The organism is Nostocoides sp. HKS02 (genome assembly GCF_009707485.1).
In the GTDB taxonomy this organism is placed as follows: domain Bacteria; phylum Actinomycetota; class Actinomycetes; order Actinomycetales; family Dermatophilaceae; genus Pedococcus.
Genome location: NZ_CP046121.1, coordinates 1,766,709 through 1,879,698, shown reverse-complemented (window position 1 = coordinate 1,879,698; position 112,990 = coordinate 1,766,709). Strand labels below are relative to the sequence as shown.

General features: G+C 69.4%; 109 protein-coding genes, 1 tRNA gene and 4 pseudogenes (2 of these 114 only partly in view). 65 read left to right on the top strand and 49 right to left on the bottom strand.

From position 1 onward, the window contains the following. The 3 genes in view from GKE56_RS08925 to GKE56_RS17420 are tightly spaced (each overlapping or abutting the next) and all read left to right on the top strand, a layout consistent with a single transcriptional unit that may run on beyond the window. Positions 1-1,136 carry the 3' portion of a pitrilysin family protein gene (locus GKE56_RS08925; protein ID WP_154684248.1) on the top strand. Its footprint begins 148 nt before the window's first position, so the window shows 1,136 of its 1,284 coding nt (coding positions 149-1,284); its start codon lies off the left edge, out of view; its stop codon occupies positions 1,134-1,136. Further along, positions 1,133-2,209, top strand: coding sequence for a pitrilysin family protein (locus GKE56_RS08920; RefSeq protein WP_230208849.1), 1,077 nt, complete (start codon positions 1,133-1,135; stop codon positions 2,207-2,209). The genes GKE56_RS08925 and GKE56_RS08920 overlap by 4 nt, the downstream gene beginning before the upstream one ends. Next, the gene (locus GKE56_RS17420) at positions 2,160-2,501 is read left to right on the top strand and encodes a hypothetical protein (RefSeq protein ID WP_230208848.1); all 342 of its coding nucleotides are present in this window, start codon (positions 2,160-2,162) and stop codon (positions 2,499-2,501) included. Before GKE56_RS08920 ends, GKE56_RS17420 begins: the two co-directional genes overlap by 50 nt. Positions 2,502-2,528: 27 nt before the next feature. On the opposite strand, the gene hisN is transcribed toward GKE56_RS17420, so the two are convergent. Further along, entirely contained in the window at positions 2,529-3,329 is an 801-nt protein-coding gene (gene hisN / locus GKE56_RS08915) for a histidinol-phosphatase (RefSeq protein ID WP_154684247.1), read from the bottom strand. Positions 3,330-3,449: 120 nt separating this feature from the next. Between hisN and GKE56_RS08910 the strand changes: the two genes are divergently transcribed. The 6 genes from GKE56_RS08910 (at position 3,450) to GKE56_RS08885 (ending at position 9,996) form a co-directional block, all read left to right on the top strand. After that, the gene (locus tag GKE56_RS08910; RefSeq protein WP_154684246.1) at positions 3,450-3,938 is read left to right on the top strand and encodes a DUF2231 domain-containing protein; all 489 of its coding nucleotides are present in this window, start codon (positions 3,450-3,452) and stop codon (positions 3,936-3,938) included. Between the two features lie 214 nt (positions 3,939-4,152). Continuing rightward, on the top strand, positions 4,153-5,799 hold the full coding sequence (locus GKE56_RS08905; protein WP_154684245.1) for an ABC transporter substrate-binding protein: 1,647 nt from the start codon (positions 4,153-4,155) through the stop codon (positions 5,797-5,799). A gap of 260 nt (positions 5,800-6,059) precedes the next feature. Then, positions 6,060-6,986, top strand: coding sequence for an ABC transporter permease (locus GKE56_RS08900; protein WP_154684244.1), 927 nt, complete (start codon positions 6,060-6,062; stop codon positions 6,984-6,986). Beyond that, positions 6,979-7,908, top strand: a complete 930-nt coding sequence (locus tag GKE56_RS08895) for an ABC transporter permease (protein ID WP_154684243.1) — start codon at positions 6,979-6,981, stop codon at positions 7,906-7,908. Before GKE56_RS08900 ends, GKE56_RS08895 begins: the two co-directional genes overlap by 8 nt. 17 nt (positions 7,909-7,925) lie before the next feature. After that, on the top strand, positions 7,926-8,966 hold the full coding sequence (locus GKE56_RS08890; protein ID WP_154684242.1) for an ABC transporter ATP-binding protein: 1,041 nt from the start codon (positions 7,926-7,928) through the stop codon (positions 8,964-8,966). Then, positions 8,959-9,996 carry an ABC transporter ATP-binding protein gene (locus tag GKE56_RS08885; RefSeq protein ID WP_154684241.1) on the top strand — a complete coding sequence of 346 codons (1,038 nt, stop codon included), beginning with the start codon at positions 8,959-8,961 and terminating at the stop codon, positions 9,994-9,996. Before GKE56_RS08890 ends, GKE56_RS08885 begins: the two co-directional genes overlap by 8 nt. Before the next feature lie 81 nt (positions 9,997-10,077). Here GKE56_RS08885 and rsgA read toward each other — a convergent pair whose 3' ends face one another. Genes rsgA through GKE56_RS08870 form a run of 3 tightly spaced genes read right to left on the bottom strand, consistent with a single transcriptional unit; the run spans position 10,078 to position 12,978 of the window. After that, complete coding sequence (gene rsgA, locus GKE56_RS08880; RefSeq protein WP_154684240.1) at positions 10,078-11,115, bottom strand: ribosome small subunit-dependent GTPase A; 1,038 nt, start codon at positions 11,113-11,115, stop codon at positions 10,078-10,080. After that, positions 11,112-12,452 (bottom strand): 3-phosphoshikimate 1-carboxyvinyltransferase, encoded by a 1,341-nt coding sequence (gene aroA / locus GKE56_RS08875; protein WP_154684239.1) that lies wholly within the window; start codon positions 12,450-12,452, stop codon positions 11,112-11,114. Before aroA ends, rsgA begins: the two co-directional genes overlap by 4 nt. Beyond that, entirely contained in the window at positions 12,439-12,978 is a 540-nt protein-coding gene (locus GKE56_RS08870; protein ID WP_195908063.1) for a DoxX family protein, read from the bottom strand. Before GKE56_RS08870 ends, aroA begins: the two co-directional genes overlap by 14 nt. 118 nt (positions 12,979-13,096) lie before the next feature. Between GKE56_RS08870 and GKE56_RS08865 the strand changes: the two genes are divergently transcribed. Next, entirely contained in the window at positions 13,097-13,957 is an 861-nt protein-coding gene (locus tag GKE56_RS08865; protein WP_154684238.1) for an SOS response-associated peptidase, read from the top strand. After that, the gene (locus GKE56_RS08860; RefSeq protein WP_154684237.1) at positions 13,954-14,607 is read left to right on the top strand and encodes an alpha/beta family hydrolase; all 654 of its coding nucleotides are present in this window, start codon (positions 13,954-13,956) and stop codon (positions 14,605-14,607) included. Before GKE56_RS08865 ends, GKE56_RS08860 begins: the two co-directional genes overlap by 4 nt. Positions 14,608-14,623: 16 nt before the next feature. Here the strand turns inward: GKE56_RS08860 and GKE56_RS08855 are convergent, their stop codons facing one another. The 5 genes from GKE56_RS08855 to GKE56_RS16885 are packed head-to-tail and all read right to left on the bottom strand — an operon-like array spanning position 14,624 to position 20,627. Beyond that, positions 14,624-16,567 (bottom strand): biotin/lipoyl-binding protein, encoded by a 1,944-nt coding sequence (locus tag GKE56_RS08855; protein ID WP_154684236.1) that lies wholly within the window; start codon positions 16,565-16,567, stop codon positions 14,624-14,626. Next, on the bottom strand, positions 16,560-17,420 hold the full coding sequence (locus GKE56_RS08850) for a hypothetical protein (protein ID WP_154684235.1): 861 nt from the start codon (positions 17,418-17,420) through the stop codon (positions 16,560-16,562). The genes GKE56_RS08855 and GKE56_RS08850 overlap by 8 nt, the downstream gene beginning before the upstream one ends. Before the next feature lie 32 nt (positions 17,421-17,452). After that, on the bottom strand, positions 17,453-18,682 hold the full coding sequence (locus GKE56_RS08845) for an ABC transporter permease (RefSeq protein WP_154684234.1): 1,230 nt from the start codon (positions 18,680-18,682) through the stop codon (positions 17,453-17,455). Then, positions 18,679-19,383 (bottom strand): ABC transporter ATP-binding protein, encoded by a 705-nt coding sequence (locus GKE56_RS08840; RefSeq protein WP_154684233.1) that lies wholly within the window; start codon positions 19,381-19,383, stop codon positions 18,679-18,681. The genes GKE56_RS08845 and GKE56_RS08840 overlap by 4 nt, the downstream gene beginning before the upstream one ends. A gap of 2 nt (positions 19,384-19,385) precedes the next feature. Further along, positions 19,386-20,627, bottom strand: coding sequence for an efflux RND transporter periplasmic adaptor subunit (locus tag GKE56_RS16885; RefSeq protein WP_195908062.1), 1,242 nt, complete (start codon positions 20,625-20,627; stop codon positions 19,386-19,388). A gap of 250 nt (positions 20,628-20,877) precedes the next feature. Here GKE56_RS16885 and GKE56_RS08820 point away from each other — a divergent pair, with 250 nt between their 5' ends. Both GKE56_RS08820 and rsrA read left to right on the top strand, forming a co-directional pair. Then, the gene (locus tag GKE56_RS08820; RefSeq protein ID WP_195908061.1) at positions 20,878-21,510 is read left to right on the top strand and encodes a sigma-70 family RNA polymerase sigma factor; all 633 of its coding nucleotides are present in this window, start codon (positions 20,878-20,880) and stop codon (positions 21,508-21,510) included. Further along, positions 21,507-21,782 (top strand): mycothiol system anti-sigma-R factor, encoded by a 276-nt coding sequence (rsrA, locus tag GKE56_RS08815; protein WP_154684231.1) that lies wholly within the window; start codon positions 21,507-21,509, stop codon positions 21,780-21,782. The genes GKE56_RS08820 and rsrA overlap by 4 nt, the downstream gene beginning before the upstream one ends. Positions 21,783-21,886: 104 nt before the next feature. On the opposite strand, the gene GKE56_RS18230 is transcribed toward rsrA, so the two are convergent. After that, positions 21,887-21,961 (bottom strand): 50S ribosomal protein bL37, encoded by a 75-nt coding sequence (locus GKE56_RS18230; RefSeq protein ID WP_369791897.1) that lies wholly within the window; start codon positions 21,959-21,961, stop codon positions 21,887-21,889. 426 nt (positions 21,962-22,387) lie between these two features. On the opposite strand from GKE56_RS18230, the gene GKE56_RS08805 reads away from it, so the two are divergent. Both GKE56_RS08805 and GKE56_RS08800 read left to right on the top strand, forming a co-directional pair. Continuing rightward, the gene (locus tag GKE56_RS08805; protein WP_154684229.1) at positions 22,388-23,833 is read left to right on the top strand and encodes an HD-GYP domain-containing protein; all 1,446 of its coding nucleotides are present in this window, start codon (positions 22,388-22,390) and stop codon (positions 23,831-23,833) included. Further along, positions 23,830-25,137, top strand: a complete 1,308-nt coding sequence (locus GKE56_RS08800; protein ID WP_154684228.1) for an HD-GYP domain-containing protein — start codon at positions 23,830-23,832, stop codon at positions 25,135-25,137. The genes GKE56_RS08805 and GKE56_RS08800 overlap by 4 nt, the downstream gene beginning before the upstream one ends. A 90-nt stretch (positions 25,138-25,227) precedes the next feature. Here GKE56_RS08800 and GKE56_RS18225 read toward each other — a convergent pair whose 3' ends face one another. The 10 genes and pseudogenes from GKE56_RS18225 to GKE56_RS08765 all read right to left on the bottom strand — a co-directional run bounded on the left by GKE56_RS18225 (position 25,228) and on the right by GKE56_RS08765 (position 32,034). Then, on the bottom strand, positions 25,228-26,073 hold the full coding sequence (locus GKE56_RS18225; protein ID WP_370518363.1) for a hypothetical protein: 846 nt from the start codon (positions 26,071-26,073) through the stop codon (positions 25,228-25,230). A 169-nt stretch (positions 26,074-26,242) separates the two neighbouring features. Continuing rightward, positions 26,243-26,773: pseudogene (locus tag GKE56_RS18220) on the bottom strand (sodium:solute symporter); the annotation flags it as partial. A gap of 128 nt (positions 26,774-26,901) precedes the next feature. Next, complete coding sequence (locus GKE56_RS08790; protein WP_230208847.1) at positions 26,902-27,192, bottom strand: DUF3311 domain-containing protein; 291 nt, start codon at positions 27,190-27,192, stop codon at positions 26,902-26,904. Between the two features lie 184 nt (positions 27,193-27,376). After that, the gene (locus GKE56_RS08785; RefSeq protein ID WP_154684227.1) at positions 27,377-28,027 is read right to left on the bottom strand and encodes a hypothetical protein; all 651 of its coding nucleotides are present in this window, start codon (positions 28,025-28,027) and stop codon (positions 27,377-27,379) included. Between the two features lie 244 nt (positions 28,028-28,271). Beyond that, positions 28,272-28,346 (bottom strand): annotated as a pseudogene (locus GKE56_RS18215) (hypothetical protein); the annotation flags it as partial. Between the two features lie 188 nt (positions 28,347-28,534). Beyond that, entirely contained in the window at positions 28,535-28,933 is a 399-nt protein-coding gene (gene sodN / locus GKE56_RS17415) for a superoxide dismutase, Ni (protein ID WP_230209308.1), read from the bottom strand. A gap of 43 nt (positions 28,934-28,976) precedes the next feature. Further along, the gene (locus tag GKE56_RS17410; RefSeq protein ID WP_230208846.1) at positions 28,977-29,129 is read right to left on the bottom strand and encodes a hypothetical protein; all 153 of its coding nucleotides are present in this window, start codon (positions 29,127-29,129) and stop codon (positions 28,977-28,979) included. A 211-nt stretch (positions 29,130-29,340) separates the two neighbouring features. Continuing rightward, positions 29,341-30,132, bottom strand: coding sequence for an amino acid ABC transporter ATP-binding protein (locus GKE56_RS08775; protein WP_154684225.1), 792 nt, complete (start codon positions 30,130-30,132; stop codon positions 29,341-29,343). After that, a complete protein-coding gene (locus GKE56_RS08770; RefSeq protein ID WP_154684224.1) occupies positions 30,132-31,100 on the bottom strand; it encodes an amino acid ABC transporter permease in 969 nt (322 codons plus the stop codon). The genes GKE56_RS08775 and GKE56_RS08770 overlap by 1 nt, the downstream gene beginning before the upstream one ends. Before the next feature lie 13 nt (positions 31,101-31,113). Continuing rightward, on the bottom strand, positions 31,114-32,034 hold the full coding sequence (locus GKE56_RS08765; RefSeq protein WP_154684223.1) for an ABC transporter substrate-binding protein: 921 nt from the start codon (positions 32,032-32,034) through the stop codon (positions 31,114-31,116). A 391-nt stretch (positions 32,035-32,425) separates the two neighbouring features. On the opposite strand from GKE56_RS08765, the gene GKE56_RS08760 reads away from it, so the two are divergent. From GKE56_RS08760 to GKE56_RS08740, 5 genes are all read left to right on the top strand, one after another. Further along, positions 32,426-33,583: an NADP-dependent malic enzyme gene (locus tag GKE56_RS08760; RefSeq protein WP_154684222.1), complete on the top strand. Its 1,158-nt coding sequence runs from the start codon at positions 32,426-32,428 to the stop codon at positions 33,581-33,583. 162 nt (positions 33,584-33,745) lie between these two features. Next, the gene (locus GKE56_RS08755) at positions 33,746-34,672 is read left to right on the top strand and encodes an NAD-dependent epimerase/dehydratase family protein (protein ID WP_154684221.1); all 927 of its coding nucleotides are present in this window, start codon (positions 33,746-33,748) and stop codon (positions 34,670-34,672) included. Positions 34,673-34,716: 44 nt separating this feature from the next. Further along, the gene (locus GKE56_RS08750) at positions 34,717-35,943 is read left to right on the top strand and encodes a nucleotide sugar dehydrogenase (RefSeq protein ID WP_230208845.1); all 1,227 of its coding nucleotides are present in this window, start codon (positions 34,717-34,719) and stop codon (positions 35,941-35,943) included. 15 nt (positions 35,944-35,958) lie between these two features. Continuing rightward, on the top strand, positions 35,959-36,918 hold the full coding sequence (locus tag GKE56_RS08745; RefSeq protein ID WP_154684219.1) for a glycosyltransferase: 960 nt from the start codon (positions 35,959-35,961) through the stop codon (positions 36,916-36,918). A gap of 188 nt (positions 36,919-37,106) precedes the next feature. Then, positions 37,107-37,319: a hypothetical protein gene (locus GKE56_RS08740; RefSeq protein WP_154684218.1), complete on the top strand. Its 213-nt coding sequence runs from the start codon at positions 37,107-37,109 to the stop codon at positions 37,317-37,319. Between the two features lie 52 nt (positions 37,320-37,371). Here GKE56_RS08740 and GKE56_RS08735 read toward each other — a convergent pair whose 3' ends face one another. From GKE56_RS08735 to GKE56_RS08725, 3 genes are all read right to left on the bottom strand, one after another. Continuing rightward, positions 37,372-38,202: a class I SAM-dependent methyltransferase gene (locus tag GKE56_RS08735; RefSeq protein ID WP_195908060.1), complete on the bottom strand. Its 831-nt coding sequence runs from the start codon at positions 38,200-38,202 to the stop codon at positions 37,372-37,374. Between the two features lie 161 nt (positions 38,203-38,363). Further along, positions 38,364-39,737 carry a hypothetical protein gene (locus GKE56_RS08730; protein ID WP_154684216.1) on the bottom strand — a complete coding sequence of 458 codons (1,374 nt, stop codon included), beginning with the start codon at positions 39,735-39,737 and terminating at the stop codon, positions 38,364-38,366. Beyond that, positions 39,734-40,906 carry a lipopolysaccharide biosynthesis protein gene (locus tag GKE56_RS08725; RefSeq protein WP_154684215.1) on the bottom strand — a complete coding sequence of 391 codons (1,173 nt, stop codon included), beginning with the start codon at positions 40,904-40,906 and terminating at the stop codon, positions 39,734-39,736. Before GKE56_RS08725 ends, GKE56_RS08730 begins: the two co-directional genes overlap by 4 nt. Before the next feature lie 300 nt (positions 40,907-41,206). Here GKE56_RS08725 and GKE56_RS08720 point away from each other — a divergent pair, with 300 nt between their 5' ends. After that, positions 41,207-42,079 (top strand): glycosyltransferase, encoded by an 873-nt coding sequence (locus GKE56_RS08720; protein WP_195908059.1) that lies wholly within the window; start codon positions 41,207-41,209, stop codon positions 42,077-42,079. 37 nt (positions 42,080-42,116) lie between these two features. Here GKE56_RS08720 and GKE56_RS08715 read toward each other — a convergent pair whose 3' ends face one another. The 11 genes from GKE56_RS08715 to GKE56_RS08665 all read right to left on the bottom strand — a co-directional run bounded on the left by GKE56_RS08715 (position 42,117) and on the right by GKE56_RS08665 (position 53,843). Then, positions 42,117-42,797, bottom strand: coding sequence for a bifunctional 2-polyprenyl-6-hydroxyphenol methylase/3-demethylubiquinol 3-O-methyltransferase UbiG (locus GKE56_RS08715; protein WP_154684213.1), 681 nt, complete (start codon positions 42,795-42,797; stop codon positions 42,117-42,119). Between the two features lie 63 nt (positions 42,798-42,860). Beyond that, the gene (locus GKE56_RS08710; RefSeq protein ID WP_154684212.1) at positions 42,861-43,844 is read right to left on the bottom strand and encodes a class I SAM-dependent methyltransferase; all 984 of its coding nucleotides are present in this window, start codon (positions 43,842-43,844) and stop codon (positions 42,861-42,863) included. 7 nt (positions 43,845-43,851) lie between these two features. Further along, positions 43,852-44,817, bottom strand: a complete 966-nt coding sequence (locus GKE56_RS08705) for an NAD-dependent epimerase/dehydratase family protein (protein ID WP_154684211.1) — start codon at positions 44,815-44,817, stop codon at positions 43,852-43,854. Further along, positions 44,814-45,947, bottom strand: coding sequence for a glycosyltransferase family 4 protein (locus GKE56_RS08700; RefSeq protein WP_195908058.1), 1,134 nt, complete (start codon positions 45,945-45,947; stop codon positions 44,814-44,816). Before GKE56_RS08700 ends, GKE56_RS08705 begins: the two co-directional genes overlap by 4 nt. A gap of 47 nt (positions 45,948-45,994) precedes the next feature. Next, complete coding sequence (locus GKE56_RS08695) at positions 45,995-46,975, bottom strand: glycosyltransferase (protein ID WP_195908057.1); 981 nt, start codon at positions 46,973-46,975, stop codon at positions 45,995-45,997. A gap of 107 nt (positions 46,976-47,082) precedes the next feature. Continuing rightward, positions 47,083-48,951 carry an asparagine synthase (glutamine-hydrolyzing) gene (asnB, locus tag GKE56_RS08690; RefSeq protein ID WP_154684208.1) on the bottom strand — a complete coding sequence of 623 codons (1,869 nt, stop codon included), beginning with the start codon at positions 48,949-48,951 and terminating at the stop codon, positions 47,083-47,085. Positions 48,952-48,963: 12 nt separating this feature from the next. Next, a complete protein-coding gene (locus GKE56_RS08685; RefSeq protein WP_154684207.1) occupies positions 48,964-49,917 on the bottom strand; it encodes a glycosyl transferase in 954 nt (317 codons plus the stop codon). Between the two features lie 2 nt (positions 49,918-49,919). After that, positions 49,920-51,701 (bottom strand): nucleoside-diphosphate sugar epimerase/dehydratase, encoded by a 1,782-nt coding sequence (locus tag GKE56_RS08680; protein WP_154684206.1) that lies wholly within the window; start codon positions 51,699-51,701, stop codon positions 49,920-49,922. A gap of 111 nt (positions 51,702-51,812) precedes the next feature. After that, positions 51,813-52,490, bottom strand: a complete 678-nt coding sequence (locus tag GKE56_RS08675) for a dTDP-4-dehydrorhamnose 3,5-epimerase family protein (protein ID WP_154684205.1) — start codon at positions 52,488-52,490, stop codon at positions 51,813-51,815. After that, entirely contained in the window at positions 52,490-53,362 is an 873-nt protein-coding gene (gene rfbA, locus GKE56_RS08670; RefSeq protein ID WP_154684204.1) for a glucose-1-phosphate thymidylyltransferase RfbA, read from the bottom strand. Before rfbA ends, GKE56_RS08675 begins: the two co-directional genes overlap by 1 nt. Positions 53,363-53,402: 40 nt before the next feature. Next, positions 53,403-53,843, bottom strand: a complete 441-nt coding sequence (locus GKE56_RS08665) for a hypothetical protein (RefSeq protein ID WP_154684203.1) — start codon at positions 53,841-53,843, stop codon at positions 53,403-53,405. 199 nt (positions 53,844-54,042) lie between these two features. Between GKE56_RS08665 and rfbB the strand changes: the two genes are divergently transcribed. Together rfbB and rfbD are read left to right on the top strand one after the other, a co-directional pair. Beyond that, positions 54,043-55,038, top strand: a complete 996-nt coding sequence (gene rfbB / locus GKE56_RS08660) for a dTDP-glucose 4,6-dehydratase (RefSeq protein WP_154684202.1) — start codon at positions 54,043-54,045, stop codon at positions 55,036-55,038. Beyond that, positions 55,039-55,920 carry a dTDP-4-dehydrorhamnose reductase gene (rfbD, locus tag GKE56_RS08655; protein WP_154684201.1) on the top strand — a complete coding sequence of 294 codons (882 nt, stop codon included), beginning with the start codon at positions 55,039-55,041 and terminating at the stop codon, positions 55,918-55,920. It abuts the gene before it with no gap. Here rfbD and GKE56_RS08650 read toward each other — a convergent pair. Next, positions 55,906-56,841: a nucleotidyltransferase family protein gene (locus tag GKE56_RS08650; RefSeq protein WP_195908056.1), complete on the bottom strand. Its 936-nt coding sequence runs from the start codon at positions 56,839-56,841 to the stop codon at positions 55,906-55,908. The genes rfbD and GKE56_RS08650 overlap by 15 nt on opposite strands. A gap of 60 nt (positions 56,842-56,901) precedes the next feature. Between GKE56_RS08650 and GKE56_RS08645 the strand changes: the two are divergent. After that, positions 56,902-57,872: pseudogene (locus GKE56_RS08645) on the top strand (zinc-binding dehydrogenase). Positions 57,873-57,909: 37 nt separating this feature from the next. Here GKE56_RS08645 and GKE56_RS08640 read toward each other — a convergent pair. From GKE56_RS08640 to GKE56_RS08625, 5 genes are all read right to left on the bottom strand, one after another. Beyond that, complete coding sequence (locus GKE56_RS08640; RefSeq protein ID WP_154684199.1) at positions 57,910-58,563, bottom strand: GDSL-type esterase/lipase family protein; 654 nt, start codon at positions 58,561-58,563, stop codon at positions 57,910-57,912. A 3-nt stretch (positions 58,564-58,566) separates the two neighbouring features. After that, entirely contained in the window at positions 58,567-58,743 is a 177-nt protein-coding gene (locus GKE56_RS16880; protein ID WP_195908055.1) for a DUF6104 family protein, read from the bottom strand. Positions 58,744-58,816: 73 nt separating this feature from the next. Then, positions 58,817-62,653 carry a multifunctional oxoglutarate decarboxylase/oxoglutarate dehydrogenase thiamine pyrophosphate-binding subunit/dihydrolipoyllysine-residue succinyltransferase subunit gene (locus GKE56_RS08635; RefSeq protein ID WP_154685699.1) on the bottom strand — a complete coding sequence of 1,279 codons (3,837 nt, stop codon included), beginning with the start codon at positions 62,651-62,653 and terminating at the stop codon, positions 58,817-58,819. 182 nt (positions 62,654-62,835) lie between these two features. Next, positions 62,836-63,639, bottom strand: coding sequence for an ABC transporter permease (locus tag GKE56_RS08630; RefSeq protein ID WP_154684198.1), 804 nt, complete (start codon positions 63,637-63,639; stop codon positions 62,836-62,838). Continuing rightward, complete coding sequence (locus GKE56_RS08625; protein WP_154684197.1) at positions 63,636-64,601, bottom strand: ABC transporter ATP-binding protein; 966 nt, start codon at positions 64,599-64,601, stop codon at positions 63,636-63,638. The genes GKE56_RS08630 and GKE56_RS08625 overlap by 4 nt, the downstream gene beginning before the upstream one ends. A 126-nt stretch (positions 64,602-64,727) precedes the next feature. On the opposite strand from GKE56_RS08625, the gene GKE56_RS08620 reads away from it, so the two are divergent. Together GKE56_RS08620 and GKE56_RS08615 are read left to right on the top strand one after the other, a co-directional pair. Then, positions 64,728-66,050: a hemolysin family protein gene (locus tag GKE56_RS08620; RefSeq protein WP_154684196.1), complete on the top strand. Its 1,323-nt coding sequence runs from the start codon at positions 64,728-64,730 to the stop codon at positions 66,048-66,050. Then, positions 66,047-67,081: a hemolysin family protein gene (locus tag GKE56_RS08615; protein WP_154684195.1), complete on the top strand. Its 1,035-nt coding sequence runs from the start codon at positions 66,047-66,049 to the stop codon at positions 67,079-67,081. Before GKE56_RS08620 ends, GKE56_RS08615 begins: the two co-directional genes overlap by 4 nt. Before the next feature lie 89 nt (positions 67,082-67,170). Here GKE56_RS08615 and GKE56_RS08610 read toward each other — a convergent pair. Beyond that, positions 67,171-67,242 (bottom strand) — tRNA-Arg (locus tag GKE56_RS08610). Between the two features lie 57 nt (positions 67,243-67,299). Here GKE56_RS08610 and GKE56_RS08605 point away from each other — a divergent pair. The 20 genes from GKE56_RS08605 (at position 67,300) to GKE56_RS08510 (ending at position 88,645) form a co-directional block, all read left to right on the top strand. Further along, on the top strand, positions 67,300-67,704 hold the full coding sequence (locus GKE56_RS08605) for a response regulator (RefSeq protein ID WP_154684194.1): 405 nt from the start codon (positions 67,300-67,302) through the stop codon (positions 67,702-67,704). A 10-nt stretch (positions 67,705-67,714) separates the two neighbouring features. Continuing rightward, on the top strand, positions 67,715-69,361 hold the full coding sequence (argS, locus tag GKE56_RS08600) for an arginine--tRNA ligase (RefSeq protein ID WP_154684193.1): 1,647 nt from the start codon (positions 67,715-67,717) through the stop codon (positions 69,359-69,361). An 8-nt stretch (positions 69,362-69,369) separates the two neighbouring features. Then, a complete protein-coding gene (gene lysA / locus GKE56_RS08595; protein WP_154684192.1) occupies positions 69,370-70,806 on the top strand; it encodes a diaminopimelate decarboxylase in 1,437 nt (478 codons plus the stop codon). Positions 70,807-70,938: 132 nt separating this feature from the next. Further along, positions 70,939-72,294 carry a homoserine dehydrogenase gene (locus GKE56_RS08590; RefSeq protein WP_230208844.1) on the top strand — a complete coding sequence of 452 codons (1,356 nt, stop codon included), beginning with the start codon at positions 70,939-70,941 and terminating at the stop codon, positions 72,292-72,294. Beyond that, the gene (thrC, locus tag GKE56_RS08585; protein ID WP_154684191.1) at positions 72,294-73,379 is read left to right on the top strand and encodes a threonine synthase; all 1,086 of its coding nucleotides are present in this window, start codon (positions 72,294-72,296) and stop codon (positions 73,377-73,379) included. Before GKE56_RS08590 ends, thrC begins: the two co-directional genes overlap by 1 nt. After that, positions 73,379-74,344, top strand: coding sequence for a homoserine kinase (gene thrB / locus GKE56_RS08580; protein ID WP_154684190.1), 966 nt, complete (start codon positions 73,379-73,381; stop codon positions 74,342-74,344). The genes thrC and thrB overlap by 1 nt, the downstream gene beginning before the upstream one ends. Positions 74,345-74,560: 216 nt before the next feature. Next, the gene (gene rho / locus GKE56_RS08575) at positions 74,561-76,579 is read left to right on the top strand and encodes a transcription termination factor Rho (protein ID WP_154684189.1); all 2,019 of its coding nucleotides are present in this window, start codon (positions 74,561-74,563) and stop codon (positions 76,577-76,579) included. A gap of 139 nt (positions 76,580-76,718) precedes the next feature. Beyond that, positions 76,719-77,102, top strand: a complete 384-nt coding sequence (locus GKE56_RS08570) for a response regulator transcription factor (protein WP_230208843.1) — start codon at positions 76,719-76,721, stop codon at positions 77,100-77,102. Continuing rightward, positions 77,099-78,172: a HEAT repeat domain-containing protein gene (locus tag GKE56_RS08565; protein WP_154684187.1), complete on the top strand. Its 1,074-nt coding sequence runs from the start codon at positions 77,099-77,101 to the stop codon at positions 78,170-78,172. The genes GKE56_RS08570 and GKE56_RS08565 overlap by 4 nt, the downstream gene beginning before the upstream one ends. Continuing rightward, positions 78,169-79,617 (top strand): glycosyltransferase, encoded by a 1,449-nt coding sequence (locus GKE56_RS08560; protein ID WP_154684186.1) that lies wholly within the window; start codon positions 78,169-78,171, stop codon positions 79,615-79,617. Before GKE56_RS08565 ends, GKE56_RS08560 begins: the two co-directional genes overlap by 4 nt. Beyond that, on the top strand, positions 79,614-80,066 hold the full coding sequence (locus tag GKE56_RS08555) for a hypothetical protein (protein ID WP_154684185.1): 453 nt from the start codon (positions 79,614-79,616) through the stop codon (positions 80,064-80,066). The genes GKE56_RS08560 and GKE56_RS08555 overlap by 4 nt, the downstream gene beginning before the upstream one ends. Beyond that, positions 80,063-81,688 (top strand): cell wall metabolism sensor histidine kinase WalK, encoded by a 1,626-nt coding sequence (locus GKE56_RS08550; protein WP_154684184.1) that lies wholly within the window; start codon positions 80,063-80,065, stop codon positions 81,686-81,688. Before GKE56_RS08555 ends, GKE56_RS08550 begins: the two co-directional genes overlap by 4 nt. A gap of 103 nt (positions 81,689-81,791) precedes the next feature. Beyond that, positions 81,792-82,016, top strand: a complete 225-nt coding sequence (gene rpmE / locus GKE56_RS08545; RefSeq protein WP_154684183.1) for a 50S ribosomal protein L31 — start codon at positions 81,792-81,794, stop codon at positions 82,014-82,016. Between the two features lie 102 nt (positions 82,017-82,118). After that, positions 82,119-83,207: a peptide chain release factor 1 gene (prfA, locus tag GKE56_RS08540; protein ID WP_154684182.1), complete on the top strand. Its 1,089-nt coding sequence runs from the start codon at positions 82,119-82,121 to the stop codon at positions 83,205-83,207. Continuing rightward, complete coding sequence (gene prmC / locus GKE56_RS08535; protein ID WP_154684181.1) at positions 83,204-84,049, top strand: peptide chain release factor N(5)-glutamine methyltransferase; 846 nt, start codon at positions 83,204-83,206, stop codon at positions 84,047-84,049. Before prfA ends, prmC begins: the two co-directional genes overlap by 4 nt. A 46-nt stretch (positions 84,050-84,095) precedes the next feature. Then, positions 84,096-84,773 (top strand): NADPH-dependent F420 reductase, encoded by a 678-nt coding sequence (locus GKE56_RS08530; RefSeq protein WP_154684180.1) that lies wholly within the window; start codon positions 84,096-84,098, stop codon positions 84,771-84,773. Positions 84,774-84,822: 49 nt separating this feature from the next. Continuing rightward, a complete protein-coding gene (locus GKE56_RS08525; protein ID WP_154684179.1) occupies positions 84,823-85,542 on the top strand; it encodes an L-threonylcarbamoyladenylate synthase in 720 nt (239 codons plus the stop codon). Further along, positions 85,532-86,812 carry a serine hydroxymethyltransferase gene (glyA, locus tag GKE56_RS08520; RefSeq protein WP_154684178.1) on the top strand — a complete coding sequence of 427 codons (1,281 nt, stop codon included), beginning with the start codon at positions 85,532-85,534 and terminating at the stop codon, positions 86,810-86,812. The genes GKE56_RS08525 and glyA overlap by 11 nt, the downstream gene beginning before the upstream one ends. 28 nt (positions 86,813-86,840) lie before the next feature. Then, the gene (locus GKE56_RS08515; RefSeq protein WP_154684177.1) at positions 86,841-87,956 is read left to right on the top strand and encodes a glycosyltransferase family 4 protein; all 1,116 of its coding nucleotides are present in this window, start codon (positions 86,841-86,843) and stop codon (positions 87,954-87,956) included. Between the two features lie 104 nt (positions 87,957-88,060). Beyond that, complete coding sequence (locus tag GKE56_RS08510; protein ID WP_154684176.1) at positions 88,061-88,645, top strand: hypothetical protein; 585 nt, start codon at positions 88,061-88,063, stop codon at positions 88,643-88,645. 165 nt (positions 88,646-88,810) lie between these two features. On the opposite strand, the gene GKE56_RS08505 is transcribed toward GKE56_RS08510, so the two are convergent. Then, positions 88,811-89,335, bottom strand: coding sequence for a hypothetical protein (locus GKE56_RS08505; RefSeq protein ID WP_154684175.1), 525 nt, complete (start codon positions 89,333-89,335; stop codon positions 88,811-88,813). Between the two features lie 19 nt (positions 89,336-89,354). Here GKE56_RS08505 and GKE56_RS17405 point away from each other — a divergent pair, with 19 nt between their 5' ends. The 10 genes from GKE56_RS17405 (at position 89,355) to GKE56_RS08455 (ending at position 97,449) form a co-directional block, all read left to right on the top strand. Further along, positions 89,355-89,612 (top strand): AtpZ/AtpI family protein, encoded by a 258-nt coding sequence (locus tag GKE56_RS17405; protein ID WP_230208842.1) that lies wholly within the window; start codon positions 89,355-89,357, stop codon positions 89,610-89,612. 103 nt (positions 89,613-89,715) lie between these two features. Continuing rightward, positions 89,716-90,528 carry a F0F1 ATP synthase subunit A gene (gene atpB / locus GKE56_RS08495; protein ID WP_230208841.1) on the top strand — a complete coding sequence of 271 codons (813 nt, stop codon included), beginning with the start codon at positions 89,716-89,718 and terminating at the stop codon, positions 90,526-90,528. Positions 90,529-90,643: 115 nt separating this feature from the next. Further along, positions 90,644-90,850: an ATP synthase F0 subunit C gene (gene atpE / locus GKE56_RS08490; protein ID WP_056883533.1), complete on the top strand. Its 207-nt coding sequence runs from the start codon at positions 90,644-90,646 to the stop codon at positions 90,848-90,850. Between the two features lie 60 nt (positions 90,851-90,910). After that, positions 90,911-91,501 carry a F0F1 ATP synthase subunit B gene (locus GKE56_RS08485; protein WP_370518362.1) on the top strand — a complete coding sequence of 197 codons (591 nt, stop codon included), beginning with the start codon at positions 90,911-90,913 and terminating at the stop codon, positions 91,499-91,501. After that, entirely contained in the window at positions 91,501-92,313 is an 813-nt protein-coding gene (locus GKE56_RS08480; protein ID WP_154684174.1) for a F0F1 ATP synthase subunit delta, read from the top strand. The genes GKE56_RS08485 and GKE56_RS08480 overlap by 1 nt, the downstream gene beginning before the upstream one ends. A 109-nt stretch (positions 92,314-92,422) precedes the next feature. Next, complete coding sequence (gene atpA, locus GKE56_RS08475; RefSeq protein WP_154684173.1) at positions 92,423-94,063, top strand: F0F1 ATP synthase subunit alpha; 1,641 nt, start codon at positions 92,423-92,425, stop codon at positions 94,061-94,063. A 128-nt stretch (positions 94,064-94,191) separates the two neighbouring features. Then, entirely contained in the window at positions 94,192-95,091 is a 900-nt protein-coding gene (locus GKE56_RS08470; RefSeq protein ID WP_154684172.1) for a F0F1 ATP synthase subunit gamma, read from the top strand. A gap of 17 nt (positions 95,092-95,108) precedes the next feature. Then, positions 95,109-96,566 (top strand): F0F1 ATP synthase subunit beta, encoded by a 1,458-nt coding sequence (atpD, locus tag GKE56_RS08465; RefSeq protein ID WP_154684171.1) that lies wholly within the window; start codon positions 95,109-95,111, stop codon positions 96,564-96,566. Positions 96,567-96,719: 153 nt separating this feature from the next. Then, positions 96,720-96,989: a F0F1 ATP synthase subunit epsilon gene (locus GKE56_RS08460; protein ID WP_154684170.1), complete on the top strand. Its 270-nt coding sequence runs from the start codon at positions 96,720-96,722 to the stop codon at positions 96,987-96,989. Between the two features lie 31 nt (positions 96,990-97,020). Further along, positions 97,021-97,449: a DUF2550 family protein gene (locus GKE56_RS08455; RefSeq protein ID WP_154684169.1), complete on the top strand. Its 429-nt coding sequence runs from the start codon at positions 97,021-97,023 to the stop codon at positions 97,447-97,449. A 68-nt stretch (positions 97,450-97,517) separates the two neighbouring features. On the opposite strand, the gene GKE56_RS08450 is transcribed toward GKE56_RS08455, so the two are convergent. Then, positions 97,518-98,141, bottom strand: a complete 624-nt coding sequence (locus GKE56_RS08450; protein ID WP_154684168.1) for a cob(I)yrinic acid a,c-diamide adenosyltransferase — start codon at positions 98,139-98,141, stop codon at positions 97,518-97,520. Between the two features lie 49 nt (positions 98,142-98,190). Between GKE56_RS08450 and murA the strand changes: the two genes are divergently transcribed. From murA to GKE56_RS08435, 3 genes are all read left to right on the top strand, one after another. Then, entirely contained in the window at positions 98,191-99,474 is a 1,284-nt protein-coding gene (gene murA / locus GKE56_RS08445; protein WP_154684167.1) for a UDP-N-acetylglucosamine 1-carboxyvinyltransferase, read from the top strand. A 140-nt stretch (positions 99,475-99,614) separates the two neighbouring features. Next, positions 99,615-99,944, top strand: a complete 330-nt coding sequence (locus GKE56_RS08440; RefSeq protein WP_230208840.1) for an STAS domain-containing protein — start codon at positions 99,615-99,617, stop codon at positions 99,942-99,944. Between the two features lie 117 nt (positions 99,945-100,061). Further along, positions 100,062-102,077, top strand: a complete 2,016-nt coding sequence (locus tag GKE56_RS08435; RefSeq protein ID WP_230209306.1) for a protein meaA — start codon at positions 100,062-100,064, stop codon at positions 102,075-102,077. Between the two features lie 165 nt (positions 102,078-102,242). Here the strand turns inward: GKE56_RS08435 and GKE56_RS08430 are convergent, their stop codons facing one another. From GKE56_RS08430 to nucS, 3 genes are read right to left on the bottom strand one after another with little or no spacing between them, the layout of a single operon-like run. Continuing rightward, positions 102,243-103,268 (bottom strand): aldo/keto reductase, encoded by a 1,026-nt coding sequence (locus GKE56_RS08430; RefSeq protein WP_154684164.1) that lies wholly within the window; start codon positions 103,266-103,268, stop codon positions 102,243-102,245. A 33-nt stretch (positions 103,269-103,301) separates the two neighbouring features. Continuing rightward, on the bottom strand, positions 103,302-103,691 hold the full coding sequence (locus GKE56_RS08425; protein WP_230208839.1) for a MerR family transcriptional regulator: 390 nt from the start codon (positions 103,689-103,691) through the stop codon (positions 103,302-103,304). Between the two features lie 10 nt (positions 103,692-103,701). Next, a complete protein-coding gene (gene nucS, locus GKE56_RS08420) occupies positions 103,702-104,397 on the bottom strand; it encodes an endonuclease NucS (RefSeq protein ID WP_154684162.1) in 696 nt (231 codons plus the stop codon). Positions 104,398-104,477: 80 nt separating this feature from the next. Here nucS and GKE56_RS08415 point away from each other — a divergent pair, with 80 nt between their 5' ends. The 3 genes from GKE56_RS08415 (at position 104,478) to GKE56_RS08405 (ending at position 107,056) form a co-directional block, all read left to right on the top strand. Further along, the gene (locus tag GKE56_RS08415) at positions 104,478-104,882 is read left to right on the top strand and encodes a hypothetical protein (protein ID WP_154684161.1); all 405 of its coding nucleotides are present in this window, start codon (positions 104,478-104,480) and stop codon (positions 104,880-104,882) included. Between the two features lie 86 nt (positions 104,883-104,968). Next, complete coding sequence (locus GKE56_RS08410) at positions 104,969-106,747, top strand: 3-hydroxyacyl-CoA dehydrogenase family protein (RefSeq protein ID WP_154684160.1); 1,779 nt, start codon at positions 104,969-104,971, stop codon at positions 106,745-106,747. Positions 106,748-106,756: 9 nt separating this feature from the next. Continuing rightward, positions 106,757-107,056 carry a hypothetical protein gene (locus GKE56_RS08405; protein WP_154684159.1) on the top strand — a complete coding sequence of 100 codons (300 nt, stop codon included), beginning with the start codon at positions 106,757-106,759 and terminating at the stop codon, positions 107,054-107,056. Positions 107,057-107,068: 12 nt separating this feature from the next. Here the strand turns inward: GKE56_RS08405 and GKE56_RS08400 are convergent. From GKE56_RS08400 to mce, 3 genes and pseudogenes are all read right to left on the bottom strand, one after another. Beyond that, a pseudogene (locus GKE56_RS08400) lies at positions 107,069-108,027 on the bottom strand (AI-2E family transporter). 378 nt (positions 108,028-108,405) lie between these two features. After that, positions 108,406-109,743 (bottom strand): crotonyl-CoA carboxylase/reductase, encoded by a 1,338-nt coding sequence (ccrA, locus tag GKE56_RS08395; protein ID WP_154684158.1) that lies wholly within the window; start codon positions 109,741-109,743, stop codon positions 108,406-108,408. 140 nt (positions 109,744-109,883) lie between these two features. Then, positions 109,884-110,324, bottom strand: coding sequence for a methylmalonyl-CoA epimerase (gene mce / locus GKE56_RS08390; protein ID WP_154684157.1), 441 nt, complete (start codon positions 110,322-110,324; stop codon positions 109,884-109,886). Between the two features lie 70 nt (positions 110,325-110,394). On the opposite strand from mce, the gene gatC reads away from it, so the two are divergent. The 3 genes in view from gatC to gatB are tightly spaced (at most 26 nt apart) and all read left to right on the top strand, a layout consistent with a single transcriptional unit that may run on beyond the window. Next, a complete protein-coding gene (gatC, locus tag GKE56_RS08385; RefSeq protein ID WP_154684156.1) occupies positions 110,395-110,691 on the top strand; it encodes an Asp-tRNA(Asn)/Glu-tRNA(Gln) amidotransferase subunit GatC in 297 nt (98 codons plus the stop codon). A 24-nt stretch (positions 110,692-110,715) separates the two neighbouring features. Further along, entirely contained in the window at positions 110,716-112,233 is a 1,518-nt protein-coding gene (gene gatA, locus GKE56_RS08380) for an Asp-tRNA(Asn)/Glu-tRNA(Gln) amidotransferase subunit GatA (protein WP_154684155.1), read from the top strand. A 26-nt stretch (positions 112,234-112,259) separates the two neighbouring features. Next, positions 112,260-112,990: the beginning of an Asp-tRNA(Asn)/Glu-tRNA(Gln) amidotransferase subunit GatB gene (gatB, locus tag GKE56_RS08375; RefSeq protein ID WP_154685694.1), read on the top strand. It continues 793 nt past the right edge of the window; the window shows 731 of its 1,524 coding nt (coding positions 1-731); the start codon lies at positions 112,260-112,262; its stop codon lies beyond the right edge, outside the window.

The following is a 112,990-nucleotide window of genomic DNA, read 5'->3' as shown; positions in this document are numbered from 1 at the left end:
CCCACCTCTTCGAGCACCTCATGTTCCAGGGGTCCCGCCACGTCGCGAGCGGCGAGCACTTCGGCCGGCTCATGGCCGAGGGTGGCCGCCTCAACGCGACGACCTGGTTCGACCGCACCAACTACTTCGAGACGGTGCCCAAGGGTGCGTACGAGCTGGCCCTGTGGATGGAGGCCGACCGCCACGGTTACCTGCTGGACGCGGTCACGCAGGAGAACCTCGACAACCAGCGCGACGTGGTCAAGGAGGAGAAGCGCCAGCGCTACGACAACGTGCCCTACGGCAAGGCGCTGATCGAGGTGTATGCCGCCGTGTTCCCGCCGGACCACCCGTACCACCACCCCACGATCGGGTCGATGGAAGACCTCGACGCGGCGAGCGTCGAGGACGTGCATGCGTTCTTCCGGCGGTTCTACGGCCCCAACAACTCGGTTCTCACGCTGGTCGGCGACCTCACGCCGGACGAGGGATTCGCTGCTGCGGAGCGATACTTCGGCCCGCTGCCCGCGTCTGCGGAGCCAGCTCGCGACCCACTCCCGCAGCTGCAGCCGTTGGAAGCCCCGGTGCGGGTCGACCGGCCGGGCAGCGTGCCCAACACCCGGCTGCACATCGCGTTCAGGCTGCCGGTCGACAACACCGAGGAGTTCTTCGCCGCGTCCTTGGCGATCGACGCCATCGGTGGCCTCACCACCTCGCGCCTCAATCAGCGGCTGGTCCGCCGCGAACAGGCGGCGAACGCCGTGCAGGCCCACGCCATGGGATTCGTCGACGGGGTGTCCCTCGGCTTCTTCGTCGTCGACGTGGCCGAGGGTCATGACCCGGGCGCCCTCGAGGCGGGCGTGGTCGAGGAGCTGGAGCGGTTCGCGGCAGAGGGCCCGACGGCGGTCGAGATGGAGTCGGCGCTGGCGCAGTCAGAGCGGTCGTGGCTGTCGGCGCTGGCCAGCCAGGAGGAGCGGGCCGACCTCATCAGCCAGCACGTCCTGCTCCACGACGATCCGCAGTTCGTCAACACCTTCCTCGACCGGCTCCGCGCCGTGACGTCCGAGCAGGTGCGGGACGCGGCGCGGCAGTGGCTGCGACCCGAGAGCCGCGCCGTCGTGGCGCACCTCGTCGAACGACAGGAGGACGCCGCGTGAGCGCCGAGCCCACCCCCACCGACGGCCGACCGGAGGTGCTCCCGCCGGAGCCCTGGGCGTTCCCCGAGCCGTCGCGCCGGACCTTGGCCAACGGGCTCGGCCTGGTCAGCTACGACGTCCCCGGGCAGTACGTCATCTCGGTGCGGGTGGTGGTCCCGTTCCCGCTGTTCGTCGAACCACGGCCGGTCGAGGGGGTGGCGACGATGATGGCGCGCCTGCTCGACGAGGGGACCGCCGAGCACACCCCTGAAGAGTTCGCCGAGCTGCTCGAGCGCAAGGGAATCGCCTTCGGCGCCAGCGTCAGCGACACCGGACTGGGGGTGGCCGTCGACGTGCCCAAGGCCCGCCTGGGCGAGGCGCTCGACCTGGTGCGCCAGACCCTGGCCGATCCGGTATTCCCCCAGTCCGAGGTGGACCGCCACCTCAAGACCCGGCTGGCCGAGATCGAGCAGGAGCGCGCCCTCGCACCGCAACGCGCGGGTCGCGAGTTCCTCGCCACCTACTTCGACCCCGCAGACCGCGCCTCGCGGCCCACCGGCGGGACGGCCGACACGATCAGGGCGATGACCCGCCAGGACATCGCCCAGTTCCACCGTCGCCATGTGGGTCCGCTGGGTGCCACCGTCGTCGTGGCCGGTGACCTCGCGGGGCTCGACTGCGCCGCGCTGGTGGAGCAGACCCTCGGTGGGTGGCTCCCCGGTGAGCAGGTCATCGCCCCCGCACCCACGTCGGCGACCAGGGCCCCCGACGCGGCCCGGGTCGTCCTCGTCGACCGCCCCGGCTCGGTCCAGAGCGAGCTCGTCGTGGGTTGGTCCGGACCGGACCGCCGCGCCGAAGGCGGCTGGGCGGCATACCCCGTGTTGTCGTTCGTCGTCGGCGGTTCCCCGAGCGCCCGCGTGGATGCCGTCCTGCGCGAGGAGAAGGGCTACACCTACGGCATCCGGTCCGGCTTCCGGCCGCGCCGCGTCGGGGGGGCTGTTCCTCACCTCCGGGTCGGTCCGCGCCGACGCGACCGTCGAGTCGGTGCGCCTGCTGCTCGAGATCCTCGACGGCGCGCGCGACGGCTTCTCTGAGGAGGAGGTGAAGGCCGGCGTCGACTACATGAGCAAGACCGCTCCCGGCCGGTTCGCGGTGGCCGACGCGGTGGCCGACGAAGCCGCGAACCTCGCCCTCGAGGGCCTCACGACCCACTTCACGACCCAGACGCTCGAAGCGATGCAGCACCTCGACGCTGTGGCGCTCAAGGAGGCCTACTGCCGGTGGGTGACGGGGGAGTGGAGCGTCGTCGTGGTCGGCGACGCCAGCACGTATGCCGCTGGCCTGCGTGAGCTGGGCATCGGGGACGTGAGCATCGTCCCCGCCTGACTGCACGAACCTCTGCGCGCAGAGCCGTCAGTGGGTGGCGCGGGCCTGGGTGCCGATCCGCTCGAGGACGGCATCGTGGAGCAGGCCGTTCGTGGCGACGGCGTTGCCGCCCCACGGGCCGTCCTTGCCGGCGAGCGAGGTGAACCGGCCGCCGGCCTCGGTGACGATGGGCACGAGGGCCGCCATGTCGTGGAGCGCGAGCTCCGGTTCGGCGGCGATGTCGACCGCGCCCTCGGCGACGAGCATGTAGGACCAGAAGTCGCCGAACGCGCGTGTGCGCCAGCAGTCATCGGTCAACGACAGGAACTCGGCGTGGCGTTCGACCGCGCGCCACCCCGAGAGGCTCGAGTACGACAGGGAGGCGTCCTCGATCCGGCTGACCTTCGAGACGTGGATCCGCTTGGCGGCGGCGAGGCTGCGACCGGACCATGCGCCTGACCCGTTGGCGGCCCACCAGCGTCGGCCGAGGGCCGGTGCGGCGACCAGTCCCAGGACGGGAGTCTCGTTGTCCACCAACGAGATCAGCGTGCCCCACGCCGGAACGCCGCGCACGAAGTTGTGGGTGCCGTCGATCGGGTCGATGACCCAGCGACGCGGTCCGTGCCCGGTGGTCTCGAACTCCTCGCCCTCAACGGCATCGCGCGGCCGGGTGCGCTTGAGCTGCGCCCGGACGAGCTCTTCGGCGGACTTGTCGGCATCGCTCACGAGGGACAGGTCTGGCTTGGACTCGACGGTGAGGTCTTCGGCGCGGAAGCGTGCCATCGTGATGCGCTCGACCGCATCGGCCAGGACGTGGGCGAGGCGCAGGTCGTCATCGTAGGTGGGCACTGGCCCACGCTAGCCCGTCCCGGCCCCGGCGCGGACCCCACGCGCCGCACGCCGGCGGAGCAGTACCGTCGGACGACGTGGGCCGGCATCCGGTCCGGCCCCGAGCCGAAGGGCATCCACGTGTTCGACACGATCTTCGGACTGCCGGTCCATGCCCTGGTGGTCCACGCCGTCGTCGTGCTCCTCCCGCTCGTCGCCATCGTGACGGTGTGGTGGTCCGCTCGGCCGGCGGCCACCCGCCGCACGGGCTGGCTCGTGGTCGCCGCGGACGCAGCCGTCACGGTGGTCACGTGGGTCGCTGCGCAGTCCGGGGAGGCTCTCCAGCGCCGCCTCGGGGGGACTGTCGCCCGGGCCCACGGAGAGCTCGCGAGCGCCCTGCCCTGGATGGCGCTCGCGCTGACGGTCGCCGCCGTGCTGGTGCAGCTCACCCGTCAGGATCCCGCCGAGGCACCCGGCGAGGCACCCGGGATGGGCCCGCGTCTGCCCGGCCGGGTCACGGCGCCGCTCGTCGGTGTGGTGGCCCTCGTCGCCGTGGTGTGGACGGTGAGGGTCGGACACAGCGGAGCGACAGCCGTATGGGCGGAGATCGTCCGAAATACTGGCAAATAGCCGCAAACTGGACATTCGCCGAAGATCCGCGCCTCACCGGGGACGCAGACGATCACGTTTTTGTCTCGGGTTGCCTCAGAACGTCGCGTTTACGCACGAAGTGCTCTTTCATGGGTGCCACCACACGACGCCATGGGCGTTACACGGCTGCGCTCCATCCGGTGTGCAGCCCTGACCGTTCACCAGAACGGCAGACCTACGTAGGAGGACATCAATGCGAGGAACTGCTCGCTCGGTGGTCATGGTTGCCGGTGTCTCCGCTGTCACGCTGCTTGCTGCAGCCTGCGGCGGCGGTTCCGGTTCCACGTCCACCAGTTCCAGCGCCGCCGCCAAGACCGGTGGTGCTGTCACGGTCCACGGGTGCAACCCCCAGAACCCGCTCATCCCCGGTAACACGAACGAGACCTGTGGCGGCAACGTCATCGACGCCGTCACGGCCAAGCTCGTGCACTACAACGCCGAGACGGGCGCCCCCGAGAACGACATCGCCGACAAGATCGAGACGACCGACAACCAGAACTTCACGGTCACCCTGAAGCACGGCTACAAGTTCCAGGACGGCACCGAGGTCAAGGCGAAGAACTTCGTCGACGCGTGGAACTGGGTCTCCTACGGTCCCAACGCCCAGCAGAACAGCTACTTCTTCCAGCCCATCGACGGCTTCAACGACACGCAGTGCGCTGACCCTGCGTGCAAGACCAAGCCGAAGACGGACAAGATGTCCGGCCTCGCGGTGAAGGACGACTACACCTTCACGATCAAGACGAGCGAGAAGGTCTCGAACCTTCCGGTGCGCCTCGGCTACACCGCGTTCGCGCCGCTGCCCGACTCGTTCTTCAAGGACCCGAAGGCGTTCGGTGAGCACCCGGTCGGTGCTGGCCCGTTCCAGTTCGTCTCGTGGACCAAGAACACCGAGATCAAGCTCGCCAAGTTCAAGGACTACTCGGGCAAGTGGGCTGCCAAGCTCGACAACGTCACGTTCAAGATCTACCAGGACGAGGACGCCGCCTACAACGACGTCATCGCCAACCAGCTCGACGTGACCGACTCGGTTCCCACGAGCGCGATGATCGACGACAAGTACAAGACCGACCTGCCTGACCGCAACGCGCAGAAGTCCGTTGGTGTCATCCAGACGATCACCTTCGCGCCGACCAGTGTCGACCCGAACTACGCCAACCCGAAGATCCGCCAGGCGATCTCCATGGCGATCGACCGCAAGACGATCGTCAAGCAGATCTTCAACAACACCCGTGTTCCCGCCACCGGCTGGGTCTCCCCGGTCGTCGACGGCTACAAGGCGAACCAGTGTGGCGAGTTCTGCGTCTACGACCCGGCCAAGGCCAAGGCCCTGCTCGACGAGGCCGGCGGCTTCAAGGGCTCGCGCATGACGCTGGCCTACAACGCCGACTCCTCGCACAAGGCGTGGACCGAGGCAACCTGCAACTCCATCAAGAACGCCCTGGGCGTGGACTGTGTCGCGACCCCCGTGGTCGACTTCGCCACCTTCCGCAGCCAGATCACGTCTCACAAGATGAAGGGCATGTTCCGCACCGGCTGGCAGATGGACTACCCGTCGATCGAGGACTTCCTGGCCCCGCTGTACAAGACCAAGGCGTCGTCCAACGACGGCGAGTACAGCAACCCGGAGTTCGACAAGCTGATCGACGACGCCGCGGCCGCGACCGACCCGGCTCAGGCCAACGCCAAGTACCAGCAGGCTGAGGCGATCCTCGCGACCGACATGCCGGTCATCCCGATGTGGTACTCCACCGCCACCTTCGGCTGGTCGACCAAGGTCACCAACGTGAAGATCACCGCTTTCGGCACCATCGACCTCGCGAGCCTCTCGCTCAAGTAAGGTCACCCGGACCCGTCCGCCCCTGGGCGAGCGGCTCCTACAGCGTCGTCGGCCTGCCGGCCTCACAGCCGGCAGGCCGACGGCCTGTTTGCGCGTCTCCCTCACGGCGACCACGGTGGCGATCCCACCGCGTCGCACGCTCCACTCATCCAAACGACTATGTTGTGGGAAGTATCGGCGAGCATCGTTCGCCACCGGCTTCCCCAGCCACGCCACCGGGACCCACCCCCACCCGAGGGCGTCAACCCAGAGGAGGTGACGTGTACAAGTACGTAATTCGGCGACTGCTTCAGATGATCCCCGTGCTGCTTGGCGCCACGTTCATTATCTTTGCCATGGTCTTCGCCCTGCCCGGTGACCCCACGGCCGGGATGTGCGGCGAGCGGCCCTGCTCCCCAGGCTTCGTGGCCCAGTTCCGGGCCGAGCACAACCTCAACGACCCCCTCCCGACGCGGTACGCCAAGTACATGGCCAACCTCGCCCAGGGTGACCTCGGCACCACGTTCCGTGGCGAGCAGGTCTCCGACGAGCTGGCCCAGCGCTACCCGACGACGGCGAAGCTCGCGCTCATGGCGATCGTCTTCGAGGCCCTGATCGGCGTTCTCGCCGGCGTCTTCGCGGGCATCCGCAAGGGCAAGTTCATCGACAACCTGGTGCTGGTCAGCACCCTGTTCGTCATCGCGATCCCGGTGTTCGTCATCGGCGAGACGATGCAGTACTACCTCGGCGTGAAGTGGAGCCTCTTCCCCGTCACGGTCTCGCCGGACGCCACCTTCTACGAGCTGCTCATGCCGGCCTTCGTCCTCGGCAGCTCCTCGATCGCGTATGCCGCGCGGCTCACCCGGACCAACCTGGTCGAGAACCTGCGCGCCGACTACATCCGCACCGCGATCGCCAAGGGCCTGACCCGGCGTCGGGCCATCGGGCTGCACGCGCTGCGCAACTCGCTCATCCCGGTCATCACCTTCGTCGGCGCCGACTTCGGCAGCCTCCTCGGTGGTGCCATCGTGACGGAGCGCATCTTCAACATCCAGGGCGTCGGCGGTTACCTCTACACGGGCATCCACAACCGTGACGGCGTCTCCGTCGTCGGCACCGTGACGATCCTGGTGCTGGTGTTCCTGCTCGTTAACCTGCTCGTCGACCTGTTGTACGGCGTGCTCGACCCGAGGATCAGCCATGACTGAGGCATCGTCGACCCTTGTCGTCTCGGCAGAGTCCGGGACCCCCGGAAGTGACGAGGCCGCCCGGTCCCTGACGTCCGACGCCTGGCGGTCCCTGAAGAAGAACCCGATCTTCTGGGTGTCGGTCACGCTGATCCTGCTGTTCGTCCTCATGGCGGCCTGGCCCGAGCTGTTCACCAACCGCGACCCCAACAACGCCCTGCTCGCGGATGCCCGTCAGACGCCGAACGCCCACGCGTGGTTCGGCCGCGACATCCAGGGCTACGACATCTACTCCCGCACGATCTACGGTGCGCGGGCGTCGATCCTCGTGGGTGTCTTCGCGACGGTGGTGACGACCCTCATCGGCGGCATCATGGGTGTCCTTGCCGGCTACTACGGCGGCTGGCTGGACTCCCTGATCTCGCGCATCACGGACGTGTTCTTCGCGATCCCGTTGCTGCTGGGCGGCATCCTCTTCATGGCGACGTTCCCCAACAACCCGGACAGCCCCTACCTCGTGGTCGTCGGCAAGGTCGTGCTCGTGCTCGCGACCTTCGGCTGGACGAGCATCGCCCGGTTGATGCGCTCGAGCGTGCTGCAGGTGAAGCCCAACGACTACGTCCAGGCGGCGCGCGCCCTCGGCGCGACTCCGTGGCGGATCATCCGGTCCCACGTGCTGCCGAACGCGGTCGCCCCGGTCATCGTCGTCTCGACGATCAACCTCGGTGTCTTCATCGCGGTCGAGGCGACCCTGAGCTTCCTCGGTATCGGTCTGACGCCCCCCGCGGTGTCGTGGGGTGTCGCGATCTCCGACGCCCTCGTGGCGCTGCGGACCACCCCGCACATCCTGCTGTTCCCCAGCCTCTTCCTGAGCCTGGCGGTTCTGGCCTTCATCATGCTCGGCGACGCGGTGCGCGATGCCTTCGACCCCAAGTCGCGCTGAGGCAGGAGACCCCACACATGACGACCACTGCATCCAGGTCCGCAAAGGCCACCCCCGAGTCGCAGTACCAACCCCAGGACGGCCTGCTGCTCGAGGTGGACAACCTCCACGTCGAGTTCCACACCCCCGAGGGCGTCGCCAAGGCGATCAACGGCGTGAACTTCAACCTCTACCAGGGTGAGACGCTGGCGATCCTCGGCGAGTCCGGGTCGGGCAAGTCGGTGACCGCCCAGGCGATCATGGGCATCCTCGACATGCCGCCGGCGGTCATCCCTGAGGGCCAGATCCGCTACTGCGGCAAGGACCTCTTGACCATGCCCGACGAGCCACGGCGCAAGACCCGTGGCCCGGAGATCTCGATGGTCTTCCAGGACGCGCTCTCCTCGCTCAACCCGGTGTTCCCGGTGGGCTGGCAGATCGCCGAGATGTACCGGGTCCACCGCGGTATGAACAAGTCCGATGCCCTCGAGGGCGCGGTCAAGCTCATGCAGCGGGTGCAGATCCCGGCGGCCAAGGAACGCGTCAAGGCCTACCCCCACCAGTTCTCCGGTGGCATGCGCCAGCGCATCATGATCGCGATGGCCATCGCGCTCGACCCGGCGGTGCTCATCGCCGACGAGCCGACCACCGCGCTCGACGTCACCGTGCAGGCGCAGATCATGGCGCTGCTGCAGGAGCTGCAGGAGGAGCGCCAGATGGGGCTCATCCTGATCACCCACGACCTCGGCGTGGTCGCTGACGTCGCCGACAAGATCGCGGTGATGTATGCCGGCCGGATCGTCGAGCGCGCCGACGTGTTCGACCTCTACCGCAAGCCCGCGCACCCGTACACCAAGGGCCTCCTCGAGTCGATCCCTCGCCTCGACCAGAAGGGCCAGCAGCTCGCCGCGATCGGCGGTCTGCCGCCGAACCTCATGCGGATTCCGTCCGGTTGCGCCTTCAACCCGCGCTGCAAGTTCGTCCAGGACATCTGCCGTACGGATCGTCCGCCGCTGCGCGAGGTCGCGCCCGGTCGCGAGTCCGCCTGCCACTTTGCCGAGGAGGTCCTCAATGGCTGAGGCCATTCTGACCGCGACCGATCTGGTCAAGTACTACCCGATCAAGGGTGGTGTGCTGCGCCGCACGGTCGGCAACGTCAAGGCCGTCGACGGCGTGAGCTTCGAGCTCCTCAAGGGTGAGACGCTCGGGATCGTCGGCGAGTCCGGCTGTGGCAAGTCGACCCTGGGCCGGCTGCTCATGCGGCTCGAGGAACCGACCTCCGGCACCTTGATCTTCGACGGTGTCGACATGTACGCCCAGAAGGGGCGTGCCATGCGGCGGCTGAGGCGCGACATCCAGATCGTGTTCCAGGACCCGTACACCTCGCTCAACCCGCGCAAGACGGTGGGCGACATCGTGGGCGAGCCGTTCGACATCCACCCTGACGTCGTGCCGAAGAAGGGGCGCCGCCGCGCGGTGCAGGACCTGCTGGACCTCGTCGGGCTCAACCCCGAGCACATCAACCGCTACCCCCACCAGTTCTCCGGTGGCCAGCGGCAGCGCATCGGCATCGCCCGAGGCATCGCGCTCAACCCCAAGGTGCTGATCTGCGACGAGCCGGTCTCGGCGCTCGACGTGTCGGTGCAGGCGCAGGTCGTCAACCTCATGGAGAAGCTCCAGGACGAGCTCGGCCTGTCGTACATCTTCATCGCGCACGACCTGTCCGTGGTGCGGCACATCTCCGACCGGGTCGGGGTCATGTACCTCGGCAAGATGGCCGAGCTGGGCGAGGAGGACGAGATCTATGGTCGTCCGACCCACCCCTACACCCAGGCGCTTCTGTCGGCGGTGCCCGTGCCCGACCCGACGCTGCGTGACAAGCGCGAGCAGATCGTCCTCAAGGGCGACGTGCCCTCGCCGGCCAACCCGCCGTCAGGGTGTCGGTTCCACACCCGGTGCTGGAAGGCACAGGACAAGTGCACGACCGACATCCCGCTGCTCGAGTTGCGTCCGGACGGCATGGGCGGTCACCTGTCGGCCTGTCACTTCGCGCAGCCGCGTGAGGTCATCGAGACGGTGGACCTGACCGACCAGCCGCTCGACGCCTGAGCCTGGTGCGTCGACGACCCGTTCGACGCCAGCTGTCCTGACGGTGCCGCCCTCCTGCCCAGGAGGGCGGCACCGCCGGTGTCAGTCCGTTTCGCCGGATCGCGCCTGGAGCAGCCTGCGCAGGGACTCGAGTCTCGAGGGTCCGGCGGGCCCCGCCTGGCCCGAGGCCACCCAGGCGTCCAACGCGCACTCCTCTTCGTCGTGGCTGCATCCGCGGGGGCACAGCGCGGTGCCGGGCTCGAGGTCGGGGAAGTGGACGATGATGCGCTCGAGGTTGACGTGCGCCAGCCCGAACGAGCGCACCCCCGGGGTGTCGATGACCCAGCCGTCGCCGCCCGGTAGGCGCAAGGCCACAGCAGAGGACGAGGTATGCCGCCCCCGGCCGGTGACGGCGTTGACGATGCCGATCGCGCGGCGGGCGTCGGGCACCAGTCCGTTGACGAGGGTGGACTTGCCGACGCCCGAGTGGCCGACGAAGACGCTGACCCGGCCGTGGAGGCGCTCGTGCAGCGCTTCGAGGCCCTCGAAGTCCTGGCTGGCGCTGGAGGTCACCACGTGGGGTACGTCCAGGGGCGCGTAGTTGGCGAGGAACGGGCCGGGATCCTGCAGGTCGGCCTTGGTGAGCACGAGCAACGGCGTCAGGCCGGCGTCGTAGGCGGCCACGAGGCAGCGGTCGATGAGGCGCGGTCGTGGCTCGGGGTTGGCCAGGGCTGAGACGATGACGAGCTGGTCGGCATTGGCCACGATGACCCGCTCGACCGGGTCGGTGTCGTCGGCGGAACGGCGCAGCACCGAGCGCCTCGGGTGCACACGCACGACGCGGGCCAGCCCGTCGGGGTTGCCGGACGTGTCTCCGACCAGCCCGACCTCGTCGCCGACGACGATGCCCTTGCGCCCGAGCTCGCGCGCCTTCATTGCCAGGACCACGCGCTCGGGCAGGCCCTTGCCGCCGACCCCGGCCGCCATGAGCACGGTGTACCTGCCCCGGTCGACGGCCGTCACCATGCCGGGCACGGCGTCCTCGTGGGTCGGGCGGTCCTTCGACCGCGGGCGTGAGCCGCGACGGCTCGGCCGGATGCGGACGTCGCTCTCGTCGTAGTCCGAGGTGCGCCGGTTCATGCGCTCGCTGAGTCGCGATCGGCGACGAGCAGCTGCTCCCACAGGGGCACGAAGTCAGGCAGCGTCTTGGCGACGGTGCCCACGTCCTCGACGACCAGGCCCGGGACCCGCAAACCGAGGACCGCGCCGGCCATCACCATGCGGTGGTCGGCATACGTGTGGAAGCGGCCGCCGGACAGCCGCGCCGGGGCGATGCGCAGTCCGTCCTCGGTCTCGCGCACGGAGCCCCCCAGCGCGGTGAGCTCGCGGGCCAGGGCGGCCAGGCGGTCGGTCTCGTGACCCCGGATGTGGGCGACCCCACGGATCTCCGAGGGGGAGTCGGCGAGCGCGGCGAGCGCGGCCACGACCGGGGTCAGCTCGCTCGCGTCGTGCAGGTCGACGTCGATGCCCGACACGTCGCCGGCCCCCGACACGGTGAGCCCGTCGCGGGTGAGGGTGACGTCGGCGCCCATCGCGTCGAGGATGTCCCTGATGGCGTCACCGGCCTGCGTGGTGTGCTGCGGCCAACCCGGCACGGTCACCCGGCCGCCGCTCACGAGGCCAGCAGCCAGGAAGGGCGCGGCGTTCGAGAGATCCGGCTCGACCTGGACGTCGAGGCCGCCGAGCTCGGACGGCTCGATGCGCCAGAGGTCGGGCTCACTGTCGTCGACGATCGCCCCGGCGTCGCGCAGCGTCTCGATGGTCATGTCGATGTGCGGCTCGGACGGCACGGGCGCGCCCTGGTGGTGGATCGTCACACCGTCGTCGTAGCGCGCCCCCGCGAGCAGCAGCGCCGAGACGAACTGGGACGACGACGAGGCGTCGAGGGTGACCGAGCCGCCCGGCATACCGCCCTTGCCGTGCACGGCGAACGGGAGGGCGCCGCGGCCGCCGTCGTCGACGCGGGCACCAAGCGTGCGCAGCGACTCCAGGACCGGACCCATCGGCCGCACGCGAGCCTGGGCATCGCCGTCGAACTCCACCACGCCGTCGCAGAGGGCGGCGATGGGCGGCAGGAACCGCATCACCGTGCCGGCCAGTCCACAGTCGATCCGGGTGCCGCCACGCAGGGTCGCCGGGGTGACGATCCAGTCGGCCCCACCGAGCACGTCCGAGGTGGCGTCGTCGATCCCGGCGCCGAGCTGGCGCAGCGCCTGCGCCATGAGGAGCGTGTCACGCGAGCGCAGTGGCCGGCGCAGGCGTGAGGTGCTGCTGGCCAGGGCGGCCAGGACGAGGTAGCGGTTGGTGAGCGACTTGCTGCCCGGCAGGACGGCGTCAGCGTGGACCGGGCCGCGGGCGAACGGGGCCGCCCAGTCGCCGTCATGGGGTCGGGGTGGCGCGGGGTCAGGTGAGGGCATCGTGCGCCTGGGTCGCGGCAAGCTTGGCCTCGCGGCGGGCTGCGTGCGCGGCCAGCTTGGCCTCGCGCCGGGTGCGGCGCGCGGTGCGCTTGGCGGCGTGACCGGCCATGCCAGCGCGGTAGGCGAGCCCGGGCCTGCCCTCGGTGTCGACGGCAGCGAGCAGCAGGCCGCCCAGCAACCCGAGGTTCTTGAGGAAGGAGATGCGCTGCATGCGCTTGGTCGCCGGGTCGCTCTCTGCCCAGAACGCGTGGCCCACGTAGGTGGTCGGCACGAGCGCCCCGGCCAGCGCCCAGGCGGCGGTGCGCGGCATACGCCCCGTGGCGAGCAGTGCGCCACCACCGACCATCGTCGCGCCGTTGGCGCGCACGAGCAGCTCGGGGTCGTCGGGCACACCGAGCGGCGCGAGCTGGGCGGCGAGAGGGGCGACCTTGCCGGACAGGGCGGACGGGTGGCGCAGCTGCTCGAGTCCCTGGACGACGAAGATCGCAGCCAGCATCGGTCGGGCCACGCGGCGGACGAGGGTCATGGTCACACTCCTGGTGATCTCGGAGGATGCGCGTCGGTCCGTCCTACCGTATGGCCTGCGCACGGTCGTTGCGTACTTGGTCCACTGACGTCCTCGCCGCGCACGTAGTCTGGCCGGCATGTGCGGCCGTTATGCAGCCACTGCCAGCCCCGGCGAGCTGGTCGAGGAGTTCGAGGTCGAGGAGGACCGGACCTCCGAGCCGGCGCGCAGCATCCTCAAGAACCCGCAGTCGCCGCCGCCCGGCACCCCGGACTTCAACCTCGCCCCCAGCAAGCAGGCCCCTGTCGTGCTCGCCCGCGTCCCGCGTGAGCTGCGGGAGGAGTATGCCGCGGAGCCGGCCTCGCCGGTCCGTCAGCTGCGCCTGCTCACCTGGGGTCTGGTGCCGAGCTGGTCGAAGGACGTCACGATCGGCACCCGGATGATCAACGCGCGCGCAGAGTCGGTGCTGGAGAAGGGCGCGTTCGCCAAGGCCGCGCTCGCCCGGCGGTGCCTCGTGCCGGCGGCGGGCTGGTACGAGTGGCAGAAGTCGCCGGTCGCCAAGGACGCCAAGGGCAACCCGCGCAAGCAGCCGTTCTTCATGCACCGGACCGACGGCCAGGAGGTGGCGTTCGCGGGGCTCTACGAGTTCTGGCGGGACCGGGCGATCGCCGACTCGGACGACCCCGAGGCGTGGCTGACGACCTTCACCATCATCACGACCGAGGCGGAGCCCGGTCTCGACCGCATCCACGACCGGCAGCCGCTGGTCCTCGAGCGCGACGACTGGTCCACCTGGCTCGACCCGACGATGAGCGATCCGGGCGAGGTGGCCAGGTTGCTCGCCTTCGCGGCGCCCGGGCGCTTCGAGGCCCACCCCGTGGGCAGGGCGGTGTCGTCGAACCGCAGCAACGGCCCGCAGCTCATCGAGCCGGTGGGCGAGGACGAGCTCGACGGGGTGGTCGACCCGATGACCGGCGAGATCATCGGCGGTGGGTCGTGACGACCCCACGCGTCGTCGAGATCGACACGCCGCAGGGGCCGGGGCGGGCGACGATCCACCGCCCGCGGGGCGCTCGGGCGACGCTCGTGCTCGGCCACGGGGCAGGTGGTCGCGACTGGACCGGGGACGTCCTCGCCGTCACCGAGGCGATGAGCGCGCAGGGGTGGGCGGTCGCCCTCGTCGACCAGCCGTGGCGCCTGGCCGGACGCCGGGTCGCCAGCCGTCCCGCGGCGCTGGACGAGGCGTGGCTGCCGATCGTGTCGGCGCTGCGCTCGGGGCGCGGTGCCCTGCCCGGACCGCTGGTGCTGGGCGGCCGCAGCGCGGGGGCACGGGTGGCCTGCCGGACCGCTGAGCAGCTCGGCGCGGATGCCGTGCTGTGCCTGGCCTTTCCGCTGCACCTGCCGGGCCGGCCCGAGGCGTCGCGCGCGCCCGAGCTGCTGCGTCCCATCGAGGCGGGCCTGCCGGTGTGCGTCATCCAGGGGGCTCGGGACCCGTTCGGGACACCGGACGAGGTCCGCGCCACGGTGCCCGACCCGGCATCCGTCGTCGGGGTGAAGGGCACCCACAGCTTCGGGCGAGCTCCTGCCGACGTGGTGGCCGCGGCGGTGGCGTTCCTCACCGCGGTGTCCCCACCGGTTCCGACGCCCTGAGGCGAGCGGCCGGTGGTCAGCCGCCGACAGCGGCCCGACCGGCGCCGCCCCCGAACTGGCCGCCACCGCCACCGAACTGACCACCACCGAACTGACCACCGCCGAACTGACCACCGCCGAACTGGCCGGTCCCGCCGAACCGGTTCTGGGTCGCGGAGGACGTGGGCAGCGGCTGGGTCGCGTCCGCGAGCAGGACCTGCTGGCCCGCAGACAGGCCCTTGGTGACCTGGGTCCGGGTGGCGCCCACGAGGCCCAGGGACACGCGGGTCCGGGTCGTCGTGACGCCGCTGACGACGCTCACCACGCCGGCGCCGGGCCCCGTCACTGTGATGGCGGAGTTCGGCACGGTCACGACGCGGTCGACGCTGCCCACGATGATGCTGGCCGAGGCCCGGGCCCCACTCGCGAGCGTGGGGGTGGCGTCGCCCACCAGCACCTCGACGGGGTAGGTCGGGGCGGCACTGGAACTTGCCTGCGCCGCGGTCGACGCGCTGGGGAGCAGGCCGACCTGCTCGACGGTTCCCTCCACGGACTGGGTCGCGCCCGGCGGGGTGACGAGCACCCGCTGTCCCACGACCACCGTGGCGATCGATGCTGCCGGGACGGCGACCGTGACCTGGGCCGCGGTACCCGAGACGATCGTGATGCCACCCGCACTCGACGCCCCTCCGACTGCGAGGCCGACTGCGGCGACCGTGCCGGGGAGCGGCGCGACGAGAGTCGCGCTCGCCCGGTCAGCCTGAGCCTGCGTGAGCTTCGCCTGGGCCTGGGCGAGGGCCGCCTGGTCGGACGCGACCCGGCTCGCCGAGCTGCCGCTGGTGCTCGCCTGCGACCGCGTGCCAGACCCTGTTCCCGAGGCGGAGCCGGTGCCCGCCCCAGAACCCGCACCCGAGCGCGAGGTCGAGCCGGAGCTCTTGGTGGACGCGCCCGACCCCGATCGCGTCCCGGTCCCGGCGCGAGCGGTGGTGCTGCCGGCGCCCGCTCCGCTCGTGCCCCGCTGGCCGCCGGCGCCGGAGGTCGTGGTGCCGGGGGCCCGTTGGGCAACGGCCTCAACCGCCTTCTCCCACAGCGAGATCGCGTCAGAGACGCGGGTCTGTGCCGAGGTGACCGACGCCTGTGCCGCGGACAGCGCCGACTGGGTGGTCTGCGCGGTGTGCAGCGCCGTCGCGCAGACGGCAAGGGATGCCGGGTCAGGCGTGCCGGACCCCGGTGCGGGTGAGGTGGTCGACGCGGTGGGGGTCGAGGTCGACGTGCTCGTCTCCGTCGGGGTCGAGTTCGTGCCCACCCCCGCCAGCGCGGGGCCACAGGCGGTATCGGCCGACGTGAGGGCTGCCTGCGCCGTCGTCTGCGCCTGGTCGGACGCTGTGCTGGCCGCCGCAAGGGCCTGCTGCGCCTGGGTCACGGCCCGGAACGCGGCGCTCGCGCTGGGTGTCGCGGTCGCGCGGGCGACCGTCACCGCGAGGGCGGCCGGGGTGGCCGAGAAGACGGCGGACACGGCGGAGACCGCCGAGCTGCCCGTCAAGGATGCGCCGGTGGTGGACGCGCTGGAGGCCGAGGCGGTTGAGCTGGCCGAGCCGGTGCTGCCGCTCTCGTCGGCCGCGAGGTTCGCCTGGGCCCTGGCGACCTCGGCCCGGGCTTGCACGACCGCGTCATCGAGGTCGGGGGTGGCCAGCTGCGCCAGGGTCTGGCCGCTCTTCACGGTCTGGCCCACCGCCACCGCGACCGACGAGACCGTGCCGGACACGGCGAACCTGGCCGTCTTCTGGTCGACCCGCTGGACCGTTCCGGTGAGGTTGACGGTCTGCTCGACGCTGCCGAGGGCCACCGCGGCGGTGCGGTACCCGCTCGTCGGGTCGCCCGCGGCATACGACCTGGCCATCCACACGCCGCCGACGACGAGGGCCGCGGCGACGCCAGCGGAACCGAGGCGGACCGCGCGAGTCACTCGGACCTCAGCCATTGGTGGTTCCCGTCGTGTTGCCAGCCGGGCCGCCGAAACCGCGACCGCCGACGCCCGCGCAGGCGCCGTTCACGGCCGGGCGGACGGTGACCGAGGTGGCGCTGATCGCGCCGGTGTCGTCAGCCTTGCCGAGGGCGACCACGCAGGTACCCACCGCTGCCGCCTTCGCCGTGGCGGCGATGGTCTTCGTGTAGGTCGTAGCGCTCGTCGTGGTGACCTGGACGGTGCGCACCGCCGGCGGCGTGGCCGTGGCGGTCGCCGCCGACCGCCGGGCAGTGGTGGCGTCGACGGTGAAAGAGGTGCCGCTGACGGACTTCACGATGCCGAACGCCCCGCCGAAGCCGCCGAACCCCCGCGCCCCGCCGGGGCGTCCCGTGCCGGTCGGCTGACCCGAGGGGGAGCCGCTCGGCCGGGCCCGGCCCCCACGGGCGGCGCCGGCGTCACAGGTTCCGGCGACGCTCGGGCTGATGGCCACGCTGACGGCCTGGACGGTCGGGGGCTGGGGCGTCGCGCCGGTGTTCGAGCTGCGCACCATGACGCACGAGCCGACCCGCACGTCCGAGAGCTTTGCGGGGACCTGTGACGTGAACCGGGTGCTCGCCGTCCAGGTGACGGCGGTCTGCGTGCCACCGCCCTGCACCTGCAAGGTTGTGCCGTCCACGGCTGCGACGAGCCCGGACGCACCCGGGAAGACGCCACCACCGAAGCGACCCCCACCTTGGCCGGTCGTGGCGCTCGGGGCGCTGGTCGTGGCGCCCGAAGCTCCCGCGGAGCCGCCGCCGCACGCCGCCAACAGGAGGGCAGCGGCACCCACGATCGCGAGGGACAACGGTGTGCGGTGAGCGGTTGTCATGGGGTGCTCCTGAAGGTGGTTGGGAGCGCAGGTCATTCGCTGCGCAGGGCGTCGATGGGGGCGAGCCGGGCCGCTCGCGTTGCGGGGTACACGCCAGCGCCGATCCCGATGGCGAGCGAGACCGCGAGCGCCCCGGCGGCCACGTACGGCTCGATGGACACGGGCTGGTTGAGGAAGTGGGGGAGGATGCGCGCGCCGGCGTACCCGAGCGCCAGGCCGAGCACGCCGCCGGCGAGGCCCAGCGCACTGGCCTCCGCGAGGAACTGGCGTCGCACGGCCCGCGGGGTCGCGCCCAGTGCCTTGCGCAGGCCGATCTCGCGGATCCGCTCGGTGACCGACACCAACATGATGTTCATGACGCCGATTCCGCCCACCAGCAACGAGATCGCGGCGATCCCGGCGAGCAGGATCGTCAACGTCCGGTCGGTGGAGGTGGCCGTCTGGACGAGCGACTCCTGGCTGCTGATCGAGAAGTCGGCGTTGGCGGTGGTCACGCCGTGCGCGGTCAGCAGCGCAGCGTGGGCCTCCTGGTATGCCGCGGAGAGACCGTCCTGCGAGCTCGCCTTGAGGTAGAGGGTGTTGACCGATGCCGCGTTGCCCGAGGTGCTCAGCCGTACGGCATACGTCGTCCCGGGCACGACCACCGTGTCGTCCTCGTCGACGGTGGTCGTCGAGCCGATCGAGGCGAGCACCCCGATCACCGAGAACGACGATCCCTCGATGGTGATCGACTGACCGACCGGGCTGCGTCGCCCGAACAGCTCCGATGCCGTCGTGGTGCCGATCACGGCGACCTGCGCCGCCTGGTTCTCCTCGGCGGCCGAGAAGAACCGGCCGTCGGTCACCGAGCGCGACCGGACGGAGAGCCAGTCCGGCGTGGTCCCGACGACCTGGGTGGTCCAGTTGGTCGTGCCGGCCACGACCGACTGTGAGGAGCTGCTCACCGCTGCGACGCCGGCGATGTCGGGCGCCACGCCGTGGTCGGCGAGCATCGCCGCGTCACGGGTCGTCAGGGTCGAGGCCGAGCCCCGGCCGCCGCGTAGTCCGCCGCTGGTCGTCGTGCTGCCGGGGGAGACGATGAGCAGGTTCGAGCCGAGCTTGCCGATCTGGTCGCGGACCGCGTTCTGGGCGCCCTGCCCCAGGCCGACGGTGAGCATGACGGCGGCGATGCCGATGAGGATGCCCAAGGTGGTGAGGATCGAGCGCAGCCGCCGGGCCGAGATGGCCTCGAGGGCGGTGCGCAGCGTCTCCGCGAGGCTCATGCCCGGGCCCCCGCCGGCGTGAGGTCGTCGAGCAGGCCGTCACGGATCCGTACGGTGCGCCCGGCGCGATGCGCCACGTCGGGCTCGTGGGTGATGAGCAGGATGGTCCGGCCCGCGCCATTGAGCTCGTCGAGCAACCGCAGGATGTCCTCGGTCGAGGTCGAGTCGAGGTTGCCGGTTGGCTCGTCGGCGAGCAGCAGGGCGGGGTCGGTCACCAGGGCACGGGCGATGGCGACCCGCTGCTGCTGACCACCGGAGAGCTCACCGGGGCGATGGTCGACCCGGTCGCCCAGCCCGACGCGCTCGAGGGCGGCGACCGCACGCGCACGGCGGACGGGCGCGGGCACTCCGGAGTAGCACAGGGGGAGGGCCACGTTGCGCCAGGCGGTGAGCGTCGGCAGCAGGTTGAACTGCTGGAACACGAAGCCGATTCGTGCGTTGCGGATCTCGGCCAGCTCGGCCTCGTCGAGGTCGCTGACGTCCTGTCCCGCGAGCTCGTAGCGACCGTGGGTCGGCACGTCGAGGCACCCGAGGATGTGCATGAGGGTCGACTTGCCGGATCCGGAGGGACCCATGATCGCGACGTAGTCGCCGGTCTGCACGGTCAGGCTCACGCCGCGCAGGGCCTCGACCTCGAGGCTTCCGGTGGCGTAGGTCTTGCGGACGTCGGTGAGGCGGAGGATGACGGGGCGGGCTGGCATGGTCATGGCGTCGCCGCGCCCGACGGCGCTGCGCCGCCTTGACCGCCACCGCCGCCGAACCCACCGCCACCGCCGCCGAACCCACCGCCACCGCCGCCGAACCCGCCGCCGAACCCGCCGGTGCGCTGCCGCCCCGTGCCACCGGTGGTCCCCTGGGGGAGTCGGATCTGCCGAACCAGGACCTGGGCGCCGTCCGACAGCCCCGTGGTGATCTGGGTGACGCCCCCGAAAACGGTTCCCAGCACCACGGGGGTCCTCGTCTGGATGCCGTTCTTCACGACGGTGACGTAGGGGCCGTTGGCGTCGGAGCTCACGGCCGCGCTGGGCACCGTGAGGACGTTGGTGAGCTGCTTGACGACGATGGCCGCGGTAACCGTCGCGCCGGCATACAGGCCCGCGGGTGACCCGGTGACGGTGACGACGACGGGGAAGGTCGCGGTGCCCGAGCTGCCGGCCGAGGCCATCACGCCCACCGAGCTGACCGTGCCGAAGATCTGCTGCGAGCTGCCATCGACGCTGATCTGGACCTGCAGGCCCTTGCGCACCTGAGCCAGGTCGGCGGCGGCGACGCTCGCGTCGACGACCCAGGCGTTGGTGGAGATCACCGTGAACTGGGCGCTGCTGGACGAGCTCGCGCCCGACGACCCCGAGCCGCCGGACCCCGAGCCGCCCGAACCCGAGCCACCCGAACCCGAGCCACCCGAACCCGAGCCACCCGACCCCGTCGACCCGGACCCCGTCGAGCCCGACCCGACGATGTCGCCGACACCGACTCCCACGGCCGCGACGACCCCGGAGATGGGCGAGGTGAGGGTCGCGGCGGCCAGCTGCTGCTGGGCCCGGGACAGGGTGCTCTGCGCTGCGGCGAGCTGCGCCTGCGCCGAGGCCGCCGCCGCGGCCGTGCTCGATCCGGCGTTCACCTGGTCCTGGGCGGCGGTCACTCCGGCTTGAGCGGTGTCGACGGCCGACTGCAGGGCGTCGTTGCGCAGGGTCGCGAGGGTGGCGCCTTTGGTGACCTTGTCGCCGACCGCGACCGGCACGGCGGTGACCGTGCCCGAGACCGCGAAGGACAGGTCCGCGCGCCTGGCTGGGGCCAGCGTCCCGGACGCCGACACGGTCTGCCGGATGGTGCCGGTCGTGGCGGTCGTCGTGATCGAGGTGGTGGTCGCGGCGCTCGTGGTGGGGCGCGCGAGCGCCCAGCCACCCGCCGCAGCCGCGACCACCGCGGCGGCTACTGCCGCCACCGCCCACGTCTTCGTGCCTCTGGGGCGCGTACCCACGGTGTGCTCCCGTCTTCGTCGCTGTCGGGACAGAGAGTGCTCCCGTTCGCTGGGCACGACGTGCATGGACCCTGTGCTGAGCCTGTGAAGAGCTGGAGGGAATGACCGGCAGGTCGGTCTGGTTGAAGACTGACGAGACCACCGAGAGGAGCCCCGTTCCGTGCCAGTTCTCACCGCACCGTCGGTGCCCCGCCTCGGGCTAGGCTGGAGGGCAATGACTGACACCCCCGCACCCCACGCCACCGACTCCACCGTCGATGTGGCCACCGAGTCCCGCGAGGACCGCCAAGCGCGGTTCGAGCGCGAGGCGATGCCCCTTCTGGACCAGCTCTACTCCGCGGCGCTGCGCACCACGCGCAACCCCGCTGACGCCGAGGACCTCGTCCAGGAGACCTACGCCAAGGCCTATGCCGCGTTCCACCAGTACCGGCCGGGCACGAACTTCAAGGCGTGGATGTATCGCATCCTCACCAACACCTACATCAACACCTATCGCAAGCGGCAACGTGAGCCCCAGCAGTCGGACGCCTCGGAGATCGAGGACTACCAGCTGGCGCGCGCCGAGTCACACACGTCGTCAGGCCTGCGCTCGGCCGAGACCGAGGCGTTGGACCACCTGCCTGACACCGAGGTCAAGCGTGCGCTCCAGGCGCTCCCCGACGACTTCCGGATGGCGGTCTACCTCGCCGACGTCGAAGGATTTGCCTACAAGGAGATCGCGGAGATCATGGACACTCCCATCGGCACCGTGATGTCGCGGCTGCACCGTGGCCGGCGCCAGCTGCGCGAGCTCCTGACCGAGTATGCCGCCGAGCGCGGCTTTGCCACCCAGGGGGCGGACTCATGACCTGCGCCAGCGGTCCCACCGACGCCAGCTCCGACTGCTCTGAGGTCCTTCACCGGGTCTATGAGTACCTCGACGGCGAGATGACGCCGGACGACACCACGAAGATCAAGCAGCACCTCGACGAGTGTGGCCCCTGCCTGAAGGAGTACGACCTGGACCAGGCGCTCAAGGCGCTGGTGAAGCGGTCGTGCGCCTGCGAAGAGGCGCCGTTCGAGCTGCGCACCCAGATCATGGCCCGGATCACGACGATCCAGGTCACGCTGAACGACTGAGCGCCACGACACAGGGCGTCCACACGACACAGGGGCGCGGATCCGGTCATCGACCGGGTCCGCGCCCCTGTGTTCGTCGTGTTCAGGGTGCGTCGTGCGCGTGCTCAGGCGTTGGGCTTGCGGCCGTGGTTGGCCGCGTTGCCCTTGCGCGAGCGGCGCTTGCGGGCGCGCTTGCTCATGGGTGTCACTCCGTCAGTGGTGAGGTGGCGCTCGTGCGCGCCCGGTCCGTCGGACATTGTCGCACAGCCCAGGCCCGGGACGAGAAACGGCAGAGAGGTCACCCCTAGACCTTCAAGTTTTGGTCAAGAACGATGCGGAAACTCACGAATCGGCCAGATCTACCGGCATCATTGACTTTGCTGCCGAGTGGCGCCCCTGACCATTCGGAGCTCATAGATGACCTGCTGTGCTGCCGCCGCGGCCAACCGGTCAGAAGGAGACCTGCCATGAAGGCGATCACCCCCAACGTCGAGTCCATGCTTCTCGAGAACGCCCCCATCTCTACCCCCGCTGAGGCGCTGTCCGCCGGCCCGCGCACCACGAGCTGGGGCTGGGGTAACTGAGCCGCCCTCCAGCTCGGTGCTCGTGACGTCTAGATTTGCGTTGTGAGCCCCGAAGCCGAGGGATCAGGTCGCTTCGAGTCGTGGGCGACGGTGGTCACCGTTGCCGTCGTCTTCTCGAGTTCCTTGGCGCTGCTGGCTGTCAGCTGGGTCTGGGCTGGGCCACCGCGTGACTGGTTGGCCCTGGGCATCCTCGCGGTGCTCGGGATCGCCAGCTGGACCCTGCGCGAGACCAGCGTCGGCCAGCGCGTCCAGATCTCGTTCACCAGCATCGTCATGCTGGCTGCCGCGGTGCTGGTCGGCCCGGTCGGTGCTGGCATCGTCGGCATCGTGTCGACGCTGGTCGCGCTTGGGCCTGACAAGCCGATCGTGCGGGTGTTCAACATCGGCATGTTCGGCTGGATGGCTACGGTCAGCGCGGTCGTGTACCGCCTCGCCGGGGGCCCTCCCCACGCTGATGGCGTGGCGGGCGCCGCCCAGCTGTTGCTCCGGGTCGGCCTGCCGCTGATCCTGGCGGACGTGGCGCAGTGCCTCACGAACGCGGTCGCGCTGTCCTTGGTCATGCGCGTCGCCAACGGCGTGCCCGTGCGGATGCACGCCTGGAAGCTGCTCAGCACGATGGGGCCTGCCTATATCGGCTACGGCGTCATCGGGTTCCTCTACGTCGTGCTGTGGGTTCCGGCCCGGGTCGGGTGGTTCAGCTCAGTCCTCGTGCTGGCGCCGTTGTTCGTGGCCCGGTGGGCCTTCGTCCAGTACGGCGAGGAGTTCCGCGCCCACGAGCGCACACTTCGTGCCCTGGTCGCCGCGGTCGAGACCAAGGACCCCCACAACGCAGGGCACAGCGACCGGGTGGCCAAGTTGTCCGAGTGGTTGGCCGAGGCGATCGGGCTCGGGCACAAGGAGATCCAGGAGATCCGGACGTCCGGCATGCTCCACGACATCGGCAAGGTGGGGGTGCCCACTCGGTTGCTGCGTCCCCGCCGCGACCTGAACGACGAGGAGCTCGCCGTCATCGCCGACCATGCCCACGGTGGGGTCGACCTCGTCCGAGGCATCGACTTCCTGGAGGGCTCCGTCGACGGCATCGCTCACCACCACGAGCGCTGGGACGGCCACGGTTACCCCGACGGGCTCGCCGGCCAGGCCATCCCGCTGGTGGCCCGGATCGTCGCGGTCGCCGACACCTTCGACGCCCTGACGACCACTCGGGCGTACCGACCCGCGTTCACCGTGGAGCAGGCCCACGCCGAGGTGGAACGTCGGGCCGGCACCCAGTTCGACCCCCAGATCGTCGAGGCCCTGGGCCGCGTCCTGGCCCGCCATGACTGGACGACGACCGACCGGTCGCCCGAGCTGTTGGCGTCTGCCGGAGTGGCCCTGGACCACGACGAGCCCGAGGTCTCGGACCTCTTCGCAGCCCGGGCCGACCTGCGGGCCAGCCTGCACAGCGCCGCTCCCCGGCAGGTCGTGCCGGCGAGGGGCTCGGCATGAGGGCGCTGCGGCGGCTTTCCGTCGACCTGCGGCTGCCGGTGGCGGCGCTTGCGGTTCTCATCGCCCTGGCTTCGGTCTGGTACGTCCGCGACGATCTCCCGCAGATCGACGGGACCACCTGGTTCCACCTCTCCCTGTTCATGGTGACGATCGCCCTCGGTGAGACCGCTCGGCTCACCGTCCTCACCAGCCGCGAGACGGCCCCGATGTCGACTGCTGCCGCGCTCGGGCTCTCGCTGTCGGCGTTGCCGATGCCGGTCGGCACCGAGATCGGCGCCGCGGCCGTGATCGTCACCATCTGCGCCGGCATGCTCGTCGGCACGACCTTGCTCCGGATCGCCGGAGCCCCCGTCGGCTGGGCGGACACGGCCGCCCGGGTCGTCGGTGCCGCAGTGGCGCCGGTGGTCTACCGCGAGATCGTCTTCCGGGGCCAGACCCTGATGGTGTGGCAGTCCCAGTGGGACCAGCGTCGCTGGCTCGTCGGCATCCTCATGGTCCTCGTGGGGGCGGTGACGATGGTGGTCACCCTCACCCTCGAGGCGGCGGTCCGCGCTGGCCGTGACCACGCCCCGGTTCTGCCGGCGGTGGCTGACGAGCTGCGGTCGACGGCCGGCCTCGCCTCGGCGCTGGTCACCTCCGGAGCCCTGATCGCGCTGGCAGAGTTCGCCATCGGGATCGCCGCCTTGCCGCTGTTCCTCTTCCCCCTGGTGCTGACGTACTTCGCGGTCCGCCGGTTCGCGAACATCCGCACGACGTACCGCCAGACGATCGGAGCCCTCTCGTCGCTGACCGAGCGCGCCGGGTACACCGGGGTCGACCACGCCGAGCGCGTGACGCGCACGAGCATTGCGGTCGGACGTGACCTCGGCATGGGGCAGCGTGACCTGACCGACCTGGAGTATGCCGCGCTGCTGCACGACCTCGGCCAGGTCGCCCTGCGCGAGCCCATCCCGCACGGCGCCACGGTGATGGCCGCTCCCGCTGACCAGCAGCGCATCGCCCACGACGGCGCCGAGATCGTCCGCAGCACCGGCGTGCTCGACACGGTGGCAGCGATCATGGAGGCCCAGACGACCCCCTACCGTCAGGTGCGCGAGTTCGGCCAGGATCTGCCCATGGCGAGCCGCATCATCAAGGTCGCCAACGCCTACGACGACATGTCCGGCCCTCATGGCGAGAACGATGAGCGCGCCATGGAGCGGATCCACCTGGGCCTCGGCTACGAGTACGACCCGCAGGTCGTGGACGCCTTGACCCGGGTGCTGCAGCGGCGCCGTCGGGCCACGCCCCCCACCGTGTTCTGAGCGCGCGGCATACGACGGACCCGACGGGGAAACCAACGGGCGGCGACCCGCGCCATGCGCGAGCCACCGCCCGGTTGGGAGCCGGTTGGATCAGGGTGTGCCGGTCGTGAGGTGGGTATCCATCCCGAGGTTCTTCTCGACGCGAGGGTCGCCCGCGTCCGCGAAGTAGTCGCCCTTGATCGTCTCGTCGAGGCCCGGCGCCACCTTGAGTGCGCGCAGGACCAGGGTGAGCACCACGGCGATGATCACGTTGATGGCAAAGGCCGTCGTCGCGATGTAGCCCATCTTGCCGATGGTGGGGATGATGTCCAGCGAGCCGCCGAAGTGGGCCTTGGTCGCTGGGTTGATCACGTTGTACGCCGTGATCGTGCCGTAGACCATGCCCACCGCCCAGCCTGCGAGCAGACCCCAGCGGTGGAACCACCGGGTGTAGAGCCCGAAGACGATCGCGGGGAACGTCTGCAGGATCCAGATGCCTCCGAGGAGCTGGAAGTTGATGGCGTTCTGCTTGTCGAGGGTCAGGACGAACACCAGCGCAAACGCCTTGACCACCAGGGAGCTCAGCTTGGAGACCCGGGCCTCCTGGGCGTGGGTAGCGTCGGGCTTGATGAAGTCGCGGTAGATGTTCCGGGTAAAGGTGTTGGCTGCCGCGATCGACATGATGGCCGCGGGTACGAGGGCACCGATGGCGACTGCCGCGAACGCCACCCCCGCGAACCAGTTCGGGAACGAGTCCTCGAACAGCTGGGGGATGACCAGCTGCGGGTTGAGCTTGCCGTCGAGACCGATCGGCTTGGTCTTGGCGGCGATGGCCACCCATCCGAGCAGGGCGAGCAGGCCCAGTACGAACGAGTAGGCCGGCAGGATGGCCGCGTTGCGACGGATCGTGTTGCGGCTCGAGCTCGACAGGGTCGCCGTGATCGAGTGGGGGTACATGAACAAGCGCCAGCGCCGAGCCGACCGCCAGGGTGGCGTAGGCCCAGTACTGCTGGGCGCTGGGGATGAACGCACCCGTCGGCTTGCCGGTCACCTTGCTCGGCGTCGCCATCTTGGTCTGGGCGGCGCTGAAGATGTGGTCCCAGCCACCGAACTTGGACGGGAGGTAGATGACCGCGACGATGATGACGAGGTAGATCAGCCCGTCCTTGACGAAGGCGATGACTGCGGGCGCGCGCAGGCCACTGGAGTACGTGTAGGCCGCGAGCAGCGCGAACGCGATGAACAGCGGGAGGTCCTTGGCGAGGGCGTTGCTGCCACCGAGGCCGGCCACCTCGAGGACGGCCTGGATGCCGACGAGCTGGAGCGCGATGTACGGCATCGTCGCGAGGATTCCCGTGACCGAGACGGCCAGCGACAGCCCGCGGGAGCCGTAGCGGCCCTTCACGAAGTCGGCCGGCGTGACGTATCCGTGCCGGTGGCTGACCGACCAGAGCCGCGCCATGAACACGAAGATGATCGGGTAGAGCACGATCGTGTAAGGCACGGCGAAGAAGCCGCTCACGGCCCCCAGCGCGAACATCGCCGCAGGCACCGCGACGAAGGTGTATGCCGTGTAGAGGTCACCGCCGAGCAGGAACCACGTCACCCAGGTGCCGAACCTGCGGCCGCCGAGGCCCCACTCGTCGAGCGACTCCATGCTGTCGGCCTTGCGCCACCGGGTCGCCCAGAAGCCCATGCCCGTCACCACCGCGAACAGCACGATGAGGACAGCCAGCGCGACGTAGTTGACGCCGCTGGTCCCGGCGGCCGCGGGCACCATGACGGTCATCGGGTCACCTCACCGGCGTCGGCCCGGTGCCCGGTCATCGGCCGGTGCGGGCGCGCCTTGAGGACCAGCCGGTAGGCCGTGTAGGTCAGGCCCGAGCAGAGGAACACCCACAGGAACTGGTACCAGATGAAGAACGGGAAGCCCCACAGCACGGGGTCCTTCTTGGCGTAGCTGCCCACCCACAGGAGGGCGACGATCGGGATGGCCAGCAGGACGCCGGCGATCGCGAGCAGGCCCTTGTTGGCGGGCGGGACGGTGTCGTGGTCGACGTCGTTGTCGATGCTCACCTTGACCTCCAGATGGGAAGTGGCGGCTGCCGAGGGGGCAGTCCGCTTTGTACGGTATTCCTGACTGGCCGGTAACTGTGGGATGTCACAACAGTCACATCAGCCCCCTCGTCGGGCCGCGGCATACCCAGCGCGAGCGAACTGCGCGCACCGACGTCCTACCTCGCCGCGAGCCCGTGTCTGCTCAGCGGGACGCGAGTCTGCGCAGATCGCGGTCTGCCTGGCGCAACGCACCCAGCACTCGCTCCACGATGAGCTGGGGGCGGTCGAGCTGGGCCCAGATCACCCGGACCACGAGGTAGCCCAGTGCCCGCAGGTCGTCCTCGCGCCGCTTCTCGGCCCAGAGGTCGTCTCCGGATGTTCGACCGCCCATGCCGTACTTGGATCGCCCGTCGAACTCCACGACGACCCGGTCGCCGACGAGGAAGTCGACCCGGGCCACCTCACGCCCGAGATCGTCGCGGACATGGTGTTGTGACCGCACGCGCGGTGCGCCGGGGAGCGCCTGGAGCACCAGGCGCGTCCGGGTCTCGCCGACCGACTCACAGAGCGGGTCGGCGAGGTCCACCGCTTGGCGCGCCGCCACAAGCCCGGGCGTATGCCGCATGGCGCCGAGCGCCTGCCCGAGCTCCTCGAGCGTGGTGACCCTGCGGTTCAGGGCGGCGTCCGCAGCGACGATGCCGGCCTCCAGGCCGTCGACCACCGCCGTCCCGATCACCGCCAGGGTGGCATTCGTCGAGGGCGCCCCGGTGGCACGGAAGGTGACCAGGTCGCTCGGCGACACCGACTCGTGGATGTGCAGGTCGCCCCGGACCCGCGACGATCGGCCGGCCACGCGGCATACGTGAACGATGGTTTCGTCGACGTGCCAGAAGGGGGAGGCCGTGCAAGGCAAGAGCCGAGTGATGGCTGGCCGCCACGCGGCCGCCGAACGACCTGAGCACCGCGAGCGTGGTGAGCCGATGCCGGGCCTCGGGAGTCGTGGCCGCGCGCTGGGCGGTAGTGAGGACGTAGGCGCGGGGGCCGACGTTGGTGATCTCGCCGGCCCGAACCAGAGCGTGGAGCTCGTTACGGCTCACGCCGACCGCCGTCGCGTCGCTGGTCGTGAAGACGCCGCCCCAGAGGGCCGCCCGGCTGAGCAGGATCTCGGACATGGGGCGAGGCTGGTCGTCCCAGGTTGCCGGTGCAGCGCCAGACGAACGGGGCTGTGGACGCCGGGGGTCGGTGGGGGAGGTCTGTGCACAGACGGCCCGCACGCTGCGCAGACAGCGGGTGCCTGCGCAGACGGACGCCCCTCTGCGCAGTGCAGAGAGGCGTCCGTCTGAGAAGGTGCATGGCCGGGTCAGGCGGCCTTGGTCTCCTTGAAGATCGTGTCGATCTCGGCGATCTTGGACAGCAGCTCGTCGGCCTTGGCGGCGTCGAACTCGCCCTTGGTGCCGGAGGCGCCCGCCAGCTTGGTCGCCTCGTTGAAGAGGGTGTGCAGCTGGGGGTACTTCTCGAAGTGCGGAGCCTTGAAGTAGTCGGTCCACAGCACCCAGAGGTGGTGCTTGACGAGCTCGGAGCGCTGCTCCTTGATGATCGTCGCGCGCACCCGGAAGTCGGGGTCGTTGTTGTCGGCCACCTTGGCGATGATCGCCTTGATGGACTCGGCCTCGATGCGGGCCTGTGCGGGGTCGTAGACACCACAAGGCAGGTCGCAGTGGGCGCTGACCTCGGTGGTGCGGAACATTCGGGAGAGCATGCGAATCCCTTCTGCGAAGTTGATGATCACGTGCTCGTTCAACCTACCCCGGGCTCCCGGGCGCCGCACGGCGCCCCCGCAGGGGATGGGGGATCCGGAACAGCACCAGGGCGCGGATCTGGTCGCGGGCCAGCGAACCGATGCCGTGGGTCCACGAGTCGGCCACGCCGGGTGCGCTCTGGTTGTCGCTCTCCACCCAGTACCGCCGGGGGTCGGCTGGGTCCCGCCCGGTGACCCGCTTGATGGCGAGCGGGCGCGGTTGCCCGGACTCGTCCGGGGGAGGCGCACGATGGCGAGCCGACCCAACCGGGGCGGCGCGCCGCGCAGCACGAGCATCCGGTCACCGGTGTGCAGCGTCGGCTCCATCGACCGTCCGCGGACGGTGACGACGCCGAGTCCGATGGCCATCAGCCGTGCTCCTCCTCCTGGCGCATGCGGCGCAGGAACGACCTGGTGCGCTCGTGCTGGGGGTTGGAGATGACCTGGCTCGGCGGTCCCTGCTCGACGACCACGCCACCGTCCATGAAGACGATCCGGTCGGCGGCCTCTCTGGCGAAGGCCATCTCGTGGGTGACGACGATCATCGTCATGCCGTCTTGCGCCAGGTTGCGCATGACCTTGAGCACCTCGCCGACGAGCTCGGGGTCGAGGGCCGACGTGGGTTCGTCGAACAGCATCAGCTTGGGCTTCATGGCCAGCGCTCGCGCGATCGCGACGCGCTGCTGCTGCCCGCCCGAGAGCTGGGCCGGGTAGGCCTTGGGCTTGTCCTTGAGGCCGACCTGCTCGAGCAGCGCGAGGGCACGCTCCTTGACCTCGGACTTCTTCTCGCCCTTGACCTGGATCGGCGCCTCCATGATGTTCTCGAGGGCTGTCATGTGGGGGAAGAGGTTCCACCGCTGGAACACCATGCCGATGTCGCGACGCTGCGCGGCGATCTGCTTGTCGGTGAGGTGGTGGAGGTGGCCGCCACGGTCCTCGTAGCCCATGAGATCCCCGTCGACCCAGATCCGGCCGCCGTCAATCGACTCGAGCTGGTTGATGCAGCGCAGGAACGTCGTCTTGCCCGATCCCGAGGGGCCGAGCAGGCAGACGACCTCGCTCTTCGCGACGTCCATGTCGATGCCCTTGAGGACCTCGTTGCCGTGGAACGCCTTGGTGACGTTGACGGCGTGGACCAGGGGTGCGTCAGTAGCCGCCATCAGAAGGCACCTCCTCCGCCGCCGCCGCGAAGCGAGAGCAGCTTGGCCCGGACGCTGGGGTTGGCGCCGCCCGTGGTCCCGAAGCCGCGACCGAACCGCCGCTCGAGCCAGTACTGACCGACCATGAGGACGCTGCAGACGATGAGGTACCACGCGGTGGCGGCCACATACGTCGGCATGATCTTCAGGGTGCGCGAGCCGATCGTCGAGGCCTGGTAGAACAGCTCGGCGTTGACCGGGATCGCGATGAGCAGCGAGGTGTCCTTGACCATGGCGATGGTCTCGTTGCCAGTCGGGGGCACGATCACGCGCATCGCCTGGGGGAGCACGATGCGGCGCATCGTCTTGCTGGACGACATGCCGAGTGCCTGGGCTGCCTCGACCTGTCCGCGGTCGACGGACAGGATGCCGGCTCGCGCGATCTCGGCCATATAGGCGGCCTCGGACAAGCCCAGGCCGATGACGCCCATCAGCAGGGTGCTGCTGAACTGGTTGACGTTGAGGGAGAAGAACGTCAGGTGCGAGCTCAGCCCGAACAGCTTCGAGATCTGCTGGCCGAACGGCACCCCGATGTCGAAGTTGCTGTAGAGGTAGCCCAGTCCGGTGCCGAGGATGACGAGCAGGACGTAGCGGGGGATCGCGCGGAAGAACCAGGTGTAGACGAACGCGACGCCGCGCAGCACCGGGTTGCTGGACAGCCGCATGATGCCCACGAGCACACCCAGGCCGACGCCCAGGATCATGGCCAAGAAGGTGCCGAGGATGGTGCCCTGCACCAGGCCGTTGAGGACCGGGTTGAAGTTCATCACCTGCAGCGCGAACGGGAAGTCCCAGCGCGGGTTGGTGATGAACGAGCTGATCATCATCGCCACGAGCACGGCGATGAAGGCCAGAGCCACCCATCGCCACGGGTGGGGCACCGGCCGGGCGTGGATCGCGCCCGGCCGGCCTTCGGTTGTCTCAGCCATCAGTTCGCCAGCCTCAGGGGTTGACGGCGAAGTCGGTGATCGCGCCGGTGTCGTTGCCCCACTTGGTCAGCGTGGCCTTGTAGGTGCCGTCGGCCGCGATGGCCTTGAAGGCATCCGCAATGGCCTGGGCGAAGTCCGTCTCGCTCTTCGGCACGACGATGCCGTAGGGGGCCGAGTCGTAGATCGCACCAAGGGCCTGGAGCTGCCCGCCCGTCTGCTTCACGGCATACAGCCCGACGGGGGAGTCGGCGAGCATGGCGTCCGACTTGCCCGAGATGACGCTCGCGGTGACCTTGCTCTGGTCGGCGTCGATGATCTGCTTGATCGCCGGCTTGCCCGCGTCGGTGCACTTCTTGGAGCGGGCCGTGAGGTCATCGATCTGGGTGGTGCCCTTCTGGACGCCGATGCTCAGGCCGCAGGCGTTGTTGGGGTCGACGTGCTTGGGGTTGCCCGTCTTGACCGCCCACTGGGTGCCGGCGTTGAAGTAGCTCACCATGTTGACCTGCTTCTTGCGGTCGGCGTTGATGGTGAACGAGGAGACACCCACGTCGTACTTGCCGGACGTGACGCCGAGGATGATCGTGTCAAAGCCGGCGTTCTGGAACTGCGCCTTCAGGCCCAGCTTGGCGGCGACGGCAGTGAAGAGGTCGACGTCCATGCCGACGACCGTCTTGCCGTCGGTGTCGATGAACTCGTTGGGCGCGTAGGACGCGTCCGAGCCGACGACCAGCGTGCCCTTGGACTTGATGTTCGCCGGGACCTTGGCAGCGAGGGCGGGGTCAACAGTGGCGCTGGTGGAGCTGCTCGAGCTGCTGGACGAGCTGCCCGATGCGCTGCTGTTGCCCAGGGTGTTGGAGCCGCAGGCGGACAGGGCGAGTCCGGCGGTTGCCAGCCCCGTGATGAGGACTGCGGTGGGGCGGAGGCGGTGGGTCATGCGGTGAGGTCCTTCCTCGTATGCCGGGGGGCCCCTGGAGTGGTCCAGGTCACCCGCTGGGGGTTATGGGGCATCCTGCCAGCATGGGTCGGCGGGCGTGCTAGATCCCTAGGTTCCGAAACAGTCTCAAATCTGAGATGTATCGCCTGAGCGCTCGCTGAGCGACAGTGTCCCCCGGCGGGCCGCCATCCCATATCGGACATTCCGTCGGGGCGACACGCGTCACAGTCCGTTCGCAACGGTGGTCTGCGCCGCGCGCCTGTGCCACGATGGGCGAGCGGGTCACCCCCGCGTCTGCGTTGAGAGGCCACACCCGGCTGTTGTTGACCGCGGCAAGATCCGTGCGCGGTGTGGCCCCCGCTGTTCCTTTTCCCGTCCGAGGTGACTTCTCATGTCTGCGTCCCTGTCGTACCCGCTGTTCGACCCGTCCGACCCGGTCTTCCGGGCGCACGAGGGCGGCAAGCTCGGGGTACACGCCACGCAGCCACTACGAGACCGTGCCGACCTGGCGTTGCTGTACACCCCCGGCGTCGCGGACGTCTCCCGTGCGATCGCTGCGGACCCCTCGCTCGCCTCGAGGTACACGGCGCGGAGCAACACCGTGGCGGTCATCACCGACGGGACCGCGGTGCTCGGCCTCGGGGACATCGGTCCGCTTGCTGCCATGCCGGTCATGGAGGGCAAGGCGGTGCTGTTCAAGCACTTCGGTGGCGTCGATGCTGTGCCTGTCTGCATGGAGACGGGCACGGTCGACGAGCTCGTGGATGCGATCGCGCGCATCGCGCCCACCTATGGCGGCATCAACCTCGAGGACATCTCGGCACCGCGGTGTTTCGAGATCGAGCGTCGGCTGCAGGAGCGCCTGAGCATCCCGGTGTTCCACGACGACCAGCACGGCACGGCAATCGTGGTGCTCGCCGGCCTGATCAACGCGGCGCGCGTCGTCGGTAGGTCGCTGGAGTCGCTGCGCGTCGTGGTCTCGGGGGCTGGCGCCGCCGGCGTGGCGGTGACGAAGCTGCTGGCCCGCGCGGGAGTGGCCGACATCGTGGTCTGCGACTCGCGCGGGGTCATCGCTCCGGCTCGTACTGACCTCGCCGACCACAAGCGCCGCCTCGCCGCGACCACGAACCCGCGGGGCATCTCTGGATCGCTGGGGGAGGCGCTCGTCGGCGCGGACGTGTTCGTTGGCGTGTCGGGCGGGTTCGTGCCCGAGGCGGACATCGCACGGATGGCGCCGTCGTCGATTATCTTCGCGCTCGCGAACCCCGACCCGGAGGTGCACCCCGAGGTGGCCGGTCGGTATGCCGCGGTCGTGGCCACGGGGCGCTCGGACTTCCCGAACCAGATCAACAACGTGCTCGCCTTCCCGGGGATCTTCCGCGGTGCGCTGGACTCAGGCGCGCCGCAGATCACCGAGGCGATGAAGCTGGGGGCCGCCCAGGCCATCGCCAGCCTCGTCGAGAACCCGACGGCCGGCGAGATCGTCCCCAGCGTCTTCCACGAGGGAGTCGCGGACGCGGTGGCAAGCGCGGTCCAGGCCCTGAGCTGACGGGTTGAAAGTCGGCTCGCGCTCCGGTGGGTGCTGTGCAGTACACCGACGGCGCCCGAGCGTCATGGCCGCGCGGCGGGTCGCTCCACCGATCTTGGCCGGCCCGTCCAACTAGGATGTGTCACGCTCGTTCTGCCCGCCCACGATCTTGGGGTTTCAGCTGTGCACCTTCTCATCACCGGCGGCGCCGGCTTCATCGGGTCGAATCTTGCCCGGCTGGCGCTGACCAACGGCCACCAGGTCACCGTGATCGATGACCTCTCGACTGGCTACGAAGAGAATGTCGCGGGCTTGGACATCGCGCTCATCCGCGATTCCATCCTCTCGCCAGAGGCAATGGCGCGAGCGGTGCGCGGCGTGGATTCGGTTGTCCACCTTGCCGCTCTGGGCAGCGTGCCCCGAAGTATCAAGGACCCCATGGCCACCCACGCAGCCAACGCCACGGGCACGCTTTCGGTGCTGGAGGCTGCTCGGGCCGCTGGCGTGGGTCACGTCCTCGTCGCCTCATCCTCGTCGGTCTATGGACTGAACCCGGCCCTGCCCAAGAGCGAGCGCGAGTGGGTGCGGCCGATGAGCCCATATGCGGTCACCAAACTTGCGACTGAGCAGTACCCCCTCGCGTACCAACAGTCCTACGGCATGGAGTCTGTCGCCTTCCGCTTCTTCAACGTCTACGGCCCAAGGCAGAGGGCCGGCCATGTGTACGCCGCGGTCATCCCGACGTTCATCGACGCCCTCCTCAATGGCCAGCCCCTGCCGATCAACGGTGACGGGAGCAACTCGCGAGACTTCACCTACGTCGGCACCGTGTGCCGCGTGCTGCTGGATGCCTGCGAGCGCCGAGTCTCGCACCCAGAGCCGGTGAACCTCGCCTTCGGTACCAACACCGCCCTGACCGAGCTGGTCGAGATGATCGAGTCCGCGTCGGGCCTGAAGGCGGAAGTGGTTCACCGGGAGCCACGACCGGGGGACGTCAAGCATTCGCAGGCGGACAACGCAGTCCTTCGTTCACTCTTCCCGGATATTTCGCCGGTGCCCCTCGAGCGAGGCTTGGCTGAGACCGTCACCTGGTTCAAGGAGATGCAGTGAGCAGAAATCTTGTCGTCGTCGGTCAGGGCTACGTGGGACTGCCCATGGCGCTGCGTGCGGCCGAGAAGGGCTTCATGGTGGTGGGGCTGGACACCAATGTCGCTGTCGTCGAGGCCCTGAACTCCGGTGTCTCGCACATCGACGACGTCTCGGACGACGAGCTGAAGACGGGGCTGAGTTCTGGCTACCGCGCCTCGAACGATCCCGCCGAGATGGCTACCGCGGACGTCATCGTGGTGTGCGTTCCCACCCCGCTGAGCGAGGACGGCGGTCCTGACCTCGGTGCCGTGAAGGGGGCTGCGACGGCGATTGGCGAGCACGTGCAGCCGGGGGCGCTCGTCATCCTCGAGTCGACCACCTATCCAGGGACCACGGAAGAGGTGTTCGCGCCGCTCGTTCTCGGACCTGGGCGGCAAGCAGGAACAGACATCCGAATCGCGTTCTCGCCAGAGCGGATCGACCCCGGCAACCGTGAGTACGGCGTCAAGAACACCCCGAAGGTGGTAGGCGGCCTGACGCCCGAGTGCACCAGAGCCGCGCGCGACTTCTACGCAGAGTTCATCGACACGGTGGTCGAGGCCAAGGGCGCGAAGGAGGCCGAGATGGCCAAGCTGCTCGAGAACACCTTCCGCCACGTGAACATCGCACTGGTGAATGAGATGGTGCGGTTCTCGCACGAGCTCGACATCGATCTCTGGGACGCTATCGACTGCGCCGCCACGAAACCCTTCGGATACATGGCATTTCGGCCGGGTCCAGGGGTAGGGGGCCACTGCATCCCAGTCGACCCGTCGTATCTGAGCCACCGCGTCAAGGCGCAGCTTGGCTACGCGTTCCGGATGGTCGAGCTGGCCGAGGAGATCAACACTGCCGCGCCCCTCTACGTTGCCAACCGAGTCTGGCAGGCTCTGAACGAGCGGAAGATCGCCGTCAACGGGGCCAGGATCCTGCTCCTCGGCGTGACCTATAAGGCCAACATCTCGGACCGGCGCGAGAGCCCAGCGGATCCCCTGGCAAAGCGACTGCTCGAGTGGGGCGCGGAGGTTCGGTATCACGACCCCTACGTGCCCGAGTGGACGATCAAGGCAACCGCGGGCAAGAAGCTCATGTGTGAGAAGGACCTTTCTGAAGCCGTGCGAGAGGCGGACATCGTCGTTCTCCTCCAGGCACATTCCGAGTACGACCTTGACGGCATTGCAGCCGAGAGCAGTCACCTGCTCGATACTCGAGGTGCGCACTTCGCGTCCACCGCCCACGTCTCGCGGCTCTAGGACGAGGGCCTGTTCGTGAATTCCCAGCAGATTGCAGCCGGTGAGCGCTGGCTGATCGAAGGCGGGGGCACCGAACTGGAGCTCGGCGCCGCCGTGGTTCTCTGGTTTTGGGAGACACCTGGGCCGTCGCACGTTCGCGATCTGAGTGCTGCAGGGAAATCATGCAGCGTGAGCGTGATCGGCCCGTTCATCGGGCTGCCTCCGGAAGGCATTCGCCGTGGGTATGCAGTCCTCGTGGTCACCGATCGGGCTGTGCCTCGCCCCACCGTGTGTCTGAGTGTCGGATGGTCCGACGGGGACACCGAACTGGTGGAACTGCCCTTCCGCCAGGTGGACCGACGTGTCGCGTCGGGTCTGGACGTGCCCGCGCCCACGGTGGCCATCTGCATGGCCACCTTCGAGCCCCGTATGGACCTCTTCACCAACCAGGTTCGGTCGCTGCAGGCGCAGTCGACGTCAGACTGGATCTGCCTGGTCCAGGACGACGGAAGCTCGGCCCAGACCCTTGAGCACATGCAGGAAGTCTTTGGCGATGATCCGAGGTTCGTTCTGGAGGAGAACGCCGAGAACGTGGGCTTCTACCTGAACTTCGGGCGGTCCCTGGCCAGGGTCCCGGCCGGCACGCGATACGTGGCGCTGTGCGACCAGGACGACACGTGGTACCCCGACAAGCTTGAGTGCCTGGTGGGGGCGCTGGACGCAGATCCGACAGCAACTCTGATCTACAGCGACATGCGCGTGGTGGACGAGACAGGCACAGCCATCCGAGACGACTTCCCACTGGGCGTCGCCTCGGACCGGGGTATTGAGGCCATGGTGGTCGCCAACCTGGTGACTGGCTGTTCGACCTTGTTCCGCGCCTCACTCCTCGACGTCGCGTTGCCGCTTCCGGAGGCCAGAAACGCCTATCACGATCACTGGATCGCCACTGTTGCAGCCGCGCGGGGGTGTGCGCCTACTATCCGCGTCCGCTGATGGATTACTACCAACACGGCAACAACACCTTGGGCTATCGAGGCTCGCATGCCTTCTTGATCCTCAAGTTGCTCGTGGCGATTATCGCAACCCCAGCCATCGCACTGGCGGCCGTGTTCTCGCCGACGCGAAGGATGGTTCGGCGTTACTTGGACATCATGCTCAACCAAACTCGGGATGAGTACATCGTGAGGGAGACGTTCCGGGTCGCCCTGCAGAGCCGGGCCGGTGTCCCGGCCCCCCAGGTGCCATCGCGACGCCGGGGCCGAGCCCTCCAGCTCGCAGTTCAGACACTCACCGGCGTTCGTCGTGGGTCCGGCTACACCGCCATCTCGCTCCGGTTGTATGCCGCGGCGCTGTTGGACTGGGCGATTTCCCGCATTGACGCCTCACTGCGCTGAACCGACGCAACAGTGCCGGCCCGGCGGCCCCACCCGTCGCCTCAGCCGTCGGTCATTCCTCGCGTAGGACCCAAGCGGCTTGGTCCCCCGCGGCGGCTCGGTTGAGCTTCACAGCTTCGTGGGCGAGCGTGCGTAGCTCGGCCGCCGAGAGTTCCGGAGGACGTACGGCCTGCGGAGGCCGGCCCGCGTCCAAGTCGGCGGCGATCTGGTCGCTGCGCCAGAACTGGACGGCGGTCGAGTCGTCGATCACAGAGGACACTCTCAGGCCCACCTGAGCGGCGAGAGCCTCCACCCCGAGCCGGCTCGCGATTGTGAGATGTCGAGGGGCGTCCAGCTGAAACCACGCCGCGCCATAGCGCTGAAACGCCCAGCTGGAGACGGTCGGCATCCTGATGAGGATGCTTCCGCCGGGTGCCAATGCCTTCTTTGCGAGGGCCAGCTCCGCCATCGGGTCAGCGACGTGCTCAAAGCTGTGATGGAACATGACGATGTCCCAGCCGGTTCCGGACTCACCCAGATGACCTCGCTCGAGTTTGGCGCCAGATGTCAGGAGTCGGTCCGCTGGAAGATAGGGATCGACGCCGAGGACATTCGTCAATCCTCCAAGGGCCAAGAGGTGGACGAGGAAGCCAGACCCGCTGCCAACATCGATGATCCTTGTCGAGCGCCCGCGACGCAGACCCGCTCGTGCCACGCTTCTGAGGATGCCGGCATACCGAGCTGCCTCGCCGTTCCGAGTGGCGCGGACGACAGACTCACCCGGCGACCCGCCCCACAGTGCGGTCGTTGCAAGGAGGCGAGCCGGAAGTCTCCGTCTGCCGCCGAACAGGATCTCCGGATCTTGACCTATCGAGTAGTACTCGCCTGGGTAGTACTCGTCCATGGCGGGGGGGACATCGCGAAGGACGGCCGACTTGCATGCCTGACAGATGTCGTATTGGAACCATTCGCCTTGACCAAACATGGATTCCGGGACAGCGATCGATTCGCCGCTTTGGTTGCCACCACAGTAGGGGCACGCGAACGGCGAAGCGTTTGGTTGAGTCACGGTCTGTCCTCACGGTGGCCGGAATTCAGGGGAAGCGCATTGTGGTTGGGATGTTCGAGCTCGACGGCACTCGGGACTCCCGAGGGAGGAAGACGTTTCCACACCTGAAGGAGCATCAGAGGGATAAATAGCACCCACAGACTGTCAAACTTTTCCAGGTAGGGATTGGTGATGTTTCCGATCAGAAAGCACGTCAGGCCGACGAGCAGCGGCACACTCCACTCGCGAAGCCCCACAACCTTTCGCGACTCCCGCAAGGCCTTGGCGAATGATCCTCCTATGGCGCCGCCGTAGAGGATCACTCCGCTGAGTCCGACGTGGAAGAGGAGCGCGACGTAAGCGAGCTCATACGCCCAGGGCGTGTCGAGGTTTCTTATCGCACCGGGAGCGACGCCGCCGAGTCCGCTGCCGAAGATGGGCTCGTTCGACCAGCCCTGCAGGAGTGCCGCGAGTTGCATCGATCGAGCATTGGCGTCTGGCCCCTGTGAGTCGGATTTCAGCACGGTCCACGAGAGGTTCGCTTGCAGGTCAAGATGGAGGGCAAGAACAATGACATACCCCACAACTGCGACCACGATGATTGGAGCAATGAGGCGTCGAATGCGCCTTCTCAACCTGGGTTCGAGCATGACTGCCAGAATCGGCGACAGGGCGAAGACCAGCAGCAGAGCCCGCCGGCCCGACAGAATTACCAGCGCGATGGTGCTGATCAGCGAGAAGTAGATCACCCACCTGTTGATGGGATAGGGGGTTCCACGGGGCCACGTAAGAATGAGCGTGATCAGAAATGGAACGAGGAACAGAAGGCTTGAAAGGGTGGTGAGGCTGAATTGAAGAATCCCGCGACTGTAGACAATTCCTTGACCCTGGTTAATGGCCGTGGCAAGCCCGCTCGCAGGAATAACGCCGGTCTGGGACAAAATGTACAGCGACCCATATGCGCCGATCGCAGCCGCCCCGATGATGCAGACTCGGAATAGGCGACGGAGGTGCTGAATGAATTGCACCTGACTCGCAAGCACAAGGAAAACAATGGGCCATAACGTGTACACGGTCGACTGAGAGTACGCGCCGGGGTTGGCGTTCCAGGCGCCGTGGAGGGCCTGCATCGTTCCGTAAGCCGCCAATCCTAGGACCACGACGGCGCCAGTCCGGTTGAACCGAACCCCTCCACGCGAGGTGATTGCCCCGAGGAGTGCGATGCTCAGAACGGGGAGCTTGAGGGACTGATACGTGGTTGGAACGAAAAGCATTCCGAAGAGCAGGATTCCGGAGGCCCATTCTCCCAGAGTGGGCGCGCCCGGGGCGCGGTTGCTATCCGTCGCGTGCGCCGTGGTGGCCAACAACGGTCCCGGGGTCTTCGATCTCATACCGCGGTCTCACTGTGCTGTGTCGCGGCCCGGCTCGATGAAATCTTCATGCCTCGAGGCCATGCCCGACGAGGTCCTGGGGCAACGGCCGAGTGTGGGCCTGAACGCGCCGACGCGCGAATATGGCCGTGACGACATATGCCAAGACGCTGGCGCTCGCACAACCGGTGGCCCCGTACAGGTAGGGAGAGCGGTATCGCTGCGATGACCATCGCGCACGCCCCGGTGCTGGTGACGATTGAGCCAGATCTGAAGTCGCCAAGGCCCTGGCAGGCGGACAGGTCGATATTGCTCGATGCAAGGAGCACAGAAGCCCCGCACAGGAGATATGCGGCGGGGAGGCCGCGCACGAACTCACCGCCGAGAACGTAGTGCATGACCAGGAAGGATATCCCGGCAGCCCCGATGGCCAGGACTGCCGTGATCGACACGTACCGGCGGCGCCAATGAGACAGTGACGACAGATTCCCGACGCTCGCGACGCGGCGAATCAGGATGGCTGACGCCGCGGAAGGGACGATCCACGCAAGATCGGCCAAGCTCGCCGCCGTCCCGTAGATACCGACCTCTGCGTTGGTCGAGACGGTGCCGAGGATCAAGCGGTCGCCCTTCCACATCACGATGTTGCCAACTCCCGCGAGCATTGCCGGGAGGCTGATGATGATCAGCCCGCGCAGCTGACCCCATGAGGTGGCTTGGCGGCGACTCCAGGCGAAGCCCGACTTCCACAGACAGAAGCAGATCTGGCCTGCGTAGCCCAACGCGCCCAGGGCGAGCACAGAGGTCACACTGAGATCACCTGCGCGCCACAGGAGGGTGGACCCGACGAGCTGGAGGAGCGGCGGAAAGAGGTCAGAGGCCACCGCTGCAGCGTGGTGACCGAGCCCGTGCAGGGTCTCACGACCTAGGGCCGCACCAAGGGCGGTTATCGAGAATGCTGCGGTTGTGGCGAGCAAAGCGGGATTTCGAGTTCCACTCACCAGGCCCACCCCAACCGCGCCGATGGCCGCGAGCGGTACTCCTGCCGAGAGGAGCAGGCGCGCGCCGAGAGGGGCAAACGCCTCAACCGTGAGTCGGTGATCCGCGTGGGCGAAGAGCGTGCGCAAGGTGCTCGTGAGCCCGAGCGCTCCGATGAGCGTGGTCACGCTGGACATCGAGATCGCGATCACCAGAACACCGCGGTCGGCGGGGCCCAGCCATCGAGCCGTAAGCAGAGCGGTGAGCCCGAGGGTCCCGAGCGAGATAGCGGTGAGTATGAGCACCCTCGACTGCGGACGCCGAAGTAACGTCACGACGTTGTGGAACGGGCCAAACACCACGGTTCAAGGGCTCTCGACGTAGGCGGGGCTCGAGGGTCCCCTGGGCGGCCTCAGTGTACTGTTTCGTCGGTGCTGGGGTCTTCAGCGGGACTCGGACCCGTGAATGAGAACCGGCGGCGATCGACAGGACACGAGGGACCCGTGGAACGCGTGAGTGTGGATGTCTGTGTCGTGACGTACAACAGTGGTCGGACATTCCCGCAGCTGGTGGCCTCCGTGGAGGCCTACATGCCCCAGGGAACCCGCATCCTGGTTCGAGACAACTCGCCGAAGCCTGGACTGCTCGATGACCTCGAGCGAAGGGTGTCCTCAGGAGTCGAGATCCACGTGGTGGGACAGGGCGACAACGTGGGATTCGGACGCGCTTGCAACGAACTGGCGTCCGCGTCAGACCGCCCGTGGATCCTCTTTCTGAACCCGGACGCCGAGCTGCTGACACCGTTGCCCTCGACCGTGGGCGCAGACCCGCTGTGCATGATCGGCCCGCTCGTAGAGAGTCCGAGTGGTCAGACGGAGGCCACGTTCGGGCCGGATCGCAGCATGTGGTTCGAACTCAAGCAACGGGTCCTCAGGACGAGAGTGAGACTGGACCCTGACCGACCCATCGACTTCGTCTCGGGAGCCTGCTTTGCCATTTCGCGCGAGCGGTTTCTCGGCCTCGGCGGCTTCGATGACCGGTACTTCATGTACTACGAGGACATCGACCTCGGGCGACGGTGGCGAGGCCGAGGTGGCCAGATCCTGATAGAGCGGGGATGGCGCGTACGACACATCGGAGGCGCCTCCGCAAATGCGGCCCCGCTCACTGCCCTCGTACGCAGCTATCAGTCAGCCTGCAGGTATCACCAGCGCTGGCATGTGGTTCCCCAAACGTTCAAGGCCATCTGCGTTGTGGAGGCGGCCCTGAAGTTGACCCTCGCGCTCATTGCGGGACGGGTGGGCAAGGTGGATCGGAATACGCAGTGGGGACTCTTCAAGTACGTCATCGCGAGCCCTTGGAATCGAGTCCTCGCTGACGACTAGCTGACGGTGCCGCCTGGTCAGCCGCTGCGGGTTGGCGTCAGCCCGCAGGACGGGAGAGGCGATCCAGAAGGCTTTGCTTCATCGTCGTGGGGATGAGTCCCTTGACCTTATTCCAGGCGATCCAAGCAGCCTTAAGGGCCTTCACCTCAGCGTTCGAGACGTCGAGCGTGCGGCGCCGACGGATCATGCTGTAGAGCTCGATGGGCGCAAGATCCGGCTCCGTGCGGGTGCTCTTGATAGCCCGAACGAAGACTCCCGCCTCCGGGGCGTCGGGGGAGACGGTCACATCGTCGAAGTCAGCGAAGATGGTGCGCATGTCATCCAGCTCGTAGCGCCAGAAGTCGTATGGGTAGGCGTGGATCGGGAATCCCTTTGATCGGGTGGTGATCACAAGGACCCCACCCGGCCGCAGGACACCTTTGAGGTTGGAGATCACTCGGCGCCAGTCGCGAACGTGCTCCAGCATCTCAGTCGTTAGGACCACGTCGAAGGATTGCGGGCCGAACCGCTCGACCAGGGTCTCGGCGTTGCACACGATGTCGACGCCGGGTCCGTCCTCGATGTCCACCCCGATGTACTCCGACGGCGCGAACGACTTCAGATACGGACGCGTGCTGCCGTTGACGTCATATGCGCCGACCTCGAGGACCCGCTTGCCCTTCACGTCCGGCTCTGTCAATGCGTCTCGAACAAACGTGATGCCGGCCTGGTTGCACATGGCGAGGAACCTACACCATGGTCGAGCGTCGACCGGGCTGAGCGACCACAGCCCCGAGCAGACTCACTGACGGGGTTCGGAACCCGCAGATCCGCCTTCGTCGCCGTGGACTCCCAAGTGATACGAGTTGGTGCTTTCAAGCCGCACCGTGACGCTGGAGGCGTAGCGAAGGCACTTGGCGCCCAAGGCGTCCGTGAGTGCGCGCCCTTCGGTGTCGTACTGGCGGACCGCAGGCTTGCGCCGAAGTTGGCGCAACTTCTGCACATAGAACTCTGGCGTGTACCGCAGGCTCGCGCGTAGTCCGACCTGACGCGCGAGCGCGTACACCTGCGACTCGGTGAGGTAGTTCGTCCAGTGCCAGACGTAGTCGGCGTGTAGTTCCGAATAGTCGGCGAGCTGCCGCCCTTCTCCGGCGGCCTTTGACTTGCGAAAAGGTCCAATTCCCATCTGACTCATTCGCTTGATCGCGGCATACCGCAGATCGTGGGACTGGATTCGGTGAACGAGCGGAAGGTGGAGGTGTCCCTCCCACAGGTAGTGACGAAGTGGAAAGAGGTGGAGTGCGACTCCACCTTGCTTGAGGGCCCTTCGGGTTTCCTTGAAGAAGTGCAGGTGGTCGTCCACGTGCTCGAGAACCTGGTTACTGACCACGATGTCGAAGTATTCGTCCGGGAATGGCCACCCCGAACTCGCCCCAATGAGATGCAGCCGCTCGGTCCAGTCCACACTCGGACTCTCCTCGCTGAGGCGGCGGACGGTGGAGTCGAAGAACCCGGCGGACTGCACTCCATGGTCACCGACGTCGTAGCCGTACACCTCCACCAGGCAATCTGGATACCAAGCAGACAGCGCAACATCGAGGACCCGGATGAGCTCACCATTGCCACATCCGGCGTCCAAGATCCGCAGAGTCCTCCCCGGAACGGCCCGTGCCAGGAGCTCGGTATTCACGCACGCCAACAGGTGGGCATGCGTCACGGAGGTGATGTTGAGGTCGGCCATGTCAAGGTTGGCGGATGCCGTACGACCGGCCTGCATGGAAGTCATGGGCTGCCTATCGGGGCTGATTGTGGGACCGCCCTTCCGATGTTCCGGCCTGACGAGTGTGGACGACTGAGTGTATGAGCCCTCCTCGCGGCGAGACTGGCAGCCGCTCCACCCCCAGACCAGATTTCAGTGCAGCATTGTCAACGACATAGCTTTCGGTGAGCTTTTGCAAGCGTAGGGAGTTGAGGGGGAGAGGCAGCACATCGCCAGCTCTGGCCAGGGCTTTGACCACACTGACCGGGATGGGCCAGATCTTGGGCGAGCGCCCGTGCGCGGCTGCGAGCGTCCGAACCATGTCGACTGTTGAGAGGGGCTCGTCGTCCGCCAAGTTGTACGTGCCCGGCGGCAGGTCCCCTTTCAGGGCCGCGGTCACGACGAACTCAAGGTTGTCGATCGAGAGGACTGACCGCTGGTTCGCAAACGCTCCCAGCGGATAAGGGATCCGCGCTCTGATGAGCCGGTTCAGCAACGCGAAGTTACCCTTGACCCCTGGGCCCACAACCACGCAGGGTCGAAGCACGTAGAGCTCTTGGCCCGGCTCCGGCGGCCGCCCAGCGAGGTACTGCTCGGCTCGCAGCTTCGACCGGCCGTATGGCGTTGTGGGGTGTGGTTCATCGTTCTCGCGCAGGATGCCGGCCGGGGCGTCGCTGACTGCCTTGACCGAGCTGAAGAAGATGAAGGTGCGCGCCTTCGAGGCCCGGAAGGCCTCGTAGACGTCGCGGGTGAGGGCAACGTTGGCCGCCTCGTACCGGGCTTCGTCCGCCGACCCGTGGAGGTCGTGCGCCTGCCCAGCCAGGTGAATCACCGCCGAGTCGGCCTCCAGCTCGGCCTTCGCAAAGGTCGCGTAGTCGAGATCGCTGCCCGACCGTCCGACGGTGACAATCTTTCGCACGCCACGCGCGGGCAGCAGCCGCTGGAGGTGCTGACCCACAAAGCCCGAGGCCCCGGTGAGGTAGACAACTTCGGAGGTCATTCCGACGCACCTCCGACCATTGGCCTGGCGGCCGGTGACGGGTTTGGCACGCCGAGAGCTGCCGCCACCACCGCTGCGGCCACGTCCCGGGGCTGGAAGTCGGCGACGACGCGTGCGCGGGCGGCAGCGCCCATCTCACGGCGGAGCTCAGGCTCACGCAGGAGGCGGTCGATCGCTGCTGCCAAGGCGGGTGCGTCATCCACGGGGACGATCAAGCCGGTGCGTCCGTCCTCGACCGAGTCCACAGCCCCTGTCGCGTCAGTGGTGATTGCCGGAACCCCCATCGCGGCAGCCTCAAGGACCACGTTGGGCATGCCCTCGCGCCAGGTGGGAAGGACAAGGATGTCCGTGACCGAGAGGAACGGTCGGACATCCTCGAGGTGGTCGTAGACGGCCAACGGGAGGCCGGAGCCCCGCAGGCGCTCCAGGTAGCCCGCAGAGTCGGCTTCATCCTGGGCGCCCAAGATGAGGAGCTGGACCTCGTCACCGAGCTCACGAATCCTGCGTGCCGCCGCAATCAGGGCGTCCGGTCCCTTGTCCCGAGTCAGGCGACCGATGAAGGCCAGCACGGGCACCGAGGACTGGAGTCCGGCATCGAAGAGCACATGTTCCGCTCGCGGGATCGGGGTGAAGTGCTCTGTGTTCACGCCGTGGCTGCTGCCGTGATGTGGCACGACGAGCGGCCTGCCCGCGTCCAGTCCTAGCACTCGGTACCGGGTGGCGAGCGACGGCGACACGGCAATGACCACGTGGCTGCACCAGCTGGTCAATCGCTCCATCGCGCTCAGGATGGCCCGGTGGCGCCCTTCGACGCCCTCGAGGCGGAGCCCCTGCAGGAAATAGGCGCGGCGTGGAACTCGGGTCAGCTTGGACGCGACCATCCCGAGCAGACCGGCCTTGGGCGTTCCCGCGAACACGACGTCGGGGCGCACCTGCCGAAGCACCCGGATCCATCCAAGCAGCGCTCGCAGGTCCGCAACCAGCGAAACGGCCCGCGCCATGGGCACGATGTGGACGTGATCAGCCCGGGCGCGAAGGGCGGGGATCTCGGGGCCTGCGCTGGTGATCACATGCACGCGATAGCCCTCGCGCTGGAGCGTCCCGGTGATCTCTCGGTAGAACTGGTCCACGGTGCGGGAGATCGTGGTGCTGACGACGGCGATTGGCCGGTCCCGACTCACGACAGGCCCACCGCTCGGGTCCATTCATCCGCCCAGGCGTCAAAGGAGTAGTGCTCCGCCACAGCGGCAACGCCAGTGAGCCCGCGCTGTCGGCGCACGTCATCACCCTCGTGGAGGACACCCGCGATCGCGTCGGCCCAGCTCTCGTCAGGGCCGACGGCAACGCCATCGAACCGCTTCAGCGCGAGCTCGTTCGCCCCGACGGGAGAGCCGACTATGGGCAGCCCCGCCGCTGCATACTGCAAGAGCTTGTAGGCACACTTGCCTCGGCTGAACGGTGAGTCGTCCAGGGGGGCGATGGCAATGTCTGCGGAGGCGAGCAGGCCCGGCATGGTGCGCAGGTCCCATGGCACGCGGTCGACGAACCCATGCAGACCGATGCTGTCCGGGCCGGGCCCGCTGATGAGTCGGAGCCGGGCCCCTGTCGTCTCATGGAGTCGGCGCAACTGGGGTGCGATGGATTCGACGTACCGCTCTGTGGTGCGGGAGCCGAGCCAGACGATCACCGGCGCCTCACCGACCGCCCAGGAGCCCTTGACCAGGTACGTCGACGGTTCGATGCATGAAGGAATCACACGCACGTCGCGGGAATGCTGGGAGGCCCAGCCCGCGAGATAGTCGTTTCCGGCAATCACGACGTCCGCAGTGCTGACGCCGCGCCGGCATTTCGCGGGCCTGGCGTAGATGCTCCGCAGGCCGGAGCCGTCCTCGAACAACGCGTCGTCGAAGTCGTAGGTGGAGTGCGCCGCCGACCGCAGAAAGCGCTCCTCGACCTCCCCGTGGCTGAGGGGGCTGGCCTCGCGCGACATCAACAGCAAGTCACGTTTGCCATGTGCGAGACGGCGGGTCGTGATCTCCGCGGCCACGACCTCAGGCAGGTGACGAAACACGGTCGAGGGGCGGAGGTTGCCGAGTCCGGCATGGCGGAAGTGTTGCGCCGACACGTCGAGGTGCGACAGCCAGTCGTCGATCCTCACCCTGGTACTGGGTGCTCTGCTGCCATACAACGAGACCGTCGTGAGGCGCGGGGTTGTGAATGATCCGTCCGGCGAGGTGGGCATCAGCGCTGGCGGTCCTTCAAGGGTCAGAGTTGCCCTGCTGGGTGCTGGTCCAGCCAGAGTTCGAGCACAAGCATGGCATACAGGAGATACGTGGTGTTCCGGTCCGTGAAGGCAGTGCCCTCGAGCAGACCCTGCACCAGTTTCGGTTCAACGTACTCGAAGACCCGCGCGTTGGGTACGCCGAGCGTGTCGTGCACCAAGGGCCTCAGCGGACCCTGCAGCCATGACGCCATCGGTACCTCGAAGCCCCGCTTGGCCCCGCCGATCACCTCTTGAGGAAGGCGACCCTTGTAGGCGTCGCGCAGAATCCGCTTTGTCTGGCCTCCCTTCACGCGGTACGCGTCAGGAAGCCGCCAGGCGAGCTCCGCGACCTCGTGGTCGAGGAATGGCGACCGGGCCTCGAGGGACGCGCTCATGGTCCCGATGTCCATCTTCACGAGGAGATCGGAGAGCAGGTTGAAGCCGACGTCCGTCGCCACCAGCCGGTCGAGCGCTGACACGGTCGGGCCGACCTGCACCGGCACCAGCCGCTCCGACGCTTCGACGGCCCCGCCCCGCCAGATGGCGCGCTTGTCGCGCTCGCGCAGCATGTCAGTGGTCCACGCGAGGTATCTCTCCGACGGGCCCATCGAGAGCCCGCGGGCGAATCGCGCTGCGAAGCCGAGGGCGGAGCGACGCTCGAGAGGCAATGCCTCAAGGAGCTTGGTGGCCGCTCGGGCAGGGGCGCCCCCAAACCGGTCGAGGCGTGCGGATGCGGTCGCCGCGGCATACCGACGGTAGCCGGCGAAGGTCTCGTCGCCGCCATCGCCGTTGAGCACGACCGTCACATGTTGACGCGCCAGCTGCGAGATCTGCATCGTCGGGATCGCGCTGGAGTCGGCGTACGGCTGGTCGTAGGCCGAGACGACCTTGTGCACTCCCGCCACGGGGTCGACCTCGAGCGGGAGAACGGTGTTGGGCACGCCGAGGTACTCGGCTGTGCGGCGAGCGACGAGGGACTCGTCGAGCTCCCCGCCGGTTGCCACGGTGAAGGTCTGCAAGGAGCCCGCCCCGGCCCTGACGGCCTCATGAGCGACGATGGAACTGTCGAGGCCACCCGACAAGAGAACGCCGAGCGGCACATCCGAGCGGAGCCGGATGGCAACCGCCTCGCCGATGAGGGAGCGCGCCTTCTCCTGTGCCTCGTCATAGGTGAGGTCCAGCTTCGGTTGAAACTGAGGACTCCAGTAGCGCCGGATGCTGAGCGATCCCCCGTCGAAGACCGCCACGCTGGCGGCGGGCAGGCTGTGCACCCCGTCGTAGATGGTGTCGGGCTGGGGCACGACGCCGAACGAGAGGTAGTCATAGATGCTTTGCGGACGCACCGCCAGCCGCATGCCAGCTGCCCTGGCCAGCGGCGCCAGCGCCTTGAGTTCTGAGCCGAACACCAGCGTGTCCGGCTGCGGCTGGGCATAGTAGAGCGGCTTCTTGCCTAGCCGATCCCGCGCCAGGATCAGCCGCTGGCGGTGGGTGTCGTGGATGGCGAACGCAAACATTCCGCGCAGGTGGTCCACGACGTCGAGTCCGTGAAGCTCGTAGAGGTGCAGGAGGACTTCCGTGTCCGAATCGGTCCGGAGGATCCGCCCTTGGGCCTTCAGTCGTTGGGCGATCTCCCGGTAGTTGTAGATCTCACCGTTGAAGACCACAGTCAACCGACCATCCGGGGTGCTCATCGGCTGGTGACCGCCATCGAGGTCGATGACCGCCAACCTGGTCATGCCAAGGGCGGTCAGGCCCTCCTCGTACGTCGCGGACTCATCTGGGCCGCGATGCTCCAGGACGTCGAGGGCCGCGCACAGGGCGTCGCGGCGGACCCGTGGGTCGGGATGGACTGCGCCAGAGATTCCGCACATCTGTGAAATCTCCTAGGTATCGGACGTGGTGCCTCTGGCAGCCCCCGCAAGTCGCACACAGCCTACATACAGGAGCACTGAGACCACGCTGAAGAGTGACGCGATGCGGACATCGGCCCACACCCACGCCGCTGTGACCAGCGCCGATGCACAGGCAACGCTCAAGGCCGTCACCGTGTGGCTCAACCCGACCACCCGCACCATGCGCTGGTACACATGGTCGCGGTGGGCCGAGAGGAGTGGTTCGCGGCGCGTTGCCCGCTGCGCCAACGTGACGAAGGTGTCGGCAACGTAGAAGCACAGTGGCGCGGCGAGAACGCTGACCCGAGCGCCTCCATGCCATCCGAGGAGAATGCCGCCGGCGACCAAGGCCCCAAACAGGTAGCTGCCGACGTCGCCGAGGAACAGCCGTGCCCTGGGCGCATTCCACGGCAGGAAGCCGAGAGCGGCGCCTGCCGTAGCCGCGCCGATCACCCACACTCCGGGCACGTGGTCGGTCACGCCGACCGCGATGGCGGTGACGCCCCACACCGCCATGGTCAAGGCCGTGATGCCGTTGATGCCGTCCATGAAGTTCACGACGTTCACGGCTGTGGGATACAGCACGGCACCTACCAGGGCGACCGCGATGCCGCCGGTGACCCCTCCCACGGCCAGGCCAGCGAGAATCTGCGCTGTTAGGCGTGCGCCCGCGGACAGGTCGCTTCGGTCGTCGGCGAAGCCGACCAGCGCGAGCACCAGCGCGGCCGCGAGTGCGGCGAGGGGGACGTCGGTATGCCGCCACGCTGCTACCCCCGCAGCTGCCAGGACTCCGGCCACGCATGCCCAGCCTCCGCCGCGCGGGGTCGGCAAGGAGTGGGACGAGCGGTGGTTGGGAACGTCGATCACGCCGTGACGCAGCATGGCCGCCCTGATGACGGGAGAGAACGCAAGCGTGACGATCAGGCTGGTGACGAGCTCCGCCACGACTAGCGGCTCGAACGGGCCGAGGCCGTGTCAGTCGCAGCCTCGGTGCGCATCCAGCTGGCCGCGGCGTCGTGCGAGGTCAGCACGGTGTCGGAGACGAGGTCACTCGAGATGCCCGGCACGGACACGTTGGAGACCAGCGGGTGGCTGGTGTTCTGGCGCTGCTCGTGGTGGGAGAAGAGCTCCTCGCCCAGCTTCTCGCCAGGCCGCAGGCCGGTGTAGACGATGTCGATGTCGCGGCGTCCGGACATGCGGATCAGGGTCTCGGCGACGTCGACGATCTTCACCTGCTCGCCCATCTCGAGCACCATCACCTCACCGTCCGTTCCGATGGACGCGGCCTCGAGCACGAGCTGGCAGGCCTCGGGGATGAGCATGAAGTAACGCTCGACCTCGGGGTGGGTGACGGTGATCGGGCCACCGCGCTCGATCTGCGCCGTGAAGGCGTGGACGACCGAACCACGCGACCCCAGGACGTTGCCGAAGCGCACGGACACGTAGCGGCCGGGGAACCGGTTCGCGAAATCGGCCGTGAGTCGCTCGGCAACCCGCTTGCTGTAGCCCAGCACGCAGGTCGGGTTGGCGGCCTTGTCGGTGGAGATGTTGACGAAGGTGCCCACGCCGACGTCCGAGGCTGCCTGCAGCACGTTGAGGGTGCCCAGCACGTTGGTCTTCCACGCCTCCAGAGGGTGTGACTCGAGCAGGGGGAGGTGCTTGAGGGCGGCGGCGTGGAACACGATGTCGGGGCGGGCGCGGTCGAATGCATCGCGCATGGCGTCGACCTCGCGGATGTTGGCCAGGATGAGCTCGTCGCTGTCGAGCAGCCCGTTGCCCACGAGGCTCATCTGGGTCTCCTGGAGCCCGGACTCGTCGCGGTCGAGCAGGAACAGCTTGGCCGGGCCGAACCGAGCGATCTGGCGGCACAGCTCCGAGCCGATCGACCCGCCGGCGCCGGTGACCAGGATCCGCTTGCCGGCGATCTGCTCGGCGATCACGGCCATGTCCAGCTCCACGGGACGCCTGCCGAGGAGGTCGGCCAGGTCGACCTTGCGGAGGTCGCCCGCAGTCGGGCGACCACCGATGATGTCGCGCAACGACGGGAGCGTCACGGCTCGCAGCCCGGCGTCCTCGGCCAGCTCGGTCAGCTCGCGGATCGTCTTGGCCTCGGCGAGGGGGAGCGCAATGATGAGGGTGTCGGCGCCCTGTTTGTGTGCCACCGCGGCCATGGCCTTGCGTGTGCCGCGGACCCTGATCCCGTCGATCCGCAGCCGCGCCTTCGTCGGGTCGTCGTCAAGCAGAGCGACCGGTCGGTAGCCGCCGTCGCCGTCGCCCAGCAGGCTTCGGGTGAGCTGGCGCCCCGCCGAGCCCGCCCCGAAGATGATGGCCCGGCGATCCTCACCGACCTGGTGGGCGACCCGAGTGAGGCGCACCGACCGGATGATGAAGCGCGCCGAGAACATGCCCAGCACCGCGAAGGCGGGAGCCGTGAACGGGATGCTTCGGGGCAGGGGGCCAAGGTGGACGGCGAAGACTGCGGTGAGCAGGACGAGGGTGGTGAGGAGCACGGTCCGCCCGACGTCATAGGTCTCCTCGAAGGACCCACGTTGATGGCCGACGGCATACGGGCCGAAGAAGGTGCCGAAGACGACCTGGCAGATGACCGCCACGACGGCGAACGAGATGGTGGCCGAGGCGAGCACCTGCCCGACCTGCAGGTCGTAGCGCAGCCACGCGGCCAGAAACACGGCCAGGACCCAGGCCGCAGAGTCGATGACTGCCCACATCCACCGGTTTACGCGTTCGCGCCGCCGGATGCTTCGATTAGCCACCGTTCACTCCTCCCCAGTGTTGCCCAGCCCGAAGGGCCGCAGTTGATCGCCCCGGAAGTTTACAGGTCAACTCTGCTTTTGCTCGTGACCGACGCGGGATCGGCCAATCGGGCGGAAATCGGACATCCGTTCGGCCTCGTCCTCGTATCGCCCGGTTTGTTCCGCGAACTCGCGGCACGCGGCATACGTGGGGAGCAGGCCCTGCTCGAGCGCCTGGGCCAGCGTCGGCGCCGCGTCGTCCTTGGGCGAGAGCAGCGGCTCCAGGCCCGCGGGGAAGGTGAGGCCCACCTCGGCGTCGAGCGGATGGATGCCGTGCTCGCGCTCGGGGTTGTAGGCGGCCGAGCACAGGTACATGGCCGTCGTGTCGTCCTCGAGGGCGACGAAGGCGTGGCCCAGCCCCTCGGACAGGTAGACGGCGCGGCGGTCGACGGCGTCGAGAAGCACCGAGTCCCACTGGCCGAAGGTGGGGGAGCCGACCCGGATGTCGACGATGAAGTCGATGAGGGACCCGGACAGGGCGGTGATGTACTTCGCCTGCGAGGGCGGGACGTCGGCGAAGTGGATGCCACGCACCGTGCCGCGGCTCGACACGGAGATGTTCGTCTGGACGACCTCGAGCCGGTGACCGATGTGCTCGGCCAGCTTGTCGCCGCGGAACGACTCCAGGAACACCCCACGGCCATCGGGGAACTGCCGCGGGGTCACCTCGAAGGCGCCCTCGATCGTCAGCGCGCGGAACTCCATCAGCGGTCTCCGTCCGCGAGCAGCTGCGCGAGGTAGGCGCCGTACCCGCTCTTGGCCAGGCCCTTGGCCGCGGACGACAGCTGCTCGTCGTCGATCCACCCATTGCGCCAGGCGATCTCCTCGACGCAGCCGACCTTGAGCCCCTGGCGGCTCTCGACGACGTGCACGAACTGGGAGGCCTCCATGAGCCCCTCGAACGTGCCGGTGTCGAGCCACGCGGTCCCCCGCTCGAGCACGGTGACGGTCAGGTCCCCGCGCTCGAGGTAGGCGTTGTTGATGCCGGTGATCTCCAGCTCGCCCCGGGGGCTCGGCTCGAGCTGCCTGGCGATGGAGACCACGTCGTTGTCGTAGAAGTACAGGCCCGGGACGGCGTAGCTCGACCGTGGTCGGGTCGGCTTCTCCTCGATGGACAGCACCGTGCCGTCGTCGCCGAACTCCACGACGCCGTATGCCGACGGCTCGGTCACGTGGTACGCGAAGATGTGGCCGCCGCTCACCTCGGCGTTGGCCCGCAAGGCGGTGCCCAGCCCGGTGCCGTAGAAGATGTTGTCGCCCAGCACCAGGGCCACGCTGTCGCCGTCGATGAACTCCGCCCCGATGATGAACGCCTGTGCCAGGCCCTCGGGCCTGGGCTGCACGGCATACGACAGCTCGATGCCCCACTGGGAGCCGTCACCGAGGAGCCGCTCGAACTGAGCCGCGTCGTCGGGGGTGGTGATGACCAGGACCTCGCGGACACCGGCCATCATCAGCGTCGAGAGCGGGTAGTAGATCATCGGCTTGTCATAGACAGGCATCAGCTGCTTGCTGATGCCGAGCGTGATCGGGTGCAGCCGGGTGCCTGAGCCCCCGGCGAGGATGATGCCCTTCATGCTGGCGACTGTATCGGCAGGGCGAGGCGGCCAGCCGGTCTCAGGCGCCGGACCGGTCGCGCGAGGCGCCCGACAGCGCCAGCAGGCACTGTTCGATCCTGTCGGCCTGCGCAGGCGTGACGGGGTTCGGTTGTGGTGGGAACCCCGAGCGGTCCGAGAACATGGCGATCGTGCCTTGACGACCCAACAGGTAGGCGCGCCCCGACGGCGTCACCAGGTAGCCCACCTGATCCACTGCCCCGCCCCGGCCTGCTTCAGACCACCGCACGGCCCAGCCCTGGACGTCCGGCACCCGCCCCAGCGCCACCCGGCTCAGGCCGAGGAACCGCCCGAGACCAAGGGGAAGGGGCTTCCTCACCCAGGCGATCAGCGGCACCATCGGCGGCGAACCTGGGCGCGCGGCGAGCCGGGCGCACGACTCCGCCAGCCGGTTGGCGGTCTCGTCGGCGCGGGTGGCCGGATCGGGCGTGAAGCGCGGCATGCTCGTAACCCCTGCAGGTACGTTGTGAGGACCACCCTTGGCCACCGTGAGGTCGCCACCGCTTGGTCCGGATTTCGAGTTCATGATGCCACGCGACGTTTCGACATGAGGCCATTTGTCCCGGTTGGGCGGGGCGGCCAGCGACCCGGGCCGCTGTGACGCCCGGGAGGTCGAGGTCGGTGTGGGTAGGGTGCAGCGCGTGAAGGTCCTGGTCACCGGCGCCGCCGGCTTCATCGGTTCGAACTTCGTCATCCGCGCCCATCTGGTCCGCCCCGACTGGCGGCTCACGGTGCTGGACTCCATGACGTATGCCGCGAACCTCGCCTCGCTCGACCCGGTGATCGGCGACGTCGACGTCGTCAAGGGCTCCGTCACCGATGCGGACCTCGTCGACGAGCTCGTCGCCGCCCACGACGTCGTGGTGCACTTCGCGGCCGACTCCCACAACGACAACTCGCTCGACGACCCGTGGCCGTTCATCGACACGAACATCATCGGCACCTACCAGCTGATCCAGGCGGTGCGTCGGCACGATAAGCGGCTCCACCACATCTCGACCGACGAGGTCTACGGCGACCTCGAGCTCGACGACCCCGCCAAGTTCACCGAGTCGACGCCGCTCAACCCCTCGAGTCCCTACTCGGCCTCCAAGGCCAGCGCCGACCTGCTGGTGCGCGCGTGGATCCGCTCCTTCGGGCTCAAGGCCACCCTGTCGAACTGCTCGAACAACTACGGCCCTCGCCAGCACGTCGAGAAGTTCATCCCGCGGCAGATCACCGGCATCATCGACGGCGTCAGGCCCAAGCTCTACGGCGCGGGGGCCAACGTCCGCGACTGGATCCACGTCGACGACCACAACGACGCCGTCATCGCCATCCTCGAGCAGGGCCGGCTCGGCGAGACCTACCTCATCGGGGCCGATGGCGAGATGAACAACAAGGACATCGTCGCGCTCATCCTCGAGCTCATGGGCAAGCCGGCCGACTGGTACGACCACGTCCCCGACCGCCCCGGCCATGACCTGCGCTACGCCATCGACTCCACCAAGCTCCGCACCGAGACGGACTGGCGTCCCGCTCATCCTGACGTCCGCTCCGGGCTGGCCGACACGATCGCCTGGTACGACGCCAACCAGGACTGGTGGCGCACCGCCAAGGTCGTCGCCGAGGCCCGCTACGAGCGGCTGGGACGCTAGATGACGCGGTGGCTGGTCACCGGTGCCGGCGGCATGCTCGGCCTCGACCTCCAGGTGGTCCTCGCGCTCGCGGGCGTGGACCTCAAGGACGTGACCGCCCTGAAGCGAGCCGACCTCGACATCACCCGCGCCTCCGAGGTCCGCGACGCGGTCCGTGGCCACGACGTGGTTGTCAACTGCGCGGCATACACCGCGGTCGACGACGCGGAAAGCCACGAGGGTCAAGCCTTTTCGGTGAATGCCGTCGGTGCTGCCAACGTCGCCGGCGCGTGCCGCGAGACCGGCGCCCGGCTCGTCCACGTGTCCACCGACTACGTCTTCGCCGGCGACGCCACCGATCCGTATGCCGAGGACGCGCCGCTCGCTCCCCGCTCGGCCTACGGGCGCACCAAGGCTGCAGGGGAGTGGGCCGTGCGCGCCACCTGCCCCGAGTCGTGGATCGTCCGCACGGCGTGGTTGTACGGCGCGGGTGGACCCAACTTCGTCAAGACCATGGCCCGGCTGGCCGGCCAGCACGAGACCCTCACGGTGGTCGACGACCAGCGCGGTCAGCCGACGTGGACGATGGATGTCGCCGAGGCGATCGTCCGGCTGGTCGGCGCGAGCGCACCGTTCGGGGTCTGGCATGCGACCAGCGAGGGCGAGACGACGTGGTTCGACTTCACCCGCCAGATCTTCGCCGGTCTCGGGTTGGACCCGCAGCGGGTCCAGCCGACCACGACCGACAAGTTTCCTCGGCCGGCGCCACGCCCGGCCTACAGCGTGCTGGGCCACGACGCCTGGCGGATGGCGCGCATCCCGCTGTTGCCGCAGTGGCAGGAGAGCCTGGCCAAGGCGTTGCCCGACGTGGTCGAACAGATGCCGCCGTCACCCGTCGGCTGACCGGCGGACCTTGCGCAGGATCGTCATGGCCCGCGGCAGGGCACGCACCCCTCGGCCCCAGCGAGCGGCGTGCAGCCTGGCGATCTCGCGCCGGCTCGCCGCTGGAGCCAGATGGGCGCTGAGGAGCTGCTCACGAGGCGGCACCACCGCGTGCAGCAGGATGCGTGGCCGTTCGCGCCACCGAGCCCGCCTGAGCTCGACGAGCCACAGGGAGCCGGACACCGTGCCGAACTCCTGCCGCACCCGCCACGCGGCCAGCGCAGGCGACTGCTCTCGCGGCGGTGGGGGGAGGGCCACCCCGACCCGCTCCAACAGCGCCCGGGCGGACTGGTCGGACCCGGTGGCAGCGGCGAGTCGGCCGAGGGCCTCACGTCCCCCGTCGTCCAGGGTGGAACCAAGGGTGTTCTCGAGGTGGTCCAGGTCCTCCCGGCTCCACGGCCGGCCCACGTCGCGCAACGCGTGGAGCGCGACGACCAGGGCGTGTCCCAGGACATCCGGAGTCGTCACCGACCTGCCTGCGACCACCGTCGTGGTCCGCCGCTCCCACAGCGCCTCGAAGACCACCTGCGGCTCGGCGAGGAATCCTGGGAACAGGAAGTGCACGTCGAGGTCGCAGGGCCAGCCCTCGCGGATGAAGTGACCTGAGTGGTCGAAGGCGAGATCAGCGGCCCGGTGGACCGGTAGTGGTACGAAGCGACGGAACCAGCCGGCCGCCTCGATCGCCAGGCAGAGACGGTCGAAGGCCGCGGGGTCGACGAGCACGTCGACATCGGAGGACGGGCGGGCGGGCCGGGCTCCCGCTGCGACCGCCGTCGGCCCCTTGATGAACAGGACCCTGGCCCCGGCCTGCTCGGCGAGCCGTGCCACCAGCCCGTGCGCGAGCAGCACGCCATCGGTGACGGTGAGCTCGGCGTGGTCCACGTAGCGGAGTATGACATCGGCCACGGCGCTCGAGCCGCGCATCCCGTTAGGGTCGGGGGCATGCTCGCCGTGTATGCCGCCCGCCAGTCCGCCGACGACCCGCTGTCCGGTCTGGAGATCGGTGATCGCCCCGCGCCGGCCCCCGCGAGGGCTGGACCACGGTGCGCTTACGGACAGCTGGGCTGAACCACCACGACGTCTGGTCGCTGCGGGGGGTCGGGCTCCCTGCGGATCGGCTGCCGATGATCCTCGGCTGCGACGGCGCCGGGATCGACGAGGACGGCAACGAGGTGATCATCCACGCGGTCGTGCCCAGCGAAGGCTGGCGCGGTGACGAGACCCTCGACCCGCGGCGCACCCTCCTGTCCGAGCTCCACGACGGCACGCTCGCCGAGCAGGTCGCCGTGCCCCGCGGCAACCTCGTCCCCAAGCCCGAGGGACTCTCGTGGGAGCACGCGGCATGCCTGTCCACCGCGTGGCTCACGGCATACCGGATGCTCTTCACGAATGCCGGGCTCACCCCCGGGGCGACCGTCCTGGTGCAGGGTGCCGGAGGCGGGGTGGCCACGGCGCTGGTGCAGCTCGGCGCGGCTGCTGGCTACCGCATGTGGGTGACCAGTCGCGACGAGGAGAAGGGCCGTAGAGCCGTCGAGATCGGCGCAGACCGTGCGTTCGGCAGCGGCGAGCGGCTGCCGGAGCGCGTCGACGCGGTCATGGAGACCGTCGGTGCCGCCACCTGGTCGCACTCGGTGAACTCGCTCAACCCAGGCGGTGCCATCGTCATCTCGGGAGCGACCTCGGGCGACGCGCCGGCCAAGGCCGAGCTGACCAAGATCTTCTTCCGGCAGCTGCGGGTCATCGGGTCCACGATGGGCACCCGGGCCGAGCTCGAGCGGCTCGCGGCGTTCGTTGCCCAGCACCGGATCGAGCCGGTCATCGACTCGGTCGTGCCGCTGGCCCGGGCGCGCGAGGGCTTCGCCCGGATGGCCGATGGCGACGTCTTCGGCAAGATCGTCTTCACCGTCGCCTGACGGGTGCCTGACCTTCGCCCAAACCGCCCGACGGGGGTCAGGTCGGCGAGATCTGCAGCCAGTCGTACCAGCCGTTGTGGAGGACCAGCCACGCGATGAGGCCGTAGCCCGCCTGGCCCGGGTGGTGTTGCACGCGGCTCGCTGCGAGGTCGCTCTGCCACTGGTCGTGACCCAGCAGCGGACGGAAGCAGTCGACGAACGGCACGCTGCGACGTGAGCAGACGTCGGCCTGGGCCTCGACGAGGATGTCGAGCATGCCGTTGAGCTCCTCGTCGTCGGACGGGGGCGGGCTCACCACGAACGTGCCGATGCCGGCGCTGGCCGCGTCGTCGAGGATGTTGGCCAGGTTGAGGCGATGCCGGGCCAGGGTGACGCCCTTGATCGCGTCACCGGTGCCGATCGACAGCACGAGACGCTTCTCGGCACGGCCGGCCCACCGCGGCGGGCACTCGGTGCGCCAGCGCGACAGCACATCAGCCGAAGTGTCGCCGCGCACGCCCAGGTTGTAGGCCGTCAGCTCGAGGTCGGGGTGTTGGGTGCGGCCCACGACCCGCGAGACCCAGCCCTGACCCTTGGGGTCGCCGAGCCCCGCCACGAGGGAGGCGCCGATGAACACCAGCCCCACGTCGCGGGGGCCGTCCGCGGCGACCTGGAACTCGGCGCTGGGGGTGAAGGTGGGCTCGCTGCTCACGGGTCAGTCCTCTTCGTCGTCGAGCCGGGCCAGCCAGGTGGCCAACCGCTCGACAGGGGTCTCGAACTCGGGGTGAAGGTCGACAAACGTCCGCAGCTGCTCGGCCAGCCACTCGAAGGACACAGTGTCCTCGCCCCGACGAGCGGCCAGCTCCTCGATGCCGCGATCCGTGAAGTACACGCTGGTGAGGCTATCGCGAGGTATGCCGCGCGACCGAGTCGGCCACGCGGCATACCGTCGTTGAGGAGGCGTGCTATCGGGTGAAGGCCGCCGTGATCAGCTCGGCCTGCTGCTCGGCGTGGCGCTTGCTCGACCCGGTGGCGGGCGAGGCCGAGGCCTTGCGGGAGACGACCTTGAGCACGCGGTTCTCGCCCTGCTCGGCGAGCGCCTGCGGCAGGTTGAGCGCCATGAACGGCCAGGCGCCCTGGTTGCGCGGCTCGTCCTGCACCCAGACGACATCGGCGTTCGGGTAGCTGGCGAGCTCGGCCGCGATCTCCTGGGCGGGAATCGGAGCGAGCTGCTCGACCCGGACGATGGCGGTCTGCGTGTCACCGGCCTTCTCGCGGGCGGCCTCGAGGTCGTAGACCACCTTGCCGCTGGCGAGCAGGACCCGGGTCACCGCGCCGCCGTCGAGCTGGGCCCGGTCGGACAGCACCGGCCGGAACGTGCCAGTGGTGAAGTCCTCGACCGCACTCGCCGCCGCCTTGAGCCGCAGCATCGACTTCGGGGTGAAGACGATCAGCGGGCGGCGCGGACGGGCGTACGCCTGACGACGCAGCAGGTGGAAGTAGCTGGCCGGGGTGGAGGGGTAGGCGACCGTCATGTTGTCCTCGGCGCACATCTGCAGGAAGCGCTCGATGCGGGCGGAGGAGTGGTCGGGACCCTGGCCTTCGTACCCGTGGGGGAGCAGCAGGACGACCGAGGAACGCTGGCCCCACTTCTGCTCCGAGGACGACACGAACTCGTCGACGATGGTCTGCGCGCCGTTGAAGAAGTCGCCGAACTGCGCCTCCCACAGGACCAGCGCGTCGGGCCGCTCGACGGAGTAGCCGTACTCGAACCCCATCGCCGCGAACTCGGACAGCAGCGAGTCGTAGACCCAGAACCGCGCCTGGCCCTCGGCGAGGTAGAGCAGCGGGGTCCACTCCTCGGCGGTGTTCTTGTCGATGAGCACCGCGTGGCGCTGGACGAACGTGCCACGGCGGCTGTCCTGGCCGGCCAGCCGCACCGGCGTGCCCTCCATGAGCAGCGACCCGAAGGCTGCGAGCTCTCCGGTGGCCCAGTCGATGCCGCCCTCGCGGGTCGTCAGCGCGCGCTTCTCCATGGCCTGGAGGAGCTTCGGGTGGATGGTGAAGCCGGGCGGCGGGTTGACGAACGAGTCGCCGATGTGGCGCAGCTCGTCAACGGTGATCGCCGTGTCGGTGGCCGACCGGGTGGCCTGGTCGGTCGCCTGGGCCGTGGGCGGCTCGAGCCCGGAGTGGCCCTCGGCGTCGGTGCCGGCGAGCGTCGGGTCGGCGGCGTTCTCGGTGGCTTCCTTGAGGGCGGCCTTGGTCTCGACGAAGACGCGCTCGAGCTGCTGCTGGTAGTCGCGCAGCGCCGCCTCGGCCTCCTCCTGGCCGATGTCGCCTCGGCCGATCAGGGACTCGGTGTAGAGCTTGCGGACCGAGCGCTTGGCCTCGATGAGGTTGTACATCAGCGGCTGGGTCATCGAGGGGTCGTCGCCCTCGTTGTGGCCCCGGCGGCGGTAGCAGACGAGGTCGATGACGACGTCCTTGTTGAACTCCTGGCGGAACTCGTAGGCGAGCTCGGCCACCCGGACGCAGGCCTCGGGGTCGTCGCCGTTCACGTGGAAGACCGGCGCCTGGATCATCCGGGCGACGTCGGTGGAGTACGTGCTCGACCGCGACGCGCTCGGCGAGGTGGTGAAGCCGACCTGGTTGTTGATGACCACGTGGATGGTGCCGCCGGTGCGGTAGCCGCGCAGCTGGGAGAGGTTGAGCGTCTCGGCCACCACGCCCTGGCCGGCGAACGCCGCGTCGCCGTGGAGCAGCAGCGGCAGGACGGTGAAGTCCTCACCGGCGAGGTCGAGGCGGTCCTGCTTGGCGCGGGTGATGCCCTCGAGCACGGGGTTCACGGCCTCGAGGTGGGAGGGGTTGGCGGCGAGGTAGACCTTGGTCTTGCTGCCGTCCTCGGCGACGAACTCGCCCTCGGTGCCCAGGTGGTACTTGACATCGCCCGAGCCCTGCACGGACTTGGGGTCCTGCCGGCCCTCGAACTCGCGGAAGATCTGGCCGTAGGACTTGCCGGCGATGTTCGCGAGCACGTTGAGGCGGCCGCGGTGCGGCATACCGATGCAGACCTCGTCCATGGAGTCGGCCGCGGCGCGGCACAGGATGCGGTCGAGCAGGGCGATGACCGACTCGCCGCCCTCGAGGCTGAACCGCTTCTGGCCCACGAACTTGGTCTGCAGGAAGGTCTCGAAGGCCTCGGCGGCGTTGAGCCGGCGCAGGATGCGCAGCTGCTCCTCGGGGCCGGGCTTGGCGTAGCCGACCTCGATCTTGGCCTGCAGCCAACGGCGCTGCTCGGGGTCCTGGATGTGCATGTACTCGGTGCCGATGGTGCGGCAGTAGGAGTCGCGCAGGATGCCGAGGATCTTGCGCAGGCGCAGCATCGGCGCCCCGCCGAAGCCACCCGTGGCGAAGTCACGCTCGAGGTCCCACAGCGTCAGGCCGTGGCTCGTGACGTCGAGGTCGGGGTGGCGCCGCTGGCGGTACTCCAGGGGGTCGGTGTCGGCCATGAGGTGACCGCGGACGCGGTAGGCGTGGATGAGCTCCTGGACCCGCGCGGTCTTGTTGACGTCGTCGTCGTGGTGGGTCGAGATGTCCTGGACCCACCGCACCGGCTCGTAGGGCAGGCGCAGGCTCTCGAAGATCTCGTCGTAGAAGCCGTTCTCGCCGAGCAGGAGCTGGTGGACGATCCGCAGGAAGTCGCCGGACTGGGCGCCCTGGATGATGCGGTGGTCGTACGTCGAGGTCAGCGTGAGGATCTTGCTGACGGCGTTGCGGTTGAGCGTCTCCTGGCTCGCGCCCTGCCACTCGGCGGGGTACTCCAGTGCGCCGACACCGATGATCGCGCCCTGACCCGCCATGAGCCGGGGCACGGAGTGGTTGGTGCCGATGGTGCCCGGGTTGGTCAGCGAGATGGTCGTGCCCTGGAAGTCCTCGACGGTGAGCTTGCCGCCGCGGGCCCGCCGGACGACCTCCTCGTATGCCGTCCAGAAGTGCAGGAAGTCCATCGCCTCGGCGGACTTGATGCTCGGGACGAGCAGCTGGCGGGTGCCGTCGGGCTTGGCGAGGTCGATGGCCAGGCCGAGGTTGACGTGGCCCGGCACGACCAGGGCGGGCTTGCCACCCTCCTCGGTGTAGCCGTTGTTCATCTCGGGCATGTGGCCCAGTGCCTTGACCAGGGCGTAGCCGATGAGGTGGGTGAACGAGACCTTGCCCCCGCGGGAGCGGGCCAGGTGGTTGTTGATGACGACCCGGTTGTCGATGAGCAGCTTGGCCGGCACGGCGCGCACGCTGGTCGCCGTGGGCACGCCGAGCGAGGCCTCCATGTTGGTGACGACGCGGGCGCTGGCGCCACGCAGCGGCTTGATCTGGTCCTCGTTGACCGGCCCGGTCTGCTTCGGCGGCTCGGGGTCGCGCGGCTTCGGCGTCTCCTTGGCCGGCGCGGCCGCTTCCTTGTCCTCGGGCTTGTCGGCCACGGCCTGGTCGGTGCGGGCGTCGGACTTGTCGGTCGTCGTCGACTGGGCGCCGCCGGAGTCGGTGGCGTTCGGAGCCTGGCGACGCGGCGCGGCGGGCCGGAGCTCGGCAGCCGGGGCAGGCGCGGCAGGCGCCGAAGTCGTGGCGGGCGCGGCAGGCGCCGGGGTCGCAGCTCCGTTGCGGGGCGCGCCGTTGGTGCTGTCACCACCCTCGGAGGGGGTGTAGTCCTCGAAGAACGGCCACCACGCCTTGTCGACGGAGTTGCGGTCGTTCTGGTACTGCTCATACAGCTCGTCCACGAGCCACTCGTTCGGCCCGAAGGCCGCCATGGGATCGCTGGTCGGGGACTGGTCGGGCACGGCGGATACGCCTCTTTCGTAGCGTCGACAATGACGGGTAATTGGCTGTTCCCAGCCTAGCCCCCGGACCCACGCCGCCGCTGAGGTGGGTGAGGACTCGCACAGGGGCCGGTTTCCGCACGGAAACCGGCCCCTGTCACGCCGTGGTACGCCTAGCTGATGTCCGCCCGCACAGTCCGCCACGAGCCGAAGCCGGCCATCACGGCGGCATACCCGGCGAGCACGAGCGCGCCACCCCACCACGCGAGGAGATGCACCTCTTGGCCGCCGCCCTGGGTCACCCCGCTCACCATGGCGCTGGTGGCCTGGCTCGGCAGGTACGGGACGATGTGCTCGCGCCCCCAGGTCCAGAAGCTGAGGCCGAACCCGGCCAGCGGCTCCACGATCCAGGCGACCCCGATCGAGATCAGCAGCGCCGCGACCTGGTTGGGAATGAGGATGCCGGCGCCGAGGCCGATCAGGGCCCACAGGCCGAGCACCAGGAGAGCCAGGGCGAGGGTGCGGAAGACGCCCGCCCCGGGGAACGGGGCGAACCCGCGGGCGTTCAGGACGATCGACCCGGCGATGACGGCGCCGACGAGCGAGATCACGCCATAGATGGCGCCGATGCCCAGGAGGGCGATGATCTTGGCACCCATGACCCTGGCGCGTCGAGGCGTGCCCAGGAACGTGCTGGTGATCGTCTTGTGGCGGTACTCGGACCCGATCTGCATCACCCCGATGGTCAGAGTCAGCAGGTAGCCGACACCCAGGCCGGCGGTGTAGACGCTGTTGGCGACCTGGAGCGGGGTGCCCGTCGGCGCGGGCCTGGGGTCGCTGGGGTCGGGCTTGATGGTGTAAATGAAGCCGAACGCCACCGCGAACGCGATGGCCGCGACGAAGGTGGCGATCGCGAGACCCCACCACATGCGGGTCGTGAAGAACTTGCGGAACTCGGCCCGGACTGCGGCGGTCATTCGGTCGCCCCTTCCATGCCGATCACGGCGTTTGGCTCGTGCGCCGTGGCGCCGAGGTTGCGGTTGGTGCCCTCGGTGAGCTCGAAGAACAGCGCCTCGAGGTCGGTCGTGGCCGCGCGGAGCTCGTAGATCGGCAGGCCTGCACGCAGCGCGACGTCGCCGATCAGCCGCAGGTCGGCGGTGTCGGCGTGGAGCGCGCCGTCCTCGAGGGTGGTGATGACGTCGGCGACCCGCAGGGCGCCGGCCAGGGCGTCGGTGTCGCTCGTGCGCACGATCGTCCGCGCCTCACCGTGCAGGTCGGCCATGGCCCCCTGCTTGACGAGCCGACCGTTGGCGATGATGACGACGTCGTCGACGGTCTGCTCGACCTCCTGGAGCATGTGGCTCGAGATGAGGATCGTCTTGCCCTGGGCCGAGAGGTGGCGCAGGAATCCGCGCAGCCAGCGGATGCCCTCGGGGTCGAGGCCGTTGGCCGGCTCGTCGAGGATGAGGACCTGGGGGTCGCCGAGCATCGCCGCGGCGAGGCCGAGTCGCTGGCGCATGCCCATCGAGTAGCCGCCCGCCCGCTTGCGTGCTGCGGCGGGGATGCCGACCAGCTCGAGCATCTCGTCGACGCGGGCGGTGCCGACGCCAGCGGTGTCGGCGATCACGCGCAGGTGGTCCCGACCAGTGCGGCCGGGGTGGAAGTTCGTCGCCTCGAGCGCCGACCCCACCATTGCCGTCGGGGTGGCGATGTCGTGGTAGCGCTGGCCACCGATGGTCGCCGAGCCTCCGGTGGGACGGATCAGGCCCAGGAGCATGCGCAGCGTGGTCGTCTTTCCGGCGCCGTTGGGGCCCAGGAAGCCGGTGATCCGGCCGGGCTCGACGGTGAAGCTGAGGTTGTCGACGGCCGTGAAGCTGCCGAACCGCTTGGTGAGCTCACGAACCTCGATCGAGGCGCCGTGGGTGGGTGTGGACGTCATGGATGGTCCCCCGCTGTGTGTGACATGGGGCCATCTTTGCAACTCACGTCGGGTGAGGGTCAACGACCTGTGCGCGCGGCGGCCAAATCGGTCCGAACGGGGCCGCGACCATAGGATGGCCGCACTATGACCGAATGGTTGCTGGTCCTCGCCGGCGTGGCGCTGACGATCGGCACCGCCGTGTTCGTGGCGACCGAGTTCTCGCTGGTCGCGCTGGACCGCCCGACAGTCCAGAAGGCCGTCGACGCCGGTGATGTCGGGGCCGAGGGGGTTCTCGGGTCCTTGCGCACCCTCTCCACCCAGCTCTCCGCGGCCCAGGTCGGCATCACGCTCACCACGCTGGTCCTGGGCTTCCTCGCGACACCAGCGTTGGGCACCCTGCTCCGGACGCCCCTGGCGGCGGTGGGGCTGCACGGCACCACCGGCGACTCCGTGGCCGCGGTGCTGGCCCTGGTGGTGGTGACGGTGTTCTCCATGGTGTTCGGCGAGCTCCTGCCACAGTTCCTCGGGATCTCGGCGCCGCTGCCGACCGCCAAGGTGGTGGCGCTGCCGGTCCGGCTGTTCGCCGTGGTCGCCAGGCCGCTGATCATCGTGCTCAACGGCTCGGCGAACCTCTTCCTGCGCGCGCTCGGGATCACCCCGCAGGAGGAGCTGTCCGGCGCCCGAACGCCGCAGGAGCTGGCCTCGCTGGTACGGCGGTCGGCCGAAGCCGGAACCCTCGACGAGGGCACGGCCCGACTGGTCACCAAGTCGCTCGGGTTCGGTGAGCAGACGGCCGCCGACGTCATGAGCCCGCGGGCCCGCGCCACCTCGATCGAGCGCACGGCGACCGCCGAGGACGTCCTGCTGCTGGCCAGGCGCACGGGGCACTCCCGGTTCCCTGTCACCGGCGAGGACTGGGACGACATCGACGGGGTGGTCCACGTGAAGCGGGCCATCGCGGTGCCCCACGACCGCCGTTCCGACGTGCCGGTCTCGGCGCTCATGGTGCCGCCGCTGCTCGTGCCCGAGACCATCCGGCTCGACCCGCTGCTGTTGATGCTGCGCGAGCACGGCCTCCAGCTGGCCATCGTGGTCGACGAGTACGGCGGCACGGCCGGGGTCGTCACCCTCGAGGACGTCGTCGAGGAGATCGTGGGCGAGGTGTCCGACGAGCACGACCTGTTCCGCACGACCGGGCGCCAGTTCACCGACGGCTCGTGGACGGTCCCCGGGCTGTGGCGCCCGGACGAGGTCCGCGAGCGGATCGGCGCCCAGATCCCGGACGGGCCGGCATACGAGACCACGGGTGGGTTCGTCATGGCCGCCCTCGGCCGGATCCCGAGCGTCGGCGACACCGTGTCCATCCCCGGGTGGGAGATCTCCGTGATCGCCATGGACGGCATGCGCGCCGACCGGCTGAGGTTCATCCCGACACCTGCTGACGACGCGTCGGGGGAGTCGTCATGAGTGCGTTGGCGGTCTGGACGACGGTGGTGCTCGTGCTGCTCAACGCCTTCTTCGTGGGGGCCGAGTTCGCGGCGATGACCGCACGACGGTCGACGCTCGAACCGCTGGCCGCCGCTGGCTCGCGACGGGCGCAGATCTGCCTCGACGCCTTGGAGCAGATGGGGTCCCTGCTCGCCTGCGCCCAGCTCGGCATCACGGTCTGCTCGGTCCTGCTCGGTGCGATCTCCGAGGCGGCGCTCCACCATGCGCTCGAGCCGCTCGTCAGCCACCTCGGCCTGCCGAGCGCTGTCGCCGATGGCGGCGCGCTCGCGCTGGCGCTGCTCGTCATCGTCTACCTGCACGTGGTCGTCGGCGAGATGATCCCCAAGAACCTCGCCATCGCCGGACCCGAGCGGGCCGCGCTCGCGCTCGTGCCGGTGCTGCTCTACCTGACCCGGGGGCTGCGGCCGGTGATCCACGTCATGGAGTCGCTGGCCAAGTCGCTCGTACGGCTCTTTCGGGTCGAGCCGAAGGACGAGATCACCTCGGCGTTCACTGCCGAGGAGGTGGAGCACATCCTCGCGGAGAGCCGTCACGAGGGCCTCATCGAGGAGCGCCAGCACGGCCTGGTCGGGGCGGCCCTCGAGTTCAGCGACAAGGACGCCGTCGACGTGGCCGTGCCGCTGTCGGACCTGGTGACCTTGCCGCTCACGGCGACGCCGGACGACGTGGAGCGACTGGTGGCGAAGCGCGGGTTCTCGCGCTACCCGCTCGTCGACCGGTCAGCGGCCCTCGCGGGCTACCTGCACCTCAAGGACGTCCTGTATGCCGACGACGCCGAGCGGGCGCTGCCGGTGCCGGTCAAGCGCGTGCGCAAGCTCGCCACCGTCCAGGCCGCCGACGAGGTCGAGGAGGTGCTGCGCACGATGCAGCGCACTGGTGCCCACCTGGCCCGCGTGGTCGACCCGGAGGGCGCCGACATCGGCGTCGTCTTCCTCGAGGACGTCATCGAGGAGCTCGTCGGCGAGGTCACGGACGCCTCACAACGCTGAACGCGGACCCGGGACCGGACCCTGGGCAGCGACGCGAGGCCCGAGACCGACTCCCCAGCTGGGGGTCGATCTCGGGCCTGATGACACCGTGCCCCCGGCAGGATTCGAACCTGCGCTCCCGCCTCCGGAGGGCGGTGCTCTATCCCCTGAGCTACGGGGGCCGACACGGCGACCTCTCAAGAGGCGCCCGGTGAGGGTAGCAGCCTAGGGTGGCAAGTATGGAATGCGGGGGACTGGTCTACGTCTGCGACGACACCGAGCAGATCAGACGACTCATCCGGCTCAACCTCGAGCTCGAGGGCTACGAGGTGGAGGAGGTCGCCGACGGCCAGGAGCTGCTCGAACGGCTCGACCGCACCGAGCAGCTGCCCGGCGTGATCACGCTCGATGCCCAGATGATGCCGCGCGACGGCTGGTGGGCCATCGCCCGCATCCGCGCCGACGCCCGCCTGGCGCACATCCCCGTCGTGATGGTCACCGCCTCGGTTCAGCAGCAGGACCGTGACCAGGCCCAGGGGTCCGGGCTCGACGCGTTCGTGTCCAAACCGTTCGATCCCGAGCAGCTGATCGAGATCGTCCGGGGCTTCATGGCCGACGGCCGGGGTCACGCGCCCGCGCCCTAGACTTGCGCGGGTGACTCCCGAAGAGCTCTCCGCAGCCATCCGCACGGCCCTCACCGAGGCTGTCGCCGCGGGCGACCTCACGGTGGACGTGCCCGCGGACGTGCGCGTGGAACGGCCCCGCAACCGCGACCACGGAGACTGGTCGACCAACGTCGCCCTCCAGCTGGCCAAGGGCGCCGGTATGCCGCCGCGAGACGTCGCGACCGCCCTCGCCACGCGCCTCGGCCAGGTCGCGGGGGTCAAGGCGATCGACATCGCCGGCCCGGGTTTCCTCAACATCACCCTCGACGCCGCGTCCGCGGGCGAGCTGGCGCGGGCGATCGTCGAGGCCGGTCCGGCCTACGGCCGCAACGACTCCGAGGCCGGCCACACCATCAACCTCGAGTTCATCTCGGCCAACCCCACCGGCCCGCTGCACCTCGGGCACACCCGCTGGGCGGCGCTGGGTGATGCCATGCGGCGCCTGCTCGCCGCGTCGGGCGCGGACGTGACGGCCGAGTACTACATCAACGACGCCGGCGCCCAGATGGACAAGTTCGGCGCATCCGTACTGGCCCGCGCCAAGGGCGAGCCCACTCCCGAGGGGGGCTACCCCGGCGCCTACGTCGACGACCTCGCCAAGGCTGCGCTCGCCGCCCGCCCCGACCTCCTCGAGCTCCCCGATGCCGAAGCGCTGGCGGTGGCACGTCAGCTGGGCTACGAGGCGCAGCTCGCCGACATCAGGTCCACCCTCGAGGACTTCGGCGTCAGCTTCGACGTGTGGTTCTCCGAGGCGGCCCTGCACGCGTCCGGCGCGGTCGAGCAGGCCGTCGAGCGGCTCCGCGAGCAGGGGCACGTCTACGACCACGAGGGCGCGGTCTGGTTGCGCACCACGGACTTCGGCGACGACAAGGACCGCGTCCTGGTCCGGGCCAACGGCGAGCCGACCTACTTCGCCGCCGACGCCGCCTACTACCTGAGCAAGAAGGACCGGGGGTTCGACGAGAAGATCTACCTGCTCGGCGCCGACCACCACGGCTACATCAACCGGCTCAAGGCGATCGCTGCCTGCGCGGGCGACGACAAGGAGCACAACATCGAGGTGCAGATCGGCCAGCTGGTCAACCTCGGCGGTGCGAAGCTGTCCAAGCGCGCCGGCAACATCATCGAGCTGCGCGACCTCGTGCGCTGGATCGGCACCGACGCGATCCGCTACTCCCTCAGCCGCTACCCCGCCGACAGCCCGCTGTCGCTCGACGGTGAGGAGCTGCGCAAGCAGACCAACGACAACCCCGTCTTCTACGTGCAGTACGCCCACGCGCGCACCTCGAACGTGGCCCGGCTGGCTCGCGAGGACGGCGTCCACCCGGAGGACGGCTTCGACCCCTCCCTGCTGTCCGACCCGACCGAGGCCTCGCTCCTGGCCGTCCTGGGCGACTTCCCGCGGGTCGTCGCCCAAGCCGCTCACCTGCGCGAGCCGCACCGGGTGGCCCGCTACCTCGAGGACCTCGCCGGCCACTTCCACAAGTGGTACGACACCTGTCGCGTGCGCCCGATGAACGGCGACGACGAGGTCACCGACGTGCACCGCACCCGGCTCTGGCTCAACGACGCGACGCGCCAGGTGCTGGCCAACGGGCTCGCGCTGCTGGGCGTCTCGGCCCCCGACCGGATGTAGGAGCGACCGTGCGAGCACACGAAGCAGGCGCGCTGCACGCAGAGGGGTACGGCGGACCGCCGCACTGGCTGCCGTGGCCGACCGACGTCATGGAGCTGCTGCCCCAGCTGTGGCCCCAGACCGTCGCGCGCGACGACGCCGGCCGCCTGACGGTCGGCGGCGTCGACGTCGCGAGCCTCGCGCGCGAGTTCGGCACCGCGGCATACGTCGTCGACGAGGAGGACTTCCGCGCCAGGGCGCGGGCGTTCCGCGACGAGTTCGCCGCCCCGTTCGCCGACCTCGGGGGCGTCGACGTCTATTACGCGGGCAAGGCGTTCCTGTGCACCGAGGTCGCGCGCTGGGTGGCCGACGAGGGCCTGAGCCTCGACGTGTGCTCGGGTGGTGAGCTGGCCGTCGCTCAGCGGGCGGGCTTCCCACCGGAGCGCATCGGCCTGCACGGCAACAACAAGTCGCTCGCCGAGATCCGCCAGGCCCTGACCTACGGCGTGGGCCGGATCGTGCTGGACTCCTTCGAGGAGATCGAACGGGTCGCCGCGATCGCCGCCGAGCTCGGGGTGCGCGCGCCGGTCATGGTGCGGGTCACGGTGGGCGTCGAGGCGCACACCCACGAGTTCATCGCCACCGCGCACGAGGACCAGAAGTTCGGCTTCTCGCTCGCCGGTGGCCAAGCAGCCGACGCGGTCGCCCGGATCGTCGCCCACGCTGACACCCTCGAGCTGCTGGGACTGCACTCCCACATCGGCAGCCAGATCTTCGACACCTCCGGCTTCGAGGTCTCGGCCCGGCGGCTCATCGGCCTGCACGCCGAGGTGGCGCGGGTGCACGGCCTCCACCTGCCTGAGCTGGATCTCGGCGGCGGGTACGGCATCGCCTACACCTCCGAGCACACCCCGCTGCACCCGCGCGAGCTCGGCGAGCAGATGGCCGACCTCGTGCGTCGCGAGCTCAAGTCGGTGGGCGACGGCAGCCCCGAGACCCCGGTGCCGAGGTTCTCCATCGAGCCCGGCCGCGCCATCGTCGGGCCCAGCACCTTCACGCTCTACGAGGTCGGCACCGTCAAGGACGTCGACCTCGGCGGTGGCGTGATGCGCACCTACGTCTCCGTGGACGGCGGGATGAGCGACAACATCCGCACCGCGCTCTACGACGCCGACTACTCATGCACTCTGGCCAGCCGGCGCTCGAGCGCCGCGCCCCGGCTGGCGCGCGTCGTCGGTCGCCACTGCGAGAGCGGCGACATCATCGTCATGGACGAGTACCTCCCGCACGACATCGCGGCCGGCGACCTCATCGCCGTGCCCGGCACCGGGGCGTACTGCCGGAGCATGGCGAGCCAGTACAACCACACCCCGCGGCCACCGGTCATCGCCGTACGCGACGGCCGGGCGCGGGTGCTGGTCCGTCGTGAGACGGTGGAGGATCTGCTGGCGCTCGACGTCGGGTGAGGGTGGATCGCCGCGGCGACCGGGTTCGGGCAGAAAATCGTCCGGATACCGGAACGCCGAGCGTCCACGCAGTGGACACCGGCACCATGGTCCGAACCACGAGACGGCCCGACCGGGCGCAAGGAGCAAGCGGTGAGTGACAGCCAGCGGGTGACGACAGGAGAGCCCCTCAAGGTGGCCCTCCTGGGGTGCGGCGTGGTCGGTTCGTCCGTCGCCCGCATGCTCACCGAGCACGCCGACGACCTCGCCGCCCGCGTGGGGCGACCTCTCGAGCTGGTCGGGATCGCCGTTCGCCGGCCCGGCAAGGACCGCTCCGACCTGCCCGTCGACCCCGCCCTGTTCACCGCCGACGCCGAGTCGCTCGTGACGCGGGCCGACATCGTCATCGAGGTGATCGGTGGCATCGAGCCGGCCAAGTCCCTCATCGAGACCGCCATGAAGCACGGCGCGTCGGTGGTGTCCGCCAACAAGGCACTCCTCGCCGAGGCGGGTCCGAGCCTGTATGCCGCGGCCGCCGAGCACGGCGTCGACCTCTACTACGAGGCAGCGGTCGCCGGGGCCATCCCGATCCTGCGCCCCATCCGCGAGTCGCTCGCCGGCGACGACGTCCGCAAGGTCATCGGCATCGTCAACGGCACCACGAACTACGTCCTCGACAAGATGGACACCACCGGCCAGGGATTCGCCGAGGCCGTCGAGCAGGCGCAGGCCCTCGGGTACGCCGAGGCGGACCCGACCGCCGACGTCGAGGGATTCGACGCCGCGGCCAAGGCCGCCATCCTCGCCTCGCTCGCGTTCCACACCCGCGTCTCCAGCGAGCAGGTCTACCGCGAGGGCATCACGGAGGTCTCTGCCGCTGATGTCCAGGCGGCACGCGACATGGACTGCGTCGTCAAGCTCCTGGCGATCTGTGAGCGCACCGAGGTCGTCGGTCCCGACGGCTCGACGACGCCTGGGGTGAGCGTCCGGGTCCACCCGGCGATGATTCCGCGGTCGCACCCGCTGGGCGGGGTCCGCGACGCCTACAACGCGGTGTTCGTCGAGGCCGACGCGGCTGGGCAGCTGATGTTCTACGGCAAGGGTGCGGGTGGTGACCCCACCGCCAGCGCAGTGCTCGGCGACGTCGTCGCGGTGGCCCGTCACCGAGTCGGTGGCGGACGCGGGCCTGGTGAGTCGGCCTACGCCGACCTGCCGGTGCTGGCCATGGGCCAGGCCTTGACCAGGTACCACATCAGCCTCGACGTGGCCGACCGTCCGGGCGTGCTCGCCCAGGTGGCCACGGCCTTCGCCGAGCACGGCGTGTCGATCGAGACCGTCCGCCAGCAGATCATCGGCTCCGCGGACGACGGCGACGACTCGACCCGCGCCCAGCTGGTGGTGGTGACCCACACCGCGCCCGACGCCGCCCTCGCGGCGACCGTCGAGGCGCTGGCCCGGCTCGACACCGTGCGCGAGGTCACCTCGGTCATGCGGGTGGAGGGCTCCTGATGGCCACCCTGTGGCGCGGCGTGATCCGCGAGTATGCCGACCGCCTGCCGATGCTCGACGGCGCGCCGGTGGTGACCCTCCAGGAGGGTGGTACCCCGCTCGTCCCGGCCGAGCACCTGTCCGAGCTGACCGGCGCCCAGGTCTTCGTCAAGTACGAAGGGCTCAACCCGACCGGGTCGTTCAAGGACCGCGGCATGACCACCGCCATCTCGGTGGCGGCCAAGCACGGAGCCAAGGCCGTCATCTGCGCCTCGACCGGCAACACGAGTGCCAGTGCGGCGGCCTACGCCACGAAGGCGGGCATGGCCTGCGCTGTCCTCGTGCCGGACGGCAAGATCGCGATGGGCAAGCTGAGCCAGGCCATCGCCCACGGTGCGACCCTGCTCCAGGTCGACGGCAACTTCGACGACTGCCTCGCCCTGGCGCGCAAGCTCGCCGAGGCCTATCCCGTCGAGCTGGTGAACTCCGTCAACCCGGCGCGCATCGAGGGTCAGAAGACCGCTGCGTTCGAGGTCGTCGACGCCCTTGGCGACGCCCCCGACATCCACTGCCTGCCGGTGGGCAACGCCGGCAACATCACCGCATACTGGCAGGGGTACCGCGAGTACCACCGGGAGTCCGAGAACCCCGGTCCCGCAACGCAGCTCCCGCAGATGTGGGGGTTCCAGGCGGCGGGTGCGGCGCCCATCGTCCTGGGCCACCCGGTCGACGAGCCCGACACCATCGCGACCGCGATCCGCATCGGCAACCCCGCCTCGTGGAAGCAGGCAGTCGCGGCGCGCGACGAGTCCGGCGGCCGGATCGAGTCCGTGACCGACGAACAGATCCTCGCTGCCCACCGCATCCTCTCGGCGCAGGAGGGCATCTTCGTCGAGCCGGGTTCGGCGGCATCCGTCGCGGGCCTGCTCCAGGCCTCCGAGGCCGGCCACGTGCCTGCGGGCGCGACGGTCGTGTGCACCGTCACCGGTCACGGCCTCAAGGACCCCCAGTGGGCGTTGCGCAACGCCGACGGGTCCGAGGTCACGCCGACCCGGGTGCCCGTCGACGCGTTCACCGCAGCCCAGGCACTGGGGCTCCAGGACTGATGGCAGCGAGCCTGGCGCCCGGGTGTTCGGTGCGCGTCCGGGTGCCTGCGAGCAGTGCCAACCTCGGCCCGGGGTTCGACTCGGTCGGGCTGGCGCTGGGCCTCTGGGACACCTGTGTGGCCACCGTCACCGAGGAGCCGGGACTGCACATCGACGTCCGTGGTGAGGGGGCCGACGACCTCCCGCGAGATGCCTCCCACCTCGTCCACCGCACCATGCTGCGCGCGTGGGACGAGCTGGGCGTGGCGGTCCCGCCGGGGTTGTCCCTGCGGTGCCACAACCAGGTTCCGCACGGCCGCGGGCTCGGGTCGTCCGCCACCGCCATCGTCACTGGAATCGTTGCGGCCCAAGGCCTTTACGACCAGTCCCGCGGCGTCACGGGCCCTCTCGACCTCGCGTTCGCCAACACCTTGGCGGCTCGCCTCGAAGGCCACCCCGACAACTCCTCCGCCAGCGTCTACGGCGGCCTCACCCTGTCCTGGTCCGACGGCGACACGGGGGGGACGACCACCTTGCGCCTGCGCGTCCACCCTGACGTGAGCCCGGTCGTGGTCGTCCCCGCGGAGCAGCTGTCGACCGCCAAGGCCAGGTCGGTGCTGCCCACCCATGTGCGGCACGGTGACGCGGCGCTGAACTCCGCGCGCGCGGCCCTGCTCGTGCACGCCCTCACCAGCGACCCGGCATACCTCTGGCCCGCCACCCGGGAGTGGCTCCACCAAGAGGCGCGCCGGGAGTCCTTTGCCCCGTCGATGGGACTGGTCGACCGGCTGCGCGCCCTCGGGCACGCCGCGGTCATCTCCGGCGCTGGCCCTTCGGTCCTGGTCCTGACCACCGACGAGCGCGCCGACGCCGTCGAGGCCTCGGTCGACGCGGGATGGCGGGTGCTACGGCCCGGTGTGCCCGACCATGGTGCCCAGGTCGAGGCCGACACCGAGGCTGTGACATTCCCCGCGTTGCTGGACTAAGGGCAGCACGTCTGGTGTTACATTGTGTGCGCACCTCGCAGCCGATGCCGGTTCTTGAGCATCCAGCAGCGACGTGCACCCACCACATGACGGCGGCCATGCTGCTGCCTTCGGCCTCCCCGCGCTGCGTGTGGTTCCCATCGGCCAACATCGGTTGGCCCAAGCACCGGTCCCGAATCTGAACCCGGGGCCGCATACGAGGGGGAAGGATCCTTCGTGACAGACACCACCACTCTCGACGCCGCTTCATCGCAGGACGTCGCAGAGAAGCCGCGCCGGTCTGGCGCCCTGAGCGCCATGAAGGTGGCCGAGCTCCAGGGCCTGGCCGCGAGCATGGGCATCACGGGCACCGCCAAGATGCGCAAGGGCGACTTGGTCACGGCCATCAAGGCCCGCCAGTCGGGCGCCCCGGCCCCCGCCCAGGCCCCCGCCGCGGCGACCGCCGCCACCTCCGCGCCCCGCGAGGAGCGCGCCCCGCGCGTCGAGGGCGATGGCGGGCAACGAGCTCTGGCTCGGGCCGACCGCACCGAGAACGCCGACGGCCAGCCGAACGACCGCCAGCAGCCCGAGCACCAGCAGGCCGAGCACCAGCAGGCCGAGCGCCAGCAGGGTGACCGCCAGCAGGGTGACCGCCAGCAGGGTGACCGCCAGAACCGTGGCGAGCGTGGCGACCGCCAGAACCAGAACGACCGCAGCAACCGTCAGGGACAGAACGAGCGCCCGAACGAGCGCCGCGACCGTCAGGACCCGAACGAGCGCAGCGACCGCCAGAACGACCGCCGAGACCGTCAGGACCAGAACGAGCGCAGCGACCGCCAGAACCAGAACGACCGCCAGAACCAGAACGACCGCGGCGACCGTTCGAACGAGCGCAGCGACCGCCAGGCCACTGAGGGCGACCAGAACCGTGGCGACCAGAACCGTGGCGACCAGAACCGTGGCTACGACGACGACGGTGACGGCCGTGGTGGTCGGCGCCGCAACCGCAACCGCAACCGCAACCGTGACAAGCGCGGGACCCCCCGCAGTGGTCGCGACTTCGGCGGCGACTACGAGAACGAGCCCCAGGTGACCGAGGACGACGTCCTGATCCCTGTCGCCGGAATCCTCGACGTCCTCGACAACTACGCCTTCGTCCGCACCTCGGGCTACCTGCCCGGCGCGAACGACGTCTACGTCCCGCTCGGCGTCGTCAAGAAGAACGGCATGCGCAAGGGCGACGCCATCACCGGCGCCGTCAAGGCGCAGCACGACGAGCAGCAGGGCCAGCGCCAGAAGTTCAACGCGCTCGTCCGCCTGGACACCGTCAACGGGATGACGCCGGACGATGCCCGCAAGCGCGTGGAGTTCGGCAAGCTCACCCCGCTGTACCCGCAGCAGCGGCTGCGGCTCGAGACCGAGTCGAACATCCTCACGACCCGGGTCATCGACCTCGTCGCTCCGATCGGCAAGGGCCAGCGTGGTCTGATCGTGGCCCCGGCGAAGGCCGGAAAGACCATGGTCATGCAGGCGATCGCCAACGCGATCACCACCAACAACCCCGAGTGCCACCTCATGGTCGTGCTGGTCGACGAGCGGCCCGAAGAGGTCACCGACATGCAGCGCGCGGTCAAGGGTGAGGTCATCTCCTCGACCTTCGACCGCCCCGCCGAGGACCACACGACCGTCGCCGAGCTGGCGATCGAGCGGGCCAAGCGGCTCGTCGAGATGGGTCACGACGTCGTCGTGCTGCTCGACTCGATCACCAAGCTGGGTCGCGCGTACAACCTCTCGGCCCCGGCCAGCGGGCGGATCCTCTCCGGCGGCGTCGACTCGGCCGCGCTGTACCCGCCGAAGAAGTTCTTCGGCGCGGCGCGCAACATCGAGAACGGCGGCTCGCTGACGATCCTGGCGACTGCCTTGGTGGAGACCGGCTCGCGGATGGACGAGGTCATCTTCGAGGAGTTCAAGGGCACCGGGAACATGGAGCTCAAGCTCGACCGTGGCCTGGCCAACCGTCGCATCTTCCCCGCGGTCGACATCAACAACTCGGGCACCCGCAAGGAGGAGATCCTCCTGTCCAGCGACGAGCTCAAGATCATGTGGAAGCTGCGCCGGGTGCTCGCCGCGCTCGACCAGCAGCAGGGCATCGAGCTGCTCATCGACCGCCTGCGCAAGACCAAGGGCAACGTCGAGTTCCTCATGCAGGTCCAGCAGACCAGCTCGGCCAAGCTCGGCGACGAGGACAGCGACTGACGCGAGCGGGGCGGCCGGTCGCCAGACCGGCCGCTCAGCCGTGCTCGGCGCCGACCCGCCGATGCCGGACGTCACCGCGCGCGAGCGGATGCAAGCCATACATTTGACCCGTGACCAGCGACGACCGAAAGGACTGGGCGTGACGCAAGCCGAGGGGACGCGGGTCCTCGTCGCTGACGACGATCCGGACATCCGCGACCTGGTCGAGTTCAAGCTGTCGCAGGCGGGGTATGCCGTGCAGTCCGTCGCCGATGGTGTGGCTGCGTGGGAGGCCTTCCAGACGGAACGACCGGCGCTCGTGGTCCTGGACGTCATGATGCCCGGCCTGTCGGGATTCGATGTCCTGCGCAAGATCCGCGACAGCGAGTGGCCCACGGTCCCGGTGCTGCTGCTGAGCGCCAAGTCCCGCGACAGCGATGTCGACACCGGGTTCGCCGTGGGCGCGACGGACTACGTCATCAAGCCGTTCAGCCCCCGCGAGCTCCTCCACCGCGTCAACGGGATCCTGGCCCGCTCGCAATGACCCGGGGCGTGCTCGTCGTCTCCCTGATCGCGGTCCTCGTCGCGTGTCTGCTCGTCGTGGGGACCGCCGCCACGACCAAGATCCTCCGGACGAGCCGACGCCGCCGACGTGAGCAGCTCATGCGCCCGTTCCGTGCGCAGCTGATCGCCGTCAGCGCGGGGGAGGACGACGAAGGCAGCGCGGCCCGAGCCCTGACGGTCGCCGCTGGTCCCGCTCGGGAGCTGGTCGACCAGGCCGCCGTCGACATGCTCGGCAAGATCCGCGGTCTTCCGGCCGACCAGCTCGTCGGGATCCTGCACGCGCACGGCAGAGTCCGGCAGGCCATCCGCGAGCTGACGCACCGCTCGCCCGTCCGCCGGGCCAGGGCGGCGCAGCTGCTCGGCCTGAGTCGCACCGAGGAGTCGGTGACGGTCCTCGTCACCGCGCTGGGCGACGACGCCGTCGAGGTGCGGGCGAGCGCGGCATACGCCCTCGGACTGATCGGTGACCCCGCCGCGGCCGTGGCGGTGCTCGAGGCCGTGGATGCCCCCGGGGCCGGCCTGCCTGCCGGTCTGGCCGCCCAGGCGCTGCTGAACATGGGCATCGGGATCTCCGAGGCGCTTTCCGACGCCATGCGTAGCGATCGGGTGGGTGCCCGACACGTCGCCGCCTATGTCAGCGGGTCGGGCGCGTTCACCCGAGCCTTGCCGTCCTTGCGGGACCTCCTCGAAGGCGACGCAGACCTCACCGTCCGGCAAGCGAGCGCCACCGCCCTCGGGATCATGGGGACCTCGCTGGATGTCGACGTGCTCGCGGCGCACACCGCCGCCGACCACCCACTGCCCCTGCGGCGCACCTGCGCGATCGCCCTCGGCGAGCTCGGCGACGTCGCCGCGGTGCCGTCGCTGGCCAGCCTGCTCGATGACCCCGACCCCCGACTCGCCGAGCTGGCGGCCAGCGCGCTGCTGGGGCTGGGGCCGGGCGGCCTGGCCGCTGTCGGCGCGCACCGGCCAAGCACCGGCGTCGAGCGACCCGGGCGTCCGGTCGAGGCTGCACTGACGATGGCGCGGCTGCAGGGCGTGCTCCGGTGAGCTGGGACGCGCTCGTCGAGTCGGCGCGCACCGCGGTGGTCTGGCTCCTAAGCGCCGCATCCGTGCCGGTCCTGGTCTACTTCGTCGTCATCAACACGTCCTACCTCGTGGTGATCACGTTGGCGGCCCTGGAGTTCCGGTCGCAGGCGCGGCGTCGGGACGCCGCCGTGGCCGCCCTGGGCGGCCCGCTCACGCCCGGAGTCTCCCTGATCGTGCCGGCATACAACGAGGAAGCCGGCATCGTCACCTCGGTGAAGGCGCTGCTCTCCTTGCGCTACCCCCACCACGAGGTCGTGGTCGTCGACGACGGCAGTGGCGATGCGACGCTGAGCCGTCTGGTGGAGGCGTTCGACCTCGTCGAGATCCCCCGCGACATCCCGCGGGACGTCCCCGTCCAGGCAGCGGTTCGCAGCGTCCACGTCCCGCGGGACGGGCGCACCCGCCTCGTCGTCGTGAGCAAGGAGAACTCGGGTCGCTCGGAAGCGGTCAACCTGGGCATCAACGCCGCCACCGAACCCCTCGTGGCCATGATCGACGCCGACTCGATCCTCGAGCCCGACGCCCTCCTGCGGGTCACCCAGCCGTTCACCAACGACCCCACCCGCATGGTCGCCACCGGGGGAACGATCCGCGCCGCGAACGGCAGCCGGGTGGTCTCGGGCCGCGTCGTGCGGGTCGAGCTACCGCGCGGCTGGCTGCCGCGAGTCCAGGTCGTCGAGTACTTCCGGGCGTTCCTCCTCGGCCGTACCGGGTGGTCGCGGTTCGGCGGCCTGATCCTCATCAGCGGCGCCTTCGGTCTCTTCCGGCGCGACGTGCTCGTCGAGGTCGGCGGCCTGGACCACACCAGCATCGGCGAGGACTTCGAGCTCGTCATGCGCATCCACCGCCACCTGCGCGACCAGAAGCGCGACTACCGCGTGCAGTTCGTGCCCGAGCCGGTCTCGTGGACCGAGGTCCCGGCTACGTTTCGCGTCCTGCGCAGCCAGCGACGACGCTGGCACCGCGGGCTCTGGGAGACCCTCTGGGCCTACCGGGGCATGCTGCTGCGGCCGAGGTACGGCCGGATCGGCATGGTTGCCCTCCCGTACTACTGGCTCTTCGAGCTGCTGGCTCCGCTGCTCGAGGCGTTCGGGATCATCGTCGTCCCCGTGGCGCTGCTGCTCGGGGTCATCAACATCCCGTTCGCGATCATGTTCCTGCTCCTGGCCTACGGCTACGCCATCTTCGTGACGCTCTGCGCGCTCGCGGTGGAGGAGTGGGCCTTCCACCGGCACGAGCGCTGGCGCGACCTGGCCATGATCGTCCTGGCGTCCGTCGTCGAGAACGTCGGCTACCGCCAGCTGACCGTCATCTGGCGGCTCGAGGGTTGGTGGGCGAGCCTGCGCAACAAGAAGCAGGTGTGGGGCGTCATGACCCGCAGCGGGTTCGACGAGGCCAGCCCGTGACGCGGTTGGCGCAGCGCTCGGTGACGACCCAGCTCAAGGTGCTGGGTGTCGCGCTGCTCCTGCTCGTGCCGGGCGTGGGCGTCGCCTCGATGTTCACCCTGGTTTCCCAGAGCCGCGACATCCAGGCGCTCACCCTCGCCCTCGGCCCTGCCTTCGACGCGAACAACGCGGCGCTCATCGACATGACCGATGCCAATGCCGACTGGAGCCAGCGGGTGGGTGGGTCGACCACCTCGAACGACTACCGCGCGAAGCGACTCACGGTCATCGCCGAGCTCGACACTCTGCAGAAGTCCATCGCGTCCCCCCGCGCTCACCGGCCCGGAGCACCAGCGGTTCGCCGGCCTGATGAACAGGCAGCGGGCCGCGGTCGACGCGTGGTTCACCGCCGCGGCGCAGGTCGACACCCCGCAGGGGGACAGCCGACCGCGCTGCCGAGGCGAGCGTGATCAGCAAGTTCGCGGTGTTCCGCCAGGCCAACCGCGCACTCAGCGAGCAGATCCGCGTGGACCGCGACGAGGCACGGCTGGGGTCGCGGCTGTCGATCGAGGTCGTGGCGGGGGTCGTCGTGCTGACGGCCCTGCTCGCCATGGCCATCGTGCTGTCCGGCTGGCGGCTGTTGGAGGCGTCCGTCAGCCGCCCCCTGGCGGAGCTGCGGACCGTCCTGGAGAAGCACCGGGACGGCGACCGCAGCGTGCAGGCCGACACGGGCACGGGCGCGTCCGAGGTCCGGGCCCTGGCGGCCGACTTCAACGGACTGACGAACGCCAACCAGGTGCTCCAGGACCAGCAGGGACTGGTGATGCTCAGCCAGCAGCTCGCGCTGGACGTGGCTCGAGCCGTCCACACCGCCGACGACGTCGACCACGCGATGCAGCTCGTGTGCGCGATGCTGGGCGAGGGCCTCAGCGCCGACCGCGTGCTGCTCTACATCCATGACGAGACCGGCCACATCGAGGAGCGCAACCAGTGGCGGCGGTACGACCTGCCCGCTCTGCCGCCGCTGCCGCCCTCGCTGGCCCAGCAGGTCCGCTCCGTGAGCGACGAGCTGCGTCGTTCGGTCGCGGTCTATGCCGCGTCGGACTTCCTCGCGCCCGACATCCAGCAGGACGAGCGGTCCCAGGGCTTCTACCGGGCGACCGGCGCACGGAGCCTGCTCCTGCTGCCGGTGGGCGTGGGCGACCAGGGGATCGGGGTACTGGCGCTGATGATGGTCGACGGACCCCGTCGCTGGCGCCGGTACGAGATCCATGCCGCGCAGGAGTGTGCCGGGTATGCCGCGCAGACCATCGCGTCGCTGCGGTTGCGCGAGATGCAGGAGGTCCAGGTGCACCAGCTCCGTGAGCTCGACCGCCAGAAGACGGACTTCATGGCCACCGTGTCCCACGAGCTGCGCACCCCGCTGACCTCGATCAGCGGGTACCTCGAGCTGCTCGAGGACGGTGACTACGGCGGGCTGTCGGGGCCGCAGCACGCCGCGCTGGGCATCATCGACCGGAACACCACGCGGCTGCGCGGCCTCATCGAGGACCTCCTGGTGCTCAACAAGATCGAGGCGACCGGCCTCAAGTCCGAGGTCGAGGACGTCTCGGTCGCCTCCCTGGTGGCCGGCGTCGTGGAGCTCCTGCGGCCAGTGGCCGAGGACGGCGACGTCGAGCTCGTCATGGGCGACATCGACCCCGACCTGGTGATCCGGGTGGACCGCAACCAGCTCGAGCGCTCGTTGATCAACCTGGGCTCCAACGCCGTGAAGTTCACCGCGGCCGGCGGCCGCGCCAGCCTGGCCGCCTGCGAGGACGGCGACCGCATCGTCATCGAGGTCGCCGACACCGGAATCGGCATCCCCACCCAGGACCAGCAGCGGCTGTTCGACCGGTTCTTCCGCGCCAGCAACGCCACCGACGCCGCGATTCCGGGCACCGGTCTGGGTCTGGCCATCGTCCGGGCGATCGTCGAGGGACACGGCGGCGAGCTGTCCGTCGAGTCGGTCGAGGGCGCCGGGACGACCATGCGCGTCCTGCTGCCCAAGGCCCCGACCGCCGGGAATGACCCACCCCCTGCCGCCGTTTAGGAGATGTGCGCCGCTCTCTGGCACACTTGACCGCTGACCGGTTCACGGCACCCAGGGCACGTCCGCCCAGCCGACCCGGCCGCACTGACACGAGGAGCACGCTGTGAAGAAGGACATCCACCCCCAGTACGCCGAGACCACGGTGACCTGCACCTGTGGCAACACGTTCACCACGCGCAGCACCGCCGCCAGCGGCCAGATCCACGCTGAGGTGTGCTCCAACTGCCACCCGTTCTACACGGGCAAGCAGAAGATCCTCGACACCGGTGGCCGCGTGGCCCGCTTCGAGGCGCGCTACGGCAAGAAGGCCGCAGCCAAGAACGCCTAGCTGTCCCGATGCGCCGGTCCCGACCCTCGTGGTCAGGACCGGCGCATTCGTCTCTGGCGAGCGGTGCGCTCGCAGTCCGGTCGTCGCCACTGAGGAGCAGTCATGTTGGAGTCCGCTTCAGCGCTCGTGCAGGAGTACGCCGACCTCGAGAAGCAGCTGGCCGACCCCGCAGTCTTCGGTGAGGGCGGCGACCCGGCGTTGGTCCGGCGGATGACCAAGAGGTATGCCGAGCTGGGACCGACCGTCGCGGCATACCACGCCTGGCACGCGGCCACGGACGACCTCGCGACCGCGCGGGAGCTGGCCAAGGACGACGCCGGCTTCGCCGCCGAGGTGCCCGCCCTCGAGCAGACCCTGGCCAGCGCCGAGGACACCCTGCGCAGGCTGCTCGTGCCCCGCGACCCCGACGACGACCGCGACGTGATCCTCGAGGTGAAGGCGGGTGAGGGCGGCGAGGAGTCGGCCCTGTTCGCGGGTGACCTCCTGCGGATGTACCTGCGGTACGCCGAGCGACGCGGGTGGAAGACCGAGGTCATCGACGCGACGGAGTCCGACCTCGGGGGGTACAAGGACGTCCAGGTTGCCGTCAAGGCCAAGGGGTCGACCGAGCCCGGCGAGGCGCCGTGGGCCCGGCTCAAGTACGAGGGCGGCGTCCACCGGGTGCAGCGGGTCCCGGTGACCGAGAGCCAGGGGCGCATCCACACCTCGGCGGCCGGCGTGCTCGTCATGCCCGAGGCCGAGGAGGTCGAGGTCACCATCGACCCGAACGACCTCAAGATCGACGTCTACCGCTCGTCGGGGCCCGGCGGGCAGTCGGTCAACACCACCGACAGCGCGGTCCGCATCACGCACGTGCCCACGGGCACCGTCGTGAGCTGCCAGAACGAGAAGAGCCAGCTCCAGAACAAGGAGTCGGCCATGCGGGTGCTGCGAGCGCGGCTCCACGCGCTGGCCAAGGAAGCAGCCGACGCCGAGGCCAGTGCCGCTCGGCGCAGCCAGATCCGCACGGTCGACCGCAGTGAGCGGATCCGCACCTACAACTTCCCCGAGAACCGCATCTCCGACCACCGCACCGGGTTCAAGTCCTACAACCTCGACACCGTGCTCGACGGGGATCTCGACCCGGTCGTCCAGTCGGCCGTCGAGGCCGACGAGGCCGCCCAGATGGCCGCCGTCGCGCAGGGCCAGTGACCGACCTGCGGGCCGCGGTCCGTGACGCGATGACCCGCCTGGCCGCCGCCGGGGTCGCCTCGCCGGAAACCGATGCCGTGGCGCTCGCGGCCCACCTGCTCGGGGTGTCCCCGGGCGACGTGCGCAAGGCCATGGTGCTCGGTGCGGCGGTGCCCGCGGCATACGCCGAGCTCGTGGAGGAGCGCGCTGCCCGGGTGCCCCTGCAACACCTCACCGGCCGGGCCGGGTTCCGGCGGCTCGAGCTGAGCGTGGGGCCCGGGGTGTTCGTGCCTCGGCCCGAGACCGAGCTCGCCGCGGGGCTGGCCATCGAGGCGGCGCGCGGCCTGGCGGCCCCGGTGGTCGTCGACCTGTGCACCGGGTCGGGAGCCATCGCGCTCGCCGTCAAGGACGAGGTGCCGCACGCGCGGGTGTATGCCGTCGAGCTGGGCGAGGATGCCCACGCCTGGGCCGCCCGAAATGTCGCCGACACCCGCCTCGAGGTCGACCTGCGCCAGGGGGACGCGACCGTGGCGTTCCCCGAGCTCGACGGCACGGTCGACGTCGTCGTGAGCAACCCGCCGTACATCCCGGTGGGGATGGTTCCGCTCGACCCGGAGGTCCGCGACCACGATCCCGAGCTGGCGCTCTACGGCGGTAGCGAGGACGGCTTGCGCATCCCGTTGGCCGTGGCTGGTCGGGCGTCGCGACTGCTGCGCGCTGGTGGCATGCTGGTGATGGAGCACGCCGATACCCAGGGCGAGACCCTGCCGGCCGCCCTTCGACGCACAGGGGAGTGGGTCGCGGTGATCGACCACGTCGACCTCGCCGGCCGCCCGAGGGCGACCACCGCGCGACGCGCCTGATGACCGCCGCGAAGTACGCTCTTCGCCACCACGTCAGGAGAACCTCATGAAGATCGCCGTCCTCGGCACCGGCAGGGTTGGCCGTACCCTCGCCCAGCGTCTCTCTGGCCTGGGCCACGACGTCGTCATCGGCACCCGTGACCCCGAGTCGACCCTCGCGCGGACCGAGGCGGACGCGATGGGCACCGCGCCCTTCCGCGACTTCGCCGCCGCGCACCCGGAGGTCCGGCTCGGCACCTTCGCCGAGGCCGCTGGGCATGGGGAGCTCGTCGTCAACGCCACCGGCGGGACGGCAGCGCTGCCAGCGCTCGAGGCAGCCGGCGCCGACGCCCTGAGGGGCAAGGTGCTGCTCGACATCAGCAACCCCCTCGACTTCTCGCAGGGCTTCCCGCCCACCCTGTTCGTCAAGGACACCGACTCGCTCGGCGAGCAGATCCAGCGCGAGTTCCCGGGTGCGCGTGTCGTCAAGACCCTCAACACCCTCAGTGCCGACCTGATGGTGCACCCGGACGAGCTCGGCGCGGAGTCGACCGTCTTCGTCTCCGGCGACGACAGCGACGCCAAGGCGACGGCCATCGAGCTGCTGCACAGCTTCGGCCACACGGACGTCATCGACCTCGGTGACCTCAGCACCGCCCGGGGCACCGAGATGCTGCTGCCCATCTGGCTGCGGCTCATGGGCGCCCTGGGCACGGGACGGTTCAACTTCAAGATCGTCCGCTGACCCTCCACCGGCGCATCGGGGCTCGGGTGGCCCAACTACGCTGGCGCCCATGAGCCCTGTGTACGACTGCACCACCGAGTCCGGGCGCGCCGAGGGGGTGGCCGCCGCCGCCGGAGCTGTGCGCGACGGACAGGCCGTCGTGCTCCCGACGGACACCGTCTACGGCATCGGCGCCGACGCCTTCTCGCCTGAGGCGGTGGCATCGGTGCTGGCCGCCAAGGGGCGCGGTCGGGAGATGCCCCCTCCGGTGCTGGTGTCCAGCGTCCGCACGGTCGACGGGCTCGCCACCGACGTGCCGGCCTATGCGCGTGAGCTCATCGCGGCGTTCTGGCCGGGTCCTCTCACCCTCGTCCTCACCGCGCAGTCCTCGCTGATGTGGGACCTGGGCGAGACCAACGGCACCGTCGCCTTGCGCATGCCGCAGGACGAGGTGGCGCTGGCCCTGTTGACCGAGGTCGGGCCGATGGCTGTGACCAGCGCGAACCTCACCGGGCAGCCGCCCGCCACCACGGTCACGGATGCCGCGGCCCAGCTCGGTGCGGCGGTCGCGGTCTACCTCGACGGAGGCCCCACGGTCGGCACAGCGGTCTCGACCATCGTGGACTGCACCGGCGAGGAGCCCGTCGTGCTACGCCATGGCGCGATCACCCAGGACGAGCTCGACGCGGCCCTCGCCCGGCCCCCGGAGGCGAAGGTCGACGCGAAGGACGAGGCAATAGAGTTGCCCGCGGATCCCACCCCCCACGCAGGAGACCACGATGAGCGCTGACACCTTCTACGGCTCAGACTTCGGTGCACTGGAGTCCTTCGACCCCGAGATCGCGGGGGTCCTCGTGTCCGAGCTCGACCGCATCCGCAGTGGGCTGCAGCTCATCGCCTCGGAGAACATGTCCAGCCCGGAGGTCCTGACCGCGCTGGGGTCCACCCTCTCCAACAAGTATGCCGAGGGCTACCCGGGGCGGCGCTACTACGGCGGCTGCTCCGAGGTCGACAAGGCCGAGACCCTCGCCATCGAGCGGTGCAAGGCCCTCTTCGGCGCCGATCACGCGAACGTCCAGCCACACTCGGGCGCCAGCGCCAACCAAGCCGTCTACGGCGCGTTCATGCAGCCCGGTGACACCATCCTCGCGATGGCGCTGCCGATGGGCGGCCACCTCACCCACGGCACGAAGGTCTCCTTCTCCGGCAAGTGGTTCAACGCCGTGCACTACGGGGTCGACAAGCAGACCGAGGACATCGACTACGCCGAGGTCGAGCGGCTCGCCAAGGAGCACCGTCCCAAGGTGATCCTCGCGGGTGGCTCGGCGATCCCGCGCCTCATCGACTTCGAGTTCTTCCGCCGCGTCGCCGACGAGGTGGGCGCGATCTTCTGGGTGGACGCGGCGCACTTCATCGGCCTCGTCGCGGGCAAGGCGATCCCCTCGCCGGTGCCGTACGCCGATGTCGTCACGTTCACCACTCACAAGGTGCTGCGCGGTCCGCGCTCCGGGGCGCTGGTCTGCACCGAGGAACACGCCGCCAAGCTCGACAAGGCCGTCTTCCCGATGATGCAGGGCGGCCCGCAGATGCACAGCATCGCTGCCAAGGCCGTGAACTTCAAGGAGTGCGCAACCCCCGCATACCGGTCCTACGCCGCCCAGGTGATCGAGAACGCCAAGGTCCTGGCAACCTCGTTGGGCGAGCGAGGGATTCGCCCCACCACCGGCGGCACCGACACCCACCTGTCGCTGCACGACCTCCAGGGTGTCGGCGTGACCGGCGCCGACGCCGAGGCGCGCGCCGATGCCGCCGGCATCGTCCTCAACAAGAACGCGATCCCGTTCGACCCGCAGAAGCCCAACATCGCGAGCGGCATCCGCGTGGGCACGCCCTGCGTCACGACCCAGGGCATGGGTACCGCTGAGATGGAGCAGATCGCCGAGCTCATCGCCAAGGCCGTCACGACGGGCGACGCCGACCCCGACCACGCCGTGTCCAAGGACGTCCGCGCCGGGGTGAGCGACCTCGTGACGCGCTTCCCGGCATACGCTCGGAGCTGAGCAACCACCCACCTGAGAGGCGCCCCCGGTGCGCGAGTACCTCCTCGTCCTGATGGTCGCCGCGGTGATCACGTATGCGGCGACCCCGCTGATGCGGGCCGTGGCCGTGCGCACGGGCGCCTTCACGCCCGTGCGTGACCGCGACGTGCACTCCGCGCCGATCCCGCGGCTGGGTGGTGTGGCGATCTACCTGGGGTTCGCCGCGTCGATGCTCGCCGCCGCGCACCTGCCGTACCTCGGGCAGGTGTTCCTCCTCGGCCCGGAGCTGCAGGGCGTGCTCGTCGGGGCCGGCATCGTCTGCCTGCTCGGGGCGATCGACGACATCCGCGAGCTCGACTGGCTGACCAAGATGGGCGGCCAGATGATCGCCGCGGGCATCATGGCGTTCAGCGGGGTCCAGCTGTTCCAGCTGCCGATCGGCGGGGTGACCGTGCTGCCGGCGCCGATCATGGTGGCCCTGACTGTGCTCATCGTCGTGTTCTGCACCAACGCCGTGAACTTCATCGACGGGCTCGACGGCCTCGCTGCGGGCGTGGTCGGGATCGCGGCGAGCTCCTTCTTCGTCTACAGCTACCTCATCTCGCGCACCTACGACCCGCCGAACGTGTTCTCGTCGGCCACGTTCATCAGCGCGGCTCTCATCGGGTGCTGCCTGGGCTTCCTGCCGCACAACTTCCACCCCGCCCGGCTGTTCATGGGCGACTCCGGAGCTCTCCTGCTCGGCCTGCTGCTCGCCGCGGCGACGATCTCGACGACTGGCGGCGTGACGCCCTCGCAGGTGAGTGCCAACCCCCTCGCGGCGACGCTGCTGCCGCTGGTCATCCCGGCCGCGATCATCCTGCTGCCGGTGGTCGACGTGCTGCTCGCGGTGGTGCGGCGGACCCGACGGGGCCAGCGCCCGTGGCAGCCCGATGCCCAACACCTCCACCACCGGATGCTCCAGATCGGCCACGGCCACCGCCGTGCCGTCCTGCTGCTGTGGCTCTGGGCGGCGGTGGCTGCCCTGGGGTCGGTGAGCTTCGTCTTTCTCGACGGGTGGGTGGCTCTCGGGGGCGTGGTCGGCGTCGTGGTCGTCGCGGGCGTGCTGACCATCTGGCTCCCCAGGTGGGCTCCGACGGGCCGGCCGCCCCGCAGCCCCGCCTGAGTGACCGCTGGGATTCACCGGTTCCGGTCACACGGGGTGCCCCGATGTCCTAGCCTCACCGGCGCAGGTCAGGTCCTGACCGCGACATCCACGAGGGGGCTCCGATGACCAACCCGACCGACCCGTACGCGACCCCGCACGACCCGTACCCGGCGCACCCGGCGGCGACCGGGCCCACCGCGCCGACCGGGCCCGTCGCGCCGACCGCGCCCGTCGCGCCAGCCGCGCCGACCGCGCCGACCGCACAGACTGCTCTGGAGATCGTCCCGCGCGGGATCCTGTTCTCGCTGGCCGCCATCCCGCTCGGGATGGTCACGGCCGTGCTCATCTGGAAGGCCGGGTTCGTGGCGTCCATCTCGAGCTTCCTCGTCGCGGGCTCAGCGGTCTTCCTGTACCGCAAGGGTGCGATGGCCACGCCGCGTCGTGGGCTGGTCCCGCTGATCGTCGTCATCATCGTGGGAGTCGTCGCCTCGTTCTTCGCCATCGTGGGCGCCGACCTCGTCGAGTACTACAACACTCCGGACGGCAAGGACCTCGGCTACCCGTCGGCGGTGGACTTCGTCGGGGCGAACCTGTTCAACCTCGATCTCCTCAAGTCCTATGGCAGCGACCTGGCGATGTTCGCGGTGTTCGCCGTGCTCGGGGTCTTCGGCACCATGCGCCGACTGATGGCCTCGTCCCGCCGATAGGGGTTCGTCCCGCCGGCAGAGGGTTCGTCCGGCCGGGAGAGGGTTCGTCGCTCGTGGGCAGGATCGTCCGGGTCAGCACCCGGACGATCCTGCCCACGGTTGGCCGTCCGATAGATGGGCGACCGCACCCCGGAGTGGCCACTGCCTGAGAGCTTGTGATAGCTTTCACAAGCGCCCACCGCTGGGTGCAGACCCCTTTCGCCAGGCATTCCAGCTCCGACGAATCAGGCAGGCCAGAGCATGAGCGCAACGCCGCACACGCATCGCGACCCGTTCGCCGCGATGCTGCGTGGAGCGTTCCTCCCGACGCTGGCCGTCGGCCCGGTCGCGGTGGTCATCGCCGCGGTCGTGGCGGGGGGACGGGCCGCCTTGGGGGCCGGGCTCGGGTTCGCTATCGCGATCGCGTTCTTCGCCCTCGGGCTCTTGGTCATGCGCAAGCTCGACAGCGCGGCGGACCCGCTTCGCTTCCTCGCCAGTGCCCTGGCCGTCTTCCTCGGACAGCTGATCTTCCTGCTCGTCGTCATCGTCGCCCTGAAGGACGCCACGTGGCTCGACGGGACCGCGTTCGGTGCGGCTGCGCTCGCGGTCGCCCTGGTGTGGCAGGTGTTCCAGGTGATCGCCTACGTCCGCTCCCGTAAGCCTGCCTTCGACGCACCGGCCGAAACCGGGCAGGATGGGGGGCTCGGCCACATGACCACAGGAGCTCCTCGTGACCACACCGCGCCCGCAGCAGTCGCCGCACGGTCGGCAGACGCCGCTCGAGCGGGCCGACGCCGGGCACGACCGACGCGACGAGGCGCGCATGTGGAACGTCGTGTCGTACCTCATCACGGGACCTGTGATGTTCGGGGCGCTGGGCTGGGGACTCGACACCTGGCTGGGCACGTCGTGGCTGGTCGCGGTGGGCATCGTGGGTGGGATGGCCCTGTCGCTGTACCTCGTGTGGTTCCGGTACGGTACGCAATGACTTCCGCTGGTCAGACACCCCTTTCGTATGCCGGGTCCGGGCCCGCCTTCGTGGCCCCCCGCGGTCAGTGGACTGATTCGAACGCAAAGCTCGAGGAGAACCTGTGAGTCTGAACGTGACGGGTGCCGTCAACCTGGCCGCCGCCGGCGGCGACGGACAGGGCTTCCAGTCGCCCACGCCGTCTGAGTTCTACCAGCCCCTGATCGGCCACGGCGACTGGGCGATCACGCGCCCCATGGTGGTCCTCGCCCTGTCGGTGGTCCTGATCTCGTGGTTCCTGATCGCGACCACCCGCAAAGCGGCGGTCGTCCCGAGCAAGGGCCAGTGGGTCACCGAGAGCCTCTACAACGTGGTGCGCAACGGCCTGGCCCGCGACATCATCGGCAGCCACGACTTCCTCAAGTTCGTGCCCCTGCTGTTCTCGCTGTTCACCCTCATCCTGGTCAACAACCTGTTCGGCGTGATCCCGCCGGTCCAGTACCCCACGATGAGCCGCATCGGGTTCCCGATCGCCCTCACGCTCTTCGTCTTCGTGATCTACCACGCGGTCGGCATCCGCAAGAACGGCCTGGGCGGCCACTTCAAGCACATGATCCCGCCGGACCTGCCCAAGCCGATCTACGTGCTGATCATCCCGCTCGAGCTGCTGACGTACTTCGTCACCCGCCCGCTGACCCTCGCGCTGCGACTCTTCGGCAACATGTTCGCCGGCCACATGCTGTTGCTGCTGTTCATCACCGGCGGCGAGTACATGGTCATCCACGGCAGCCTCGGGCTGAAGGTCGCCGGCGCCGGCTCCTACCTCATGGGCGCGATCCTGACCGCCTTCGAGGCCCTGATCGAGTTCCTGCAGGCCTACATCTTCACCCTGCTCGCAGCGACCTACATCGCCGGCTCCCTGGCCGACGAGCACTGAAAACGTCCGAGCCGCGTGGCTCGGTGCTGGACCGCGTGACCCACAACTGAATACACACCCCAACTTCCGGTGACGAAGACTCGTCCCGGATCACAGAAAATCGAAAGAGGACAACATGACTGGCAACATCGCCATCCTCGGTTACGGCCTGTCTGCGATCGGCCCCGGTGTCGGCATCGGCCTGATCTTCGCGGCGTACATCAACGGTGTGGCGCGTCAGCCTGAGGCCCGCGGCGTCCTCCAGGGCATCGCCATCCTCGGCTTCGCCCTCGCCGAGGCGCTGGCCATCTTCGGTCTGGTGCTCGCGTTCGTCTTCAAGTAAATCGGCGGACCTTCAGCCCCACCCTGGCTCTACCACGCTCGACAGCACTAGGAGAACCCCGTGCAGCACTACACCGGCATCACGCAGGTCGTGAGTCTGGCAGCGGCCGACTCGGCAGGTGAGCGCTCTCCCATCCTGCCCCTGATGGGTGAGCTGGTCTTCGGACTCGTCATCTTCGCGATCTTCCTGTGGATCATCGCCAAGAAGGTCGTCCCGAACCTCGAGAAGGCCTATGCCGACCGCACGTCCGCCATCGAGGGCGGGATGCAGCAGGCAGAGGAGGCCCAGCAGCAGGCCCAGGCTGCTCTCGAGCAGTACCAGGCGCAGCTGACCGAGGCCCGTGCGGAGGCGGCGCGCATTCGCGAGGAGGCGCGCGAGCAGGGGGCGACCATCGTCGCGGAGATGCGCGGCCACGCCCAGAACGAGGCCGGTCGCATCACCGAGGCGGCGCACAAGCAGATCGAGGCCGAGCGCCAGCAGGCCATCGTCTCGCTGCGCGCCGAGGTCGGTCGCCTGTCCACCGACCTCGCCAGCCGCATCGTGGGCGAGTCGCTGCACGAGGAGGCCCGTCAGAAGGGCATCGTCGACCGGTTCCTGGCCGAGCTCGAGGCGGGGGAGATCCGCCCCGAGAAGGTCGGGGAGGACGCCTGATGCGTGGTTCGTCGCGGGCGGCCGTGATCGCCGGGAGCACGGCCCTCGAGGCCGCGCTCGCCAGCGGTGCGGACCGCGCGAGGCTGGGTGACGAGCTGTTGGCCGTGGCCGACCTCGTCGACGGCAACGCCACGCTGCGTCGCGCGCTCGGTGACCCGTCACGTGAGGCCGCCGAGAAGCAGTCCCTCGCCGAGCAGCTCCTCACCGGCAAGGTCTCGGCTGAGTCCCTCGTCGTGGTCAAGACCCTGGTCGGCCAGCGTTGGGCCACCGAGCGCGACCTCGCCGACACGGTCGAGCAGCTCGGGGTCGAGGCGATCCTGGCCGGAGCCGAGCAGCAGGGCCACATGGACCGGGTCGAGGATGAGCTGTTCCGCTTCGATCGGATCGTCGCTGGCAGCCCCGAGCTGCGTGACCGACTGACCAACCGTCAGGGCGACGCCGAGGCGAAGGCCGGCGTCGTCAGCCAGCTGCTCGAGGGCCGCACCGCGCCCGAGACGGTGCGACTGGCGCGCCAGGCGGTGCTCGCACCGCGCGGCCGCAAGCTCGACCGCACGCTCGAGCGCTACCTCGCCCTCGCGGCGAAGCGTCGCGAGCAGCTGACCGCCGTGGTCACCGCGGCGACCGACCTCGACGACGCCCAGCGCGACCGGCTGTCGAGGGCGCTGCAGTCCATCTACGGCAGGGCGGTCCTGCTCCAGGTGGCCGTCGACCCCGCGGTGCTCGGCGGCATCCGGGTCAGGGTCGGCGACGAGGTCGTCGACGGCACCATCGTGCGACGCCTCGACGAGGCGCGCAGGCACATCGCCGGCTGACCACCGCACGGCCGGCCCGCCCGGCAGACAACTCCACACGCATCACCCACCAGAGACTTCGGCCCCACCAGGGACCGGCACCTGCACCGTTCAAGGGAGAAGAGATCACATGACGGAGCTTTCGATCCGTCCGGAGGAGATCCGGGACGCGCTGGACAACTTCGTTCAGTCCTACGAGCCCGGCGCGGCCTCCCGCGAAGAGGTCGGCCGCGTCACCGATGCCGGTGACGGCATCGCCCACGTCGAGGGCCTGCCCTCGTGCATGACCAACGAGCTGCTCGAGTTCGAGGACGGCACGTTGGGCCTGGCGCTCAACCTCGACGTCCACGACATCGGCGTCGTCATCCTCGGTGACTTCTCCAACATCGAGGAGGGGCAGGAGGTCAAGCGCACCGGCGAGGTCCTCTCGGTCCCCGTCGGCGACGAGTACCTCGGCCGGGTCGTCAACCCCCTCGGCCAGCCGATCGACGGCCTCGGCGAGATCGGCGCCACCGAGCGCCGCGCCCTGGAGCTGCAGGCCCCGACGGTGGTCCAGCGCAAGTCGGTGCACCAGCCGCTGCAGACCGGCCTCAAGGCCGTCGACGCGATGACCCCGATCGGCCGCGGCCAGCGCCAGCTGATCATCGGTGACCGCCAGACCGGCAAGACCACGGTCGCGGTCGACACGATCATCAACCAGAAGCAGAACTGGGAGACGGGCGACCCCGAGCAGCAGGTCCGCTGCATCTACGTCGCCATGGGCCAGAAGGGCTCCACCATCGCGGCCGTCCGCGGCACCCTCGAGGACGCCGGCGCGCTGGAGTACACGACCATCGTCGCGGCTCCGGCCTCCGACTCGGCCGGCTTCAAGTACCTCGCCCCCTACACCGGTTCGGCCATCGGCCAGCACTGGATGTACCAGGGCAAGCACGTCCTCATCGTCTTCGATGACCTGTCCAAGCAGGCCGAGGCCTACCGCGCCGTGTCGCTGCTGCTGCGTCGCCCGCCGGGCCGCGAGGCCTACCCCGGTGACGTCTTCTACCTGCACAGCCGCCTGCTCGAGCGCTGTGCCAAGCTGTCCGACGAGCTCGGCGCCGGCTCGATGACCGGTCTGCCGATCATCGAGACCAAGGCCGGTGACGTGTCGGCCTACATCCCGACCAACGTCATCTCCATCACCGACGGCCAGATCTACCTCCAGGCCGACCTGTTCAACGCCAACGTCCGCCCCGCGATCGACGTGGGTGTGTCGGTGTCGCGTGTCGGTGGCGCCGCGCAGATCAAGGCCATGAAGGACGTCTCGGGTCGCCTCAAGCTCGACCTCGCGCAGTTCCGCGCGATGGAGGCCTTCGCGATGTTCGCGTCCGACCTCGACGCCGCGTCCCGGGCCCAGCTCGCCAAGGGTGCGCGCCTCGTCGAATTGCTCAAGCAGTCGCAGTCCGCGCCGTTCCCGGTCGAGGAGCAGGTCGTCTCCATCTGGGCCGGCACCTCGGGCCAGCTCGACTCGGTCGCGGTCGAGGACGTCCGCCGCTTCGAGGGCGAGTTCCTCGACTACCTGCGCCGTGAGCACAAGGGTGTCCTGGACGCGATCCGCGAGTCCAAGAAGTTCGCCGACGAGACCCGCTCGGCCCTCGAGGACGCGGTGACCACGTTCAAGGAGCAGTTCCAGGCTTCGGGCGCCGAGAAGACCCCGGTGGGCCACGAGGCCAACCCCGAGGCCCTGGGCCACGAGGTCGAGCAGGAGCGCATCGTCAAGCAGAAGAAGCACTGACCCGTATGCCGGGTGCCCACCGTCGTGGGCACCCGGCAGCGGGCGCCCACCCGGTGGGCGCACGGCATACCACGACCTGACCAGCGGCCTCGCGCCGCACCAGATCCACACGAGAGAGGCGGCAACATATGGGAGCGCAGATGCGGGTCTACCGCCAGCGCATCCGGTCCGTCCAGGCGACCAAGAAGATCACGCGCGCGATGGAGCTCATCGCTGCTTCGCGCGTGGTCAAGGCGCAGCAGCGCGTCAAGGAGTCCTCTCCGTACTCCCGCGCTCTGACCCGGGCCGTGTCTGCGGTTGCGACGTACTCCAACGTCGACCACCCGCTGACGACCGAGCACGAGGACGTCCGTCGCGCCGCGGTCCTGGTCATCACCTCCGACCGTGGCCTCGCCGGCGCGTACTCCTCCTCGGCCATCAAGGAGAGCGAGCGTCTGGTCGGCGAGCTGCGGGAGGCCGGCAAGGAGGTCGTGCCCTACCTCGTGGGTCGCAAGGCGACCGGGTTCTACCGGTTCCGCAAGCGCGAGTTCGCCGCCGAGTGGAGCGGGTTCACCGACCAGCCGACCTTCGAGATCGCGCGCGAGATCGGCGAGCGGCTGGTCACCGACTTCAACCGGCCGGTGGACGAGGGCGGCGTGGACGAGGTGCACATCGTGTTCACGCGCTTCGTCAACATGGTCACCCAGACGCCTGACGTCATCCGGATGCTTCCGCTGGAGGTCGTCGAGGGCGAGGAGGCCCCGGCCGAGGACGAGGTCCTGCCGCTCTACGAGTTCGAGCCGAGTGCCGAACAGGTCCTCGACGCACTGCTGCCCAAGTACGTCACCGCCCGCATCTACAACTGCCTGCTCCAGGCGGCCGCCTCCGAGCTGGCCTCGCGCCAGAAGGCCATGAAGTCGGCCACGGACAACGCCGAGGAGCTCATCAAGAAGTACACCCGGTTGGCCAACCAGGCCCGCCAGGCCGAGATCACCCAAGAGATCAGCGAGATCGTGGGCGGCGCCAGCGCCCTCGCCGACGCCAGTTGAGAAGGTAGAGAGAATCCATGACTGCCACTGTTTCTGAGGCCACGACGGAGATCACCCCCGGTGGTGTGGGCCGCATCGCCCGCATCATCGGCCCGGTCGTCGACGTCGAGTTCCCCGCCGACGCCATGCCCGAGCAGTACAACCTGCTGACCACCGAGGTCGAGCTCGCGGGCGAGAAGAAGAACATCAACCTCGAGGTCGCCCAGCACATCGGCGACAACATGGTCCGCGCCATCTCGCTGCAGCCCACCGACGGCCTCGTGCGCGGCACGCAGGTGCAGGACACCGGCGGCCCGATCATGGTGCCCGTCGGTGACCAGACGCTCGGCAAGGTGTTCAACACCACCGGCGACGTCATGAACCTCGCTGAAGGCGAGACCTTCGAGGTCAAGGAGCGCTGGGGCATCCACCGCAAGGCTCCCGCCTTCGACCAGCTCGAGTCCAAGACCCAGATGTTCGAGACCGGTATCAAGGTCATCGACCTGCTGACCCCGTACGTCCAGGGTGGCAAGATCGGCCTGTTCGGTGGCGCCGGTGTGGGCAAGACCGTGCTCATCCAGGAGATGATCGCCCGTGTCGCGCGCGACCACGGTGGCGTGTCCGTGTTCGCCGGTGTCGGCGAGCGCACCCGTGAGGGCAACGACCTCATGGTCGAGATGGAGGAGGCCGGCGTCCTCGGCCAGACCGCCCTGGTGTTCGGCCAGATGGACGAGCCGCCGGGCACGCGACTTCGCGTCGCCCTGTCGGCCCTGACCATGGCCGAGTACTTCCGCGACGTGCAGAACCAGGACGTGCTGCTCTTCATCGACAACATCTTCCGGTTCACCCAGGCCGGGTCCGAGGTCTCCACCCTGCTCGGCCGGATGCCGTCCGCCGTGGGTTACCAGCCCACCCTCGCCGACGAGATGGGCACCCTCCAGGAGCGCATCACCTCCACGCGCGGTCACTCGATCACCTCGATGCAGGCGATCTACGTGCCGGCTGACGACTACACCGACCCGGCCCCGGCCACGACCTTCGCGCACCTCGACGCCACCACCGAGCTCTCGCGCGAGATCGCCTCGCTCGGCATCTACCCGGCCGTGGACCCGCTGACCTCGACGTCACGAATCCTCGACCGGCGCTACATCGCCGATGACCACTACAACACCGCGGTGCGCGTCAAGCAGATCCTCCAGCGCAACAAGGAGCTGCAGGACATCATCGCCATCCTCGGCATCGACGAGCTCTCCGAAGAGGACAAGATCCTCGTCAACCGCGCGCGTCGCATCCAGCGCTTCCTGTCGCAGAACACCTACGTCGCCAAGCAGTTCACCGGCATCGAGGGTTCGACGGTTCCGCTGGTCGACACCGTCGAGGCGTTCACCAAGATCGCCGATGGCGAGTACGACCACGTGCCCGAGCAGGCGTTCTTCATGTGCGGTGGCCTCGACGACGTCGAGCGCCAGGCCGCCGAGATCGAGAAGAACCTCTGACGGTTCGGGTCGCCTCGCACCACATGCACGGCCACCGGGGGCCAGCCGCACGGCTGGCCCCCGCGGCATACGAGGTCCGTCCGAGGCGCTCGCCGAGCACCGCGAACGGGCCGATAGACTCAATGCACAGCACCACATCTGGAGGACGTCACCGTGAGCACCCTGCAGGTTGAACTCGTCGCAGCGGACCGCAAGGTCTGGGAGGGCGAGGCCGACATGGTCGTCGCACGCACCGTCGACGGCGAACTGGGCATCCTGCCCGGCCACACGCCGCTGCTCGGCGTCCTCGTCCAGGGTGAGGTCCGCATCATGTCGGGCCAGGGCACCCACACCGCGGGCATCGACGGGGGTTTCCTGTCGGTGGACCGCGACAAGGTCATCATCATCGCCGAGGCCGTCGACGCCTCGCAGATTCCGGCCTAGCCCGCGGGGGCCGAGCCGGGGAGGGCAGCGCATGACGCTCGTGATCTCTGCCGAGATCGTTGCCGGCGCGCTCATCCTCTGCGCCCTCTTCGCCCTGACCTTCATCTTCGTGCGGCGCCGCCTGCTGGCCTCAGGCGCCCCCCTCATGCTCTGCGCGCTCCAGCCCCACGGTCGGTCCCAGTACCGCATGGGGCTGCTGCGCTTCGCTGGCAGCTCACTCGAATGGTTCAGCCTGGTGGGGCCCTCGCTGCGGCCCTCGCGCACGTGGGAGCGGGCGCGCCTCGACCTCGCCGCCCCGGTGGCCACCGACGAGCAGATCGCCGGGGTGCCCGATGCCGTCACGGTCGACTGCCGCTACGGCGCCGACGCCTTCGCCCTCGCCCTCGCCCCGTCGGCCTACACCGCGATGCGCAGCTGGCTCGAGAGCTCGCCACCGGGCTTCAACGTCAACGTCGCCTGAGCCCGAAGCCCGAGCCCGACGCTGGAGCCCGACGCTGGAGCCCGACGCTGGAGCCCTACTTCGGAGCCCTACTTCTGTGGTGCCTGCGCGCGGCCTCCGCCGGGCTGCCACAGCACGTCGCCACCGATGGGCAGGTTGGCCACCCGCGCCACTACGAACAGCAGGTCCGACAGCCGGTTCAGGTACTTCGCGGTGAGGACGTTGACGCCCCCCTCGCCCTTGGTGCCCGTGCCCGGTTGGTCCCCGTATGCCGCGATCGCGGCCCATGCCTGGCGCTCGGCGCGGCGGACGACGGTCGTCGCGACGTGCAGGTAGGCCGACCCGGGGGTGCCGCCGGGGAGGATGAAGGAGCGGAGCTTCTCGAGCTCGCCGAGGTAGCGGTCGCAGTCGGCCTCGAGCTCGTCGATCCAGGCGGCGTCGACCCGCAACGGCGGGTACTCGTAGGACGCCTGCAGGGGAGTGCAGAGGTCGGCCCCCACGTCGAAGAGGTCGTTCTGGACGCGGGTCAGCGTCGCGACCACGTCGTCCCGCAGGCCGCCTGCCGCGATGGCGACGCCGATCGCGGCATTCGCCTCGTTGGCGTCGGCGTAGGCGAGCAGCCGCAGGTCGTTCTTGCTGGTCCGGCTCATGTCGCCCAGGTGGGTCTGGCCGTCGTCGCCGGTGCGGGTGTAGATGCGCGTCAGGTTGACCATGGCGTCAGCCTGACAGATCCCACCGGGCGGGCTCGCATAGGGTGGTGCGGTGGCTGAACGTTTCCGGGTCGTTGGCGGCACCGCGCTTCGCGGCGAGGTGACCGTCTGGGGCGCCAAGAACAGCGCCCTGAAGCTCATGGCGGCCGCCCTGCTCGCCGTAGGGCGTACCCGGCTCACCAATGTGCCGGCGATCCTCGATGTCACGATCATGGCCGAGCTGCTGCGCCGGCTGGGCTGCATCGTGGACTACGACGCCGTCGCGGGCGTGGTCGAGATCGAGGTCCCCGAGCAGATCGGCCACCGCGCCGACTACGACCTCGTGCGGGCCCTGCGCGCCAGCACCGCGGTCCTCGGGCCGCTCGTGGCCCGCTGCGGCGCGGCCGACGTCGCGGTGCCTGGCGGCGACGCGATCGGCTCGCGGGGGCTCGACCTGCACGCCGCGGGGCTGGCCGCCCTGGGCGCCACGGTGCACGTCACCCACGGCTTCCTCGTGGCCGAGGCACCCGACGGGCTGCACGGTGCTGAGATCAGGCTCGAGTTCCCCAGCGTCGGGGCCACCGAGAACGTCCTCACCGCCGCGGTCCTCGCCACCGGCACGACGCGGCTGGAGAACGCCGCGCGCGAGCCCGAGATCATCGACCTCGCCGACATGCTGTGCTCGATGGGGGCACACATCACCGGTGCCGGCGCAGGCGTCATCGAGATCGAGGGCGTGGACCGCCTCACGCCGACCCGTCATGCCGTGGTTCCCGACCGCATCGCCGCCGGGACCTGGGCATTCGCCGCGTCCGCCACCCGCGGAGACATCGAGGTCGTGGGTGGCCGCAGCGCCCATCTGGCTGCGGCCCTCGATCTGGTCGAGGCCAGTGGGGCCACCGTGACCGACACCGACCGGGGCTTCCGGGTCGACTCCGGGGGGCGCCGACCGCGGTCGTTCGATGTCGCGACGCTGCCCTATCCGGGCTTCCCGACCGACCTGCAACCCTTCGCGCTGGCCTGCAACGCCGTGGCGCAGGGGTCCGCGATGATCACCGAGAACCTTTTCGAGGCCCGGTTCCGCACCGTCCAGGAGCTCAACCGGCTCGGTGCCGAGACGCGCATCGACGGCCACCACGTCATGGTGCACGGCGTCGAGCGGCTCTCCGGAGCGCCGGTCGAGGCCAGTGACATCCGGGCCGGGGCGGCCCTGGTCATCGCCGGGCTCGTGGCCGAGGGCGTCACGACGGTCAGCGGCGCCCAGCACATCGACCGCGGCTACGCCGGCTTCGCCGAGTCGTTGCGGGGGCTCGGCGCGGACGTCACGCGCGAGCCCGACGACGACCCCTTTGTGTGAGTGCGTGCGGACCTTTATCAGATCTTGATCTGAACCGCGACAACCAGAACTCCCATTTCCCGCGTCCATGTGAGTGAATGTCTGCCACGGACAAGGGGGTTCGCATGTCGATAAGCACCATTGGCACACTTCCCGTCGAAGTGCGTGCACTGCGCACAGGTCAGGAAGTCGCCATCATCGGGCGGATCGACGTGCACACCGTCCCGGACGTGCGCCTGCTCCTCCACGAGATCATCGACACCGGGTGCGGCGACGTGCTCATGCGCTTGGCTCATGCCGAGATCGGTGACGCGACCGGGCTCGGGGTGCTCGTCGAGGCCTACAACCGCGCCCGTCGGGCCGGCCGGCGACTGGCCGTGGTCGACATGACCGAGCGCACCGGCCGGCTGTTGCGTGCATCACGCCTCGACCGTGCGCTCGTGCTGCGCGAGGTGCCCGAGGCGTCCACTGTGGCCGCTGTCACCGCCTGAACTCCTCCCTGGGCGCGAGGGTGCCCCGGTACCTTCGGCCCTATGGCCGAGCCCCGCGACGTCCCCAGCCCTCCGGCGTCCACCCCCGTGCGTCCCGAGCGTGACCGTCCCTGGGTGATGCGCACGTATGCCGGCCACTCCAGTGCCGTCGCCAGCAACGAGCTCTACCGCCGCAACCTTGCCAAGGGCCAGACCGGCCTGTCGGTCGCCTTCGACCTGCCCACCCAGACCGGGTACGACCCCGACCACCCGTTGGCGCGTGGCGAGGTCGGCAAGGTCGGGGTCCCGATCTCGCACGTGGGTGACATGCGGGCCCTGTTCGACCAGATCCCGCTGTCCCAGATGAACACCTCGATGACCATCAACGCGACCGCCATGTGGTTGCTGGCGATGTACCAGGTCGTGGCCGAGGAGCAGGCCCTCGAGGCCGGCGACGACGCGGCTGCAGCGGTGCGGGCGCTCGGCGGCACCACCCAGAACGACATCATCAAGGAGTACCTCTCCCGGGGCACCTATGTCTTCGCCCCGGGGCCTTCGCTGCGCCTCATCACGGACATGGTGGCCTACACGGTCGCCGAGATCCCGAAGTGGAACCCCATCAACATCTGCAGCTACCACCTCCAGGAGGCGGGGGCGACTCCGGTTCAGGAGATCGCCTACGCGATGTGCACTGCCATCGCCGTGCTCGACGCCGTGCGGGACTCGGGTCAGGTTCCCCCGGAGCGGTTCGGCGAGGTCGTCGCCCGCATCTCCTTCTTCGTCAACGCGGGGGTGCGCTTCGTCGAGGAGATGTGCAAGATGCGCGCCTTCGTCCAGCTGTGGGACGAGCTGACCCTCGAGCGCTACGGCGTCACCGATCCCAAGCAGCGCCGCTTCCGTTATGGCGTCCAGGTGAACTCGCTCGGCCTCACCGAGGCCCAGCCCGAGAACAACGTCCAGCGGATCGTCCTCGAGATGCTCGCCGTGACGCTCTCGAAGGATGCCCGCGCCCGAGCCGTGCAGCTGCCTGCCTGGAACGAGGCCCTTGGCCTGCCGCGACCGTGGGACCAGCAGTGGTCGCTGCGCATGCAGCAGGTGCTGGCCTTCGAGTCCGACCTGCTCGAGTACGACGATCTTTTCGCCGGGTCGGCCGTCGTCGAGACGAAGGTGGCCGAGCTGGTCGCGGGCGCCAAGGCCGAGATCGACCGGGTGCAGGAGCTGGGCGGTGCGGTGCCGGCCGTCGAGAGCGGCTACATGAAGTCAGCCCTGGTCGCGTCGCACTCGCTGCGCCGTCAGCGGATCGAGGCCGGCGAGGACGTGGTCGTGGGAGTCAACCGCTTCGAGACGACCGAACCGAACCCGCTCACCGCCGACCTGGACACCGCGATCCAGACGGTCGACCACGACGTGGAAGCCAAGGCGGCCGCTGCGGTGCGAGCGTGGCGGGAGGAGCGCGACGCGCAGCCCGCCAGCCGCGAGCGGGTGGCCGCAGCGCTCGACCGGCTGCGCGCCGACGCCCGTTCGGGGGTGAACCTCATGGCCGCCTCGATCGAGGCTGCCCGTGCCGGGGTGACGACGGGGGAGTGGTCGCAGGCGCTGCGCGAGGAGTTTGGCGAGTTCCGGGCCCCGACCGGCGTCTCGGGGTCGGTGGGCGTCGCATCCGGGGGTAGCGACGAGCTGCGCGCGGTCCGTGCGCAGGTCCGGGCCACCGGGGAGGAGCTGGGGGAACGGCTTCGGGTGCTCGTGGCCAAGCCGGGGCTCGACGGGCACAGCAACGGCGCCGAACAGGTCGCCGTCCGGGCCCGCGACGCCGGGTTCGAGGTCGTCTACCAGGGGATCCGCCTCACCCCCGAGCAGATCGTCGCCGCGGCGGTGGCCGAGGACGTCCATCTCGTCGGCATCTCGATCCTCTCCGGATCGCACATGGAGCTCGTTCCGCAGATCCTGGCTGGCTTGCGCGAGGCGGGTGCGGGCGACGTGCCGGTCATCGTGGGCGGGATCATCCCCGACGCCGACGCCCGCGCACTGCGCGACCTGGGTGTCGCGGCCGTCTTCACCCCGAAGGACTTCGGCCTGAACGAGATCATGGGCCGGTTCGTGAGCCTCATCCGCGAGGCGCGTGGCCTCGACCAGCGCACCCCGCAGCCCGCCTGACTGGGCGAACCCACCTGAACCGTCCCGCGCCCGAAGCAGGCCTCCGGACGGTGGTGAACCGGGTGCTACGTCACTGCTCGCTGTCGGCGAGCAGTGACGTAGCGGACGCGCTGCCCCTGGTCGGGGGCACGGTGAGGCCCGTCGGCGGCCGAGGCGACCAGGCGCTCAGCGGTCGATGTGGCTCATGTCGCCGTACCGGTCGCCAGCCACCGCGTCGCGCGGCACCGCAACCTCGAGGGCCGCCAGGTCCTGCGCTGTGAGCTGCAGGGCTGCGGCACCGACGTTCTCCTCGAGGTAGCGCACCCGCTTGGTGCCGGGGATCGGGACGACGTCCTCGCCCTGCCCGAGCACCCACGCGAGAGCAAGCTGGCCCGGCGTGCAGCCCTTGTCGGCGGCGAGGGACTTGACCTGCTCGACCAGGCCGAGGTTGGTCGTGAGCGCCTCACCCTGGAACCGCGGGAAGTAGGGGCTGCGCCGAGCATCGGCCTCGCCATCCGCTCCGGTGTCCGCCGTGATGGTGCCGGTGAGCATGCCGCGGCCGAGCGGCGAGTAGGGCACCAAGCCGATGCCGAGTGCCCGGATGCTCGGGAGCACCTCGTCCTCGAGGTCGCGGGTGAACAGCGAGTACTCGGTCTGGAGCGCGGTGATCGGGTGGGTCGCGTGCGCGCGCCGGATAGTCTCCGATCCGGCTTCCGAGAGGCCGAGCCGGCGCACCTTGCCGGCCTGCACGAGTTCGGCCATCGCACCGACGGTCTCCTCGATCGGGACGCTCTGGTCGACCCGGTGCTGGTAGTAGAGGTCGATGTGGTCGACGCCGAGGCGCTCGAGGCTGGCGTCGCACGCCGCGCGCACGTACTCGGGTGAGCCGTTGATGCCGAGGCGTTCGCCGTTCGGTCCGCGCTGGTTACCGAACTTGGTGGCCACGACGACCTCGTCCCGGCGGCCGGCGATGGCCCGCCCCACGAGCTTCTCGTTGGTGAAGGGGCCGTACATGTCGGCGGTGTCGAGGAACGTCACGCCGAGGTCGAGCGCTCGGTGGATGGTGGCGATGCCGCCGGCCTCGTCAGGGGTGCCGTAGAACTCGGACATCCCCATGCAGCCCAGGCCGAGCACCGACACGGTGAGGTCGGTCCCGAGGTCGGTGCTGCCGAGGACGCGCGTGGACAGTGGAGTCGGGGTCGAAGACGTCATGCGTCGAGTCTTCGCCTTCGAGCGCGCTCCAAGTCAAGCGGAGCGCCGGGTGGCCGAAGCCGCGTCCACCCGGCTCGCGTACAGGTCGATCTTCGCGTCGAGCGCGGCCAGGTGGTCTTGCACCTCGGCGAGCTCGGCGAGCACCCGCTCCCGGTGAGCCAGGAGGATCTCGAGCCGCGCGGACTCGTTGCCGTCGCCTTCCCGGGCCAGCGCGGCATACGCGCGGACCTCACGGATGGGCATGCCGGTGGCGCGCAGGCGGGTGAGCATGGTGATCCACGTGAGGTCGTGCTCGGCGTAGCGCCGGTGACCCGATGTCGACCGTTGGACGTCGCGCAGCATCAGGCCGTCGCGCTCGTAGTAGCGCAGCGTGTGTGGGCTCAACCCGGTGCGCCGGGCGGCCTCGGTGATGGTGAGGTCCACGCGCCCGATGCTAGAACAGGCGGTGCTCGCTGTTGTCGATGCCCTTGAGGGCGTCGTAGTCGAGGGTGACGCAGCGGATACCGCGGTCGGTCGCCAGGGTGCGAGCCTGCGGCTTGATCTCCTGGGCGGCGAACACCCCGGTCACGGGCGCGAGGTGGGAGTCGCGGTTCATCAGCTCGAGGTAACGGGTGAGCTGCTCGACGCCGTCGATGTCGCCGCGGCGCTTGATCTCCACGGCCACGGAGGCGCCCGAACCGTCCTTGCACAGGATGTCGACCGGCCCGATCGCGGTCATGTACTCCCGGCGAACCAGGCTGTACCCCTCACCCAGGGTGTGGATGTGCTCGGCGAGCAGCTTCTGCAGGTGGGCCTCGACGCCGTCCTTGACCAGCCCGGGGTCGACGCCGAGCTGGTGTGAGGAGTCGTGCAGCACCTCGTGGATGAGCACCCGGAGACGGTCCTCGGACTTCGCGTGCTGCACCTGCCAGACCGCGGTGACCCCCTGCGCGGTCTCGTGGTCCTCGGGGTCGAGCTCAGCCATGGCGCACGGTGGCGACATCCAGTTGAGCGGCTTGTACGAGCCCCCGTCGCTGTGGACGAGCACCGACCCGTCTGCCTTGACGAGCAGCAGCCGGGTGGCCAGCGGCAGGTGGGCGGACAGTCGACCGTCGTAGTCCACGGAGCACTTCGCAATCACCAACCGCATGAGGCGTCACTCTACGGGCTGCGCCCATTGCGTCGTGCGGGGCGCTTGGCGCACACTCGAAATGACAGAGGTGAGTCGGTATGCCGTACGTGTTGGGCAACGTCGCCGGCCTCGCCGCGGTCGTCGCCGGCTTGGTCGGCGGGGTGCGTTGGCTCAGTTCGGGCCAGCCGCCTCGGTTGCTGCGTCCGGTCGTCGACCGGGCGCAGGCATGGCTCGATGCGCGGCGTCCCGTGCCGGAACCGATCCCTCCGGTGCTCCTGGCCCTGGAGCTCAGCAGGCTTGCCCGTCACGTCCGGACCGTCGAGGAGTCCGATCTGCCACGCAAGGCGGAGCGGCTGATGGCCGCTCGGCTGGCCTACGACCACGCGCTGCGGGACTACTGCCGGGCCGTCGACATCCCCGTGCCCACCGCCATCCGCGGCCTGTCGCGCGAGCAGCGCTTCGACATGGAGTCAGCCCTCATCGGAGCCGGACACGAGTGGTGAGGTGCCGCACACCCCGCGCAGCAGGGTGGTGACCGTCACGCCGCCCGGGGGTCCACGCGGCATACGCACTCTGCCAGACTCGCCGCATGGCTCGTGAGTTCAGCAAGGTCGGAGTGATCGGTCTCGGCACCATGGGTGCCGGCATCGTCGAGGTGTTCGCGCGCAACGGGATCACGGTCGTGGCCGTCGAGGTCGACGACGCGGCGGTCGAGAAGGGCCGGGGCGTCCTCGAGCACTCCACGGGCCGCGCCGTCGCCCGCGGCAAGCTGACCGAGGAGGACCAGGCCGCGCTGCACTCGCGGGTGCAGTTCACCTCGAGCATGGACGAGCTCGCCGACTGCGAGCTCGTCGTCGAGGCGGTGCCCGAGCACCTCGACCTCAAGAAGGACATCTTCGGCAAGCTCGACGCCATCGTCGGTCCGGACGCCATCCTCGCCACGAACACGTCGTCGCTGTCGGTGACCGAGATCGCCGTGGCCACGGGCAATCCCAAGCGCGTCGTCGGCATGCACTTCTTCAACCCGGCCCCGGTGCTGCAGTTCGTCGAGGTCATCCGCACCGTCGTGACCGAGGACGAGGTCTTCGAGGACGTCAAGGCGCTGGCCCTGCGGCTCGACAAGCAGCCGGTCATCGTTGGCGACAAGGCCGGCTTCATCGCCAACGCGCTGCTCTTCGGCTACCTCAACCACGCGGTGTCGATGTTCGAGACCAAGTACGCCACTCGCGAGGACATCGACGCGGCGATGCGGCTCGGCTGTGGGTACCCGATGGGCCCGCTGGCCCTGATGGACCTCATCGGCCTCGACACCGCTTACGAGATCCTCGACACGATGTACAAGCAGGGCCGCGACCGCCTGCACGCGCCGAGCCCGGTGCTCAAGCAGCTCGTCAGCGCCGGTCTCAAGGGGCGCAAGAGCGGCCGCGGCTTCTACACGTATGCCGAGCCCGGCAGCTCGCAGGTCGTCGCCGACGCGCTCACGCCCAGCCCCGAGGGGGAGGCGGGGGCACAGCTGCGCTCCGTGCGGACCGTCGGGGTCGTCGGTTCGGGCACGATGGCCACCGGCATCATCGAGGTCTTCGCCAAGGCCGGCTACGACGTCGTCTACGTCACGCGCAGCCAGGCCAAGGTCGATGCGGTCACCGCCGCCATCCGCAAGTCGCTGGAGAAGGCCGTCCAGCGCGGCAAGCTCAGCGAGGACGCGCGGAACGACGCACTCGGCCACCTCACCGGCACGACCTCCCTGGACGACCTGCGGGACGCCGACCTCGTGGTCGAGGCAGTCGTCGAGGACCTGGCCGTGAAGAAGGCGCTCTTCGAGAACCTCGACGAGATCTGCCGCCCGGGGGCCATCCTCGCGACGACCACCTCGAGCCTGCCCGTGGTGGAGTGCGCGGCCGCCACCTCGCGCCCGCAGGACGTCATCGGCATGCACTTCTTCAACCCGGCCCAGATCATGAAGCTCGTCGAGGTCGTCCACACGGTGTCGACGGCGCCGGACGTGGTGGCCACGACCCAGGACCTCTGCGCCAAGATCGGCAAGCACGCCGTGACCTGCGGTGACCGGTCGGGCTTCATCGTCAACGCCCTGCTCTTCCCCTACCTCAACGACGCCGTCAAGATGCTCGAGGCGAACTACGCCACGGCCGACGCGATCGACACCGCGATGAAGACCGGGTGCGGCCTGCCGATGGGACCGTTCGAGCTGCTCGACGTGGTGGGCCTCGACGTCTCGCTCGCCATCCAGCGCGAGCTCTACCTCGAGTTCCGGGAGCGTGGCTTCGCACCCGCTCCGCTGCTCGAGCACCTCGTCACAGCGGGCTACCTCGGCCGCAAGTCCGGTCGGGGCTTTCGCACCTACGCCTAGCCGCAGACCGTGCCGCGCGCCAACCGCCGTCGCCGTGACGACGCCCCGCTCAACCTCGACCGCGCGGTCGGGGGACTCGTGCGCCGCGAGTCGTATGCCGGGTCCGAGTGGTTCGTGCGCCGGGTCAGTGGTGCGGGGTCGACCCGGGACTACCTGTGCCCGGGCTGCCAGCAGGGCATCGCCCTCGGCACGCCGCACGTCGTGGCGTGGCCCGCGGAGGGCATGGGCGGACTCGAGGACCGACGCCACTGGCACACCTCGTGCTGGGAGGCGAGGGAGCGGCGCCGCCCGCTGGGGGCGACCCGCTGAACCGGGCGCCCGTCAGTGCCGGCGCTGTCGCGGCAACAGGACCTCTTCGTAGAGAAGCAGCAGCCCCGCGGCGAAGGGGATGGCCAGCAGCGCGCCCAGCATGCCGAGCAGGGTGCCGCCGGCCAGGGCCGCGACCACTGTGATGCCGCCGGGCACCGAGACGGTGTGCTGCATGACCCGCGGCATGACCACGTAGTTCTCGATCTGCTGGTAGACGACGTAGTAGACGATCGCGATGACCATCTTGCGGGGCTCGTCGAAGACGGCCACGGTCGACACGAGCACTGCGCCGAGCGTGGCTCCGACCATGGGGACGAGCCCGAGGAAGCCACGAGGACCGCGAGCACCGCGGCATACGGGATGCCGACGATCGACATCATGATCCAGCTGAACATCGCGTTGACCGCGGCGACGGCGACCTGGCCGATCGCGTAGGAGCCGGTGCGCCGCATGATCTCTTCGGACAGCGAGATGACGCGGGGACGCCGCGAGGCCGGGACGACGTCGAAGGCCGCCTGCTTGACCCGGGGCAGGTTCGCGAGGAAGAACAACGTCAGCACCAGCACCGTGAACATCTGGAAGATGCCCGTCAGCACCGCGCGGCCGGCTCCGAGGACGCCGCCGAAGACCTGGCTGAGGAAGTTGCTGTCGGTCAGGCGCTTGTTGAACTCCACCGAGATCTTGTCGACCACGTGGTAGTGCTGGTCGAGCCCCTGCACGAGCTTGCTCTTGAGGACGTTGTCGAGATAGCTCGGAGCCTCCTTGACGAGCTGGGTGCTCTGGGACGCGACGGGAGGTACGACCAGCAGCCCGAGCAGGACGAAGACCACCAGCACGCCCGCGAACACGACGAACACCGCCCAGGCCCGCAGCATCCCGCGCCGGGTCAGCGACTCGACGATGGGGTTGAGGGCGAGGGTCAGGAACAGGGCGACGACGACCAGGGTGATGACCGTCGTGAGGCGACCCATGGTGTTCCACAGCCCGAGGGCGATGAGCACGCCGAACGCCCCGACGAAGCCGAGGTAGAACGGTGACTGCCGGTTGAGGGGCCGCCCCGCCCGGCCGTACGGGTACTCCTCCGACGGAGCGTGCTCGTCGGGTCCGGGTCCGGGGCCCAAGGTGTCACCATCCGTGGGCACCGGTGGCGCCGTCTGGGCGGCGTCGTCGCGAGACAGGTCACGCAGCAGGTCCGGACCCACAGGGACGCCCTCGTCGGCCAGGGCATGCGGGTGGTTGCTCGCGCGCAGCGCCTCTCGCTGGGCACGTTGGTACGCGCGCCATCGGGTGAGCACAGACATGACTCGACCCTAGGGCACCGCCTGTCGCGAACGGTCGAACGCCGCAGGTCAGGCGTTGCGGAACCGGTTGATCGCCTGTTCGTGGACGGCGCGCTTGGCGGGGTTGGAGACTCCGAGGCCACCCTCGGGCGCCAACGTCAGCACCCCGACCTTGCCCTGGTGCAGGTTCTTGTGGACGTCGTAGGTCGCCTGTCCGACGTCCTCCATGCGGTACGTCTTGGACAGCGTGGGGTGGATCAGGCCGCGGTTGATCAGGTCGTTGGCCTCCCAGGCCTCGCGGTAGTTGGCGAAGTGCGAGCCGATGATCCGCTTGAGGCTCATCCAGAGGTAGCGGTTGTCGTACTCGTGCATGTAGCCGCTGGTCGACGCGCAGGTGACGATGGTCCCTCCCTTGCGGGCGACGTAGGTGCTCGCGCCGAAGGTCTCGCGGCCCGGGTGCTCGAAGACGATGTCGACGTCCTTGCCCCCGGTGAGCTCGCGGATCCGGCCGCCAAGGCGCTTCCACTCCTTCGGGTCCTGGGTGCGCTCGTCCTTCCAGAACCGGTAGTCCTCGGCGTTGCGGTCGATGACGAGCTCGGCACCCATGGCGTGGCAGATCTCGGCCTTGTCGGGGGAGGAGACGACGCAGACGGGCGTGGCGCCACCGGCCAGCGCCATCTGGGTGGCGTACGAACCGAGGCCGCCCGAGGCGCCCCAGATGAGGACCGTGTCACCGAGCTTCATGCCCGCGCCGTTGCGCGAGACGAGCTGGCGGTATGCCGTGGAGTTCACCAGCCCGGGGGAGGCGGCCTCCTCCCAGGTCAGATGGTCCGGCTTGGGCATCAGCTGGTTGGTCTTGACGATGGCGAGCTCGGCCAGGCCGCCGAAGTTGGTCTCGAAGCCCCAGATGCGCTGCTGCGGGTCGAGCATCGTGTCGTTGTGGCCGTCGGCGTCCTCGAGCTCGACGGACAGGCAGTGCGCGACGACCTCGTTGCCTGGCTTCCACTTCCGGACGCCGGGACCGGTGCGCAGCACGACGCCCGCCAGGTCGGACCCGACGATGTGGTACGGCAGGTCGTGCCGCTTGGCGTACTCGGACGTGCGGCCGTAGCGCTCGAGGAACCCGAACGTCGACACCGGCTCGAAGATGGAGGTCCAGACGGTGTTGTAGTTGATGGCACTGGCCATCACCGCGACGAGGGCTTCGCCGGGCGCGAGCTCGGGGATCGGCACGTCGTCGACGTGGAGCGACTTGCGGGGGTCCTTGTCACGACTGGCCAGACCCTCGAAGAGGTCGACCTCGTCCTTGTGCACCGTCACGGCGCGGTAGGACTCGGGGATGGTCAGTCCGGCATACGTCTCCTGGGTGCGGTCCCCGGAGAGGATGGCGTCGCGGATTTCCTGCATCGGTGTGGCTCCTCGGCTCGCGGTTACGGGTCGTCGGTCAGCACGGCTGAACCCGAAACTACTGGCGCGTAACCGGATTGGGGAGGGACTGAGACTGCGGTCACGCGGTGACGTGGCTCACCCGGTCGAGGCGGCGGCGGTCAGTGGGTCTCGTGCGCGGGCTGGACCAGCTCGACGAGGATCCCGCCGGCGTCCTTGGGGTGGATGAAGTTCACCCGGGAGTTGGAGGTGCCGCGCCGCGGGGTGTCGTAGAGCAGCCGAAGGCCGCGCTCACGCAGAACCTGGCTGACCGCTTCGACGTCCTCGACGCGGTAGGCCACCTGCTGCACGCCCGGGCCCGAGCGCTCGAGGAACTTGGCGATGGTGGACTCGGGCGAGAGCGGGGCGAGGAGCTGGATGTGAGACCCGCTGCCCCCGACGGCCATCATCGCCTCGCGGACCCCCTGCTCCTCGTTGACCTCCTCGTGGGCCAGCTCCATGCCGAAGGTGTCCCGGTAGAAGGTGATCGCGGCGTCGAGGTCGGCGACCGCCACTCCGACGTGGTCGATGGCGGTGAAGAGCTCGGTGGGGAGGGCACTCATGGCTTTCACCCTAGAGCCGGGGCCCTGCACCGCGACATGAGTGATGCGTCACGCGCCATAGACTGGCCGCATGTCCGCACTGTCACGGGACGACGTCGCGCACCTCGCCGGCCTCGCCCGCATCGACCTGTCCGATGCCGAGCTCGACCGCATGGTCGGCGAGCTGGGCGTCATCCTGGAGTCCGTCGCCAAGGTCCAGGAGGTGGCGGCCGACGACATCGAGCCGATGTCCCACCCGCTCCCGATCACGAACGTCACCCGTCCCGACGAGGTGCGCCCGTCACTGGGGGCGCAGGCTGCCCTGGCCGGCGCCCCGGAGCAGGAGCAGCAGCGCTTCTCCGTGCCGCGCATCCTCGCCGAAGACTGACCAGACCCCCACCAAGGACGGCCCGTGAACTCCGACATCACCCGTTTCAGCGCTGCCGAGCTGGCGCATGCCCTGGACTCCGGCGAGCTCAGCTCGGTGGAAGTCGTGCAGGCGCACCTCGACCGGATCGCCACCGTGGACGCCGACGTCCACGCCTACCTCCATGTCGACGGTGAGGGCGCCTTGGCGGCCGCGCGCGCCGTCGACGAGCGGCGACGGTCCGGCGAGGAGCTGCACGTGCTGGCCGGGGTGCCCATCGCGGTCAAGGACGTGCTGGCGACCAAGGGCCTGCCGACGACTTGCGGTTCCAGGATCCTCGAGGGCTGGATCCCGCCCTATGACGCCACGCTGGTGAGCCGCCTCAAGGCTGCTGGCATGCCGATCCTGGGCAAGACCAACATGGACGAGTTCGCCATGGGGTCCTCCACCGAGCACTCCGCCTACGGCCCGACCCACAACCCGTGGGACCTCACTCGCATCCCGGGCGGGTCCGGCGGTGGCTCCAGCGCCGTCGTCGCGGCATACGAGGCACCGCTCGCGATCGGCACCGACACCGGTGGCTCGATCCGGCAGCCGGCCTCCGTGACCGGCACGGTCGGCGTCAAGCCGACGTACGGGGGCGTCTCCCGCTACGGGCTGGTGGCGCTCGCCTCCAGCCTCGACCAGGCCGGTCCCTGCACGCGCACGGTGCTCGACGCCGCGCTGCTGCACTCGGTGATCGGCGGCCACGACCCGATGGACTCCACCTCGATCGACGCGCCGGTGCCCGCCGTCGTCGAGGCCGCTCGTCGCGCCGATGTGCAGGGCCTGCGGGTCGGCGTCATCAAGGAGCTCGGAGGCGAGGGCTACCAGGCCGGGGTTCGCGCCCGGTTCGACGAGTCGGTGCAGCTGCTGCAGGACGCCGGTGCCGAGGTGGTCGAGGTGTCGTGCCCGAGCTTCGACTACGCCCTGGCGGCGTACTACCTCATCCTCCCCAGCGAGGCGTCCTCCAACCTCGCGAAGTTCGACGGCATGCGCTACGGCCGGCGCGTGCTGCCGGCCGGGATCGACGACCCCAGCGCCGAGCAGGTCATGGCCGCCACCCGCGACGCCGGCTTCGGCGACGAGGTGAAGCGCCGCATCATCCTGGGCACCTATGCGCTCTCCAGCGGCTACTACGACGCCTACTACGGCCAGGCGCAGAAGGTCCGACGCCTCATCGCGAACGACTTCGCCACCGCCTTCGAGCGGGTCGACGTGCTGGTGAGCCCCACGGCCCCCACCACCGCCTTCAAGCTCGGCGACAAGCTGGACGACCCGATGTCGATGTACCTGCAGGACGTCGCGACGATCCCGGCCAACCTGGCCGGAGTGCCCGGCATGTCGCTGCCGAGCGGCCTGGCCGACGAGGACGGACTGCCGACCGGCATCCAGATCCTCGCCCCGGCGACGAAGGACGAGCGGCTCTACGGCGTCGGGGCAGCCCTGGAGAAGATGCTCGTCGACCGGTGGGGTGGGCCGCTCCTGGCCAAGGCCCCCGAGCTGACCGCGAAGGGAGCCTGACCGTGACCGACCTGACCGCTGCCACGATGTCCTCGGCCGAGGAGATCGTCGACTACGACGACGCCATCGAGCGCTATGACCCCGTGATGGGCCTCGAGGTCCACGTCGAGCTCAACACCGCCACCAAGATGTTCTGCGGGTGCGCCACCGGGTTCGGGGCCGAGCCCAACAGCCAGGTGTGCCCGGTCTGTCTCGGGCTGCCCGGCGCACTGCCCGTGGTCAACGAGCGGGCCGTGGAGTCGGCCATCCGGATCGGCCTGGCGCTCAACTGCGAGATCGCGCAGTGGTGCCGCTTCGCCCGCAAGAACTACTTCTACCCGGACATGCCCAAGAACTTCCAGACCAGCCAGTATGACGAGCCGATCGCCTTCGAGGGCCACCTCGACGTCGAGCTCGACGACGGCACGACCTATCGCGTGGCCATCGAGCGCGCCCACATGGAGGAGGACACCGGCAAGTCGCTGCACCTCGGCGGCTCCACCGGTCGCATCCACGGCGCCGACCACTCCCTGGTCGACTACAACCGCGCCGGCATCCCGCTGATCGAGATCGTGACCAAGCCGCTCACCGGAGCGGGGGCACGCGCACCCGAGGTCGCTCGGGCCTACGTCGCCGCGCTGCGTGAGCTGCTGCGCGCGCTGGGCGTGTCCGATGTCAAGATGGAGCAGGGCTCGCTGCGGTGTGACGCCAACGTGTCGCTGCGTCCCAAGGCGGCCGACGGCCAGAGCCAGGACGACGTCCCCCTGGGCACGCGCAC

What these genes read in the sequence shown, in the direction of transcription:
- GKE56_RS08905 (WP_154684245.1), top strand. Translation starts at nt 4,153, where the DNA reads ATGCGAGGAACTGCTCGCTCGGTGGTCATGGTTGCCGGTGTCTCCGCT.
- GKE56_RS08895 (WP_154684243.1), top strand. Translation starts at nt 6,979, where the DNA reads ATGACTGAGGCATCGTCGACCCTTGTCGTCTCGGCAGAGTCCGGGACC.
- GKE56_RS08890 (WP_154684242.1), top strand. Translation starts at nt 7,926, where the DNA reads ATGACGACCACTGCATCCAGGTCCGCAAAGGCCACCCCCGAGTCGCAG.
- GKE56_RS08885 (WP_154684241.1), top strand. Translation starts at nt 8,959, where the DNA reads ATGGCTGAGGCCATTCTGACCGCGACCGATCTGGTCAAGTACTACCCG.
- rsgA (WP_154684240.1), bottom strand. Translation starts at nt 11,115, where the DNA reads ATGAACCGGCGCACCTCGGACTACGACGAGAGCGACGTCCGCATCCGG.
- aroA (WP_154684239.1), bottom strand. Translation starts at nt 12,452, where the DNA reads ATGCCCTCACCTGACCCCGCGCCACCCCGACCCCATGACGGCGACTGG.
- GKE56_RS08870 (WP_195908063.1), bottom strand. Translation starts at nt 12,978, where the DNA reads ATGACCCTCGTCCGCCGCGTGGCCCGACCGATGCTGGCTGCGATCTTC.
- GKE56_RS08865 (WP_154684238.1), top strand. Translation starts at nt 13,097, where the DNA reads ATGTGCGGCCGTTATGCAGCCACTGCCAGCCCCGGCGAGCTGGTCGAG.
- GKE56_RS08855 (WP_154684236.1), bottom strand. Translation starts at nt 16,567, where the DNA reads ATGGCTGAGGTCCGAGTGACTCGCGCGGTCCGCCTCGGTTCCGCTGGC.
- GKE56_RS08850 (WP_154684235.1), bottom strand. Translation starts at nt 17,420, where the DNA reads ATGACAACCGCTCACCGCACACCGTTGTCCCTCGCGATCGTGGGTGCC.
- GKE56_RS08845 (WP_154684234.1), bottom strand. Translation starts at nt 18,682, where the DNA reads ATGAGCCTCGCGGAGACGCTGCGCACCGCCCTCGAGGCCATCTCGGCC.
- GKE56_RS08840 (WP_154684233.1), bottom strand. Translation starts at nt 19,383, where the DNA reads ATGCCAGCCCGCCCCGTCATCCTCCGCCTCACCGACGTCCGCAAGACC.
- GKE56_RS08820 (WP_195908061.1), top strand. Translation starts at nt 20,878, where the DNA reads ATGACTGACACCCCCGCACCCCACGCCACCGACTCCACCGTCGATGTG.
- rsrA (WP_154684231.1), top strand. Translation starts at nt 21,507, where the DNA reads ATGACCTGCGCCAGCGGTCCCACCGACGCCAGCTCCGACTGCTCTGAG.
- GKE56_RS08800 (WP_154684228.1), top strand. Translation starts at nt 23,830, where the DNA reads ATGAGGGCGCTGCGGCGGCTTTCCGTCGACCTGCGGCTGCCGGTGGCG.
- GKE56_RS18225 (WP_370518363.1), bottom strand. Translation starts at nt 26,073, where the DNA reads ATGTACCCCCACTCGATCACGGCGACCCTGTCGAGCTCGAGCCGCAAC.
- sodN (WP_230209308.1), bottom strand. Translation starts at nt 28,933, where the DNA reads ATGCTCTCCCGAATGTTCCGCACCACCGAGGTCAGCGCCCACTGCGAC.
- GKE56_RS08775 (WP_154684225.1), bottom strand. Translation starts at nt 30,132, where the DNA reads ATGGCGGCTACTGACGCACCCCTGGTCCACGCCGTCAACGTCACCAAG.
- GKE56_RS08770 (WP_154684224.1), bottom strand. Translation starts at nt 31,100, where the DNA reads ATGGCTGAGACAACCGAAGGCCGGCCGGGCGCGATCCACGCCCGGCCG.
- GKE56_RS08765 (WP_154684223.1), bottom strand. Translation starts at nt 32,034, where the DNA reads ATGACCCACCGCCTCCGCCCCACCGCAGTCCTCATCACGGGGCTGGCA.
- GKE56_RS08760 (WP_154684222.1), top strand. Translation starts at nt 32,426, where the DNA reads ATGTCTGCGTCCCTGTCGTACCCGCTGTTCGACCCGTCCGACCCGGTC.
- GKE56_RS08750 (WP_230208845.1), top strand. Translation starts at nt 34,717, where the DNA reads ATGGCGCTGCGTGCGGCCGAGAAGGGCTTCATGGTGGTGGGGCTGGAC.
- GKE56_RS08735 (WP_195908060.1), bottom strand. Translation starts at nt 38,202, where the DNA reads ATGGACGAGTACTACCCAGGCGAGTACTACTCGATAGGTCAAGATCCG.
- GKE56_RS08730 (WP_154684216.1), bottom strand. Translation starts at nt 39,737, where the DNA reads ATGAGATCGAAGACCCCGGGACCGTTGTTGGCCACCACGGCGCACGCG.
- GKE56_RS08715 (WP_154684213.1), bottom strand. Translation starts at nt 42,797, where the DNA reads ATGTGCAACCAGGCCGGCATCACGTTTGTTCGAGACGCATTGACAGAG.
- GKE56_RS08710 (WP_154684212.1), bottom strand. Translation starts at nt 43,844, where the DNA reads ATGACTTCCATGCAGGCCGGTCGTACGGCATCCGCCAACCTTGACATG.
- GKE56_RS08705 (WP_154684211.1), bottom strand. Translation starts at nt 44,817, where the DNA reads ATGACCTCCGAAGTTGTCTACCTCACCGGGGCCTCGGGCTTTGTGGGT.
- asnB (WP_154684208.1), bottom strand. Translation starts at nt 48,951, where the DNA reads ATGTGCGGAATCTCTGGCGCAGTCCATCCCGACCCACGGGTCCGCCGC.
- GKE56_RS08680 (WP_154684206.1), bottom strand. Translation starts at nt 51,701, where the DNA reads ATGTGGGCAGTCATCGACTCTGCGGCCTGGGTCCTGGCCGTGTTTCTG.
- GKE56_RS08675 (WP_154684205.1), bottom strand. Translation starts at nt 52,490, where the DNA reads ATGGAGTTCCGCGCGCTGACGATCGAGGGCGCCTTCGAGGTGACCCCG.
- rfbA (WP_154684204.1), bottom strand. Translation starts at nt 53,362, where the DNA reads ATGAAGGGCATCATCCTCGCCGGGGGCTCAGGCACCCGGCTGCACCCG.
- GKE56_RS08665 (WP_154684203.1), bottom strand. Translation starts at nt 53,843, where the DNA reads ATGCCGCGCTTCACGCCCGATCCGGCCACCCGCGCCGACGAGACCGCC.
- rfbD (WP_154684201.1), top strand. Translation starts at nt 55,039, where the DNA reads ATGACGCGGTGGCTGGTCACCGGTGCCGGCGGCATGCTCGGCCTCGAC.
- GKE56_RS08635 (WP_154685699.1), bottom strand. Translation starts at nt 62,653, where the DNA reads ATGGCGGCCTTCGGGCCGAACGAGTGGCTCGTGGACGAGCTGTATGAG.
- GKE56_RS08630 (WP_154684198.1), bottom strand. Translation starts at nt 63,639, where the DNA reads ATGACCGCCGCAGTCCGGGCCGAGTTCCGCAAGTTCTTCACGACCCGC.
- GKE56_RS08625 (WP_154684197.1), bottom strand. Translation starts at nt 64,601, where the DNA reads ATGACGTCCACACCCACCCACGGCGCCTCGATCGAGGTTCGTGAGCTC.
- GKE56_RS08620 (WP_154684196.1), top strand. Translation starts at nt 64,728, where the DNA reads ATGACCGAATGGTTGCTGGTCCTCGCCGGCGTGGCGCTGACGATCGGC.
- GKE56_RS08615 (WP_154684195.1), top strand. Translation starts at nt 66,047, where the DNA reads ATGAGTGCGTTGGCGGTCTGGACGACGGTGGTGCTCGTGCTGCTCAAC.
- GKE56_RS08605 (WP_154684194.1), top strand. Translation starts at nt 67,300, where the DNA reads ATGGAATGCGGGGGACTGGTCTACGTCTGCGACGACACCGAGCAGATC.
- thrC (WP_154684191.1), top strand. Translation starts at nt 72,294, where the DNA reads ATGGCCACCCTGTGGCGCGGCGTGATCCGCGAGTATGCCGACCGCCTG.
- thrB (WP_154684190.1), top strand. Translation starts at nt 73,379, where the DNA reads ATGGCAGCGAGCCTGGCGCCCGGGTGTTCGGTGCGCGTCCGGGTGCCT.
- GKE56_RS08565 (WP_154684187.1), top strand. Translation starts at nt 77,099, where the DNA reads ATGACCCGGGGCGTGCTCGTCGTCTCCCTGATCGCGGTCCTCGTCGCG.
- prfA (WP_154684182.1), top strand. Translation starts at nt 82,119, where the DNA reads ATGTTGGAGTCCGCTTCAGCGCTCGTGCAGGAGTACGCCGACCTCGAG.
- GKE56_RS08530 (WP_154684180.1), top strand. Translation starts at nt 84,096, where the DNA reads ATGAAGATCGCCGTCCTCGGCACCGGCAGGGTTGGCCGTACCCTCGCC.
- GKE56_RS08525 (WP_154684179.1), top strand. Translation starts at nt 84,823, where the DNA reads ATGAGCCCTGTGTACGACTGCACCACCGAGTCCGGGCGCGCCGAGGGG.
- glyA (WP_154684178.1), top strand. Translation starts at nt 85,532, where the DNA reads ATGAGCGCTGACACCTTCTACGGCTCAGACTTCGGTGCACTGGAGTCC.
- GKE56_RS08510 (WP_154684176.1), top strand. Translation starts at nt 88,061, where the DNA reads ATGACCAACCCGACCGACCCGTACGCGACCCCGCACGACCCGTACCCG.
- atpE (WP_056883533.1), top strand. Translation starts at nt 90,644, where the DNA reads ATGACTGGCAACATCGCCATCCTCGGTTACGGCCTGTCTGCGATCGGC.
- GKE56_RS08480 (WP_154684174.1), top strand. Translation starts at nt 91,501, where the DNA reads ATGCGTGGTTCGTCGCGGGCGGCCGTGATCGCCGGGAGCACGGCCCTC.
- atpA (WP_154684173.1), top strand. Translation starts at nt 92,423, where the DNA reads ATGACGGAGCTTTCGATCCGTCCGGAGGAGATCCGGGACGCGCTGGAC.
- GKE56_RS08470 (WP_154684172.1), top strand. Translation starts at nt 94,192, where the DNA reads ATGGGAGCGCAGATGCGGGTCTACCGCCAGCGCATCCGGTCCGTCCAG.
- atpD (WP_154684171.1), top strand. Translation starts at nt 95,109, where the DNA reads ATGACTGCCACTGTTTCTGAGGCCACGACGGAGATCACCCCCGGTGGT.
- GKE56_RS08455 (WP_154684169.1), top strand. Translation starts at nt 97,021, where the DNA reads ATGACGCTCGTGATCTCTGCCGAGATCGTTGCCGGCGCGCTCATCCTC.
- GKE56_RS08450 (WP_154684168.1), bottom strand. Translation starts at nt 98,141, where the DNA reads ATGGTCAACCTGACGCGCATCTACACCCGCACCGGCGACGACGGCCAG.
- GKE56_RS08435 (WP_230209306.1), top strand. Translation starts at nt 100,062, where the DNA reads ATGCGCACGTATGCCGGCCACTCCAGTGCCGTCGCCAGCAACGAGCTC.
- GKE56_RS08430 (WP_154684164.1), bottom strand. Translation starts at nt 103,268, where the DNA reads ATGACGTCTTCGACCCCGACTCCACTGTCCACGCGCGTCCTCGGCAGC.
- nucS (WP_154684162.1), bottom strand. Translation starts at nt 104,397, where the DNA reads ATGCGGTTGGTGATTGCGAAGTGCTCCGTGGACTACGACGGTCGACTG.
- GKE56_RS08415 (WP_154684161.1), top strand. Translation starts at nt 104,478, where the DNA reads ATGCCGTACGTGTTGGGCAACGTCGCCGGCCTCGCCGCGGTCGTCGCC.
- GKE56_RS08410 (WP_154684160.1), top strand. Translation starts at nt 104,969, where the DNA reads ATGGCTCGTGAGTTCAGCAAGGTCGGAGTGATCGGTCTCGGCACCATG.
- ccrA (WP_154684158.1), bottom strand. Translation starts at nt 109,743, where the DNA reads ATGCAGGAAATCCGCGACGCCATCCTCTCCGGGGACCGCACCCAGGAG.
- mce (WP_154684157.1), bottom strand. Translation starts at nt 110,324, where the DNA reads ATGAGTGCCCTCCCCACCGAGCTCTTCACCGCCATCGACCACGTCGGA.
- gatC (WP_154684156.1), top strand. Translation starts at nt 110,395, where the DNA reads ATGTCCGCACTGTCACGGGACGACGTCGCGCACCTCGCCGGCCTCGCC.